Here is a 115,343-nt window from a genome sequence, read left to right on the forward strand (position 1 = left end):
AAAAGGCACTGGCTGATTTCGCGCAGAAGCGGGGCATCCCGCTGGCGGAAACCATTGCCGGCAAGGGCGCGGTGACGCATGACCATCCCGCCCATGTCGGGCCGATCGGCATCGTCGGCTCGACATCCGCCAATGCGCTCGCCGCCGAGGCCGATGTGATCCTGGCCGTCGGCACGCGGTTGATGGATTTCACCACCGGCTCCTGGACTGCCTTCTCCCCGGCGGCAAAATTCATTTCCATCAACGCGGCCCGGTGGGATGCCACCAAGCACCGCGCGCTGGCGGTGATAGGCGATGCCCTCGAAACGGTCGAGGAACTGGAAGGCGCACTCGAGGACTGGAAGGCGCCGGAAGCCTGGACGACGAAGGGCGTGTCCGAATTCGCCAAATGGAACGACATGCTCGACGGCTTCCAGAAGCCCACCAACGATCCCATACCGACCTATGCCCAGGTCGTGGGCGTGGTGAATGCCAAGGCCGGCGACCGGGACCTGCTCATCACCGCCGCCGGCGGATTGCCCGGCGAAGTCATGAAGAACTGGCGCGTCAAGGATCCCAACACCTTCGATTGCGAATTCGGCTTCTCCTGCATGGGTTATGAGATTTCCGCAGGCTGGGGGGCCGCCATGGCCGATCCGACGCGCACGCCCATCGTCATGATCGGCGACGGCACCTACATGATGATGAATTCGGACGTCTATTCGACTGTCCTCAGCGGCCACAAGATCATTCTGATCGTCTGCGACAATGGCGGCTATGCCGTGATCAACCGCCTGCAGAACGCCAAGGGCACGCCCGGCTTCAACAATCTCATCAAGGATTGTCGCGTTAAGGAACCTTTCTCGGTCGATTTCGCCAAGCACGCCGAGGCCATGGGCGCGCTGACGCGGCACGTGGAAAGCCTTGCCGATCTTGGCCAGGCCGTCGAGTGGGCAAAGACGAACGACCGCACCACCGTCATCACCATCGTGTCGGATGCCTTCACCTGGACGCCGGGCGATGCCTGGTGGGATGTCGGCGTTCCCGCCACCAGCGAGAGGAAGGAAGTGCGCGAGGCCCATGACGCGCAAGTCGCCGGCCGCCAGCGCCAGCGCGTCGGCGTCTAACGGCCGCTCCCCCAGCGCCGATAAACCGTTACCTACACTTTGGAGATTCCTATGAAAGCAAGACTTGGCATCGCGCCGATTGCCTGGTGGAACGACGACCTGGCCGAGCTTAGTGACGACGTCTCTCTCGACGAGTGCCTGCGCCAGGCCCGGCAGGCAGGCTTCACAGGGATGGAGACCGGCCGTCGCTTCCCGATGGACCCCGCCGAGCTCAAGCCCGTGCTGGACAAGCACGGCATGAGGGTGTGCGGCGGCTGGTTCTCGGGCCTGCTGCTCGACGGTGACATCGAGAAAGAGAAGGACCGCATCGCCGCCCAGATGGCGCTCTTCAAGGCCGTCAGCGCTCCCTGCATCGTCTATGGCGAGACGGCCGGCACAATCCAGGGCAATCGCTCGGCGCCGCTCGCGACCAAGCGCCGACTGAGCGAGGATGAGATCAAGGCCTATGGCCGCAAGATGACGACCTTCGCCGAATGGTGCGCGGGGGAGGGGATGCCGATCAGCTATCACCATCACATGGCGGCGCCGATCGAGACCGAGGAAGAACTCGATCTCCTGATGAAGCACTCGGGCGAAGCCTTGCCGCTGCTCTACGATGCGGGACACATGGCCTTTGCCGGCGGTGATGTCCTGCGGGTCATCGACAAGCACCATGCCCGCATCTCGCATGTGCATACCAAGGACATCCGGGCGAGCGTGGTCGATGGCCTCGATCGCAGCAAGGAGAGCTTCCTCGATGCGGTGGTGAAGGGCGCCTTCACGGTTCCCGGAGACGGCTCGCTCGACTTCGAGGCCATCGTGAAGCGGCTGGCATCCTACGGGTATGAGGGCTGGTTCGTCGTCGAAGCGGAGCAGGATCCCGTCAAGAGCCCGCCGCTTAAGATGGCTGAGATCGGGCACAAGGAGCTGCTGCGGGTGATGGCGGCGGCTGGCTACACGGTGGAGAATTGACATTATGAATCGCATGGATGGAAGGGTCTGCGTCGTGACCGGCTCGACGCAGGGCCTCGGTGCCGCGATCGCCCGGCAGCTCGCCGCCGCCGGCGCCGCCGGCCTGGTTACGCTTGGCCGCAATGCCGCCAAGGGTAAGGCCGTGGCTGACAAGGTCAGGCTGGACACTGGCGTCCCCGTTCACTTCGTCAAGGCCGATGTCGCCGACGTCGAGGAGTGCCGGCATGCCATCGCCGAGGCCGATCGCGTCTACGGCCGGGTGGACGTCCTCGTGAACGCAGCAGCCTGCACGGACCGGGGCACGATCCTCGATACCTCGCCCGAACTGTTCGATCTCATCTTCGCCACCAATGTGCGAGGGCCCTATTTCCTGATGCAGGAAGCGATCAAGTTGATGATCCGCGACGGCATCGCCGGATCGATCTGCAACATCGGCTCGATCTCCGAACATACGGGACAGCCCTTCATCAACGCCTATTGCGCCTCCAAGGGGGCACTGGCGACGCTGACGCGCAACACGGCCTTCTCGGTGATGAAGAATCGCATCCGCGTGAACCAGCTCAATGTCGGCTGGATGTCGTCCGACCATGAACGCGAGTTGCAGGCTGCGGCAACCGGAGATCCGGACTGGGAGGCAAAGGCCACCGCCACCCTGCCCTTCGGGCGTCTCGTCGATCCGGAGGAGGCGGCGCGCGCGGTCAACTTCATCGTATCCGACGACGCGGGCCTGATGACGGGCGCCGTGGTCAACTATGACCAGACGGTGTGGGGCGGTTCGGCCGGGGCGATGCCGGTTCCGGCCGAGGCGTTGGTTTTGGCATGAAATATCTGTTGTCATGCAAATGCTTGATTGAATCTGATAAAGTGTTCTGTGAGGAGCATGTTTGAAGGCCGGTCGCATTTTGGCCGCCACTGTGACGCGGGCTCAACCTGAACCTGGTGCCAAAGTCACTTGCTGGAAGGGCCTCTTGCGAGTGACTTTGGCAACATGGAAACCAGCAAGAATTGAATGAAGGCACCGGGTGTTGGGAAAGTCAGGGAAAGCGCGCAGCTGCATTGCCACCGCAACGCGCGAGCGCTCTCGTTCCCACGCCGTTTCCGACTGGGTTGATGAAGAGACCGGGCGATGGCGGCTGCGGAGCAGCCGTGAAAGCAGGATCATGGAAGATGCAGGCCGCACTGTCGATGCGAGCCGCCATCGCCCCGTTCCGGTTGCCCGACACGCTGACAAAGCGCGCAAGGCCACCTGTTTTTCTCCGCCTTGTGAAGGCGGAGGCAAGCCGGGAGCGGATGGCACGGACCATCCGAACCTGAGCCAGCCGGCTCGGTGAAGGGGCTCAGCGCTACAGTCCTGGCCGGACAGTGGCATCAGCCGTCTTCACCGCATCGGCGGGACGTGGGGACGAAGGCATTGCCGGGCTCATGCCCGTCACGCTCCGTCCAGGGATCCAGGGCACTTCCATGGTGTGCCGATCCCGTATGTCCCGCTCTTCACCCCTGGAGGCTGGCTTCGAAAGAAGCGGGGCCGCCGCCTACCACTGGGATAGGCTGTCGGGGTGGATGGAGGCGTTCGGAGCCGGGCTGTACCTGCGCTGGCTACTGAGGCCTCATTCCGTTAAGGAATAAAGCACGGGAGGGACCTAGAGTCAATATTTGTTCTCATTTCGTGCATGTGACTAACGGCGTGTATCACCGGCAACGGAGGTGCCACGCGGAGTATTATCAGTCGATCTGGTCTCTGACGAACAGTTTGACCGGGTAACCAAATAAATCCGCTGTCCCGGTAATTCTGAATCAGCTCAATGTCGGCTGGATATCGTCCGACCATGAACGCGGGTTGCGGGCCACGGCCACCGGCGATCCGGACCGGGAGGGCTAAGGCCACCGCCGCACTGCCCTTCGGGCGTCGTCGACCCGAAGGAGGCGGCGCACACGGTCAACTTCATCGTATCCGACGACGCCGGCCTGATGGCGGGCGCCGTGGTGAATTACGACCAGACTGTGTGGAGAGGCTCCGCAGGGCGGGTACCGGCGGAGGCATTGGCGTGAGGTGTCTTTCATCCTGCAGCCCTTTGGAGTGTGCAGGATTAAGTGGTTTGGGAAGAGCTGGCTTTGAAGGCGGGTCAGATCTTGGCCGCTACCTGAAACGCGAGCGTAGCTCTAACCTGCCGCATAAGTCACTCGCAAAAAGGAGCTTTTGCGAGTGACTTATACAACACTGAAACCAGCTAGAATTGAATGAAAGTACCGAGTGTCGGAAAAGTTAGAAATTTCGCGACACCGAAGATCGGAATCGGCCCGATCAATCGGTTGATAAGCAGCGGCCTCTCTCCAGCAAGCGGGCGGTTCTCGCGTCGTTATCCCGAGTCGCTTATGATGCGGCATGGAAGCAAAAGTATTCATTGGTAATGATGGCGAAGCAGACGCCACGGGCGTTACGGATTCGATTCCATGGTGGAGCTTTACGAAAACGGCGCTCGCGGTTGCCCTGTTGCGGTTGTCGGAACGCGGCAAGATCAACCTCGATGAACCCGTCGAGGGGAAACCCTTCACCCCTACCCAACTCCTTCGGCACGAAGCGGGATTACCAGACTACGGCTCCCTTCCGGCCTACCATGCCGATGTAGAAGCGGGGCGGCCGCCGTGGTCTGTTGATGACCTGTTGAACGCAGTCGAAGCGGATCGACTGCGATACGAACCCGGTCAAGGCTGGGCCTATTCGAACATAGGCTATCTGGAAGTCACTCGATTGATCGAGAGGGCATCGAACCTCCCCCTTTCCGATGCTCTTTCCGACTTCGTATTCATTCCTGCCGACCTCGCGACGGCCCGGCTTGCCGTCACTCCGACTGATTTAGCCGCCGTGCAGATGGGCGACGCGATCGGCTATCATCCGGCTTGGGTCTATCACGGACTGGTTGTAGGCACGGCGATGGATGCCGCTCGACTGCTTCGCCATCTACTCGCTGGCGATTTAGTAAGCGGGACCACAATGCTCGAACGCAGGTCGCTCTCGCAATTCCGCTCTGAACTCCATCCCGATCCAGCATACGGATTGGGGTTGATGCTGCGGGCAACGAATCCGCTCGATCATCCCATCGGTCACAGCGGAGGCGGTCCCGGAAGTCGCATCGCCGTTTATGGGCAGCAGGGAAGAACATGCGTCGTTTGGGCAGCTACCGCATCAAATACCAATCCCGAGGCGGAAGTTTTCCGGGCCTTAGAGAACGGTGGCTTTTGACTCTCTTCCGCGATCTTACCGTGTCGCGAAACTCCCGATTAAAGCGAGACTTTTGCGCCTGTCTTTTGCGACGGATATCCTGATCAATGGAGCCAATACCTGCGCCTCAAGCCTCTATGGCTGGGTCACGATCGGAATGCGGGGCACGGCAGCCTTTTGCAGGCGCGCGGCAAGCGCGACCGTGAGGGATTGCGCCAGGCACATGGGTGCTGCCAGGGACCTTGAGAACGTATATTGATGCTCGGGCACGGCGAACAGAACCGTGGCGTTCTTGGCGAGCGGCGAAAGGGTTGAATCGGTGATCGCTACGATGGGCAGGCCGCGCGCCGCAGCCTGTTCCACGATGTTGACCACCTCGGTCGCGTAGAACCGGAACGAAACGGCGAAGAGCAGGTCGGTGGGCCGCATGGTGCTTGCGATATGGGTGGCGAGGCCGCCGCTCGCATCGAGGAGGACGGTGCGCTTGCCCAGCATGGTCAGGATGTAGCGCGTGAGATCGACGATCGGCGCCGAGCGGAGCTGGCCCACCAGGTAGATGGTGTCCGCCTTCTCCATCAGATCCACGGCCTTCTCGATGGTCTCGCCGGGCGTCTGGTTCAACAGTTCCTGCAGCGCGTCGATGTCCCGAAGCACCAGGTCGTGCAGGAAGCCCCAGCCGCCGACATTCTCCCGGTCGCTCAGTTCGGTTTCCAGAACCTTGATTCGGGCCTGGAAGCCGGGAGCCGCGGTGGAGAGCCGCCGCTGGAAAACCGCCTGAACTTCCTTGAAACCCTTGTAGCCCAGCATCTGGGCGAAGCGCACGAAGCTCGAAGCGTGGATGCCGCAGGTTTCGGCAATGGCATTGAGCGACATCACCGCCACATCATTGGGATTTTGCGTGAGGTACACTGCAATATTCTGATAGGCCTTGCTCATCCCGTCATACCTGTCGTGGATGATCCGAATGAGGTCCTCGTAGTCTTGCGGGACACTGTCGGCGCCCATGAATATTCCCTTTTCCAATTCGGCCACGGCCCTCAAGGGGTGCCGTACCCGATGGTGCTTCTAGCGCATCTTACCCTCAGATCGAATCACCAAGAATCGCAAAATGCTTTTGATCCCAATGCGCTAACCTGAAAATCCGCTCCTGTCTGAACAAATTTTGCTTCTGGCATGGAGATGCCGCGCGACCTAAGTTGCGCGGCATACCGTAGTTCAGCTCAAAAGGAGCCCGAGGAAGCTCAAGCGGTCCCTTGCGTCAGTTACCGCCGCCGATGCAGGTGGCGACATTGTCCGGCGTACAGACATCGAGGCCGGTATAGGTCGGGTCCTTGGGCGGCGTCTTGCCGTCCTTGATGTCCTTCAGGAAGTACATGGCCTTGTAGCCCATTTCGAAAGGACGCTGGCCGACATTGCCGGAGGCCAGGCCTTCCTTCAGGAGGTCGATCTGCACAGGCAGCGTGTCGGCAACCACGAGGGCAAGCGCGCCCGAAGCGATCTTGTCCTTGTACTTGCTGGCAACCTGCCGATAGGCGTCCGGCAGAAATTCGGGGAAGCCGCCCGTCGGGATGAAGGCATCGAGATCGTTATACTTTCCGAGGATGTCCTCGAGTTGCTGCACCGACTTCGGGAAATCGTCATCGGTGTAGAGGGGGCAGCCATCGACTTCCGTCCAGCCATTCTGGCCCGTCAGTCGCTCACCGGGTGAGTCAGCGCTTTCCTTTCCAGCCAACGTGTCACGGATGCCCTTCATGCGTTCGTTGTGATTGGCCGCGGCGGCGCCGCCGGACTGGATGCAGATCTTGCCGCCCTTTGGCTTGATCTTCATGGCGACCTTGGCGAGGTTGACGCCGATCTCGTAATTATGGGTGCCGACGTAAGCGGCCCGCTCGCCCTTGGCGTCCGGCAGCAGATCGGAGTCCCAGGTCAGAACCGGGATCTTGGCGGCAGCCGCGCCTTGCAGGGCAGCCGCGATCGCGGGAGCATTCGCAGCGGAAACAGCAATCCCGTCGACGCCCTTGGTAATCAGGTCCTGCACCATCTGGGCCTGTTCGTCGCCGCCGCCATGCTCGCCGGGTCCGACATAGAGGCATTCGATGGCGCCGTTGAGTTCCTTCTCCGCCTTCTTGCACCCGGCCATGGCCTGATCGAAGAACGGGTTGTTGGTGTTCTTAGGCACCAGGGCGAAGGTATATTTCTCTGCGGCGCTGGCACTGCCAGCGGTCGCGGCAAGGCTTACGGCGATGGCCGCCGAAGTGAGCAGATATTTGAGCATGGTTTCCTCCAGAGGTGTTGTGCCCTGTTCCGGGCGTTTCACACGACACCGGCCTTGGCCGGTCATTCGCGTCGTTTGCCGCGGATGCGTTCGAGCAGGACCGCGAGAACCAGGAAGCTGCCGACGAAGACGCCCTGCCAATTGGAGTCGACGCCGGCCATGAGAAGGGAGTTGCGGATCACCTCGAGGAGAGCTGAACCAATGAACGCGCCGAAGGAACCTCCTTCACCGCCCATCAGGTTCGCGCCGCCGATCACGGTGGATGCGATGGCGCGGAGCTCGTAGCCCGTGCCGAGCGAGTTGATGGCCGAGCCGGCCCAGCCGACGCTCAGGATCGCCGCGATGGCGCCGCTGAGACCGGACATCGTGTAGGCCTGCATCTTGATGCGCTTGACCGGCACGCCGGTAAGGTTGGCGGCCTGTTCATTGCCGCCGATGGCGAGCAGATGGCGCCCCCATGTCGTCATGCGCATCACCACGAACATGGCGAGGGTGAGGATGACCAGCACCCAGACCGGGTTGGCGATTCCAAGGATGGCGCCGGCGCCGATCACCTTGAACGAGGGGCCGCCGGGCCCGAAATTGTAGAGCATCCTGTTGCCCGACAGCACGACGGCGGCCGAGCGCGCGGCGGAGAGCATGCCGAGCGTCACGACGAAGGGTGACAGCCCCACATAGGCGATGAGGCCGCCATTGATGCCGCCGGCGATGCCGCCCGCGGCAAGACCCGCGGCGACGGCGGCGTACCAGGGATAGCCTGCCTCCAGCGTCAAGCCGCAGGCGACCGCGACCAAGCCCATCACCGAGCCCACGGACAGGTCGATGCCGCCGGTGATTATCACCAGGGTGGCGCCAAGGGCCATGATGCCGATGAAAGCGAAGTTCCGGGTGATATTGTAGAAGTTGTCCTCCGTGGCAAAGCGCGGCTCGCGGATGGACATGACAAGGCAGATGACGATCAGCGCGATCGTCACCCAGAAGGCCTGGCTCGACATCAGGACCTGCCACAACGACTTCTCCTTCACCGTCAGGACGGATTCGATGGAGACGTTGGAGGGCGGGGTGACCTTGGAGCGGTTGGGAGAAGCGTCCGTCATCGCGACCTCAGGCTGTGTGGATTGCGCCGGTGATGAGACCCGTAACTTCCTCCGGCGAGGTTTCGGCAATGCGCTTGTCGGCCACCTTGTGACCGCGGCGCATGACGATTACGCGGTCGCACACCTCGAAGACGTCCGGCATGCGGTGGGAAATCAGCACCACGCTGATGCCGGTGTCGCGCAGGCGGTGGATGAGGTGGAGCACCTCGGCGACCTGCCGCACGCTGATCGCGGCGGTCGGCTCGTCCATCAGCACGATCTTGGCCTGGGAAAGCCGGGTGCGGGCGATGGCGACAGCCTGTCGCTGGCCGCCCGACATCTGCCGCACCAGATCGCGCGGACGGGTCTCGGATTTCAGTTCGCCGAAAAGCTCACCGGCCTTCTTTATCATGGCGCCATGATCGAGCCAGCTGAACGGGCCTGTGCGTTTCTTTATCTCGCGGCCCAGGAAGACGTTGGCGGCTGCCGAGAGATTGTTGCAGAGCGCGAGATCCTGGTAGACGACCTCGATGCCCTTGGCGCGCGCCTCGACCGGCTTGTGAAAATGTACGGCTTCGTCGTCAAGGACGATCTCGCCCGACGTCGGCGGAAAATTGCCGGCGATCAATTTGACCAAGGTTGACTTGCCTGCCCCGTTGTCCCCCATCAGGCCGACGATTTCGGCGCGGCCGATCGTCAACTCGACATCTGTCAATGCTTTGATGGCGCCGAAGCTCTTTGAGACGGACTTCAGCTGCAGCAGTGTCATACCTTATTCCCCCTGATTAATTTCTTGTTTGTCTATTCATGGCGCATCACTCGGAGATTGCAACTATTGATGCATCTCATTCATGTTGCATGAGTGGCCTGTGGGATCGCGATTGGTACCATCCCCGTGGGGGCCCCACAGCGCCACGGACCTTGGGCTTTTGCAATGATTATTTCTTTTCATTGGTTTTTGCAACCCATATTGCAATGGGGCTGCAAATGTTATTTTCGAGGCTGTGACTCGCCAGGGCAAGGGTCGAACGCCAGTCTGTAGAAATGATAATTGACACTAATACATCTCGGCAATATTCGTTGCACTAGAATCAAGTGCGACATCTCAGGTCTTCGGCCAGCTGCCACGACCCGCCGCCCGAGGCTGGGATTTGCCGGGGGCGTGGAGGACCGGTCGGTGTGCTTCACGCATGCGGCCGTGGAGCCGCATGAATACGGCGGCGTCGGGCCGCCCTTTTTGGCTGGTATGGCACCGGTGAAGAGCCGGCGTCGGGAGAGAAGGCATGACCGTCAGGTTGGGGATTATCGGCGTCGGTGTGATGGGCGCCGATCACGCCCGCACGATCGCTTCGCAGGTCGCGGGAGCGCGCATCCACGGCATCTATGACGCGAATCCAGAACGTGCGCGGCAGATTGCCGATGAGGTCGGGGCCATCGACGTGGCTGGCGATCCGATGCACCTTATCGACGATCCGCAGGTGGATGCCGTTTTGATCGCCTCGCCGGACAGCACCCACAAGGAACTGACCCTCGCCTGCGTGACCGCTCGCAAGCCGGTGCTGTGCGAGAAGCCCCTGGCCCCGACCTCGCAGGAATGCCTCGAACTGATTGACGCCGAGGTGAAGGCGGGCAAGCGCTTCGTCCAGGTGGGCTACATGCGCCGCTACGATCCGTCCTATGTGGAGATGAAGAGCCACCTGGCGGCGGGCCTCCTTGGAAGACCGCTGCTGTTCCACTGCATTCATCGCAACGTCGCTGCGCCGCCCTGGTTCGATGGCGGCATGGCCATCGCCAATTCGGCCGTCCACGAATTCGACATTGCGCGCTGGTTGCTCTCGGGCGACCTGACCGCCATTTCCGTCTTCCGGCCAGCCAGCACATCGGCCCAATCGCCCGGCGCGCCGGTGTTCCTGGTGCTGGACGGCGCCGGCGGCACCCTCGTGACCATCGAGGTCTTCATCGACGCCGCCTATGGCTATGATGTGAAGGGCGAACTCGTTTGCGAGAAGGGCACGGTCGAGTTGCAAAGGCCGGTTAACGGCATCGTCAACCACGCCTTGTCGCAGGGTGCGAGCTATCCCGTCGATTGGCGCCCGCGCTTCCAGGATGCCTACCGCCTGCAGGCGCAGGGATGGATCGAGGGCATTCGGTCGGGCCGGCCCAACGGCGCAAGCGCCTGGGATGGCTACGCCGCCACCCGCGTGGCCGAGGCCGGCCTGCAATCGCTGAGGTCAGGGCGCCGGGAGGAGATTCCCATGGCGGCGATGCCCAAACTCTATGATTTAAGGACGACCTTGCAGGCATAGCCCACTCCGGGCCCTCCGCTCTCAATAGACCGACTTCGCGACCGATGGCGCTGCGGCCGTTTTGCCGGTGAGCTCGCGAAATCGCGCGACGCTCGCTCCGGCGGCGGCGGCGAGCAGCCTGGAATCGCCTGCCACCGTGGTCATGTCGAAGCCCCATTCAATGGCGCGCCTGGCGTAGTCGGGCGTTCCACAATGCAGGGCGGCGATCTTGCCCGACTTCCTGCACGCCGCCACGATCTTCTGCAGCGCCTCGATCATCTCCGGCTCCTCGCGATCGAACGCCGGGGCGAGGCGTCCCTGGTGGAGGCTGAAGGTCAGGTCAGCCGGCCCGACATAGATGCCGTCCAGGCCGGGGGTGGCGGCGATCGCGTCCAGATTCGCCATGGCCTCGGCCGTCTCGACCATGGCAAAGCCGAGGATCTCGCCATTGGCTTCTGCGGCGTAGTTCGCCCCCGCGGAGAAATTGGCGCGTGTCGGCCCGAAGCTGCGCTGCCCGATCGGCGGATAGCGCACATAGCTCACGAACTCGGCGGCCTGCCTGGCCGTGTTCACCATCGGGCAGATGATGCCATAGGCGCCGGCGTCGAGAGCCTTCATGATGATGCCGGGTTCGAGCCAGGGCACACGGGCCATCGGAACGACGCCGGAGGCCCGCACGGCCTGAAGCATCGGCAGCAGCATGGAATAGTCGAGAGCGCCGTGCTGCACATCCACCGTAACGCTGTCATAGCCCTGCGCGGCCATGATCTCCGCCGTGAACGAGTTGCCGATCGAGAGCCACCCGTTGATCGTGGGCCGTCCCTGCGCCCAGATCTCCTTCAGCTTGTTCTTGATCACGGGTGCCTCCTCAAAACACGATCTGGGCCAGCTTGGTGTCAAGATAGTCGGAAATGCCCTCCGTGCCACCCTCCCGGCCCATTCCCGAATATTTGGTGCCGCCGAAGGGGGCCTCGGCCGCTGCAAGCGCAAAGCTGTTGATGCCCACCATGCCCGCCTTCAACTCCGCGACGGTGCGGCGGGCCCGCTTGGGGCTGTTCGTGAAGGCATAGGCGGACAAGCCCATGTCGCTGGCATTGGCCCGGGCGATGACTTCGTCGTCCGTCGAGAAGGGCGTTATTGCCGCAATCGGCCCGAAATTCTCCTCTGCGAAGACCCGCATGCCATCTTCGACGTGGGTGAGCACCGTCGGCTCGAAGAAGAAGCCGGAATTGAAGGAGGGAGGAACGCGGCCGCCGGCCGCCACCTTCGCTCCGGCCTTTTCCGCTTCGGCGACAATGGCTTCGATCTCGTCACGGCGCTTGCTGTTGATGAGGGGCCCCATCTGTGTCGTGCTGTCTAGACCATCCCCGAGCTTGAGGGCGCTTGCCCTCGCGGCAAAGCCCTCGACGAAGGCGTCAAGCAGGCTCTCATGAACGAAGAAGCGGTCGGGCGTCACGCAGACCTGGCCGGCATTGGCATATTTGGTCGGCACGGAAACGTTGAGCGCCATTTCGAGGTCGGCGTCGTCATAGATGATGAGCGGTGCATTGCCGCCGAGTTCCATCGAGACCTTCTTCACCGTCTCCGCAGCATCTTTGATCATCTGCTGACCGACGCGAGTGGAGCCCGTCAGGGAAACCTTGCGCACTGCGGCGGAGGCCATGATGGGATTGTAGGTCGTGCTGGTCGGGCCGACGACGAGGCTGACGACACCGGCCGGGATGCCGGAGGCCTTGATGCAATCGACCATGACCATGGCCGTGCCCGGAGTCTGGCTCGATGGACGGACAATCGTCGAACAGCCGGCGGCGAGGGCAGGGGCGATCTTGCGGGCGACCAGCGCGGCCGGAAAGTTCCAGGCCGTGAAGGCGGCAGCGATGCCAACTGGCTCATGCAGGACCTCGAAGCGGCCCCCTGGCACGCGGGTCTCGATCACGCGGCCATAGATGCGGCGGGCCTCTTCGGCGTACCAGCGGAACTGGTCCGTGGCCAGGCCCCATTCGCGCTCGGACTGCGCGAGGGGCTTGCCCGTTTCGCTTGAGATCATCCGGGTGGCTTCGTCCTTGCGCCGAAGCATTTCGTCGGCGACGCGATGCAGGGCGTCTGCGCGCTCGAAAGCCGTTCGGGATTTCCAGAGCGCGAACCCCTCCGCGGCGCTTTCGAGAACCTCTTGGGTGTCCGCAGGTGTGGCAACCGGCACTTCGCCCAGCACGCGCTCATGCACGGGACTGACGACCGGAGCGCGGGCCTTGTCCGACGCCTCGCGCCACTGGCCGTCGATGAACAGACCGAAATTCCAGTAGATGCTCATGCGACCTCGCTGGTCTTAACGGGCCGGCCCTCGCGGATGGACCTGCTGGCTGCCTCCGCCAGGATCAGCGCGAGGCGGCCGTCCTCGAAACCTACTTCCGGCGGCGTGCCGTTCTCGACGGCATCGACGAACGCGCCGATCTCGGCATTGAACGCCTCCGCATATCGCTCGATGAAGAAATTGAGGTAGGGCGTTCCGCGGGATGTGAACTCCGAGGTGAAGCGCACGGACTCGTGCGTTCGCCGGTTCTCCGAAATGGCCATGCCCTTGTTGCCGAACACTTCGACGCGCTGGTCATAGCCGTAGACCGCCTGCCTCGAGTTCAGAATGACGCATTGCTTCCCGGATGACGTGGTGAGGACGACCGATACGGTGTCCCAGTCATTGCAACGATCCATCAGCGGTGCATTCACCAGCCGGCTTCCGACGGCGCTCACCGTGTCCGGTTCCTCTCCCAGCAGGAAGCGGGCCATGTCGAAATCATGGATCGTCATATCGCGAAAGATGCCGCCCGAGACTTCAATATAGGCCGCGGGCGCCATGCCAGGGTCGCGGGACGTTATGACGATCTGCTGCAGGTCGCCGATGTCGCCGTTCTGGATAGCGGTGCGCGTGGCTCGGTGGGTAGGGTCGAAGCGCCTGACGAAGCCGAGCATGATCGGCAAGGTCGTATTGGCGATGGTCCTTGCACAGCGATCCACTCGTTCCAGGCTGAGGTCGATCGGCTTTTCGCACAGGATCGGCTTGCCAGCGGCGACAGCCTTCTCGATGTAATCGGCATGTGTGCTCGTCGAACTCGCGATAAGCACAGCATCGACATCTTTTGACGCGAACAAATCGTCATCGGTCCGAAAGACCGGTGCACCTTCTTTTGCTCCGACCTTGACGGCAGCCTCACTCACGACATCAAACACACCGGCAAGCTCAGCCCTTGGATGTGCCGCGACATTCGAAGCATGCATTTGCCCGATCCGGCCGCAGCCCAAGACCGCAATTCTAAGCACAGCGACTCCTCCCGACGAACATTTTAGCAATGATCGTTGCAAAATATCGTCATTGTCAATGATTATTCCAGCCAGTTTTCCAACTGGCCTCCTGGCTCGCTTCCTGGCCGGATTCTTTGCCATGTGACCTGATTGAGCAAGGGCCCCGCTGGGAGGATGGCGGGGTGCCTAGCTCAAATAAACGCGCGGATCCCTGTTCATCCACAAACACACGACCTTAAACAATTCCGCGGAACAGTGACCACCGCTGCGAAGGCGGCTGAGGTTTGAATGCGACGTCTGAAGCTGTGCCGCCAGTTCGCGAAGCCGGTAGTGCTGGAATAAGTCGGCCAGAACTGTCGTGCCATTCGAATTTTAGGCAGCTGCCTGCCTAAAAAGAGGTAGTGGTGGGGACGGATTTTCTCGCAGCTGTTGGTGCCGCAACGCAAGCCGATGCGAAATCGGCTAAATAGATATGCGTAGATACTACTTTATGGCACCTATAGTATGGATTCCCGCGAATCACTATTATAGTATAGCATATTGTACGAATTATTTAGTAAATAGAATGTGTATTGAATCTGTCATGGTCGATGAAGCTAAATAAGTTGAGCGAACTTTAGATAAAACGGAGATTACATTTCAATTATCACGGGGCTGGGGTAGCGCATTCAGGTTGAATGCTGATCTTCGGGCCGCCTGCACGCCCCGGAGACTGAAGCCAGCCCTACCCCTTGGGGTGCTCAAGCTTCGCCTTATGCCAGTCGAGCTCCCTTTGATATTCCTCGGCAGCGGTCTCCGCGAGCTCGCGTGTTTCAAACACACCCATGAACTTTCGCGCGCCGTCGCAAGTGGCGAAGCACTCGCCGGAGTTCTGATCGAACTCGACGACCAGATCGTTTTCAGGGGGTGCTGACTGAATTGAATGCTTCCTCAGACGCACGCCTGCCCCCTCGCCATTCTCGGCGACGAAGATCACACCCGCGGATTCAAGGGCACGCCGGACAGCGGCGAGCGTCGGCACATTCGCCGATAGGATTCCAGATTGAGCCTCCAGTCTCTTGATAGTCGGGACGGAGACACCCGACCTCTGTGCCAGGATTTTCTGGTCCCACCTAATGAGCGCGCGGGCTGCCCGCAGTTGGTCACTCGTCTGCATGTGATCCCCTGAGAATAAAAATATACCCTAGGACTATACGAGCTTTCAGGGATCATTTTATATTCGGGCAGAAGAGCAGCGCAAGAGGAGTCCACATCTTTGCGTCCAATACGGCTGTTCCCCAGCCGCACTTCGACGACAAGATCGAGAATGAACTTTGCGGCCTGCACGCCGGGACGGAGGCGGGCGGAATCACCATACGGCCCGTGCTCACACATGGAGGCATAAGTCTCTCGCCTATACAGTTGTAATGACCGCGAGGTTGGGACTTAGGGCGTATCTATCCCCCGCCAGAGCCGTCAGAGCAGATTTTTATTATTTTCATGCTCCGAAAAGTATGGCTCTGGCGGGGGGCCTACCCCTCTCTGCTTAACTCACCCCTCAAACCTCACCGAGCCCGAAAAGCTTACGGGCAGCCAGTGTCCCGTCTCGCGAAACAAGATCCATGCAACACTTGCCAAGGCGATTGCGATCAGGGCGATCGCAATCACATAGCTGATGCGGTCTGACGAGCTTGGGTGATTGATGTCTGTCATGCGGATTTTCTACCACATCGCAGTCATCGTTGATCCTCAGCTCTTGGGATACAATCCGCGAGAAATAGGTACATCCCGGCATACGCCGCAGTAATCGGCGTCCCAAGGGCATCCCACAAGTGGATTAAGGGCATGCCGCCGTAACGGTATCGATGCCCGCCGCCGTCGAACCGGCGACTTGTCCAACAGCCGCCGCTTCCTGGAGCCGAGCGGCAGCAGGCCGAGGCCAGCTATTGCGTCGTCACGGCCGGCCGGAACGCCCCTAGCCTGGCAGAAACATCACCACGGCCGCCACGCCCATGACAATCGTTGCCACCCAGCCCAGCCCGATGAGTGGCCAGCCCGCCGTATAAGCGCCCAACACCGATTTCTTCGAAGCCAACAGGATGATCACCACCATCAGGGGCACGGCGACCACCCCATTGATGACCGCGCTCCAGAAGAGCGCTTTCATCGGGCTGATCGGTAAGTACTGGATGACGAGACCCAAAAGCACGCTGACGGCGATCACGCCATAGAATCCGCGGGCGTCGACGGCTTTCAGCTCGAGGCCGGATTTCCAACCCAGCGCCTCGGAAAGGGCATAGGCTCCGGACCCGGCCAAGACGGGAACACCGATCAGACCGACGCCCAGGATGCCGAGGGCAAAGAGGATGTAGGCAAGATTTCCAGCGAGCGGCTTGAGCGCGCTTGCCGCTTCCGCAGCCGTCTCGATATCGGTGATTCCCGCAACATTGAGGGTCACGGCAGTTGCCAGGATGATGAAGAATGATGTCACGTCGGAATAAAGCATGCCGCTCCAGGTATCCCAGCGAATCCGCCGAAGTTCCCTCGGGGCTGCAGATGCATCGGTCATGAGAGGCGCTTCGCCAGCTCGTACCTGCATCTCCTCCACTTCTTCGGAGGCCTGCCAGAAAAAGAGGTAGGGGCTGATGGTGGTGCCGAAGATCCCGACGATCATGGCTGCCGCACCCGAATTGAGGGTGAAGCTCGGCCAAACCGTGCGCCACGCAACCTCTGCCCAGGGGACATGCACTGTGAACAGCACAGCTGCGTAGGCCAGCAAGGAGAGCGTCAGCCACTTCAGGAAGTAGACGTAGCGGTGATATGGAATGAAGACCTGAAGCAAGAGCGTCGCAAATACGAAAAAGGCCGTCATCAAGTGACGATTGATGCCACTGACGAGTTCCGCAACCTCGCCCATTGCGGCGACATCTGCGGCGATATTGAGAACATTGGCGATCACCAGCAGCAACACAACGCTCTGGAGAACAATTGGTGGAAACGCCATTTTGATATTGGCAGCAAGTCCCCTTCCTGTGACCCGGCCGATGCGCCCACACATGGATTGCATGGCGGCCATCAGGGGGAAGGCAACCGGCATCGTCCAAAGCATGTTGAGGCCAAATTGCGCCCCGGCTTGCGAGTATGTGGCTATGCCGCTCGGATCGTCGTCAGCCACGCCGGTAATAAGGCCTGGACCGACACGAGCCAGGGGGTGTTCTTTCAGACGCGTCCATAGGACCCGTAGTCTATTCGAGGGTTTGGACGTTTCGATGCGGTCCTCGGCGAGGGGCATGGTCAGATATCCCAGGTCATTCTTCACGCGCATCGCCGATGATTATTCAGAGAATTCCGGACTTCACCTTATCGGGCAACCGGGTCTTCGCCATTGCGTCCCGGAGGAGGGGCGACGAAACCGGTGATTGGTTCGACCCAACTCAGATTGTCTCGCACGGCTGTCACACCATCTGTGTTTTCCGCAATGATCCGGACGGCGTTGCGCTGTGCTTCATCGGTGAGGACGCCGTTCAGGTCGACGACACCATCTTTCACCTCAACGGAGACGGTGTCGGCAGGGGCCCACGGCTCGGCCTTGAGTTCCGCTTCAATGGCCGCCTTGATGGTCTGGTCGCTGACCGGCTGATCCTCGTAGGCGGGACGAACGAAGCCGGCGAGTACGTGCACAAAATCTGCGCGAGAAATGATGCCGACGATCTTGTCGTCACGAACGACAGGAAGTCGCTTGATGCCATGCTTCTCCATCCGTCGAGCGGCATCCTCCAGCCGATCGTCTTCGCGGACGGTCACGACATTGGTGGTCATGATCTCGTCGACGCGCCGTCCGTGGCTATGGGCATAGACCTCCGCGGCGTGGCCCGCGCGGAACAGGCTCTCGAGCCAGCCCGCCCGTGGTCCTTCCGTGCCGATTTCGGGGCGTCGCAACAGGTCGCCTTCACTGATGATGCCGACCAGCGAACCGTCCTCGCTGACAACTGGCAGACCGCTCACATTCCAGCGCATCATGACGTCGATCGTTTGGGACAGTGTCGCCTGCGGCTGCACGCTGATCACTTTGCGTGTCATGACGTCTTTTACCAGCATTGAAGCCTCCATCGCCTTGAACCGATTGGCCGCCGAGTATTGCCCCGGTAGGTCGTCTGCTTGCCAGAAAGCATGATTGCAGGCGCAGGACCTTGACCTGGCTCAAGTGCCACGATTGCGGTCGGGGCCAAGCTCGACATGATTTAGATCAAGACACGACTACCCAATTCATGGGATAAGAGCGCCATGCCGAAGCGTTCGCTCACACGGGACGTCGCCATAGTGATCGCCATCAAGCTGGCGATAGTATTCGCGGCTGCCATTTTCTTATTCGGGCCCTCGCAGCGCCCGAAGCTGGACGCCGGTAGCATAGCAACGAGGTTGATCGGCACGGATGTCGGCAGCCCTCATTCAAGGAATCTGGAGCCGTGACTTTCGCCATGGATGTCGTGCAGCTCTCGCGACTGCAATTCGGCCTGACGGCCATGTATCACTTCCTGTTCGTTCCCTTGACGCTTGGCCTCGCCGTGCTCCTTGGCATCATGGAGAGCGTCTACGTCATGACCGGCCGTGAGATCTGGCGGCAGATGACGAAGTTCTGGGGCGTGCTGTTCGGCATCAACTTCGCCATGGGCGTCGCCACCGGCATCACCATGGAATTCCAGTTCGGCATGAACTGGGCCTATTACAGCCACTATGTCGGCGACGTCTTCGGGGCGCCGCTGGCGATCGAAGGGCTGATGGCCTTCTTCCTCGAAGCCACGTTCATCGGGTTGTTCTTCTTCGGCTGGGATCGATTGTCCAGGGTCGCCCATCTGGCCGTGACCTGGCTGGTAGCGCTCGGCTCCAACCTGTCGGCCCTTTGGATCCTCATCGCCAATGGCTGGATGCAGCATCCCGTCGGCGCCCGCTTCAACCCCGACACCATGCGCATGGAGGTCACCGATTTCTCGCAAGTGATCTTCAATCCAGTGGCGCAGGCCAAGTTCGTGCACACGGTCAGCGCCGGCTATGTCACCGGCGCTGTGTTCGTGCTGGCGATCAGCGCGCTCTACCTGCTGCTTGGCCGCCATCCCGAGCTTGCCAAGCGCTCGATGACGGTGGCGGCGAGCTTCGGCCTGGCGGCGGCCCTCTCCGTCGTCGTCCTGGGGGACGAGAGCGGCTATACGGCCGGCGAGAACCAGAAGATGAAGATCGCCGCCATTGAATCCATGTGGAATACCGAGCCGGCGCCCGCTTCCTTCACGCTGTTCGGCCTGCCCAACCAGGAGACGCACCGGACTGATTACGAGGTCAAGGTGCCCTGGATGCTCGGTCTCATCGCTACGCGCTCGATCAGCACCGAGGTGCCCGGCATCAACGATCTCGTTGCCCATGCCCAGACGCGCATCCGCTCGGGCCTGATCGCCTACCGGGCTCTCGAAAAGCTCCGCGCCGACCGGAGCAATGCCGACGCCAGGGCCGCGCTCGAAGCCCACGCGGATGATCTGGGTTATGCGCTGCTTTTGAAGAAAGGGCGGCCGGATATCCTCAATGCCACCGACGCCGACGTCGAGACGGCCGCGTGGAGCACGGTGCCGCAAGTTTCGCCGCTGTTCTGGAGCTTCCGGCTGATGGTCGGGCTCGGTTTCTTCTTCATCCTGCTTTTCGCTGTCGGCTTCTACCTGGCATCCACGCGGCGTCTCGTGTCGGCAAGAGCGTTCTTGTGGGTGGCCCTGTTGTCGCTGCCGCTGCCCTGGATCGCTGCCGAGCTTGGCTGGTTCGTCGCCGAGGTTGGTCGCCAGCCCTGGGTGATCGAAGGCGTCCTCCCCACTTTCTTGGCGGTATCCAGCCTGTCAGCCGGCAATGTCCTCACGACGCTCATCGGCTTCATCGTCTTCTATTCGACACTGCTCGTCGTCGACGTCTACCTGATGGTCAAGGCGATCCGTCTGGGGCCGACGGTGACCGAAGCAGGTCGACCGGAGCCGACAATAATGGCACCGCTTCGGGCCCAGGCCGAATAGTCCCTGAAAGGATCACACTATGTTGGACTATGAAACCCTGCGCCTGATCTGGTGGGCACTCCTCGGCATCCTCCTGATCGGCTTTGCCATCATGGACGGATTCGATCTTGGCGCCGCCATGTTGCTTCCCTTCGTCGGCAAGACCGATGAGGAGCGGCGTGTCGTCATCAACACCGTCGGCCCTGTCTGGGAGGGCAACCAGGTCTGGTTCATCCTTGGGGGAGGGGCGATCTTCGCAGCCTGGCCGCCGCTCTACGCCGTGGCCTTCTCGGGCTTCTATCTCGCGATGTTCCTGATCCTGTGTGCGCTGATCCTGCGCCCGGTCGCCTTCAAGTTCCGCTCCAAGCTCGCCAGTCCGACCTGGCGCAGCATCTGGGACTGGGTGCTGTTCGTGGCCGGTCTTGTGCCTTCGCTGGTCTTCGGGGTCGCCTTCGGCAACGTTATCATGGGTGTGCCCTTCAGCTTCGACGAAACCCTTCGCATGACTTATGCGGGATCGCTGATCGGGCTCCTCAATCCGTTCGCGCTTCTGTGCGGGCTGGTGAGTGTGGCAATGCTGGTCATGCATGGTGGCACGTATCTGGCCCTCAAGGCCGGCCAGCCCGTAGCGGGCAGGGCCATGCTCTTGGCGCGCTATGCGGCGTTCACCATGGTCGTGCTATTCGCGATAGCGGGCCTCTGGGTCACCAAGGGCATCGACGGCTACCAACTGGCTGGCGTGATGCCGCATGACGGTCCGTCGAACCCGTTGCTGAAGACGGTCACGCGCGTGTCCGGAGGCTGGCTGACCAATTATGGTGCCATGCCCTGGACGATTGCTGCGCCGCTGCTGGCCGTGGTCGGCGCGCTCGGTGCTGTGCTGCTGCTCGGGGTTCGCCAGCACATCCTCGCCTTCGTGGCGAGCGCACTCGGCGTTGCCGGGACAATCGCCACGGCCGGGCTAAGTGTCTTTCCTTTCCTCCTGCCGTCGTCGCTCGATCCGAACGCAAGCCTCACGGTGTGGGACGCTTCATCGAGCCGCCTGACGCTGGGCATCATGCTCTTCGCGACCGCTATCTTCCTGCCCATCATCCTCGTTTATACCGCCTGGGTTTATCGGGTGCTGCGCGGGAGGGTGACGCTCGAGCAGATCGCCGACACTTCCGCCCACCACTATTGAAACAGGAGCAAGACGATGTGGTATTTCGCCTGGGTTCTCGGGGTCGGTTTCGCCGGCGCCTTCTCGATCCTCAACGCCATGTGGCTTGAACTTCACGAGACCGAGCTGAGCGAGGTCCGCGGCGATGATCGCGCGCGGTAAGATTGCCCCGCTCTGGCATGCCTGGGCCAGGGGTTTGTCCCTGGCCTCTGCTGGCAGCGTCAGCCTTCTGCTGCTTGTATATCCGTACGTGCTGAGCGGTATTCCCGAGTGGCGTGTTCACACCGGTCTGCCCGTCATGATGTTCGGCGCAGCTGGGCTGTTCATGTTCGGCCTCGGTTTCAGGCCGAGGAACCGGTTAGCGCAAGCTCTGTTCTATCCGGGGCTTGCCGGGTTGCTGTTTGTGGCCGGCATGTTGACTATGGTTGGGGGGTAGAGGGCCGCAAGGCCGCGCGCCTGAGGTTTGGCTACGCTCCGCGTGCCCGCGCAACTGACAGATTACTGATCTTCCCTGTGCCAGAACGGCGGACCACTACGATCACGCCTCGAGAGGCCTGAAGCAAAATGCGTTCAGGTAGGAGCAGATTTCGAAATTAACCTACTGAGATCAACGCATTTTGCGATTCTTGGTGATTCGATCTGAAAGTAAAACGCGCTAGCCCCGTTTGACAGCCGCCTCGGCTATGGCCGAGCGTACATGGGCTATCAGGCTCTCGTCGACATGCGGTTTCAGAACGACGTGACGGACGCCGTCGAGCAAGGCCCGCGTCGGGATGGTCTCATCGGGATATCCGGTAATCAACACAATCGGTGCATACTGCCCGGCCATCCGCAGGCAGCGAACGAGGTCAAGCCCGTTCATTCCTTCCATCTTGTAGTCGATTACGAAGCAGTCCGGCGATTTGCCGGAGGGGCAGGCAAGGCAATCGGCACCGCTGTTGAAGGTTCTGACCTCGAAGCCCTCTGCCTCCAAGAGAAAACGCAGAGAGCCGAGAACGTCCCGATCGTCATCGACGATATCGACGAGTGCCTGCGCGAATGAGGACGTCATGACGAAGCCTGGGCCGGTGTTGAGGACGGAGACCTTGCGAGGACGAAGACTACCGCGCTTTTTGAAAGGTCTCGTTGATATGCCTCAAACGAGGGTAGCGCCGGCGCGGCTGGATCCCGAAGCCTCGCTTGATCCGTATCAAGGCGCTTCCTCCCGCAAATTCCTAAGGTTGTCCCAGGTTCCGATAGCACTTAGGAGGATTTTAGATGTCTCATGACAGCAAGCTGCAGAGGGCCGTTCTTGATGAGCTGGCTTGGGAGCCAAGCGTCTCGGCCGGTCATATCGGTGTCTCAACCGAGGATGGTATCGTGACTCTCACGGGCCACGTGGGAACCTTCGCGGAAAAATCCGCCGCCGAAGCCGCTGCCCGGCGGGTGAAGGGCGTGAAGGGCGTGGTGGAAGAGATCAAGGTCAGGTTGGCGGGCGACGTCAGGATTACTGACGACGAGATCGCAAGGGCGGCCGCGGATCGTATCGCCGCCGATGTCTACGTGCCTCAGGACAGCGTCCAGGTGACGATCGAGGAGCGCTGGCTCACATTGGACGGTGAAGTCGCCTGGGACTATCAGAGGAAGTCTGCGGAACAGTGTGTCAGTCGCTTGCCTGGCATTGTTGGCATCACCAATCTCATCACGCTCAAACCGGCGGTGGATATTTCGAATATCAGCGACGACATCACTCACGCCTTGCATCGATCCTGGTTCTTCGATCCCCAGACGATCAACGTCACTGCCGAGGGCGGAAACGTACGCCTGACCGGCACCGTCCAATCGCCAGAGGAACGGGCAACCGCTGCCGCCACTGCCTGGTCGGCGCCCGGCGTGACCGATGTGCGAAACGAACTTACAATTGCATGAACTGAACCGGTTCCGTGAACGCGGGGTCAATCGCTGCGCCGGATCTCCTACTGTTCTATCGCGCCAGCACGAATGGCCAGCTTTACCAGTTCAGAAATATTTGCCGCCTGCATCTTGGTCATGACATTGGCGCGATAGACTTCCACTGTACGTGGACTGATATCATAGTTCTTCGCGATCATCTTATTCGAAAGGCCTGCGATCAGTCCTTCCATAACCTGCCTTTCGCGAGGGCTGAGCGAGGCAAGACGCATTGCAAGGTCGGCGGTGTCACCGCTGACCTTGGCATTCTTGATGCTCTGCTCAAAAGCCATGCGGAGCGCGCTGACCAGGCGGTCGTCTTCGAAAGGCTTCTCCAAGAACTCGATGGCGCCAAGCTTCATGGCCTCGACCGCCAGGGGCACATCGCCATGGCCCGTCATGACCACGACGGGCAGTTTTTTGGATTTCGCTTTCAGGCGCCTGAGCAATTCGATGCCGTCGATACCCGGCATGCGAATGTCGGTCACAACGCAGCCGAAGCCGAGGTGAGGCAGAGCCTCCAAAAATTCAGCGGCCGATTCGAACGCCGTCACGGTGAAGTGGGCCGCACCGAGCAGAAACTCTAGAGAGTCACGCATGGCGGCATCGTCGTCGATGATGAAGACCCGAGCATTATGGGGCATCGGGGGCATTCTCCTGGAGATTCATCGGCTCCACGGCGGAACCGGACGAGAGTGAAAACTTGAAAGTTGCCCCGCCTGCTTCGTTCGCCTCAGCCCACATCTTGCCGCCATGACCTTCGATGATGGTGCGGCTGATCGAAAGGCCAACTCCCATGCCGGATTGCTTGGTTGTGAAGAAGGGCTGGAACAGGCCGGACCTCACACCCTCGGCGAAGCCATGTCCCGTATCTGCCACGACAATGAGAACCATATCGTCGGCGATCGGCAGGTTCGATACCGTGAGTTCCCTTCGGGCCGCTCCCTGCATGGCCTCGAGGGCGTTACGGAACAAATTGACCAAGACCTGTTGGATCTGAACGCGATCGGCGAGAACCAGATCGCAATCCGGGTTGAGATCGAAGCGCAGAATAACCCCTTGCTCGCGCGCGCCGACAAGACCGAGGGCGCCGGCCTCTTCCACCAGTTTGGAGATGCTTTCGACACGCTTCTCTGTTTCGCCTCGTGAGACGAAGCTGCGCAGTCTCCGGATGATCTGGCCTGCGCGGATTGCCTGTTCCGCGGCGCGATCCAGCGCCATCTCGATCTTGTCGGCCTTCGAATCCGGGTTGGCCTCCAACATGCGGCGCACACCTTTTAGATAATTGCTGATGGCGGCCAGCGGTTGGTTCAGTTCGTGCGCGAGAGCCGACGCCATCTCGCCCATCGCGCTCAGACGCGACATGTGCACGAGTTCGGATTGCAGTTCCATCAGGCGGGTCTGTGTCTGTTGCTGCTCGGTGAGGTCGCGCACGAAGCCGGTGAAATAACGTCGCCCACTGGAGCGCATTTCGCCGACGGACAGATGCATGGGAAAGGTCGAGCCATCCTGGCGCTTACCGGTCACGATTCGACCAACACCAATAATATGCTGCGTGCCAGTCTGTTGATAGCGGGCGAGATAACCATCGTGGCGTGAGCGATCCGGCTCCGGCATCAGCACATTCACGTTCGTGCCGATTGCCGCGGATTCCCGGTAACCGAAAAGACGTTCGGCCGCACGGCTGAAGAATTGGATGATGCCGGCTTCGTCGATGACGATCATCGCATCCGGAACCGTCTCAAGGATCGATCTGAGGTGCTCCTCGCGCGTACGCAGGGCATCCTCGAGGCGTTTTTCCTCATCGATATCGAGAATGATGCCACTGAGGCGAAGGTCATCTCCAGACGGATCACGGGTGACACCGGCACGCAGGCGCAGCCAATGGTTGGCGTTGGATGTCGTCCTCACCCGGCATTGTACGTCGAGTTCTCCTCCAGTCTCGAAGGATCTTTGCAGGGCAGAGACTGTCGCGACGCTGTCCTGGGGATCGAGCAGAGACAGGAATTTGTCGTAATCGAGCACGCCATCCGTGGACAGGCCGAAAAGCTCCCGTGCTCTGTCGGACACGGTGAAGGTGCGGGTCGAGAAATCGAAATCCCACATCCCTACAGCCGTGCGTTCGAGGCCGGACTTGATATTTTCGCCGTGTGGCGCCTGGCTCGGCATCGGTGGTTGCGTCTTGCTCAAGATCGCTCTTTGGATTGTGGCTCTAATGAGTGGGAAACAGCCGGAGCAGCGACATACCTGATCGGCTCCGGCGGGGCGGCTACGCCAGGAAGATTCTCCGACTCGATATTAAGTCGGAGTTGAGCTGGATCAATATGCAGCAGCCGGCATTCCCTACTTATGGCATCAAGGCTTGCAACTCAGCGGGAATCCTATGCTTGACCGCAATCTCGGTGTGGCAAAGAAGGCTCCGGCCGTATCGCATATCGTCGAAGAGCAGGATGAGGTGATCGCTTTCCTGTCCGATCCAGCGATATATGCCACTCAGGGGCCGGTGCAGCGTATCGATACCCATGGTGCCATTATTTTCCTTGCCGGCGAAAATGCCCTCAAGCTCAAGCGCGCCGTGCGCTATCCTTTCATGGACCTCTCCACTGTCGCCAGACGGAAAGAGGCCTGCAAAAGGGAGATTGCGGTCAATAAGGCTTTCGCACCCCAGATCTATGTCGATGCCGTCCCCATCACGCGATCTGGCTCGCGGCTGGTGCTTGGCGGGGAGGGCGCTGCCATCGACTGGGTCGTACGCATGCGCCGTTTCGACGAGAACCGGACCTTGGATCGCGTGGCGGAGGCGGGTGAACTCTACCCCGACCTTCTGATTGCTACGACGCAAGCTGTTCTGACGTCTCATCGGGGCGCTCCACGACGCAATGGGCGCGAAGCCACCCGAAGCCTTGGTCGTTACATCCGGCAGAATGACGAAGCACTGCGGGAGAGCCCGCATCTGTTCGCCCCAGAGGCAGTCTGCGAGCTGACCAAGGCCAGCGAGTTGGCCTTCGAGGCCAGCCACGACCTCCTCATACAGCGGGGTGAGGCAGGCTTCGTGCGGCGTTGCCACGGCGATCTTCACCTGCGCAACATCGCGATCATCGAGGGGCGGCCAACATTATTCGACGCGATCGAATTCGATGAGGCGATCGCCACCTGCGATATTCTCTACGATCTTGCGTTCCTGCTGATGGATCTATGGGACCGCAAGATGGAAGGAGCCGCCAATGCGGTTCTCAATCGATATCTTTGGGATGCTGACGAGGAGGCCCATCTCGCCGGCCTCAAGGCGCTGCCGCTGTTCCTGAGCATTCGGGCGGCTCTCCGCGCCAAGATCTCGGCTTCCGCCGCGCCGATGCAGACGGCCGACAAGGTGGCTGCCATGGAGGAGGACGCCAGGCGCTATTTCAATCTCGCGCAGCTGTTCCTGGAGCCGAACGAACCCGAACTGGTCGCGATTGGGGGCTTGTCGGGAACCGGAAAGAGCACGCTTGCTGCCGCCATCGCGCCCTCGATCGGCCGCGCGCCCGGTGCCATCATCCTGCGCGGTGACGTCGAGCGCAAACACCTCGCCGGTGTGCCCGAAACCGAGAGGCTGCCCGCCTGCGCCTACACGTCAGTGCGCAGTGCTGCCGTCTATGATGCTCTGAACCGCAAGGCCCGCCTCGCGCTCGCCGCGGGCAGCAGCGTGGTGCTGGACGCCGTCCATGCCAGGCCGTTCGAACGCGACAATGCAGAGATCATTGCTCGGCGGACAGGGGCTCATTTCACGGGATTGTGGCTCGAGGCAGCGACACCGGTGATGGTGGAGAGGGTGGCTAACCGCCGGGGCGACGCCTCCGACGCAGATCCTGCGGTGGTGCTCGCACAGACCGGCTATGATATCGGCCGCGTCTCATGGCATCGGCTGGATGCGGATGTCCGCAGGGAGCGGCTCCTGCAAGAGGCCCTGCTGATCCTTGCGCGGGAAGGCGAACCCTGAGCGGATTCGAGGCAGCGGCCACGGTACGAATGCGTTCACCGTGGCCTGCACTGGAACAATCCACACAAGTCGGCGCTTCAACACGATTAGATATTCATGCTGCGTAGACGCTGGCGATTGTGTAGCGCAATGTGTCGTGCGCCCGACAGTCCCAGCATGCCCTCGGCCTGGAACTGCGACAGCACGCGGGACACCGTCTCGAGCGTGAGCCCAAGATAGTCAGCGATATCGCGGCGACACATGGGAAGTTCGATCAGACCGGCGACGGTCAGGCGCCGATCCATTTCCAGCAGGAAAGCCGCGACGCGTTCAGACGCGGTCTTGCGACCCAGAAGCAACATGTGATCCTCGGCATGGCGAAGATCGCGCGCCGTTATCGCCCAAAGCGCGTTGGCAACCCGGATATCGTTCTGAGCCGCAGTCTCCAGACTGCGCCGCCGCACGATGCGGACGGTCGTATCGATAACCGCGTCGGCCGTCAGACGATGGTTCGGGGTCGATTCCAGGCCAAAGACATCGCCCGGCAGAAGAAAGGCGCCGATCTGGCGGCGACCGTCGTCAAGGAGCTTGCAGGTGCGAACGGCGCCGCTCATCACCTCGTAGACATACTCCGCAGGCTGGTCGTCGCCATAGATTTCCTCGCCCTTGGCATAAGTGAACGCCGTGCCCAACAGGCCGGGGCAGGATGCGAAGAGGGAGTGGCCGGTGAGAGTTTCGTTGTGGCCGATACCCGGCGAAGGGAAATGGGGTTGTGTTCCGAAGTCCGAAAGAAGGGCTGCTTGAGAAAACACGACGGCCATCTCCTGGTTGCGGCGGATGACCAAGAGCTAAACGCAATCGAACTATCGTGAAATTTCGGTCGATACCCTAAGGGCTTCACCCTAAGGGCTTCGCCGGAGGTGGTCCTTGGTAGGATCAAGATTGGGCGACGTTTAAGTCCGCGGTGACCGCAAGTGCTCGGGCCGCCCAGGGGGCGCCATGCAGGCTGGAGGCCTAACAGGAGAGCCCAGCGAAAGCCGGGCTGTCTTCAAGCGGTCGACGAATCAGAACTTGTAGTTCACGCCGAGACGTATCGTATGGAAATCGGTGTGTAGCTTAGTGTGAATGCTGAAGGTAGAGGGAACACCGGTGTTCAACTCTGTCGCATTCAATGTCTTGCTTCCAAGATCGATATAATCGTATTCGAGTTTGGCGGTCCAATGCTCGCTGAGAGCATACTCTACGCCTGCTCCTAGAGTGTAGCCAACTTTGGTATCGTTCCTGTCCGGATTAGCGGTCCAACCACCGCCGCAGCAGTGGAACTCTTGGCTACTTTTTACACCGCCGAATGCAAGACCGCCGGTACCGTAGAGCAGAATATTATCGAAGGCATAACCAACACGGGAACGCAAAGTGCCAAACCAGTCCACTTGGCTTTTCGTGCTCACAACGTAGTCAGTGCCAATTCCACTGTTTGCCAATGTCCCCGTGGTGCGATCGTTGATATCGGCCCATTGAACGTCGCCTTCAAGGCCAAGAACAAGGTGGCCCGTCTGCCAACTATATCCACTCTGTAGGCCTACTAACCCCCCATGCGGTGAGATCTTGCCGTATCGTTCAAAGGCTGGCGCTCCTCCGGTGTTCTCCTCCGTCAGATTTACATTGTGGCCGGAACTCACGCCGTATCCAGCATTCGCGCCCGCGTAAAATCCGGTCCAGTTATACGGGACATATACGGGCGCTGTCGGGTCAGCCTGCGCACGCGCCAAGTCGGCAGCAAGGGCAGTGGTGGCAAGCATAGATGCTGCTACGGCAAGCAAAACGCGATTCATAAGGGACCCCGGAACTGGATCCATATCCAATATCGCGGCCTCCACGGGAAAGCTGTTGCGCTGAGGCAACACACACACTTTATCGAATGGAACAGCGTTTTGTGCAGAGATTTAAACACATCCAGCAGCGATCAGTCGTTGTCGGCCCAGGGGCGCCACACGAGCCGCATCTGTTTGGGAATGCTGTGACGCGACCGTGAATTGCCTATAGGTCCAGCTGCAACCGACACTGGCACAACTCTGGCGATATGCTATTAGGTGGCGGAAGTTCCTACTCCCTTTGAGGTACGCCGTCACGTCGAAGGCGATGGGAGTAAGAGCGGCGGGACTGGGAATATGCGTGGAATTGAGACTGCGGCGGACGTGCTTTTTTGGGTGCTCGTCTCGGCCGGGGTGGGGCTTTTCTTCGTGGGCCAAACCTATTTGGCGCTGATAGCGAGCGTAAGTGCGGCAGCTTGTCTCCTCGGATCGCAATCCAAGCTGGGCAGCTAGTGTGGAGACGGTGCATCCCCCAGGCCTCCGTCCGCTCTTCCGAGAAATCGCAGCCGGGGCCGGCCGGCAACTCTGAACGGCGTCAGCGCTGACGTTTGGTTTATGTGGCCCGTGGCGACTCGGTGGCGACCCAGCCCAAAACCAAAGAAGGCGCCTCAAAGGGCGCCCTGCTTTTCTTTAGCAATTTCAGGAGTTCCGATGGTGGGCGCACTAGGGCTCGAACCTAGGACCCGCTGATTAAGAGTCAGCTGCTCTACCAACTGAGCTATGCGCCCATCGAAACAATCAGAGCGCGGAAGGTTGCCGCGCTCGACGGGGGGCGATGTAGCAAAGCTCTTCCCGTGTGTCCAGCGTGTGACGATAAATTTCTTGGGGTTTTTTGAAGCCGGCCGTTTTTGAAATCCCTTGGGAGCGTGCTATTCGACAGACATATTCCAGCCCTTCCCGATAAGTTATTGCCGGAGATCGTTCATGCCGCCCACGAAATTTGGTGTTGGTCAGGCCGTGCGCCGTAAGGAAGACCAGGCGTTCATCACCGGGACGGGCCGTTATGTCGACGACGAATCGCGGGACGGGGCGTTGCGTGCCTATGTGCTGCGCTCGCCCCACGCCCATGCCCGATTCAGCGTCGGCGATCTCGACGACGCGAGGGCCATGCCGGGCGTGAGGCTGATCCTGACGGCCGGGAACCTCGAGGCGCTCGGCGATCTGCCGTGCCAGGCCCTGATGAAGAACGCCGACGGCAAGTTCCAGAAGCAATTGCCCTATCCGTTGCTGGCCCGCGATGTCGTGCGCCATGTCGGCGACGCCGTGGCCTTTGTGGTGGCCGATTCGCTGGCGCAGGCGCGCGACGCCGCCGAAGCCATCCCCGTTGATTACGAGTCGCTCGATGCCATCGTCGGTTCGGTCGCCGCACTCGAACCCGGCGCGCCGCTGGTCTGGCCGGAGCATGGCTCGAACCTCGCCTATGATGCCCAGATCGGTGACCGCAAGAAGGTTGCGAAAGCCTTCGCGAAGGCTGCGCGCGTCGTCTCGCTCGACGTGGTGAACAACCGACTGGTGGCGAACTACATGGAACCTCGCGGATGCCTCGCCGAATGGGACGGCAAGCGCTTCACGCTCACCGTCGGCAGCCAGGGCGTGCATTCGATGCGCGATACGCTGGCCAAACATATCTTCAAGATGAAGCCGGACGAGATCCATGTGAAGACCGGCGACGTTGGCGGGGGCTTCGGCACCAAGGCCTTCATGTATCGTGAGTATCCGTTGGCGCTTGAGGCGGCGCGCCGGCTTGGCATGCCGGTGAAGTGGTTCGCAGACCGCGGCGAGCATTTCCTCGCCGATACGCAGGGCCGCGACAATATCAGCCGCATCGAGGCGGCGCTCGACCGGCGTTCCAGGATCCTGGCGGTGAAGATCGACATCATCGGCGATCTCGGCGCCTATCTGTCGCAATATGCGCCCTTCATCCCCTGGCTCGGCGCCCTGATGGCGACGGGCGCCTATGCCATCGCGGCCATGGATGTGCGGGTGCGCGGCGTCCTCACCAACACGCTGCCTGTGGACGCCTATCGGGGCGCCGGCCGCCCCGAGGCCGCCTATCTGATCGAGCGCCTGATGGATGCCATCGCCTTTGAAACCGGGTTGTCGGTGGATACGGTGCGCGCGCGCAACTTCGTTACGCCCGAACAGATGCCCTTCAAGGCGCCGACGGGCCGCACCTATGATTCAGGTGAGTTCGAAGGCCACATGCGCAAGGCCATGGCTGTCGCGGACTGGGACAGCTTCAAATCGCGCTGGCAGGCCTCCAAGAAGGCAGGCAAGTTCCGCGGGATCGGCATGTCGACCTATATCGAGGCCTGCGCCGACGGCCCGAAGGAGGCCGCAAGCGTCAAGCTGGAGAAGGACGGCACCGCCACGGTGCTGATCGGCACGCAGACCAACGGGCAGGGACATCTGACAGCCTATGCCCAGTTCGTCTCCCAGCATCTCGACCTGCCGCTCGAGAAGATCAACGTCATCCAGGGCGATTCAGACCTCATCAAGACCGGCGGCGGCACCGGTGGCTCGCGCTCGATCCCGGTGGGCGGCGCTTCCGTCGCCAAGGCCAGCCGCACCTTGGCGGACAGGTTGAAGGAACTCGCCTCCGACGAGCTTGAGGCCGGCGTCGCCGATCTCGAAGTCGTCGATGGCCGGGTCCGTGTCGTCGGCACCGACAAGGCGATCGATTTCACCTCGATCGCCCGCCTGCCCAAGGCGACGCCGGAACTGCTGACCGCCGAAGACGAGTATCAGCCAGGCGAGGCGACCTATCCCAACGGCACCCATATCTGCGAGGTCGAGATCGATCCGCAGACGGGCGTCACCGATGTGCTCTCCTACACGATCGTCGATGATTTCGGCATGGTGGTGAACCCGCTGCTGCTGGAGGGCCAGGTCCATGGCGGCGTGGTGCAGGGCATCGGCCAGGCGCTGCTGGAGCGCACTGTCTACAGCGAAGAGGGCCAGTTGCTCACGGCCTCGCTCACCGATTATGCGCTGCCACGTGCTGATGACCTGCCCTTCATCCATTTCGAAACGCGCAACGTACCCTGCAAGAACAACCCGATCGGCATCAAGGGTGCCGGCGAGGCGGGCACCATCGGCGCGGCGCCGGCGGTGATGAACGCGCTGATCGACGCGCTCCGGCGCGGCGTGGGCGTCACCAGGCTCGACATGCCGGCTACGCCGGAAGTGGTTTGGCGCACGATCCAGCAGGCGGCCAGCCGTAGGCAAGCCGCGGAATAGCGCTCCCAGGAAGCCCTTCAAAAACCCTTTCCTCGCAAGGTCCGTTTGTTCTATTGTCCGCTGGAACAAACGATCGTTCGTCATAACAAACGGATTGGGCATGAGTGGACTGGACAAGCGGAGCGAACTCGATGCCGGCGCGGTGGCGCTGTCGGGGCAGCTCGGCAAGACGGTTCAGCGCCTGCGCAAGGCCTATAACCTCTCCCTGTCGGAGCTGGCGGAGCAGTCGGGCGTCGCCAAGTCGATCATCAGCCAGATCGAGCGCAACGAGACCAACCCCACTCTCGCCACCATCTGGCGCCTCTCGCAGGCCCTCGATGTCTCGATAGAGCGCGTGCTCGGCAGCATCGAGGATGCCCCCTTCATCGAGAAGACCACCAAGGTCGACACGCCGGTGATCTTCTCGGACGATGGCAAATGCCGCCTCGCGGTGGTTGGCTGGCTGAAGACCGTGGAATGGCTGCAGTGGTATGATTTCCAGGCCGAACCGGGCGGCGTGCTCGAAAGCGACGCCCACCAGCGCGGCTCGGTGGAGTGCCTGTCGATCCTTGCGGGCGAGGTAGAGGTCGAGGTTGCCGGCGTGATCGAGCGCGCCATCCCCGGCGAGACCCTGCGCTATCGTTGCGATCGCCCCCATGCCATCCGTGTGGTCGGCAACAACCCCGCGCATGCGACGATGGTGTGCTTCATGAAGGCGGCGTTGATGGAGTAGGGGGCAATTTCACGAAGTCGGGAAAGGCTATTCGGCTTCCTACCTCTCCAGCCCCAGGTCGAGCTGCCGGTCGTCTGCCACATCGCCGCTCTCGAAACCCGACATCGTCACGCCGAGCAGCCTGATTCCCCTGGTGGGTGGGTAGACGCTGCGCACCAGGTCGATGCTGATGGCGCGCAGGCTCTCCTGCGAATGCACTGGCGCAGGGAGGGTACGACTGCGCGTGGCTTGCTGGAAATCGGCATATTTGATCTTCACCGTCACGGTGCGGCCGAACGCTTGTGCTTTCTCGCACCAGGCCCAGACCTCGTCCGCCATCGCCAGGACGCCGGCCTCGATGTCGGCCGGCTCGGTGAGATCGTCCGAAAAGGTGGTCTCCGAACCGGATGACTTACGCGGCCGATCCGGCTGAACCTCCCGGTCGTCCTCGCCTCGGGAGATGGCATGGTACCAGGCGCCGGCCTTGCCGAAATGCTGGCGCAGGAAGTCGAGTGATCGATCCCTGAGATCCGCCCCGGTGAAGATGCCGAGCTGGTTCATCTTCGTGGCAGTGACCGGCCCAACACCGTGGAACTTGCCCACCGGGAGATTTTCCACGAAAGCGGCGCCCATGGCCGGTGTGATCGCATATTGCCCGTTGGGTTTTCGGTAGTCGGAGGCGAGCTTGGCGAGGAATTTGTTGTAGGAAATTCCGGCCGAGGCCGTCAGTCCGGTCTCCTCGAAAATGCGGGCGCGGATCGCGCTTGCCGTCGCCGAGGCGGAGGGAAGGCCAGCCCGATTCCCGGTCACATCGAGATAGGCTTCGTCGAGGGAAAGTGGCTCGATCAGCTCGGTAAACTCTGCAAAGATGGCATGAATCTGGCGCGAAACCGCGCGGTAGACCTCGAAGCGAGGCGATACGAAGATCAGCTCGGGGCATTTGCGCAAGGCCGTCACCGACGGCATCGCCGACCTCACGCCAAACGCCCGCGCCTCATAGCTCGCTGCCGCCACCACGCCGCGCTTGCCGGCATATCCCACCGCGAGAGGTCTGCCGCGCAAGGCGGGATCATCCCGCTGCTCGACGGAGGCGTAGAACGCATCCATGTCGATATGGATAATCTTGCGGGGTGCCGATTCTGCCATAAGGCATGAGTATAGCAGAGCCGGTTGCCCAGGGCTGTCAGCACCAACGCAGCCCTCTCAAGGATCGCTCCTGCGGGTTTCGCGCGCGCCTTTTCCGCAAAGTTGGCGCCCGTAGCCCAAGCACCCGCCCCTCCTGAATTGCCACTGTCACGCCACCGGCTTGCCCCATAGTGCGCTTTTGGCCTAGGTACGTGTGTAGCAGTGGCGCAGCTGAGGGCCACCATGACCGAAAGCAGGAAACTTGCTGCGATCTTGGCCGCCGACCTGGCCGATTATTCGCGGCTCATGGGGCAGAACGAGTCCGCGACGGTGCGTGATCTCAAGGCGCATCAGGCTGTGGTGCTGCCAATGATCGGTCAGTTCGAAGGCGTGATCGTCGACACGGCCGGCGACGGCATTCTGGCGCAGTTCCAGAGCGCGGTGCGGGCTGTCGAATGCGCGGTCGCCATCCAGACGATAATGGCCGAACGCAACCTCGCTGTTCCCGAGGATCGGCGTATGCAATTTCGCATCGGCGTCAATCTCGGGGACATCATCTGGGATGAGACGCGGGTCTATGGCGACAGCGTCAACATAGCGGCACGATTGGAGGGAACAGCCAAGCCCGGTGCGATCTGCCTCTCCGAGGACGCTTATCGACAGGTGAGAGGCAGGCTCGATCTTGCAGTCACCGATCTCGGCCCAACCCGCCTCAAGAACATTGCAGAACCTGTCCGCATCTATTCGGTGCAAGTTGGCGTCGCCGCTGAGGCAGGACCTGCGGTGGTGGAGAAAGCTTCGGCGCCGGCGGCTCCCGACAAGCCCTCGATTGCCGTACTTGCCTTCAACAACATGAGCGGCGATGCCGAGCAGGAATATTTCTCCGACGGCATCACCGAGGACATCATTACGGACCTGTCGCGGCTGTCGGGCCTGCATGTGATCGCGCGCAACTCGTCTTTCGTCTACAAGAAGGCCGCCATCTCCATCCCCGAGGTGGCGAAGGCGCTCGACGTGCGCTACGTGCTCGAAGGCAGCGTGCGCAAGGCAGGCAATCGCGTCCGGGTCACGGCGCAGCTGATCGATGCGAGCAGCGGGGGGCATGTCTGGGCCAGCCGGTTCGACCGCGACCTCAGCGACATTTTCGCCGTCCAGGACGAACTCACGCAGGAGATTGTGGCTTCACTGAAGTTGAAGCTGACGGCTGGCGCACACGAGCAGCCGGCGGCCAGGCGCGCTGTTGACGTTCAGGCCTACGAACTTTTCCTGCGCGGCCGCGAACTGGCATGGGGGACGACTGGACCAGGCAATATCCTGGCGCGCGACTTGTTCGAGCGCGCGATCGCCATCGATCCGAACTACGCCGCCGCCTATGCCATGGCCGCCTTCACCCATCTGATCGACTACGCCAACGCCTTTTCCAGCGATCCGCAGCACTCGCTGGCTGCCGGATTGGAACTTGCGCAGCGCGCGGTGAAGATGGACGACGAAGAGCCCGCCTGCCATTTCGCGCTGGGCGTCGCGCATTCATGGCGACGGGAGCTCGACAGCGCGCTCACCGAAGCGAAGCGGGGTCTTGCCCTTGCGCCCAACTCCGCGGAGCTCCTGCTCCTGCTGGCCAATGTCCAGATCTTCTCCGGCGAGCCGGCCCGCGCCCTGGAAACGCTCGATCTCTATATGCGGCTGGATCCGCATTATCTCGAAATCACGTTGCAGGCTCTTGCCGACGCGCAGTTTTCCCTCGGCGAATATGCCAAGGCGATATCAGCACTCGAGCAGCGGCTCGTAAGAAATCCGGAAGCCGCGACCGCCTATGCCCTGCTCGCATCGTGCCATGGGCACATCGGCCAGCGCGAGGAAGCCCAGCGGGCCTGGGACAACACCATGAGGCTCAATCCCGGCTTCTCGGTCGAACGCCGCCGCCAGGTTCTGCCGTTTCGGAACCCTGAGGATTTCGAGCGCCGCGTGGAAGGGCTCCGCAAGGCAGGCCTGCCGGTTTGAGGCGCTTCGGCATCCTCTCAAATCCTGGAATACAGGCTCTCCGCCTGCTCGTCCTCGTTCAACTGCAGCCTGTGTTCGGCCGGCGGGTGTGCTCTCTGTCCGCAGTCGAGCCGAGGACAGATCCGGCAGCCGACGCCGATCGGCACGGCCTGGGCGGGATTGGAGACGTCGATGCCGTCGGAATAGACCATGTCCTGCGCATGCGAGATATGGCAACCGAGGCCTATGGAGAGGTAGCGGCGCGGGGCATTGTGGCGATGGCCGCCCTTGGTCAGCGATTTGGCGATGCAGAAATAGCGCTGGCCCTCCGGCATCTGGCTCACCTGCACGTTGATCTGGCCGGGATGCAGGAAGGCGGCATAGACATTCCAGCGCGGGCAGGCGCCGGAATGGCGGGGGATGTGGATGCCCGAGAGCGAGAAGCGCTTGGAGATGTTGCCGGCGATATCCGTCCGGATCAGGTGAAGCGGAATGCCGGAGAGCCCCGGGCGCTGCAGGGTTGTCATGCGGTGGCAGACCTGCTCGAAGCTGGAATTGAAGCGCCTGGCGATGCGGTCGATATCGTAACGCGTCTCCTTGCACGCGCGAAGGAAGGGCTCGTAGGGCATGATCAATGCGCCGGCGAAATAGGCGGCGAGGGCGTGGCGGGCGAGGGCCGGTGCGTCGGCCGGCAGGCTGCCTACCTCGATAAGCCAGTCGATCTCGCGTGCAGTGGCGAGGAGGCCGAGGCGATGGGATGCGGCGAAGATGGCGGTTTCCGGCGGCAGCACGTCGGCCGTTTCGAAGATCTCGTGGTCCTTGCTGAGGCGGCCGGCAAGGCCAAGGGGCAGGGCGCCGGGACGCCATTGCAGGCCGAAGACGTTGAAGAGATAGAGCTTGAGGCCTTGCTCGAAGGAATCCGACAATTGGTCGATTTCGGCCCGGATACGCTCGGCCTGCGCCTCCAGCGAAGGGAAGTGGTTGGAGTTGAGCTGCAGGAAGTCCGAAACGGCGTCGGTGGCGACGTGATAGCCCGCCTCGGCGGCGGAGGTCACGCCGGTGCCCGCGCCGCGCAGGGCTCGAAAGCGGTCGAATAGATGCACGATGGCGCGGCCGATCTGCGGATTGGAGGTGGCGAGGTCGCGCACATCCTGGTTGGTCACCTCGCTGTCGGCGAAGAGGTCGTCGCCGAATAGCTCCATCAGATCACCGGCGAGGCGCGAATCGTCGTTCTCGGCGAGTTCGCCGGCATCCACGCCAAAATAGGAAGCGGTCTTCAGGAGCAGCGGCACCGTCATGCGGCGGCGATTGTGCTCGATCAGGTTGAGATAGCTCGCCGAGATGCCGAGCGAGCCGGCGAGCTGGGCCTGGGAGATGCGGCCCTGCCGGCGCAGGCGCTGGATCTTGCCGCCGATACGCGGATCCGTCTCTTGCATCACACACTCTCCAATCCCGCCATCTTGACAGGATTTACAAAATTACAAAGATCTCTTTACAAGCGTTTTCAAATTAACGCATTGATTTATCAATATATCTTGCCTTACTGCGCTGCAGTGTCAATCATTGACATCATCCCATTGAGGAGAATGTCATGAGCCAGATGCATCAGAGCAATGAATGCGACGAATTCATCACCATCATCGGCGCCAGCATGGCCGAGATTAATGCGGAGTTTCGGGCCCAGGGGCTCGCGGACAGGGAGTTCTCGATCGTGCACAAGATCGGCCGCCACCGCTTCACCCGGGTGAACGGCGGCGGCGCCGAGCACATGTTCGAGGGCCAGCCGATGATTGCGGCGACCTTCGCCAGGATGAGGGGCTGACCGGGAGCGCGGACATCTTGTCCGCATCTTCCTCTCCCTCGAGCGCGGCGTTTCCAAGATGCGGACAAGATGTCCGCGCACCCGGGAGACGGCGCCTTCCCTCGATAGCCCAATACCTTGCCTGAAGAACAGCCAGGATTAAATCCATGCTCGACACCGTCAAACCCCGTCCACCCGAAGGCTTCCCGGCGCCGGATTGGGCGCCAGATCGCTGGCGCACTATCGAACGCACCTATACGCGCCGCGACGTGGAGCGCCTCGCCGGCTCCTTGCCGATGCGTCATACGCTGGCTGAACATGGCGCCAGGCGCCTGTGGGAACTGCTGCATACGGAGGAGTTCGTGCCGACGCTCGGCACTTTCACCGGCAACCAGGCGGTGCAGCAGGTGAAGGCTGGGCTCAAGGCGATCTATCTCTCCGGCTGGCAGGTGGCGGCGGACGCCAACTCCTCCGGTAACATGTATCCGGACCAGAGCCTCTATCCGGTCGATAGCGTGCCGGCCGTGGTCAGGCGGATCAACAAGGCGCTGCAGCGTGCCGACCAGATCCAGACTCTGGAGCGCCTCGACGGCAAGGACGGGCCGGAGTTCGACTATTTCGTGCCCATCATCGCCGATGCGGAGGCTGGCTTCGGCGGGCAGCTCAACGCCTTCGAACTGATGAAGGCGTTGATCGAGGCGGGCGCCGCCGCCGTGCATTTCGAGGACCAGCTTGCCTCGGAAAAGAAATGCGGCCATCTTGGCGGCAAGGTGCTGGTGCCGACGCGCACCTTCATCAAGACGCTCAACGCTGCGCGCCTCGCCGCCGATGTCATGGGCGTGCCGACCCTGATCATGGCCCGCACCGATGCCGAGGCTGCTCGCCTGATCACCTCCGACATCGACGAACAGGACCGTCCCTTCATCACCGGCGAGCGCACGGCCGAGGGCTTCTACGTGCTCAAGGGCGGTTTCGAGGCGGCGATTGCCCGCGGCATCGCCTATGCTCCCTATGCCGATCTCGTCTGGTGCGAGACTTCGACGCCGAGCCTTGCGGATGCCAGGCGCTTCGCCGAGGCGGTGCGCAAGGTCCATCCCGACCAGATGCTCGCCTATAATTGCTCGCCCTCCTTCAACTGGGCCAAGCATATGGATGCTGCGGCGATGAAATCCTTCCAGCGCGAGATCGCTGCGATGGGCTACAGATACCAGTTCATCACTTTGGCCGGCTTCCACAACCTCAGCTTCACCACCTTCGATCTGGCGCGGCGCTACAGGCAGGACGGCATGGCCGCCTATTCGCAGCTGCAGCAGGCCGAGTTCGCCAGCGAGGTCCACGGCTTCACGGCGACGCGGCACCAGCGGGAAGTCGGCACGGGCTATTTCGACGCCGTGGCGACGATCCTGGGCGAAGGGCAGAGCTCGACGGCGGCGATGGCAGGGTCGACCGAAGTGGCGCAGTTCTGACGCCGGGAGCGCGGACGTCCCGTCCGCTCTTGAACCGCACCGCATTGAGTAGAGGGCGCGACCGTGGAGGTTTGCGCCCTTTCCTGTTAACGGTGCGGTTCAAGAGCGGACGGGACGTCCGCGCTCCCAGGGACCTCAAAGCTCGCGCGATTGATGCCGTAGCGCTGGAGCTTGTCATAGAAGGTCTTGCGCGGGATGCCGAGCGCCTCCAGTGTGGCGCGCACGTCGCCCTTGTGCTGGGTCAGCGCGTCACGGATGAGCTCCGCCTCATAAAGTTCCAGCCGCTCCGGCAGCGTCACGCCCTCCCGCGTGGTCGGCGCGGGTGCATCGAGGTTCGCAAGTCCCAGTGCCACGCGCTCGGCGAAATGCATGAGTTCGCGTACATTGCCCGGCCATTCATGCATTGCGAGATGGCGGTGGACGGCGTCCGACAGCACCGGAACCTCGCGCTGAAAGCGCCGGCAGGCTTGGCCCAGGAAAAAAGTGAACAACAGCGGTATATCGCCACGCCTTTCGCGCAATGGAGGAATGCGGAGTGTCACCACGTTCAGCCGGTGGAACAGGTCCTGGCGGAAGGCCAGCCGGTGCTGAGGATCACCGAGATCGCTCTTGGCGGCGGCGACCACACGTAGATCCACAGGTCGGGCCTTGTTGCTGCCGAGTGGGGTGACCTCGCGCTGCTCCAGAACGCGCAGAAGGCGCGTTTGCGCGCCCAGCGACATGCTCTCGATTTCATCGAGGAACAGCGTACCGCCGTCCGAATGCTCGATGAGTCCGACGCGTTTCTTCAACGCGCCCGTGAAGGCGCCGCTCTCATGGCCGAAGAGCTCGCTTTCGAGCACGGTGTCCGGCAGCGCGCCGCAATTGAGGGCCACGAAATGGCCGCCGCGCCGGCGCCCGAGGCGGTGCAACTGATCGGCGACCAGCTCCTTGCCGGCGCCGGTCTCGCCGATCACCAGCACGTCGACATCCGCGTCCGCGATGGCCTTCAGCGTCTCCCGCAGGCGCTGCATCGCGGGGGCTTCGCCCAGCAGGGGCGAGGCCGCCTGCGCTGCCTCGGCCGCCAGGCGCAGGCGACGGTTTTCCATCACCAGGCGCCGCTTGTCGGCCGCCCGGCGCACGCTCTGGATCAGGCTGTCGGAGGCGAAGGGCTTTGCGAGAAAGTCATAGGCACCCTCTCGCATTGCTTTGACCGCGGTGGCGATGTCCCCATGTCCGGTGATCAGGATCACGGGCAGGTCGGCATCGCGGGCGTGCAGGCGACGGAAGAGCTCCATTCCGTCGATTTCCGGCATGCGCAGATCGGTAACCACCACCCCCTCGAAGCTCTCATCCAGAACCTCCAGGGCCTTGACGGCAGATTCGAAAAGCACGGGCCTGAAACCCGCCAGCAGCAGCGTCTGCTCGTTGGCCTCGCGCAAATCCTGATCGTCGTCGATGAAGGCGATGGGCAGGGGAGGAGGAGCGTTCATGCAGCACCTCTCAGGGTTATCACGAAACGGCAGCCCTTGGCGGGTTCGCTCGTCACCTCGAGGTGCCCGCCGAATTCCTCGACGATATCGCGCGAGATCGCCAGCCCAAGCCCCACGCCCCGGGGCTTGGTGGTCACGAAGGGTGTGAAAAGATTTGTCATCACCTCCGGCGCGATGCCGGGGCCATTGTCGCTGACCGTCAGGCGCACCAGTCCGGTATCGTCGGCGACATCGATGGCAATGGCCTGGTAGGCGCGCCCCTCCAAGGCTTCCAACGCATTCTGAAGCAGATTCACGAGCACCTGCTCGAGCCGTACGCGATTGGCCATCACCTGCAGGGTGTCGGCGACCTCGGGCACTGTCATTACGGCATTCTGGCGCCGCGCCCGAATGCCGACCAGCAACAGTGCGCCATCCAGCACCTCCCTGACCGAGACGGGGCCGACGTCGCCGGTAGCCTTGCGCGAGAAGCGGCGCAACTGGGCGATGATGTCGGCGATCTTCTCGGTCAACCCGGCGATGGTCGCCATGTTCTTGCGCGCGGGGCTCGGTTCGCTGCGGTCGAGGAAGGTAATGGCATTGTCGGCAAAGCTGCGAATGGCGGCGACCGGCTGGTTCACCTCATGAGCGAGGCCCGCCGTGACCTGGCCGAGGACGGCGAGGCGATTGGCCTGGGCCAACTCGTCGCGGGCGACCTGCAGCTTTGCTTCGACCTTCCGGCGCTCATCGATCTCGGCTGAAAGGCGGGCATTGCTGAGGCGCAGATCCTGCGTGCGCTCTGCAACGCGACGTTCGAGTTCCGCCTGCGCCTCGGTCAGCGCGGCGGTACGCTCGATGGCACGCTGGCGGCGAAGGAGGAGAATACCGAGCAGCACCAGAGCCGAGCCGACAAGACCGAAGGCCGAGGCGCGCATGGTGGTGGCGCCGGCCGACAGCGCCTCGCCGGCAGGTTCGAGAAGATGCAGACGCCAATCCGTGGTGGGCACGTCGAATTCGCTGGCCAGATGCAGCCCGCTGCGGGGGACGGTGACGAAATCCGTGCCGGGAATTGCCTGCTCGCTCCGCCGTAGGGGCATCAGCGCGAGGGGGACATCTCCGAACTGCAAGGAGGCTCGGATCTTTTTCTTGTCTTCGTCAGGGATCGGGGTCTGGGTCAGGAAGCGCCATTCCGGTACGCTGGTCAGCAGCACGATGCCGCGCGGATCCGTGACATAGACGTCCGCGCCGGACTGGTGCCAATCCGCCTCGACATTGAAGAACTCGACCTTGAGGACGATCACGCCCAAGAATCCGGCCGGCCCTTCCACCCGGCGCGCAACATAGAGGCCGGGCCGCTGGCTCACTGTGCCCAGGGCGAAATGGTCCGCCTGGCCTTCCGATACGGCCACGGTGAAATAGGGACGGAAGAGGTAGTTGGTGCCAACGAAACTGGTGGGTGCCTGCCAGTTGCTCGAAGCGATGGCAGTCGCGGATTTGTCGATCAGATAGATCACGGCCGAGCGCGTGCCGGCGTTGAGAGCCTCCAGCTTGGTGTTCATGGCCGCGAGGTGCGCAGCGTCGGGCGTGCCGAGCGTGGCGATGACATCCGGATCACGCGAGAGCACGAAAGCGAGGGTGCGCTGCTTGTCGAGCTCGCTGCGCAGCACGGCGACGTCGAGCGTCGCACTGCCAATGGCCTGCGAGCGTAATCCCTCGGCCGCCTGCCGCACGCCGTAACTGGCAGCGAGCCAGGTCGATGCGAGCAGGCTCACCAAAGCAAGCCCGACAAAGACCAGCCACTCCAGGCGCCTGCGCCGCCGCCGCTGCTCCGCTGCGTCCATGTTTCCTCTCGGGGGCGAGCATGTGCGGAAAATCGCACTCAGACAAGTTTCTTGTGCGGATTTCCGCTCATTACTCAGGTTCTTGTAGGCGGTGCAAATGAGACATCTATAGAAATCAATGAGTTAGCAAGTTGGCATTCTTCTTGCGGAGGGCGAAGGCAGCCGCAAGCAAAACGCGGCGTCGAGGAAACCTTTCCGGGCCAGGCATTGCAATGCCGAGGCCCCCAAGGAGGAAAACATGATCTCCGCCAGCGATATCGCATCGGCACGACCGCCGCAAAAGAAGCCGCTCTACGCCAGTCTCTATTTCCAGGTCATCGCTGCCATCGTCATCGGCATCCTGCTCGGCCATTTCTATCCGAGTTGGGGCGCAGCGATGAAGCCGCTGGGCGATGGCTTCATCAAGCTCGTCAAAATGGTGATCACCCCCGTGATTTGCCTGACCGTGATCACCGGCATCGCCGGCATGAGCGATCTCAAGAAGCTCGGCCGCGTGGTCGGCAAGGCCTTCATCTACTTCCTTACCTTCTCCACACTGGCGCTGGTGGTCGGCCTCATAATCGGCAATGTCGTCCGGCCGGGCGCGGGCCTCAACATCGATCCCGCGACACTCGATCCGAAGGCCGTGGCCGACTATGCCGCCAAGGCGCATGACCAGACGATCGTCGGCTTCCTGACGAACATCATCCCCAACAACCCGATCAGCGCGCTTGCGGGCGGGGATGTGCTGCAGGTACTGTTTTTCTCCGTGCTGTTCGGTATCGCTCTCGCTCTGGTTGGCGATCGTGGCGCACCGCTGATGACGGTGCTGAACTCGCTGTCGGCGGCGATGTTCCGCATGGTGGCGATCCTGATGAAAGCAGCCCCGATCGGGGCTTTCGGCGCCATGGCCTTCACCATCGGCGCCTTCGGTATCGGCTCGATCGCCAATCTGCTCATGCTGATCGGCACCTTCTATCTCACCTCGCTGCTCTTCGTGCTGATCGTGCTCGGAGCGGTGTGCTGGTACAACGGCTTCTCGATCATCGCCCTTATCCGCTACATCAAGGAGGAACTGCTGCTCGTCCTCGGCACGTCGTCCTCGGAGGCGGCGCTGCCCACGCTCATGGACAAGATGGAGAAGGCCGGATGCCGCAAATCCGTGGTCGGCATCGTCATTCCCACGGGCTATTCCTTCAATCTCGATGGCACCAACATCTACATGACGCTGGCCTCCCTGTTCATCGCCCAGGCGACGGGCATCGAGCTCAGCCTGGGACAGCAGGTCGTGCTGCTGCTGGTCGCGATGATCAGTTCCAAGGGCGCGGCCGGCATTACCGGCGCCGGCTTCATTACCTTGGCGGCGACACTCGCCGTCGTGCCGGCCGTCCCGGTTGCCGGCATGGCGCTGATCCTCGGCATCGACCGTTTCATGTCGGAATGCCGCGCCTTGACCAATCTGGTCGGCAATGCGGTGGCGACTATCGTCGTCGCCCGCTGGGAAGGCGAGCTTGACAAGGAGCGGCTCGCCGCGGCCCTGAGCGGCGCCGATGTTCCCGTGGAAGAGGGAGCGGTCTTGCAGCCTGCCCAGTGAGGCACTCCAGCAGCCGGTTTCCCCGGCTGCTATCATCGCGGTCCGCCGGGACGCCTCTCTCAGGCAATCTCCAGATCCGCGGTCACCGGAACCGAGTCTTCCCGGCTGGCTGTCGCCTCGTAGCCGCGCACCCGGAGATTTCCAAGCTTGGGATTGGCCTCGACGGCAAGGCGGGTGATTTCGTTACGCAGGGGAGGTTCGACCCAGGCGAAGGGGATCATCGACCGGCCGGCATAGGGAGCGATGGTGGCACGGCGGTCGGCGCTGTCGCTCTGCGTTTCCTCGCCCGCGCCCCAGCGCTTGGCGCGGAGCCCATAGTTCCAGGTGTTGGCGGCAACGCTCACGCCCTGATGCGTCACATAGTCGTCGGGCTTGCGCTCGATGACGCAGGTTTCGTCGGGTTCGAGGCCGACAAGCGTGAAGATCGTGTCGGCGGCGACGGCCGTGCGCTCGAGCAGCACCCGGGCGGCCGCATAATCAGGCGCGGTTTCGAAGACATGCCGCAGCAGATGCATCGAAGGCAGCAGGCCGGTCCTGAGCGTGGCGAGGTTCGGAGCGCCGGAAGCATTGTCGCCGGCATTGGGCGAGGGGCCCTTGTTGATCGAGGCCGCGAAGCGTCCCGGCGCCATGGCGGTGAGCGCGCCGACCGCGCCGGGCCAGGTCACGTTCCAGTACTCGCCTGCCACGCCCTGTTGCCGCACGACCTCGACGTGGCGGCCGAGGCCGTCGAAGTTCCAGTCCAGCGTCCGAAGGAGACGCGCGCCGCGACGATCCGGCGCCGGAGCGGCGAGGGTAGTGCAACCCCATTCATAGGCGGCGTTGAGGAGATAGACCCCCTTTTCCGGGAGCAGGGCGGCGATCGCGTCCATCTCGCTCACATAGGCCGAACCGCTGGCGACCAGCCATTTGCGGGCGGCGGCATCGAGCCCGGCGACACCCCATTGTGCCACGGAGGGCAGGGAGGAAAGACAGGACTGTAGGAGGGCGCGCATGGTCGGAACCCTCACTCTGGCGTGAGCAAGAGGGCCACCCTCACGGGCGTCGAAGACAGGAATGGCAGGCAATGCAATCATGGCTTGTCCCGTTCCAGACGAAACCTGGGCCATATCAAATCCCACCGCCAGCCCCGATTTCAGAAAGCCGCGGCGGGAAAAGTCCAAGAACTTCATGGAGACCTCGCAACCTGCCCATGTTGTCAGCGGGCGGCCCGGCGCGGGGCTCTGTGCCGTTTCTACTACACGAGAAGTCGTGATAGTTGCGGTACCGGATCCAGCTTGGCCAGATCCGGAACCGCAAGCCTCGATCAGGCGCTCCAGGCGACGAAGGCCTGCTTCTGGGTGCCCAGATTGTCGATGCCGAGCGTCACGACATTGCCGGGTTCCAGGTAGCGCGGCGGCTTCATGCCCATGCCGACTCCGGGCGGCGTGCCGGTGGTGATGACGTCACCGGCTTCCATGATCATGAATTGCGAGATGAAGTGCACGATATGGGCGACGCCGAAGATCATGGTCTTGGTCGAGCCGGTCTGCATGCGCTTGCCGTCGACATCGAGCCACATGTCGAGGTTCTGCACGTCACCGACTTCGTCGGGCGTCACCAGCCAGGGGCCGAGAGGCCCGAAAGTGGGGCAACCCTTGCCCTTCATCCACTGGCCCGTGCCTTCGGTCTGGTAGGCACGTTCCGAGACGTCGTTGCAGACGGCGTAGCCGGCCACATAGGAGAGCGCGTCCTTCTCCTCGACATAGGAGGCGCGCTTGCCGATGACGATGGCCAGTTCGACTTCCCAGTCCGTCTTCTTCGAACCGCGCGGGATGACGACGTCGTCATGGGGGCCGACCATGCAGGAGGGCGCCTTGTTGAAGAGCACGGGCTCGCGGGGGATCGGCAGGCCACTTTCGGCGGCGTGATCGGCATAGTTCAGGCCGACGGCGATGAAATTGCCAGGTTGCGCCACACAGGAGCCAAGGCGCGGATTACCCGTCACCTCCGGCAGCGAGGCGGGGGAGAGAGCGGCGATCCTGGCCAGGGAAGCAGGGGACAAGGCGTCACCCTTCAGATCGGCAATATGGGCCGACAAATCGCGAATCTTGCCATCCGCATCGATCAGGCCGGGCTTTTCCGAGCCTGGCTGGCCATACCGTACCAACTTCATAATGGAGGGTCCTTTGGGCGAGAAATGCAGCCCTTCGAGGCTGTCCTTAAATCATTGACGAATAAGCCATGGGCATTCGGGCTCGTTGTTGCCCTTCGCTCGGCCGGACGGATCATGCCCGATCGCGGGGGCGCCCCGCAAGTATTGTCTGAGAAATTGAGGCTAACAAGCTTGCGACGCCCAGCGTTACGAAAATGTCACGCTCCCTTACGAAACGACACATTCTCCCACAAGCATATTGGCCCACGGCCACAATTGAGCGAGTATGCAACAGAAATCTCCCGCCAAGGGTGATTCAGAAAATTATGCAGCGGCCTTTACGAAATGTGAGAGGCGCTGTTCGGGGGAAATATAAAGTGGCTAGTAAGAAGCATACCGCTGTCGTCTTTGTTGCAGCGTCCCTTGCGGCATCGAGCAGTTCTACCGCCCTCGCCGGTGGTTTTGGCAATCGCCTGCAGTCGACGATAGGTGCAGGTCTTTCCTTCGCCGGTTCCGGCACGGATACCTATGGCCTGTCGGGCATCTATTGGAACCCGGCAGCGATCAACACGGCCACGAGCTTCGATTGGAGCTCGAACTATTCTTTCACTGCACCTTATGGGCAGATGAGGGCAACGAACTTTGGCCCATTGCAAGGCAGCGTCAATTCCGGCGATGTCGGTATTGACGCTATCGTGCCGGGCACCTATGGCGCTTACCGGATCAATCCCGACTGGGTCGTAGGTGTCGCGGTAACGGCACCATTCGGCCTGTCCACCAAGCCAGATCGGCCTTGGAAGGGCTCGGCCATCGCCGTTACCTCCAAGGCTCTCCTGATAAATACCGATCTCCTTGTCGGCTACCGAGTCAATGATTGGCTGAGCATCGCCGCAGGCCCGTCGATCGTTTATGCGACCGCACGTTTTTCCCGCGACGTGGCGGGTGTACTTCCCGGCTACCAGGGAGGGACTTTGAAAGATCTCGACGATTGGGGTGTCGGTTTTACCGCTGGTGCAACGATCAAGCCATGGCAGGGTGGTGAAATCGCGCTTGGCTATCGCTCTCCTATCTCCTTGACGTTGGGGGGCACCCTGGTGTCGGCCCTCGCGCCCGTGCCAACCCTGCCCGTCGAGGGCAAGATCACGCTGCCGGACATGGTTACGCTCGGCTTTAGCCAGGAGCTCACGCCACAATGGACGGCCTTGGCCTCCGTGGAATGGAAAAACTGGAGCCGCGTTCAGACGGTGCCTTTCCGGGTGACGAGTGGTCCGCTCGCTGGCGCTGTTCCAACGACACTTGCCTTCCATTATCGGGATGGATGGAATATGGCGATCGGTGCGGAATACCGTTGGGATGAAGCGCTCACTCTGCGAGGCGGCGTCGGCTACGAAATCTCGCCGGTGGACGATAGCAATCGTTCGACTTCCATTCCTGACGGAAACCGCATCTGGCTTTCAGGTGGCGCGTCCTATGCCTTCAATGAACGTCTCAGCGTTGATTTTGCCTATAGCCACGGATTCGTTCAGGCATCGAAGGTCAACCAGATCGCGAATAGTGGAATTGGTCCGGTTCCATTCTCGGCAAAGGTCAAGGCGCGTATCGAAGTCGTTTCGCTTGGCTTCCGCTACAAGTTCGGTAGCGACGCCGTGCAGAAAATGCCGGAAGCGGTCGTGAAACCGTAAGACCTGGAGCAAAATACATTCAGGTCGGAGCGGATTTCGAAACTAACTTATTGGTATCAAGAGTATTTTGAGATCCAAGGTGATTCGATCTGAAAGCAAAACGCTCTAAGCGCTTCTTCCTCCCAAGAATTTGCCCGCGCAGCGGTAACTGCGCGGGCTTTTTACGCGATGAACCATTGGCGCGGTTTTCAGCCGTTCGAACCATCACCGTTATTGCGGGAGGCATTGCGCTCGGCCATGAAGCGGTCGAACTCCTCCTTGTCGCGGGCGCGACGCAGGTTCGCGACGAATTCGGCAAAGGCGCGGCCTTCCTCCTCGATACGGCGGCGTTCCTCTTCGAGGTGACGCAGTGTCTCGCGGCGATAGTCGTCGAAAGCGGCATTGCCCGTGCCGGACCAACCCTGGCCGGCAAAGCCATAGCCACGGTAATCACGGCCGAAACCGGTGAACTCCGCCTTGGCCCGTTCGAATCCGTCACGCACCTTCTCCCTAGGGAAGCGATCGCCCCAGATGAAGTAGGCCAGCGCCGCCAGGCCAAGCGGCCACCAGATCATAAAGCCGGCGATCACCGCAACGACATGCAGCGGATGCCAACGGCCACGCGTAGAACAAGAGGTCATTATCCTCTCCTATGTTGCAACCCAGCATCGGAGCAGTTGGGGGTGGTGGGGAAGGGCTGCAAGGGCACTTCGAAAAGCTTTGTTCGATTTAATCTTTATCATTTCGATGCTTTTCTAAGCGACATCTAATTCTGTTGCCCCAAAGCCGCCGTGATTGCACGGTCTGTGTGCAGCGCAGCAAAATCGCGGATAGCAGGAGCAGGATGCCGATGAGTGGCGCATGTACCGAGGGAGTGGATACCGGATTTGTCGCCCTGGGCGCCGCCAAGGTGGCGATCCTGGGTGTGGTCCAGGGCATCACCGAATTGATGCCGATCTCTTCCACTGCCCACATGCGCCTGGTGCCGGCGATTCTCGGCTGGCAGGACCCGGGCTCGGCCTTCTCCGCCACCATGCAGCTCGCCGCCCTCAGCGCAGTGGTCTGCTATTTCTGGGCCGATGTGCGCGCCATGATCGGGGGCACGTTGACGGCAGTGCGCACGAGGGACTTCTCCTCCAATCATTTCCGCCTGGCGGTGGGCGTGGTGCTCGGCACCATCCCGATCGTGATCGCCGGACTCCTGCTCTCACCGATCCTCAACCGCTGCGACAGTCCCTTGCGCGGCTTGCCGGTGATCGGCATCGCCTGCCTCGTCATGGGTGCCTTGCTCGCCGTGGCGGAACTGGTAGCGCGGCACGAGCGCACGGTCGAGGATATGCGGCTGCGCGATGCCCTGATCGTGGGCTTGGCACAGGTCGGCGCACTGATTCCCGGCGTTTCGCGCTCCGGTTCGACGCTGACCGCTGCGCTGTTCCGTAGCTTCACGCGTGAGGAAGCCGCGCGTTTCTCCTTCGTCCTGGGCATTCCCGCCATTGCCCTGGCCGGCCTGCACGAAGTCGCCACCCTGATTCATGCCCATCTCGACAGCCAGGGCTGGCTCATCCTGCTGGTGGGGCTCGTGGTCGGCACGATTTCCTCTTTTGCCGCTTTGTGGAGCCTGATGCGGATCCTCGAGCGCTTCTCGACCTGGCCTTTCATCCTCTACCGCATCGTGCTCGGGGCGGTCGTCCTGTGGGTATCCTTCCACTAAGCGGCCAATCCCGTGCACTGTCATAAAACCATGAACTGAATCGTGTTTGTGACGGCGAAAGACGCGCCGTCGGTTTCGCTTACGCCCTGTGCAAACCTGACTGACGACACGCCATTGGGCCACAGTCGAGGATGGTGCCATGGACAATGACAGCGAAGGCACGCGCTACAGAGCGCTTTTTATTTCCGACGTTCATCTGGGAACGCGCGGTTGCCAGGCGGGCATGCTGCTCGACTTCCTGCGCGTCTACGATGCGGAGACGATCTATCTGGTCGGCGACATTGTCGATGCCTGGCAGCTGAAGAGCGGCTGGTATTGGCCGCAGACCCATAACGATGTCGTGCAGAAGCTGTTGCGAAAAGCCCGCAAGGGCGCGCGCATGGTCTACATTCCCGGCAACCACGACGAATTCCTGCGCGACTTTCCCGGCCACCATTTCGGCGGCATCGAGGTGATCGAGCAGACCGTGCATGTCGCCGCCGACGGCAAGCGCTACCTCGTCATGCATGGTGACGCCTTCGACGTGGTTGTGCGGCACGCCAAATGGCTGGCCTTCCTCGGCGACTGGGCCTATGTCACTGCGCTCGGCGTCAACACCTGGCTCAACGTGGTTCGCCGCCGCCTCGGCCTGTCCTACTGGTCACTCTCGGCCTGGGCGAAGCTGAAGGTGAAGAACGCCGTGAGCTTCATCGGACATTTCGAGGAAACATTGGCCAAGGAAGCCAAGCGCCTCAATTGCGACGGCGTGATCTGCGGTCATATCCATCACGCCACTTTGCGCGACCTCGAAGGCGTCACCTACATCAATTCGGGCGACTGGGTGGAAAGCTGCACCGCCATCATCGAGCATTTCGACGGCCGCTTCGAGATCGTGCGCTGGAGCGACATGGTGCGCGAGATGAGCAAGCCCGAGACCAAGAAGAGCGACGAGAGCGATGCCGGCAAGAGCGGTGCCCTGATCCCGCAGCGGGCGGCGTGAGGGCGCAGTGAAAATTCTGATCGCGACCGATGCCTGGCGGCCCCAAGTCAACGGGGTCGTGCGTTCGCTCGAACAGACGGCAGCCGCTGCCACGAAGCTCGGCGTGGAATTCAGCTTCCTGGCGCCGGATAGATTCTGGTCGGTGCCGATGCCTTCCTATCCGGAGATCAGGCTGGCTCTGCCGCCGCCGGGCGCAATCGAGCGCCATATCAGGGCGGTGAAACCCGACTTCGTCCATATCGCCACCGAGGGTCCGGTCGGCATCCTGACACGGCGCGCCTGCCTCAGGGCCAAGCGACCCTTCACCACCAGCTATCACACGCGCTTTCCCGAATATATCGCCGCCCGCGCGCCGGTGCCGCTCGACTGGAGCTATCGCTGGATCCGGGGCTTCCACAATGCCGGCTCCGGCATCATGGTCTCTACGCCGGCCTTGGAACGGGAACTGGCGGCCAGGGGTTTCAAGCGCTTGATGCGCTGGTCGCGCGGCGTGAATGCCGAGCTTTTCCATCCGCGCACCGAGCGCATCTTCGACCTACCTGGCCCGATCTTTCTCTATGTCGGCCGTGTAGCGGTTGAAAAGAACATCGAGGCCTTTCTCGATCTCGACCTGCCAGGTTCCAAGGTGGTGGTAGGTGGTGGCCCGGCGCTCGAGATGCTGCGGACCCGCTATCCCAACGTGCATTTCGCCGGCGTGAAGAGCGGCGAGGATCTCGCGCAGGCCTATGCCTCGGCCGATGTCTTCGTTTTCCCGAGCCTGACCGACACCTTCGGCATCGTTTTGCTCGAAGCCATGGCGAGCGGCCTGCCGGTTGCAGCCTTCCCGGTGACGGGGCCGATCGACGTGATCGGTGGCACCAAGGCTGGCGTGCTCGACAATGATCTGCGCCGGGCGGCGCTGGCCTGCCTATCGCTCGATCCTGCCGATTGCCGGGCCGAGGCGTTGAATTATTCCTGGGACGCCTGTGCACGCCAGTTCGTTGGCAACATCATGCGGGCGGCGGGGCGCGTGCCGGAGAGCGCGCCCGAAAAGGCGGTAATGCTGAAAAACGAGCGCACAAGGCTGCCGGCCTGATTCTCCGGGATCGCGGGCATCCTTGCCTGCGATTGCCTTCCAGAATTACAGCCGCGTCATCAGCAGTCGGATGCAGGCGAAACCGAAGAACAGCGCCAGCGTAAACCCGATGTTCATCCCACAAAAAAGGCCCCGGTCGTGCCGGGGCCCCGCTTCGTTCGTTATCGGCCGCCTTATGCCAGCTTGCCGGCGGCGTGGGCGAGGATGGTGTAGACCTTGCCGGAGTCGGCGGTGAGATAGGTCTTTGCCATGTTGCCGCTCCGGTCTTCGCGGTCCACTTCGGCGATGAGCTGCTCAAACTCCTGGATATAACGGTCCACGGTCGCCTGGAACTCCGGATCGCGGCGGTAGCGGCGGCGGATTTCCTCGAAGGCCTGCTGCCCCTGCAGCGTGTAAAGGCGGCGCGAGAAGACATTGCGCTCGCCTCGACGATAGCGGTCCCACACCTCGGCGACCGTATCATGTTCGATCATCTTGGCGATGTCGACTGACAGCGTGTCCAGTGAAGAAGCGCTTACGGCCGGGGTGCCGGCTTGGGGTGCCTGGTCCGTCTCCTCGCGGGAGGCGCGGGCCAGGACCTCGGAGAGCCAGCCGCGGCCACGCCGTTCACCACCGCGATTCTCCGGAGCGGGAGCCGTGGGAGTGACAGCCGTGCTGCGCGCCGGAGCCGCAGGCTTGGGTTCAGGAGCAGGTGGTGCGGGTTCCGGCGCTGGACGGACTGCAGGAGCGGCCGGCAGCTGGGCGGCACGCGGCATTTCCGGTCGGCGCGAAGCAGGGGCCTCGGCCGCAACTTCGCGTTCGCGGTCACGCTCGCGCAGGCGCAACGGGGCCGGTACCGGGCGATCCGGCTCGGTGATGTCGAGCGAGCGGCCAGAACGGCTGACGATATCCGCGAGGTCGTTGAGAGCCTGGATCTGCTCGGCCACCACGCGGCGCATGGTCGCCGTGGAATCCGAGGTCTCCTTCGGGATCTCGAGCAGGCCGCGCTTGAGCTCGGAGCGGGTGGCTTCGAGCTCCTGCTTCACGGTTTTCGTCATGCCGCGCATCTCTTCTGCGACTTCCGAGAAGCGCTCGGTGGCATTGCCGAACAGGCCGTTGATCTCCTCGACCGCCTGGTCATAGGCCGATTTGAGTGCGCTGGAAGTACGCTCGCGTTCCTTGCCCGTGGTGGCGCGGATGAGCTCGAACTGGTCGGCGATCGTCTGAGCCGTGGTGTTGGCGTTGTCGGCGAGCAGGCCGCTGGTCTGGCGCGCCTTGCTTTCCGCATTCGCGAGCTTTTCTTCGATCACCGCGCCGAAGGACTTCATCATCTCGTCCATCGCCTCGATCCGGTTGCCGACCGTGGCAACCAGGGCTTCCAGCGTGGAGCGGCGCTCGTCCAGGGCGTGGTCGACACGCGTCTGCGTCTCGTTCAGCACTGCGGCGGCGTTGGTAAGATGATTGCTCTGGTCTTCGAGGCGGGAGGCCATAGTGCCGACATCGTTGATGAGGTTGGCGGCAAGGTCGCGCAGCGTCGAGACCTGGTCCCCGACACGGTCGGTGGCGCCGCTGGTCTGGTCGGCGAGACCGAGCATGGTCGACTGGAAGTCGCGCAGGCGATCTGCCAGGCCACCTTCGATGGAGTCGAGTGCCTTGGCCGAACTGTCGAGCGTCTCGTGCAAGGTGTTGTTGGTTCCTGACACGCGATCGAGCAGGGCCGAGATTTCGTCACGGACCCGCAGATGCAGCGCGCCGAGATCGTTGATCGCCTGTCCCGAGCGGGTCTCGATAGCCGAAGAGAGTGCGTTGGACGAGAAGGCGAGGGCATCGCTGAGTTCGGCGCGCTTGTTGCCGAGAGCTTCGACCAGGTCGCCGCCCTTCTGGCCGATGAGATCGGCCAGCTGGTTTGCCCGTTCATCCAGAGCGTCGGCCACGGTCTGGGCGATATCGCGGAGCTCGGCCGACAGGTTGGTGCTGCGGCTCGCCAGGGTATCGGCCAGATATTGGCCGCGCTCGTCGAGAACATTGGCGATCTCGGTAGAGCGCGCGCCCATGAGGGCGTTGATCGCGCTCGTCTTGTCCCGCAGCTGCGCTGCGACGTCGGCGGAAATCTGGTTCAGCGTGTCGATCAGATGCTGGCCGCGTTCGTTGAGCAGGCCCGCCATCTCATTGGCGCGCGTGTCGAGCAGGGCGTTGATCTCGTCGGCGCGCTCGCCGAGCTTGGCACCGACATCGCCCGACAGGCGGCTGAGGGTGGCGTCGGCCGCTGCGATGTTCTGCAACAGGTCGACCGAGACATGCTGAACCTTCTCGCTGAGCGTGTCGGCGATATGCAGGCCGCGCGAGTCGAGGGCATCCGCCAGATCCGCGAGACGGCCCAGGACGTCCTGCTCGAAGCGCGTGATGCGGCTGTCGAGGGCGTGGGCGATCTCGTCGGCACGCGAACCGAGGGCGTGGTCGATTTCGCCCACCTTGCCGGTTAGCGTGTCGACGATGGCAGCGGTCTTGCCGTCGAAATGGGCTGCGATCTCCGAAGCGCGCGAGGACAGATCGTTGCTCATCAGAGCGGAGCGGTTATCGAGATGCGAGGTGAGGTCTTCGGCGCGGGCGCTGAGGGTCTCGGTGAGATCGGAGCCCTTGCTGCCGAGCACTGCAGCGATGTCTTCGGCACGGCGCGACAGCGTGTCCGCGATCGCAGCAGAACGGCTGTCGATGAGGCGAGCGATCTCGCTGGCACGACCGTCCAGCAGGCTGGTGATCGTGCTGGCGCGGCCATCAAGGCTATCGCCGATCGCCGTGGTGCGGCTGTCGATGAGGCCCGTGAGTTCGCTCGCGCGGTCGTCCAGCAGGCTGGTGATCTTGCTGGCGCGGCTGTCCAGTGCATCGCCGATCGCAGCGGTGCGGCTGTCGATGAGCCCTGTGAGCTCGCCGGCGCGGCCGTCCAGGAGGGTGGTGATCTTGCTGGCGCGGCTGTCCAGTGCATCGCCGATCGCTGCCGTGCGGCCATCGATGAGGCCGCTGATCTCGCTGGCGCGGCCGTTCAGCAGGTCGCTGAGGGCAGCGGCGCGATTATCGAGCACATTACCGATGGTGGCGGCACGGTCATCCAGCAGGTCTGAGACCTCGCGGACCTTGCCTTCAAGGGCGGCGGTCACATCCTTGCCGCCATCGCCCAGGGTCTTGGCGAGTTCGAGGGTGCGGGTCGCCAGCGTCTCGTTGAGGGCGCGGGCGCGGTTGTCGAGGCCCTGGTCGATGCGGGCGAAGCGGCCGTCGATTACCATGGCGACATCGCCCGCCTTGTTGGCGATGCGCTCGTCCAGGTTGGCGATCCGTTCGTCGAGCGTGGCCAGCTTTTCGTCCAGCGTCTGGGCCACGGAAGCGGTGTGCGAACCGAAGCGGGCGTCGAAGGCATCGAGCTTGCCGCCGAGCAGGTCGGCCGCATTGGCGGTGTGATCCTGCACGTGGTCAGTGAGGCGGGTGCCGTGCAGGCGGATCGAGCTCTCGAAGCCGAGCAGCTTCTGGGAAAGGTCGTCGCTGAGCGCGCGAGTATCGTCGCCGATCTTGGAGGCGAGGGCCTGGCCACGATTGCTGACGATGTCGTCAAGCGCGGCGATCTGGCGTTCGAGCGACTGCGTCACCGTATTGATGCGGTTGTTGAGGCTCTCCTCGAAGGCACGGAGCTGGTCCTCGATGGTGGCGTGCACCGTCGTCGCGCTGGACTGGAATTTCGTCTCAAAGGCGCTGAGCTTGTCGGCGATGGCGCCCTGGACGACATCGGTATTGGCGGCGACATGCGCCTGCATGGTGGCCAGACGCTGGTCGAGCGCGTCCTGCAGCGTCGACGAGTTGTTGATGAAATGCGTCTCGAAATTGCCGAAGCGCTGGTCGAGGGAGGAGCGCACCAGGGCCGTGTTGCTGGCAAAGCGCATCTCGAAGGCGGCGAGGCTGTCGTCGAGGGCGGCCTGCGTGTTCTGCACGTCGCCGTTGAAGCGGGCCTGGAAGTCGCCGAGACGCGAGGCCAGTTCGGCCTGGTTGGCCTGCAGGTTGTCGGTGAAGCTGGTCTGGAAGTCGTTGATCCGGTTCTCGAAATTCGTGGCCGCCGTCGAGGTCATGAGCTGGAAGCGGCGCTCGAAATCATTCATGCGCGTGTTCAGCAGCGCATGGGCGCTGTTGGCGTTGCCGACAAAATCCTGTTCGAACTGGCCGAGGCGGCTGTCGATCAGGGCATGGGCATTTTCAGCGTTGACCTCGAAGCGCTTTTCGAACTCGCCCAGGCGCTGGTCGAGCACATTATGCGCATGACCGGCGCTGGAACCGAAGCGTTCCTCGAAGGCGCCGAGGCGCTGGTCGATGGCGACCTGCGCATTGGAGGCGCTGGAATTGAAACGATCCTCGAAGGCGCCAAGGCGCTCGTCGATGGCAACCTGCGCATTGGAGGCGCTGGAGTTGAAACGATCCTCGAAGGCGCCAAGGCGCTGGTCGATGGCGACCTGCGCATTGGAGGCGCTGGAATTGAAACGATCCTCGAAGGCACCAAGGCGCTCGTCGATGGCGACCTGTGCATTGGAGGCGCTGGAGTTGAAACGATCCTCGAAGGTGCCGAGGCGCTGGTCGAGGGCCGCCTGTGCATTGGAGGCGCTGGTGCTGAAGCGATCCTCGAACACGCCGAGGCGCTGTTCGAAGGCGGCCTGGGCCACCTCGGCGCTGAAACCGAAGCGACGTTCGAATTCGCTGATGCGCCGGTCGAGACCTTCCTGGGCCTGATCGGCCGTCGAGCCGAAGCGGTCCTCGAATTCGCCGAGGCGCTTGTTGAGCGTGGCGTGCACCTCTTCGGCGCTGAAACCAAAGCGCTGCTCGAAATCGCCAAGGCGCTTGTCGAGCGCGGCGTGGATGCCGTCGGCACTGGAGCCGAAGCGCTGTTCGAAGACGCCGAGCCGCTGGTCGAGCGTGGCATGCGCATCCTCGGCACTGGAGCCGAAACGCAGCTCGAACTCGCCCAGGCGCTGATTGAGGGCGGCATGGGTCTGCTCGGCATTGCCGTTGAAGCGCTGCTCGAAGCTCCGGAGCGTTTCGTCCAGGCCCGAGCGGTTGTTCTGGATGTTCTCGCCGAAGCGTCCCTCGAAATCGCTGAGGCGCCGGTCGAGATCGGCGTGGGCCAGGGTGGACAGCGACTGGAAACGCTGCTCGAACTCCGACATGCGCGTTTCCAGGCCGCCATGGAGAGCGGTGGCGCTGTTGGCAAAGCGGGTGTCGAAGCCCGACAGCGTATCGTCGAGTGCGGCATGCACGTTCTGTGCATGGGCGAGGCTGCGCGTCTCCAGGCCGGAGAGGCGCTCGTCGAGGCGAGCATGCAGGTTGTCGGCGATCTGCTGGCTGCGCGTCTCGTGCTCGTCGAGGCGGTCGGCGAGGGACTTGCCGAAAGTGTCGGTCTGGGTCTTGACAGTGTCTTCGAGACGGGACACGCCGAAATTGATCTGGGAGACGGCAGCAGCGCTGCGCTCGCCGATCACACGGGTAAGTGTGTCGCCGCTGACTGCGAGCAGACCGGACGCGTCGCGGGCGGCCGTGCTGATGCGGCCGGAGAGCTGGTTGCCTTCCTCTTCCAGGATCGCCTGCAGACGTTGGGCAGAGGCAGCGACGACGGCTTCGGCTTCTGCGCTGCGCTTTTCGATATTGCCGACGATCGTCTGGCCGGTCGCGGCAAGACGGCGGTCGATATCGCCACCACCGACGACGATGGATTCGTGAATGCGCTCGCCGGTCAGCGACAGACGGTCGGCGAGATCGCCGCCGCGCGTGGTGATGATCTCGGCGATATGGGTTGCGGTGCCTTCGAGGCGGCCGGCGACATCCATGCCGCGGTTCTGCAGATCGGCAAGGATAGCATCGCCCGTCGTGCGCAGCGTCGAATTGACGTCTGCAACACTGCCGACGATCTGCTCGACCATCTTGGAGCCGGTGTCGCGGATCGAAGTGGCAACGACGTCGGTGCTTTCTGCAAAAGCATTGCTGAGGCTGGCGCCGGTCCGCACCAGCGTCTCGTTCACCGCCGTGCCACGCTCGACAATGTCGTCGACAATGCGCTGGCTGTTGTTGGTGAGCGTCTCGTTGAGGAGCAGAGCGCGCGAGGACAGCGTGTCGCTGATCTCGTTGGCACGGGTGGCGAAGGTCTCGTTGACCCGGTTGGAAGTCGAGGTGAGGTGATCAGTGATCTCGGCCGCGCGCTTGGTGAGATGATCGGTCACCATATCCGAGGAGCCCGTGAGAGCGTTATTCACAGCTTCAGCGGTGACGGTCATGCGTTCGATCAGCGAATTGCCGCGATCGGACATGGCGCCGACCATGTGGTCGCCGACCTTGGCGAGTTCCGAGGTGAGTTGGCTGCCACGCTCGCCGAAGGAGCGCATCACTTGCAGGCCGGCCTCGGAGACCTCCGACGAAATCCGCCCGGCGACCGATCCGAGAGCGAGCGTCAGGTCGTCATGCGCGACGACGATGGCCGAACGCACGCGGTCGGCATTGCCGACAATCGCCTCGCGCTGGGTGGAAAGATCCTCGACCAGAGAGCGGATGCGCTGCTCGCTTTCGGTATAGGAGCGTTCGAGCATGGAGACTTCATTGTGCACCATGATCTCGAGCTCGCTGGCGCGCGCCAACGCCCGGTCGATGCCGTCGCCCATCGCTGCGACTTCGCGGCGAATGGCCTGGCCGACCGAGGTGACTGCTTCGGCCGCCGCACCCTCGGGTTCGGCGAGACGCAGGGCGACCTGCGTCATCGAGCGGGTTACGAAGCGCATCTCCTGGGAGCGCCAGATCAGCGCTGCGACCGCGAAGAAGAAGAGGGGGGGCAGGACGACGGCGAGAAGGCCGAGCGCCAGGCCGGGGTTGGCCTGATAGGTCGCGGCCTGGAACAGGTTGGAGAGCTGCAGGTTGCCGAGCAGATTGAGGAGCAGGGCGCCGCCGGCAAGCCAGACGATGGAGACGGCAAGGGCAGTCCAGTAGGGCGTGGGGGAGGGGCGGCGCTGCAGGGCCTGCAGAAGCTGGCCGACGCTGGCGCGGTCGTCATTGGCGGGAGAGCGAGGCTCGCGGGCGAAGGGCCGCTCCGCGGGCCTGTCCTCGATCCGCTCCGCGGTCGGGGCAGGCACTTCCTGAGGTTCGGGCTCCACTTCAAAATTGAAGCCTTCCTCTACTTTCGGCAGCGGGGCCTGCTCTTTGTCGGGCGTGTTGGACGGCGCCTGGCTCAGGCTGAGCGCCTCCTCGATCGCAGACAGGGCGGCATCCGCCGGATCCTGGACCTTCGATTTATTCGTCGACATTGCCTGCCTCACGCTACTCTTATCACTGCCGCCCACACGCAAAATACGGACGGGCTTGGCGCCGAAACGCTGCCCTTCTCGTGCCGCTTCTCATGAAACGGAGTATGCAAGGGCCCCAATCTATTGAGGACACTGCTACCAGCTTAAAATCCTATCTTGCGCAGTCGGGAATGGAAACCGCTTGGACCGGCTTTCCTGCAGCATCGTTAACGACTTTTTTACCACGTCGAAACCGCATGGAAATGCGGCAGTTTTGGGGTTTTTCCTGGGAATGGGCCCATGTTGCACAATTGAGCCCCGCAATTCCCGAGAGTGGGAGACAGGCGTCGCCGCGGCGACGGGCTGGAAGGTTCCCAAAGCGCTCTATATAGAACGACTGTCAGAAGTTGAGATGGACGATGGTAAAAATCATATTCCGAGATCACACCGGGCACGGCAGGGAAGTCGAGGCGGAGCCCGGATCGACGGTGATGGAGGCAGCGATCCGCAACGGCATACCAGGCATCCTGGCCGAATGCGGCGGCGCCTGCGCCTGTGCCACCTGCCATGTCTATGTCGACGAGGCCTTCATGCCGCTCGTGGGCGAACCCGAGCCTATGGAAGAGGACATGCTCGACTTCGCTTTCGATGTCCGTCCCAATTCGCGCCTGTCCTGCCAGATCCGCGTACGCGACAATCTCGACGGCCTTATCGTCAACACGCCGCCGAAGCAGGCCTGAGTGATCGCATGAGCGTGCGTTTCTCTCTTTCGGTCGAGCGCTGGCCGCTTGCCAATGTCTTCACCATCGCGCGCGGCTCGAAGACCGAGGCGGTGGTCGTGGTGGCCGAAATTGAGCGGGACGGTGTGACGGGGCGAGGCGAATGCGTGCCCTATGCCCGCTATGGCGAAACGGTCGAGGGCGTCATCGCTGCGATCGAGGCCCGGCGCGGCCTGCTGGAAGCCGGGCTCGGACGGGAGGCGCTGCAGGGCGCCATGCCGGCAGGTGCCGCCCGCAATGCCATCGACTGCGCATTCTGGGATCTTGAAGCCAAGCGTGAAGGCAGGCCAGCCTGGCAGCTTGCCGGCCTGCCGGCGCCTCAACCGGTGATCACCGCTTATACGATCTCACTCGCCGAGCCTGAGGCGATGGGCGAAGCCGCAGCTAAAGCCGCGCACCGGCCGTTGCTGAAGGTGAAGCTCGGTACGGCCGACGATGCCGCCCGCATCGCCGCCGTGCGGCGCAATGCCCCCAATTCCCAGTTGATTATCGACGCCAATGAAGGGTGGCGCGCCGATAATCTCGCCGCCAACCTCAAGGCTTGCGCCGATGTGGGCGTGGTGCTCATCGAGCAGCCGCTGCCCTCCTCGGATGACGGCGCCCTGGCCCATATTGACCGGCCGGTGCCGGTCTGCGCCGACGAATCCCTGCACGACCGTGCTTCGCTCCCGCAACTCGCCGGGCGGTATGACGCCATCAACATCAAGCTCGACAAGGCAGGAGGGCTCACCGAAGCCCTGGCTCTCGCCCGTGACGCCCAGGCCCTGGGTCTCGATCTGATGATCGGCTGCATGGTCGGCACCTCGCTTGCCATGGCACCCGCCTTGCTGTTGGGGGGCCAGGCGAAGGTGATCGATCTCGATGGGCCGCTGCTGTTGTCGAGAGACCGCGAACCGGGCCTCCATTATGAAGGTAGCCTGGTTTATCCGCCCGAAGCCGGGCTCTGGGGTTGATTTCGGGCCTCGATCACGCTGGCGAGCATGACGAGGCCGATGCCGATGGCGGCAATGAGGGCCATGGCGAAGTAACCATGGGCCAAAAAGAGCTGGTAAAGTTGTCCGGCCAGCACCGTGCCAATGGTGAGGCCCATGCCGATCGCCGAGGCAACGAGGCCCTGGCGCGCCGAGGGACTACGGGTGAAGCGGGCGATCCAGCCCATGGTCGCCAGATGCACGCAGGCGAAGGTGAAGCCGTGCATCGCCTGCAGGGCTGCGACCGCCAGGCCGTGCGACGGAGCGAAGCCAAGCAGCGTCCAGCGCAGCACGCCGGCGAGGCCGCCGAACAGGATCAGGCGGTAGGGGCCAAGCCTACCTGCGATATTGCTGCCGAATAGGAAGACGCTGGTCTCCACCACCACACCGATGGCCCAGAGCTCGGCTATCTGGAAGCTCGAAAAGCCCTGGTTCTGCCAGATCATGGTGCCGAAGCTGTAGAGAAAGGCGTGGGCGCCTTGGATGCAGGCAACGCCCGTCACGAAGACGGCCATGAGCAGGAGCGGGGGCGCCGTTCCTTCGAGCGATTGCTGCCTGACCATCCGATGGCCGCGGCCGCGATCATCCGGCAGCGCCAGGCCCGCGAAGACGGTGAGGGCAGCCAGTATCGCCAGGATCGGTGGCACGGTGGTGATCGGCAGATGCTTGAGCAGCAGGCCCGCCGCCAGTCCCGAGACAAGCCAGGCCAGGGAACCCCATTGCCGGATCTGGCCGTATTTATGACCGTGCCGGCTTACACCGGAGAGTACGATCGCATCGAGTAGAGGCGTGGCAGCCGAGGAGAACAGGAAGGCTACCGCAAGGCTGACGGCGACCGTGCCGAATCCGTCCGCGAAGACGAGGCCGGCATAGCCGAATGCCGCACAGCAGGCCATGAAAAGAAAGGTGCGGCGCGGACCGAGCGCGCCGTCGCCGATCCAGGTGAAGGGAGCGCTGGCCACCCGCATCAGCATGGGAATGGCGAGCAGCAGCCCCATGTCGCGTGCATCGAAGCCACGCTCAGCCAGCCAGAGGGGAAAAAACGGCGTGTAGACACCGGGACCGGTGAGCAAAAGGGCGTAAGTCACACTGGCCGCGACGGCAGCCCTGCGTGAAGCGCTCCAATCCTTGAAGGAAATCAGAGACATCGGGGGAAAACGCCGCGCAGGATTAGCTCCAGGCGGGGGCTTTGGCTTATATGGAGGAAGAATCGATCGAATGATGATTCGTTGAATCTCATACGCCCGCATTCGAATGTTGACGAGCACCAATTGATGCAACCTGCCCGGCCAGAACCGCTGCTCAGCGACGAAGACTACGGGGCTATCGAAGCAGCCGTGATGGAGACCGCGCGCGGGCGCTGGTTCCTTGCCGAATATGCCCGTCGCAACCGCAATGCCGATACCGATGCGGTGTTGAGTGCCATCCGCAGGCTGGAACGGCTGGTGCAGAGTGCCGGGACCTTCGACGCGCGGGACGAGGTGACGCGGGGCATGGCCGATATCGCGCAGGCCATCGCAGCAGCTCAAATCGTTCCGGCGGCACCACGGGGATTGTCGGCGCCTTTCGAGGCACAGGCCGAAACGGTGGTGTGGCATCCGGCGCATGGCGAGGCGGCTTCGGCTGAGGCCATGCCGGCCGAGACCCGTGAGGAAACACATGACGCGGTGATTGCGGAGCCTTTGGCGGTCGATAAGGCCCAGGCCCTTATGGTCGAACCTGAACGTTCCTCGATGGAGCCGGAACCACGGCTCCAGCCCGTTCATGAAGAGCCTGCCGTGGCAGAGATTGCTGTCGAGCCGGTCCCGATTCACGCCGGGGAGATTGGCTCGTACGAGCCCGGGACGGTGGATATCGCCAAAACCGAATCCGTTCCCTCGTCGGCGCATGTAGAGCCTTCGCGGGCGGGAGCGCCACCGGAACGAGACGTCTTCGTTGAGCTTGAATCCTTCCTGGCCGAGGCAATTCCGGTACCGCAGGCCGAACAGGTCATGGCCGGCGGATTCTCTTCCGATCCTCCCCCCATGGAAACGAAAGCCGAGACGGCAAGTGCCGAGCCCTTCCCGATCATCGAGCTCGACGAGGCAGCGGCGGAGGCCCTGCTAACCCAGGATCCGTCGCGTCATGAACTGATCCTGCCGGCCAATCATCTGGCGACGCAGCGCTGGAACAAGGAATTCGAACACGCTGCCGTCGAGCCTGCGGAAGCCGTCAAGCCGGCGGCGGACGAGCCTTTGCAAACGGGCCTCGTGACCTTCATCGACGAAGAGCCCGTTGACGAGAGCGAATCCGTCTTCTCAGCTCCGCTGCGCCTCGAGCCCGAAGAGGCAGTCGAGAGAGAACCGGCGCCCGTTGCCGAAGTTGCGGAGGCATCTGCGGCCTCTACCCATCCGCTCGTCGTGCCTCTCATGACGATCGGTGAGATTGAGGCGATGCCCTTCGCCAGGAAGGCCATATTGTTCAGTTGAACCTGGGATGGGATCCTCGACCGCGATCCTGTCGCAGACCGGTTCGACATTCCCGCTCATAGCCAAGCCTTGCGAGGATACGGCTCAAGCCGGACGAACATCGCCAAACGATCTCTATCCAGCGAGTTAGGAGATTTTCATAAAGCTCCGGTCGACGCTTATCAAACCTTGCTCGTCGTCCATGCCATGATGTCGACCAGCACTTTCTTCAGCGCCTGGTCGAGTGCGGATGTCGCCTGTTGGCCACCGGTACCGGAGGCCGGAACACGCGCTGTGAAAAGGCTTGCCGCCGAGATGCGGCCGGTGCGCTGGCTCACGACACGCGCGGCGATCGTCACCACGGCCACAGGGTTGCCGCCTGCCTCGATCTGGAAGTCACGGATCTCCGTGCTGAGCACGGCGTCCGGTGTGAACTTGTCGTCGGGCCGGCCAACCATGCCGATGCGGTGCGCGTTTTCAAAGGTCTGGATCAGTCGGGCCTGAACGAGAACGGGCACGCGGTCGGCCCATTGGGCGCCCGGCAGGTAGGTGATCTCACCGCTGCCCGGGCGCACCACGATACGGTCTGAATTGATCGCCTGCAGCGCGGTTGGCTCGGCAACCATGATCTGGGCACGGGCATTCCCGCGCGCCGTGACCTGCGTTGGGGCAGTAAGGTCATAGGTAGCTGGCGGCGGGGAACCGGTCAGGGTCGAGCAACCGCCCAGCAGCACGGCCCCCGAAAGGGCCAGCGCGGGCAGAACAGGCAAGGACAAGCAAGGATAAGCAAAACGCATACTGACAAATTGCATAATCATTTGCCCTTGTAATCAGGGATATTCGATTTCGGGCCGAAAATCAGCTGTTGCGGATTGCGCTGCAGGCCGTCGAGGGTACGCTGGATATTCTGCAGCGCTTTCTGGCCGTCAACTGCCAATTGCTGATAGTCGCGCAGGCCCGAACCAGTGAACTGGTCGAGATTCTTCGACAGAATTGCCGTGCGGGCGTCGAGATTGTTGGCGAGCTGGCGGATGGATTTGGCCGTCTCGGTGATCTCGCTGAACATGCCCTGGCCGCCTTGGCTCGAAGTCATGGCGGTGATGTTGTTCATGATGCCGTCGAGCTGGTCGGCGGTATGGTTGAGCTTGCGGGCGAGATCGCTGGCGTCGGCCACGATCTGTCGAACCTGCGTGGTGGAATCGCCGAGCGATTGGGCGAATTTATCGAAATTGCCGACAACGTTGTTGACCTTGGTCGGATCGATCGCGGCGGCGACCTTGTTGAAGCTGTCCAGCGCCGTGGCCACCTTGGAAGTCATGCCGGCAAGGTCGCTCGAGACCTTGTGCGCGTCCTTGATGAATCCTGTCAGTTCATCGGCGTTCTGGCCGAGGGCCGCGGTGAAATTGGTCACATTGTCGACGACCTGCCCGACCTTCTGACTGTCGACCGCCGCCGTAATCTTGTTGATGTTGTCGAGCCCGGCATCGAGCTTCGGCGCCATGGTGTTCAGTTGCGCCGTGAGGGAGGACGCGTTGGTCGCGAAGGTCTGCAACGGATCGCGTATATCGGCCAAAGTCTTGGTGAAACCCGAAATATTGTCGATCGCCGCCTGCGCCTTGGCGGAATCGAAGGCCTTGGAGAAGGATGCGAACTGGTCGGATATTGCCGAAACATTGGAGACGATGTGGTCGATCTTATCCGGCGAGACGGCCTGGATCAGCTTTTGAATATCACCCGACATGCCGTTCAGGTTGTCAGCAAGGCGCGCGATGCTCGTTGCCGCCTGGCCGGCATTGTGCAGGAACTGTCCGACATCGCCGGAATTGTCGGCAAGCGCCTTGGTGAAGGTCTGTATGTTCTGGATGGTCTGGGAGATGCTGTCCTGGTTCTGGCTGATCAGCGTGTTGATGTGCTCCATCGTGCTGGAAGCCTGGTTGACCGTATCGCGGGCACTGTCGAACAGGTTTTGAAGCTCTGAGCGCTGTGCCTTGATGATGGCGACCTCCTGGCCGGGCTCCGGCAGTAGATCGGGCGCGCCGAGCTTGCCGCCGATGAGCTGAACGTTGCCGTTGGCGGTGATGCTGGCGAATTCGAGACGGGCCGAGGTATCGGTGTGCACCGGCGTCGTCTGCCTGACGCTGATCATCGCCACGACGCCGGATGGGTCCTTGGGGTTGATGTCCAGGGTCTCGACCTGGCCGACACGGATGCCGTTGAAGGTCACGCTGGAACCGACCGACAGGCCGCTGACGGAGCCAGGAAAGTCCACCTCGTAGCGCTTCACCGTCTGGCTCTCGGAAATGCGTGCAAACCACACGACAAAGCCCAGGGCCGCGGCAACCACCGCCAGCGTGAACAGGCCGATCAGAGCATTGTGCGCGCGTGTTTCCATTGCTCAATCAACCCTTGGAGGAGGATGCCAGGGCGGCGCGGGCACGAGGGCCATGGAAATAGGCGCGCAGCCAGGGGTGTTCAGAAGCGAGCATCGTCTCCATGGGGCCTTGAGCCAGCACATGACCTTCGCCGACGGCCACGATGCGATCGCAGATCGCATGAAGGCTGTCGAGATCATGGGTCACCATATAGACGGTCAATCCCAAAGTCTGCCTGAGTGTGGCGATGAGATCGTCGAATTCCCCAGCTCCGATAGGGTCGAGGCCCGATGTCGGCTCGTCAAGGAAGACTAGATCGGGGTCGAGCGCCAGCGCCCGGGCAAGGGCGGCGCGCTTGATCATGCCGCCGGAAAGTTCGGAAGGGCGCTTGTCGGCCGCGTCGGGCTTCAACCCCACCAGCGCGATCTTGAGCATGGCGAGTTCGTCCAGGAGCTTGGGCGAGAGCCTGAGATATTCGCGCATCGGGACCTGGATGTTCTGCTTCACCGTAAGCGAGGAGAACAGGGCGCCCTGCTGGAACAGCACGCCCCAGCGCTTGGCCACGCGCTGTTGCTCGCGCGGTGGCAAGGCAAGATAGTCCTGGCCGAACACGTCGATCTTGCCGGAATAAAGCGGTGCCAGCCCGATGATGGTGCGCATCAGTACCGACTTGCCCGTGCCGGAGGCACCGACCACGCCGAGGATCTCGCCGCGATAGACGTCGAGGCTAAGCCCGTCGAGGATGAAGCGCGTGCCGAAGGTCACCCGCACATCGCGGGCAGACAGGATGACTTCCTTGGCAGGCGCTGGAGGCGGGGCTGGATCAGGCATACCGGCGACAGCCCTTAGAAGTTTATCGACGTAAAGAACATGGCGAAGATGCCATCGACGATGATGACGATGAACATCGACTTCACCACCGAGGCCGTGGTCTGGCGGCCCAGCGACTCGGCCGACCCCTCGACCTTCATCCCTTCTATGCAGGCGGTGATGCCGATCATCAGTGCCATCACCGGCGCCTTGATTAGGCCTACGAGAAAGGTGTGCATGGTCATGGCATCGCGCAGATTCTGCAGGAAGGTCGTCGGCGTGATGCCGCCATAGCCCCAGGAGACGAGGGCACCGCCGAAGATGCCTGCCATCGCGGCAAGGAAGGTCAGCATGGGCAGGGCGATGATCAGCGCGAGGATGCGCGGGATCACCAGCACCTCCATGGAGTCGATTCCCATGACATGCATGGCATCGATCTCCTCGCGCATTTTCATCGAGCCGAGTTCGGCAGTGATGGCCGAGCCCGAGCGCCCCGCCACCATGATGGCGGCGAGCAGCAGGCCGACCTCGCGGAACATCAATACGGCAAGCGCCGAGGTGACGTAGATCTGCGCGCCATAATTGCTGAGCTGCAGGATGAGCTGCTGGGCGAGAATGGCGCCGACCAGGAAGGAGATCAGGCAGATGATCGGAACGCCTCGCAGGCCGATCAGCTCGATCTGATTGATCACGGCGGCCCAGCGGAAACGGCTACGGGCCGTCAGAAGGCGGCCGATCGCCTTGACGGTCTCGCCCAGGAAGACGTTCATGTTCACGGCGTCATGCGCCATCTTGCGCATGCCCAGCCCGAGATCGGCGAGAAGCTCGATGAGGTGATGCGTCTCGGGCGGTGGGGGCGGGGCGGTGATGTTCTGGGCCGCGATCTCAGCCAGCAGGATGGACTGCGCCTCGCTGGCGTTGACGATATGCAGGGTTGAGTTCTTGGCGCCGAAGGCGGCGCGGATATTCTCGATCACCACGCCGCCAAGCGTGTCGAGCTGCGAGATGCCGGTGAGATCGAACTCCACCGTGGAGTTCGACGGCGCCGCGTTCATCATGATGTTCGCGAGCTTTTCGAGATGCCGGGAGTTGCGCGCAACCCAGGCCCCGGTGGGCGCGAGCCGGGTTGTCCCATCCTTCACGAGGTCGCTGTCGTCTATTTCCGGTTCACGCGTCACGGATCGAAACTGGCTCTTGCGAGGGAATCATTGCTGGCCATACTAGTCAAATGAACATGATCCGCAAAAGCCGTATGCTGCTTTGCAAAAGATTATGTACAAACAATATGATAGCGCATGTCTCTTCTGTCTGGAAGGAGGCCGTGCGCACCAGAGCAAAACGTGTTTACACGCAAACGCCCATTGCTCTAACCCCTAATTTTGACGCGTCTTTGCGATTCTTGCCGATCCCGTCAAATCGCAAAACGCCATGCTGATTTCGAACATGCGGCGGCCGGGATGCAGATTGAGAAGCCCTATTTGATGTTCATCGGCGATGTTGCCGACCAGCTTGCTGCCAAGACCGCGGCCGGCATCGTCGACTGGCGGCGCGACTGGTGCGTCGGACAACTCAGGCTGCCCGGCTGCAAGGCCGATCTTGGCCTCGAGGATATCGATATCGCCGAGGGTAAAAGTCGGGGCGCTCGCACGATGGTCGTCGGCGTCGTCAACGCCGGAGGCGTGCTGCCGGAGCATTGGATCCGTAGCATCGTCGATGCCCTCGATGCAGGTCTGGATATCGCTTCCGGCCTGCACACGCGGCTGGAGGACGTGCCGGAGATCGCCGCCGCGGCCGAACGCGACGGACGGACGCTGCACAACGTGCGCCTGCCCAACCAGACCTTCGCCACAGGCAAGGGGACCAAGCGCAGCGGTCTGCGCCTGCTCACCGTGGGCACGGATTGCTCGGTCGGCAAGAAGTACACGGCCCTGGCATTGGAAAGCGAAATGCGGGCGCAAGGGCTCGACGCCGATTTCCGGGCCACAGGGCAGACCGGCATCTTCATTTCCGGGCGGGGCGTTGCCGTCGATGCCGTGGTGGCCGATTTCATCTCCGGTGCCGCCGAATGGCTGAGCCCGGACGCCGACGCGAAGCATTGGGACGTGATCGAAGGGCAGGGTAGCCTGTTCCATCCCTCCTTCGCCGGCGTGACGCTCGGCCTGCTCCATGGCGCGCAGCCCGATGCCTTCGTGGTCTGCCACGAACCGACCCGCACCACCATGCGTGGTGTGCCCGCCAGGCTGCCCACCATTCGCCAGGTGATCGACGCCACCGTCGCCTGCGGCCGGCTCACCAATCCGCGTATCCAATGCGTGGGCATCGCCGTGAACACGCAGGCCCTTGATGAGGCGGCAGCGAAGGTCTGTCTTGCCAAGATCGCCGACGCAGAGGGATTGCCTACCACCGATCCGGTGCGTTTTGGTGTGGCCGAGATCGTGAAGCGCGTGAAGGTGCTGTACGAGTGAATGCAGTCGTGTCGCCATGATCCCCGCGCTCCAGGAGAATCCATGCGTTATGTGATCGAACCACCGCCGCAGGCCTTCGTATCGGTTGCCGGCGAAAGTTCCGTCTTCCCGGTGCGCCGGATCTGGTGCGTCGGCCGCAATTATGCGGACCACGCCCGCGAGATGGGAGCCGATCCCACGCGCGAACCGCCCTTCTTCTTCTCAAAGCCCGCCGATGCGGTGAACCCTGGCGGCACCTTGCCTTTTCCGGCGCAGACGTCGGACCTGCACCACGAGGTCGAACTGGTGGCAGCCATCGGCAAGGGCGGGCGCGACATTCCGGTCGAGCAGGCGCTGGAGCATGTCTATGGCTACGCCATCGGTCTCGACATGACACGGCGCGATATCCAGGCCGAGGCGAAAAAGCTGGCACGCCCCTGGGACCTCTCGAAGGGCTTCGATCAGTCCTGCCCGATCAGCGCCATCGCGCCGGCTGCGAGGATCGGCCATCCCGCGAGCGGCAGAATCGAGATCACCGTCAACGGCAAGGTGCAGCAGTCGGGCGATCTGTCGCAGATGATCTGGTCGGTGCCCGAAGCGATCGCCTATCTGTCGCGCTCTGTAGCGCTGGCGCCGGGCGATCTCCTCATGACCGGCACGCCGGCCGGGGTCAGTTCGGTCAAGCCCGGCGACCGGCTGCACGGCGCCTGCGCGGGCGTGGGCGAAATCGTGGTAACCTACGAGGCTTGAGGCTGGTATCGTCTTCCCTCCGAATGCGGCCGGAATGACGTCGGAGTGCCCACACTTGGCGTTTCCGTCCTGAGGCAGCCCACTCTAAACTGCCTTCAACCCAATCGTCCCGGCGGAGGCAATGCCCCATGTCTACCCTATCCCTTGATGCTCTGCCGGATGTCCAGAAAGGCATCCACACGAGGCCACTCTTCGTGATGCATCTCGATGTGGAACCCATCGTCCGTTTCGGCCCCACGCCGGATGGCGACCGGCGTGTCGGCGTGATCACTGGTGGGCGATTCGAGGGGGACCGCCTCTCGGGCGAGGTGCTCGGCGGAGGCGCGGACTGGCAGATCGTCCGGCCGGACGGCGCCACCACCCTCGATGTGCGCCTCATGCTGAGGACTAGCGAGGGCGTCCTCATCGGCATGTTTTATCGAGGCCTGCGCCATGGTGAGCCCGCAGTGCTGGCCAAACTTGCCAAGGGCGAGCATGTCGATCCGGCCGAGTATTATTTCCGCATCAATGCGATCTTCGAGACCGCGTCGCCGGATCATGCCTGGCTAAACCACATGCTGGCTGTCGGCGTGGGAGACCGGCGCGCGGACGGGCCGGTCTACAGCCTCTTCGAGATGCTCTGAGCGCTTTTAAGCCAGCGGCAAATGCACTGCCGTCAGCCATTCGGAGGGCGGCAGAAGGCGGGGATTGTTGAGATATTCCTCAAAGCACGGCGCCTCGCCCGGCTGGCGGCCCGATCGGGGCAGCCAGACATGGTAGAGATAGGCATAGGCTACATCGAGATCCGCATAGGGGCCTTTGTGGATGAGCTTCGCCACCGGGCCGCCGCCGATGCGCCGCCACTGCATGTCGGGCTCGATCGCGGTGCCCTCGGGCAGCGTCAAGCCCGCTTCGGAGCGCAGTTCGCTCAGCTGCTTGGCGGCTGGATCGTCGTAATAGATGCCGATCATCCTGGTATCCGGGCCGATCAACCCTCGGGCGCCTGCCCAGCTCGACAGGCGTTCGAAACAGGCGCCGATCTGCTGGTAGTCGCCGACATGGGAAAGCGTGGCGAGCCCGAGCGCCGGAAAGTCCTCTATGGTCACCTCATAATGGACGGCGGTGCGGAGTGCGGGTGCATGCGTCATGGTCTTCATTCCTGCTTGGGGTGGAGCGGGGCGAAGATCCTGGCCCAGACGACGATAGGCGGCGGGCGGCGTGCCGTAAGTGGAGGAGAAGGCCCGCGTGAAAGCCGCTACCGAACCATAGCCTGCACGGACCGCCACACGCGCCATGGTCCGCTGTGAGCGGTTGAGCTCTACCGCGGCGCGATGGAGACGCAGCCGCCGCACCGCCTCTGTTACCGTCTCGCCCGTCACCGCCACGAAGATGCGGTGGAAGTGGAAGGGCGAGAAGCAGGCAATGGCGGCCAGATCGTCGAGATCAAGCCTGTCGTCCAGATGCCCGGCGATATGGCCGAGCACCCGTTCGATCCGGGCGGCATAGGAAAGGCTGGTTTCGTGTCTGGTCATGAACTTGCTCCGACAGACTTACCCTATCGTGGCAGGCTTGATCACAATTGCGCAGTTGACGACAGGCTGCGCTTCGTTGTCTTTGGGCAACCTCCCCGCCTTTTCGCGCCTTTATCGGACAGATCATGACTGAGATTATCAAAACCGACGTACTTATTGTCGGTGCCGGGCCTGTGGGCCTGTTTTCCGTGTTCGAACTCGGTCTGCTCGATATCAAGGCGCATGTAGTCGACATCCTCGACAAGATCGGCGGCCAATGCGCCGAGCTCTATCCCGAAAAGCCGATCTACGACATTCCCGGTTTCCCCATTGTGACCGGGCAGGGGCTGGTCGATAATCTCCTCAAGCAGATCGAGCCCTTCTCTCCGGTTTTCCATCTCGGGCGCATGATCGAAAAGATCGAGCGCATCGGTGATCCCCTGTTCCGTGTCACCACCGACGCCGGCGATGTGTTCGAGACCAAGCTGGTGGTGATCGCCGCCGGCGGCGGCTCCTTCCAGCCCAAGAAGCCGCCGATCGAGGGGATCGAGGCCTATGAGGGCAAGTCCGTTTCGTACGCCGTGCGCCAGATGGAGGCCTTCCGCGACCGTTCGGTGCTGATCGTCGGCGGCGGCGATTCCGCTCTCGACTGGACGCTGAACCTGCAGCCGCTGGCCAAGCGCGTCACGCTGCTGCATCGCCGCGATGCCTTTCGCGCCGCGCCGCACTCGGTGGAGAAGATGCGCGCCCTGGCGGCGGCAGGCGAAATGGACCTGAAGTTCGGCCAGGTCGTCGGCCTGGAAGGCGCCGAGGGCGAGCTTTCAGGCGCCGTGGTCCGCGAGGACTCCGGCAGCACCTATACGCTGCCCATCGACCGCTTGCTGCCCTTCTTCGGCCTGACCATGAAGCTCGGCCCGGTGTCGAGTTGGGGCCTCGACCTGCACAATGACGAACTGGTGCTGGTCTCCACCGAAACCTTCGAGACCTCGCAGCCTGGCATCTTCGCCATCGGCGACATCAACTGGTATCCCGGCAAGCTGAAACTGATCCTGTCAGGCTTCCATGAAGGCGCGCTGATGGCTCAGAAAGCGCATCGCTATGTCTATCCTGACAAGCGCTTGACCTTCCAATACACGACCTCTTCCTCCTCGCTGCAAAAAAAGCTCGGCGTACTCTGAACCTTTTTGCATCCCGACGAGTTTCCCGTTCGTCGGGAGGCTCCCTGTCGATTTGATCGTCCGTCCATCAGGACGGGCAGGGCGTGCTCTCTGAACTGCAGCGTGGTGCCGCAACATCGACCCGCGGACCATGCTCGGCCAACAGGAGTAGAAGCATGTTCAAGTCGATCATTGTTCCTGTCGATGTCGCTGATCTCAGTCTTGCCAAGCTCGCCATTGAGAGCGCGGTGAAGCTGGCCGACACCAGCGGTGCGACGCTGACGCTCGTGCATGTCGTCCCGATCATGCCCCTGATGATGCTCGATACCGTGCCCGTGAGCTTCGAAGGCGAGGTGGCCGAAAAGGCCAAGGGCCAGATTGCCGAGCTTGCCGCCGCCGTCGAGCTGCCTGGGGGCAAGGTGCAGAGCGTGGTCCGCATAGGCGGCATCTATCACGAGGTGCTGGCGATTGCCGAGGAGCAGCGCGCGGACCTCGTGGTGGTCGGCTCGCACCAGCCGAGCGTCGCCACCTATCTCCTCGGTTCGAACGCCAGTGCCATCGTACGCCATGCCGGCTGCTCGGTGATGGTGGTGCGCGAGGAAAAGCAGCCTGTCGATGTCGACGAGGCCGGCGAGGTCGCGGCGGAAGCCGCCCATCACCGCTATCCGACCGTGGAAGAAGCCAAGAAGGCCGCCTGGGATTCGGATCTGCTGCATTGACCAGGTGCAGGCATGGCACGGTGTGAAGATATTGGGCGGAGAAGGGCCCCGCCCCGGGAATAGGTCACGTCCGACGACTGACGGAAGAGGCTTACGCCGGCAAATCGCCGCCGTGGGACATGGGGACAATTGGCCCAATCCGGTCGCCAGCTTGTCCCTTGCTGCAAATCAATAGGCCGAGCCCCCGGCATCATTCAGTCGGTGACGCTCGGTGCCTTTCAGCGGCGGATTGAAGACGCTGACGAGCACCAGATCGGACGCGCCGCCGCGCAGATAGTGTTTGTCATGCTCGTCGAGGACGTAGATGTCTCCGGGCCGGATCGGGAACCGGTTGCCCTGCATATCCTCGACCTCGCCTTCCCCGGCGATGCAGTAGCAAGCTTCCAGATGGTTCCTGTACTCAAGCAGCGACTCGCTGCCTGCCCGGACGACTGTGTGGCAGACCGTGAAGCCCATCGCGTCGGACTCGGTCAGCAGTCTGTGGCTGGTGCCGTTTCCCCAATCGACAAAAAACTCACTTCTTTCGACGCCCTTCAAGTTTCGTACGAACATGATTTGCTCCAGATCACTTGTCTTCCCAGGGCTTTAATACTTTTTCTGGCGTCCGGCGAATGATAGGTTTGAACAGGCCATGTGAGAAATTTCGACATATGCTGAAGCTCCCGCCGCTCAATTCCCTGCGTGCATTCGAGGCGGTGGCGCGGCTCGGCAGCGTATCGCGGGCGGGGGATGAACTGTGTGTCACCCATTCAGCCGTCAGCCATCAGCTCAAGGTGCTTGAGCAATGGATCGGAAAGCCGCTGTTTCTCCGGGGTGCGCGCGGTATCACGCTTACGGCGGAAGGGCAGGCGCTCGGCGTGATACTTACTCCCAGCCTCACGGCGATTGCCGACAGGGTCGACACTCTCATGAGGCATGTGTCGACGCCCACGATCACGGTGGGCTGCATTCCCTCGATCGCGTCCCGCTGGCTCGTGCCGAACCTTGCGCAGTTCTCCGAGCTTTACCCCGACATCGAACTCAACGTTCAATATGCGCGGGCATCGCAGAAACTGCCCCTCGGCGATCTCGACGTTTTGATCACATTAGGCCGGGATGAAGCAGCGCAGGTGAAAAACACCGCGATCTTCTCGCGTGCCAACAGGCCCGTGAGCAGCCCGGCCTATCTCGCGCGCTTCGGACCGATTACGGCACCGGCCGACGTCGCGCGAGCAGATTTGCTCCACGACGAAGGGAAGTCAGGCTGGGAGGAGTGGTTCCGCAAGGCGGGAGTGCCCGCGCCCTTTCCGCTCAACGGTGCCGTGTTCCAGGATTTCAACCTGCTGGCGACCGCCGTGATCGCAGGCCATGGCGTGGCACTATGCCCGACCGAGGTATTCCGGGAAGAACTCAGGCGCGGCGACCTGGTCATCCTCTCGGATATCGCCACGTTGATCGACCAGCACTACTTCATCATCACGCGGATCCCGCCTTCGCAGGCTGTCGGGCTGTTCAGCGATTGGTTTGGAGCCCTGACGGCGCCCGCGTTATGACGGGGATGGCGAGTTCCCCTGGTTCGCGAGCGGATTGAATCCGAATGCCGAGGGACGTAGGGCTGAGGCTCGTCAAGCCCCGCAGCCAGCCATGGCGTCGCCGATGGCCTTGGCCACCCCCGTGGTCGGGATGGAGCCTGAACGGCCGACAGGCTCGCCGGCCTTGTTCAGCACGGCAAAGCTCAGAGCGTCACTGGAAGTGAAATCCTTGACGTCCTTCACCGCGAGCGAGGCGACGATGCTCTGCTCACCATCCGTCGAGGTGGCGACGTTGTCGATGGCAATTTCGTGCCCATCGATCTTGAGCACCCTGGCCGAAAAGGCGGCGGCGCGCAGCTTCTCGATATCAAGCGGCGACAATTCCTTGAATGAAAGGTCCAGCTTGGCCGTCTTGCCGTCCTGGCAGGCGAGGGCAACCCGGTATTCGGGGTTGGTAAATTCAGCCGTGACCGCTGAGCCGTCGGCATGGATGACCGTCCAGCTCTCGGAGGCTGCAGCGCGCGGCTGGACCGGATCGGGTGCCTTGAGGCCGACGCTGGGCTTGGCGATCGAGGTGGTCAGGTCGTTCTGGCTCGCGGCGTCCAGGATGGTCGAAAGCGGCACGGGGCCTTCCGCGTCGGGCAGGAGGGCGGTGGCCACGCCGGTCGAGACCCACTGATCCCTCGGCAGCTCGTCGAGGCTCGAGAAGGGCGTGCGCAGCGTGGTGGTGAAGAAGGCCTCCGTCACCCCCATGGCATGCACGAAATCATAGACGCTCACCACCTCGCGGCCATAGTCGCGCACGATCTGGTTCATTTCTTGCGCGTCGAAAGTCTCGCCGTCGTTAAACTGGGGCGAGAACTGGTGGACGCCGACTTTGGAAAGGGGCACGACGAAGCGGTTGGTGCCGCCGAGTATCACCATGGTGCAGGCGGAATAGCAGCCTGCATTCTCGAAGATAGGCTTGCCAGCTGCGAGTCGCGCCTGGCCAATCACCGTGGTCCAGCCGGCCTTGCGGATGCGGCGCCCGATGATCAGGGCCGACTGCACCTTGCCGCCGACGGATTCGAAGGCGATGATCACCTTTGGGGCGGTTGCCGGCTGCGGCTGGCCCTCGCCGGGTTCGGGCGGCAGGACGCCGTCGAGGCGATTTTGCGAAAGGAAGGCGGCAAAGCTGCGCGAGGTCTCGTCGACAATCTGGCCGGAAGCGTTGATGACGACGCATCCCGGGCAGGTCTTGCCGGAGGCGACGATGCTGAAATGCATCGGTGCATCCGCGTCATCTGCAAGGGCCCTTCCGGCAAAAGGGGCTGCAAGAAGGGCAGCAGTCGCGCACAGAAGCGTTGCGGATCGCGAAAAACCCTTCCATCCAGTGCTGGCTGCCTGGCTCAAATCCACGGCCCCTTTTAGTCTTGACGCAATACTTACATAGGTCTTCATGGCCGGAAGCGCCGTTCCCTTGCAAGCCAGAAATCGGCCGGATTGCCTCGATCCATGAGACAGTTGGAAGCCGTGGCAAAGCTGCCACAGATGCGGTCACCAAACGGCAGCAATGGTGAAGATTTCGTGCATGCGGGCTTCGGGGAACGCCGGGCCAGTTGATTCGCGCCCAGCCGTGTGCGCCCTGGCCGTTTTCGATTTCAGGACCCGCTGGGAAGCGCTGCGTGTGTGTTTTCGCGCGCTCAATGTGTTAACAAAGGCGATATTCCTCCACGGTTTTCAACAGCCGGTCGGGCCATGATGATGCGACGCTTCCTCTGGTGCTTTTTCCTGTTGCTGGGGCTGCTTGCGGCAGGCTGGGCCCAGGCCGCGCAGAAGGCGGCGCTGGTGATTGGCAACGGGGCCTATCGTTCGGTGACGCCGTTGGTGAACCCGCCGAACGATGCCGCCGACATGGCGGCCTCGCTGGGGCGGATCGGCTATGCGGTGACGCTGGTGAGGGATGGCGACCTGCAGGCGATGAATGACGGCTTGCGGGCCTTCCTGCGCGATGCCGACCATGCCGACAGCGTGGTGATCTTCTATTCGGGCCATGGCGTGCAGGTGAAGGGCCGCAACTATCTGATCCCGGTCTCGGCCAAGATCTCGGACGAGCTTGATCTCGACACCCAGGCGCTCTCGCTCGACAAGCTGCTGGAGCTGGTGGACGGGGCGTCCCCGAAGGTGAAGATCGTGATCCTGGATTCGTGCCGCGACAACCCGCTGACGCGCACGCTGGTGCGGGGGGCCGGCACGCGGGGGCTGGCGCGCGTCGATCTCGATGCCGCCGAGGCCAGGGGCACGCTGATCGCCTTTTCGACGGCACCGGGCTCGGTGGCGCAGGACGGCTCGGGGCGCAACTCGCCCTTCACCACGGCGCTGCTGGCCCATATGGAGACGCCGGGCCTGGACATCCGGCAGATGTTCGGCCAGGTGAGGGCGGATGTGGACCAGTCGACCCAGGGCGGCCAGACACCCTGGGTGAACGAGGCGATCATCGGCTCCTTCGCCATGGCCGGCACGGTGGAAAACCCGCAGCCCGTCAAGACCATCGCCGTGGAACCTCAGGTTCAAGTTCAGGCGCCGCCCGAACCGCAGCCCCAGCCCCAGCCCCAGTTCCAGCCGCAGCAGGACTTCCAGCAGCAGGCTTCCAACGAGCCGCCGCCCCAACCGGGGCGGCCCGAATTCATCCTGCCTGATTCGGGCACGAGGCGCCTGAACTGGAACGATGTCGCTAGTCTCAACAGCCAGCAGCTGCGCTTTGCCCGTAACGAGATCTATGCCCGCCGTGGCCGCTACATGAAGGACGAGCAATTGCGCGCCTATTTCTCGCAGTTCTCCTGGTATCGGCCCTGGACCTGGGACGTGCAACTGAGTGCTGTCGAGAAGGCCAATGTCGCGCTGATCCAGCGCGCCGAGGCAGGTCAGTGAGGGCCATTCTCCGCTCCAGCCTGCTGGCGTTCGCCGCCATTGCCGCCATGGCTTCGTCCGCCCTGGCAGATCCCGTGCTCGATGCCCTCGTGGCCGCCTATCCGGATGCGATCGCCGGCTATGACGCCAAGGACCTGATCATGAAGAATGGCAGCCATATCCCACTGTCCAATGGCATCGCCAACAAGACACCGGAGCAGCGGGTCACCAATGCCGACATCACGGACATGTTCGCCATGCCGTACACGTTGGGCGCGAACTACCCCATTCCCAGGACGCCCGCCGATGATCCCGGCCGCGCTCGCAGCCAGGCCCTGTTCGATGCCCTTTATGGGGATTGCACCAAGGGGCAGGTGAAAACGAAAACCATCCAGTGGCTGCCCTCGCTCAAGGGCGGCACGTTGAAGGTTGCCACTGCGAACGGTGTTGCCGAGCATCTGGAAGCTGTTTCGCGCGATCTCGAGGCCCTCCCGGCCAGGTTTCAGGTCTATCTGAAACCTTCGGCCGGCACCTATAATTGCCGGGCGATTGCCGGCACGATGCGCATGAGCATGCATGCCTACGCCGCGGCCATCGACATCAATGTGAAATATACCGACTATTGGCGCTGGAGTGGCGCCAAGAAGGAGACCGACAAGGTCACTTACAGGAACAAGATCCCGATGGAGATTGTCGAGGTGTTCGAGAAGCACGGCTTCATCTGGGGTGGAAAATGGTATCACTACGACACCATGCATTTCGAATATCGACCTGAAATCATTGCCTTGGCAAAGAAATCTTAAGTGGTGCGGCAATGAAGAGACTGATGCTGCTGCGCCATGCCAAATCGGACTATCCCGCCGGTGTGTCCGATCACGAGCGCCCGCTCGGCCCGCGTGGGCGCCGCGACGCGCCGCGCATGGGTCAGCAGATGGCGCGGCGGGCGTTGCTGCCCAACCATGTCATCGCATCCACGGCCTTGCGCACGCGTGAAACCTTTACGCTGATCGAGCCCTATCTCGGGCCGCACACGCTGCGCTATGAACGGGCTATCTATGAGGCCTCGCCAGAGGCGATCCTGCGCGTCATCCGGGCAGTGGAATCCGCCGTCGCCAGCCTGCTGATCGTCGGGCACAATCCAGGCCTCGAGCAGACGGCCTCCTTCCTGGTCAAGGGCGGTGGGACGGCTGCCGATCCGCTCGACGAGAAGTTTCCGACGGCAGCGCTGGTCGTGCTCGACTTCGACATCGACGACTGGGCCAATATCGCAGGCCATCTGGGCGGGTTGGTGCTGTTCCTTACGCCCAAGATGCTGGATGCGTAGCGGATCAGTAGAAGACGGACCCTTGCAACTCGCAATGGCACCTGGAGCACCTATCTATACATCGTCGGCAATTCAGGGGACGCTTGCGTGCGCACGATAGGCAATATCATCTGGTTCGTCCTGGGCGGCGTATTCATGGGCCTGGCCTGGTGGCTGCTGGGCCTTATCGCCTTCATCACCATCGTTGGCATCCCATGGGGCTGGGCCTGCTTCACCATCGGCAATTTCTGTTTCTTCCCCTTCGGGCGGGAAGCGGTGAGCCGGCGTGATTTGCATCAGAAGGACGACCTTGGCACCGGCCCGCTCGGGCTCATCGGCAACATCATCTGGTTCGTCTTCGCTGGCCTGTGGCTGGCGATCGGCCACATCATCTCGGCCGTGGCCTGTTTCCTGACCATCATCGGCATTCCCTTCGGCATCCAGCATCTGAAGCTCGCCGAGATCGCCTTGGCCCCGATCGGCAAGACGGTAGTGCCGAAGGAAGTCGCGGCGGCGATGCGCAAGGCCAATGCCGAGGCGACCGTAACGGAGATCAGGAATAGGTGACTGGGAGCGTGGAAGTTCCCACGACACTCAGGAGAGTGTCGGACGATGTGGTCCCAGGAATTCGCTGATCCGCGCTAGCCCATCGCGCAGAATATCGGTGCTGTTCGCATAGCCGATGCGCAGATACCCCTCCATGTCCATGGCGCTGCCCGGCACCAGCAGCACGCCGGTGCGATCGAGCAGTTCGATGCAGAACTGCTCCGAAGGCATGTCGAGATCGTATTTCAATAGCGCCGTCGTGCCGGAGCGCGGCTTGAGATAGTGGATCGCCGGCTCCTGCCGAATCCAGGCATCGAGGATAGCGAGGTTTTCACGCGTGATGGCCTGGCTGCGGGCCAGCACCTTGTCACGGTTTTCCAGCGCCAGAGCGGCAAAATGGTCGTCCAGCACACCGACGCTGATCGTGTTGTAATCGCGGTGGATGGAAACTGCCTGAATCAGTTCCTCCGGAGCGGTAATCCATCCGAGCCTGAGGCCAGCCAGCGAATAGGCTTTCGACATGCTGCCGGTGCTGATGCCCTTCTCATAGAGATCGGCCATCGAGGCGGTAAAGCCGTCACCCTCCTGGTCGACTCCGCGATAGACCTCGTCGCAGAGCACCCAGGCGCCGCAGGCCCGCGCGATTTTGGCGATCTCGGCCAGCACGGTCTCGTTCATCAGCGATCCCGTAGGGTTGTTGGGATTGTTGATGGCGATGAGCTTGGTACCTGGGGTGGCGAGGCGGCTCAGTTCCTGCAGGTCGGGCAGGAAGCCGTTCTCTTCCCGCAGCTTGAGGATCTGTACATCGGCGCCATAGCTCGCGGGAATGGAATAGTGCTGCTGATAGGTGGGCAGCACGGAGATCACCCGGTCGCCCGGCTCGACCAGCGTCTCATGGACAAGCGCATTCGCCCCGATAGCACCATGCGTGACCACGACATTGCGGATGCCCTGCCTGGCATAGGTCCCCGCGATGGCATGGCGCAGCCTATCGCTGCCCTCGATGGCACCATAGGTCATCTTCATCGGCAGGAGGTCGGCGAGGGCGCTTTCGGGTTGGCCCGACATCTCGAGCAATTGGGCGATGGTGAGGGATTCGACGCAGGTTTCGGCCAGATTATGCGTGCAGCGCGTCTCGTAGCCATTCATCCAGATCTCGACGCCGAAATTGCGAATCTTCATGGCCGCTCCTGGTTGCCGCCGATGCGTAGTCTTGGACAGTGCCCGGTGGCGGAGGCTTGTCAATACAGGAGAGGGGCGCGTTGCCTGGGACCGCCGGCTTTCCAGCCGGCATCTTGGCATCGCCGGCACCCTGCAGACGGGCCGCTGCAATGACGCGAAAGGCAGCGCCGATTTCTCATGCCTTCCTGCTTCCAATAAGCGTGCTTGAAAGCCGGCGCCGAGGGAAGGCCATCACTCCCAGGGTCCCCCTTTCGAATCCATCTCTGGAATTTTCGGCACGTTCCCCCTAAGTGTGCCGCATCATGCCGCCACAAGCCTCTTCCTGGGTTTCCGTATTCGATGAAGCGCTGATCGCGGCCAGGAGCCTCGCCGGTTTTGCGACTTCCACCTTCAATCCCACCGTCCGCCTTGGCGTCACCGGCCTGTCGCGCGCCGGCAAGACGGTGTTCATCACCGCATTAGTGCAGGCGTTGATCGAAGGCGGGCGCCTGCCGGTCTTTCGCGCGCAAGCCGAAGGGCGCGTGGCCGGCGCCTATCTCTCGCCCCAGCCCGACGACACCGTGCCGCGCTTCGACTACGAGACCCACCTGGCCGATCTCAGCGGCCCCGATCGCCATTGGCCCGAATCCACACGCCAGATCTCGGAACTGCGCCTCGTCATCGATTTCCAGTCGAACCGGCGCTTTGCCTCCGGCATGTCGCGCCTCACCCTCGATATCGTCGACTATCCCGGCGAATGGCTCCTCGATCTGCCCCTCCTCAACATGAGCTATGCCGAATGGTCGTCGCAGACGCTCGCCGCCAGTCACGAGGGCTCGCGCCTCGCCATCGCTGGTCACTGGCATGCGTTTCTGGCCTCGCTCGATCCCGCTGCGGCCGAGAACGAGGCGGCGGCGCGCGAGGCAGCGAGCCTCTTTACCGCCTATCTGCGCGCCGGCCGGGACGAACGCTTTGCGCTCTCCACTCTGCCGCCGGGACGCTTCCTGATGCCGGGCGATCTCGAAGGTTCTCCGGCGCTGACCTTCTCACCGCTCGATCTCTCGCAGGCAGGGGAGGTCCAGCCCGGCTCCCTCCACGCCATGATGGAGCGGCGCTTCGAGGCCTATAAGCACAAGATCATCAGGCCTTTCTTCACCCAGCATTTTGCGCAGCTCGACCGCCAGATCGTGCTCGTCGACGCGCTCTCGGCCCTCAATGCGGGCCCGCAGGCGGTGCATGATCTTGAGACGGCGCTGACCTCCGTGCTCTCGGCGTTCCGTGTCGGCGCCAATAGCTGGTGGTCGGCGATTTTCCGACCCCGCATCCAGAAGATCCTGTTCGCCGCCACCAAGGCGGACCATCTCCACCACACCAGCCATGACCGGCTGGAGGCCATCCTGCGCAAGATGGCTGACGGCGCCATCAAGCGTGCCTCATTTTCAGGCGCGGCGGTCGATGTCGTGGCGCTTGCCTCGGTACGGGCGACGCGCGAAGCCAGCGTCAAGCAGGGCCGGCAAACGCTGCCTTGCATTATCGGCACCCCGCTCTCCGGCGAACGGACGGCGGACGAGGTATTCGACGGCATGGCCGAGATCGCCGTCTTCCCAGGCGAATTGCCGGAGAATCCCAATGCCGTCTTCAAGGGCGGCACCTTCATGGGCCTGGAGAGCGGGCAGCGCGAAGGTGTCGACTACCGCTTCATTCGCTTTCGCCCTCCAAAGCTGGAAGAAGGGCAGATCTTTCCCCATATTCGCCTCGACCGGACGCTCGAGTTCCTCATCGGCGACAGAATGGCATGAGAGCATGACGACGGACCCCCGCAAACCTCGCGCCTTCCGCCTCGACGATCCTAATGTGGTGATGGCTGATACGCCTGTTGCCGCGGCGGCGAAGCGCGGTCATGTCGTGGTGACGCCGGAGCCCGAGATTTTCGAGCAACTGCCCGAGATCGAGCCCGTGCGTCCGCGCCGCAGCCGCTTGGGCGCAATCTTCTGGTCGGCTGTCGGTGGCCTGGTATCGCTCGGCATCGGCCTTTCCGTCACCAAGCTGATCGATGATCTCTTCTCCTATGCAAACTGGCTAGGCTGGGTGGGCGCGGCGCTTGCCGGCATCGCCGCGCTGGCCTTCCTGGCCATTGCCATCCGGGAAATCATCGGCCTGATGCGGCTTTCGCGCATCGAGCATCTGCATGACAGGGCTGTCGCCGCCATCGCGAAAGACGATCGCGCCGCCGCTCGCAGCCTGTCGCGTGATCTCGTAAAGCTTTATGGCGCCAATCCCCGCATGGCCCGGGCGCGTGCCGCCGTTGAGTCCGCCGCGGGCGACATCGTCGATGGCGCCGATCTCATCCGCGTGGTCGAGCGTGAGTTGATGGGTCCGCTCGACGCCGAAGCTAGGTTGATCATCGCCGATGCCGCCAAACGCGTTTCGCTGGTTACCGCCGTCAGCCCGCGCGCGCTGGTCGATATGTTCTTTGTCGGGGCGGAGACATTGCGGGTGATCCGCCGCCTCGCAACACTCTATGGCGGGCGGCCGGGCGGGCTCGGCATGATCAGCCTGCTGCGCCATGCGCTTGGCAATCTCGCCATCACCGGTGGCATGGCGGCCGGAGATTCCATTCTCAGCCAGGCCCTCGGCCATGGCATCGCGTCGCGAATTTCGGCCAAGCTTGGTGAAGGTGTGCTGAATGGCATCCTAATTGCACGGCTTGGCCTGGCAGCAATGCTGGCGACACGGCCGATGCCGTTCGACGTCCTGCCGCGGCCCGGCGTGACCGATGTCGCGGGAGGGCTGATCGTGAAGGACAAGGTAAAGGAGGAGTGAGGCGAGGGAGCGCCGTGCACAGCTTTCTGTTTTTAGACAAATCGGTGACAACGAAGATGATTGTCGTGGAGCGTCACTAAGATTATAGACCTGTCGCCCAGTAGCGGAGTGTTGGGATTCTTACATGCCTGCATTGAGTGTGGATACCAATTATCGGCCGACTGACGACGAGCCTTTCATGAACGAGCGCCAGCGGGATTATTTCCGCCGTAAGCTCAATGCGTGGAAGCTCGATATCCTGCGCGAAGCTCAGGATACCATCGCCAATCTGCAAGCCGAAAACGAAAACCATCCTGATCTGGCGGATCGCGCCTCTTCGGAAACCGACCGCGCGATCGAACTGCGCGCCCGGGATCGTCAGCGCAAGCTGATTTCCAAGATCGATGCGGCCCTTTCCCGGATCGAGGATGGTTCCTACGGTTATTGCGAAGAAACGGGAGAACCGATCTCGCTGAAGCGTCTCGACGCCAGGCCGATCGCCACCCTCTCGCTGGAAGCGCAGGAACGTCACGAACGTCGCGAGCGGGTCTATCGGGACGATTAGTCTGAGGACGGCGTAGTCGATGTGCGGGTGTCGGAGACCCGCACATCCAATGCGCTGCGGTCAGCCGCCGCCTTGACTTTCGGCGGCGGCTCCGTTGCATAGGGGCATGGTCCGGTTCTGCCACGCCCCCCTTGTGCGGTTTTGTCTTGCTGCGCTGATCGCCTTCGCGCTCATGCTCAACGGCATGAGCCGTGTCGTTGCGTCGACGAGCGACGATGGCGCCGGCAATACCGTCATCATTGCCGGCACGGTCATCACGCTGTGCCAATACGGCGAAGACGCGGATGGCAACACCAAAAGCCATCCCGGCCATTCCTGCGATCAATGCGCGTTACGCCTCGCGCCGCTCCAGCCGCAGGCCGCCGTCGCTCTCCGTATTATCCGCTTTCCGCAGGTCCTGACGCTTCGGCCGAGCTCCGCTGCACGGACAACGAACCAGCTTGGCTGGCGCGCCGCCTGGCCCCGCGGGCCTCCCAACGCCTGAACGGCATTCGATTTTCCCCGTCACGCTTTTAGCAAGCGCCTGCGCTTACTCGATTCCGTTCAGGTTCTGCCATGAAACTCATCCCTCTTTTCAGTGCCCTGGCGCTGGGCGCCTTGCTCGCGACTCCAGCCGCAGCCCATGACTACAAGGCCGGTACGCTGGTCATCCACCACCCCTGGGCCCGGGCGACGCCCCAGGGTGCGCCGGTCGGCGGCGGTTATGCCGTCATCGAGAACACCAGCGACCAACCGGACAAGCTCACCGGCGGCAGCTTTGCCGCTTCCGCAGGCTTTGCCATCCATCAGATGTCGATGAAGGACGGCGTGATGTCGATGGCGCCGGTCGAAGGCGGGCTCGACATTCCCGCCCATGGCAAGGTTGAGTTCAACCCCTCTGCCACCCATCTGATGTTCACCGGGCTGAAGCAGCAGCTCAAGAAAGGCGACGAAGTTGACGGCACGCTGGTGTTCGAGAAGGCCGGCACCATAAATGTACGGTTCAAGGTCGAGTCGCTGGGGGCCAAGGCTCCCGAGCACGACGATCACTGAGGGGTGGCCAGCATGAGCGTTCAGACCAACCGCCTCCAGGTCATCATCCTCGCCGCCCTGTTCTGCGTCCTCGCCGCGGCTTGTGTCACCCTGGTGCTTACAATGGGCGTCGGCGGGCGGGCGCCGCAGCAGACCAGCCTGATCGGCGGCGATTTCAGCCTGGTCAATCAGGATGGCAAGCCGATCACGCAGGCAACTTTCCTCGGCAAGCCCACGGCCTATTTCTTCGGCTACACCAATTGCCCCGATGCCTGCCCGACAACCCTGACCGACATGACGGACCGGCTGAAGGCACTCGGCCCGGATGGTGACAAGTTCAATGTCGTCTTCATCTCCGTGGACCCGGGGCGCGACACGCCACAACTGCTGAAATCCTATCTGGAGAGCTTCGATCCACGCATCACCGCTGCCACCGGCACACCCGAACAGGTCGCCGATGTGGTCAAGAAGTTCCGTGTCTATGTGAAGAAGGTGGGCGAGGGGGACAGCTACACCTTCGACCACTCCACGGCCGTCTACATGATGGACGCCAAGGGCAACCTGGTGACATTAATCGACTACCAAGCGCCGCGCGACGAGGCTATCGAGAAGATGCGCCGGGCGCTTGAGTCGTGAACCGGGTTATCTGGTTCGGCCTGGCTGCGGCGTCTGCCGGCATCGCGGCCGGAGTGGTGATCGCAATTCAGAGCCAGCAATGGTCAGCGGCACCTCCCGACGTCCCGGTGGTGGTCAACACCCGTCCGCCCGACGCGACTTTCGACCCTGTCTTCGAACCCTGCGCCCATTGCCACCAGATCGGCAGGGGCGCGCGCATGGCGACGGGGCCAGTGCTGGAAGGCCTGATCGGGCGCAAGGCGGGCACTTTGGCCGGCTATCCTTTCTCGGATGCCATGCGCAACAGTGGTTTGACCTGGGATGAGACGACGCTCGACCGTTTCATCGCCAGCCCCCAATCGGCGGTGCCGGGTACGCGCATGGTCTATGCCGGCATGGACGATCCCAGGCAGCGCAAGGCCGTGATCGACTTCATCGCCAAGGTGGGGGATGGCGGTTGAGCGCATAATTCGTAAATCGATTCAATATTGCGACGCGTTCAACCCAGACTTGCGCGGCGCAGCGGCAAGCGCCATCATCTCCTTTCAGGGGATGATCGTCCCTCGCCAGGGCCTCTCCCCCAACAAAAGACGCGGCAAGCGGAATGCAGTCGGAGGAGAGTGCTTATGACCGTTGCACATATTCTGAGAGGCAAGAGCAGGGAGATCTTCACCCTGTCGCCTGACCACACCATTGCCGAAGCGGCCAGAACTTTGGCCGAGAAGCGCATCGGTGCGGTGCTGATTACCAAGAAAGACGGCTCGATTGCCGGCATCCTGTCGGAACGCGACATTGTCCGCGCCTTGGCGAAGAACGCGGCCGAAGGATTCGAACACAAGGTCAAGGTGCACATGACCGCCAAGGTGGAGACGGTGCGCGAGAGCGACTCCATTCCCTCGATCATGGAGCGGATGACCAATGGCAAGTTCCGGCATATGCCCGTGGTCGAGAACGGCAAGCTGATCGGCATCGTGTCGATCGGCGATGTGGTGAAATACCGGCTTGCCGAGATGGAAGCCGAGACACAGGCGATGCGCGACTACATCACCGCCTGATCAAGCGCGGGGAGCGGGTCTTCAGACCAAGCTTCCTGTTGAGCCTTGCTTGTTACGAGCCGGGCCTGAAGACCCGCACCCCAACGACTGCGCAGCGCAGCCTAAGAAGCGCGGCTGTGCGCCAGAGGCTGGCGCAGGCTCTCGCGCATGATGTCACCAAGGCGTTCGGTGGCGGGGCTCTGCTGGGACTGCGTACGATGCAGCAGCAGGGGGACTGTGGGCAGGGCAACCGGAAGGCCGGCGGTGGCGTCGAGCGCCGTCAGATGGCTGGGCAGGCCGATCTCGGTGCGCAGGGTGACGCCCAGCCCGCCAGTGGCGGCAGCCCAGAGCCCGGACAGGCTGGAGCTGGTGACCGCGATGCGCCAGGGGATGCCGGCGCGGTCGAGCGCTTCCGTCGCGGCAGTGCGGAACAGGCACGGCGCTTCGAACATCACCAGAGGCACGGGTTCGCCTTTCGTCGGGAGCTTCTCGATGAGGGAAGGGTTCGCCGGGCCGATCCAGCGCATCGGCACATCGGCGAGATGCTCGCCACTGACGCCCGTCGGTGCTGCTGCCATATGGTCGCCCCAGGTGATGGCCAGGTCGAGTTCGGCCGAGGCCAGCCGGCGCAGGAGATCCGCATTGCGCGACAGGCGGGTTTCGATCCGCGCCCTGGGATGGGCACGGGCGAAGCGTCCGAGGATCTCGGGAAGCAGAGTCTCGCCGAGATCCTCCTGCACGCCGAAGCGGATATTGCCGGTGAGATCGCCGCCTCCGAGCGCCGATACGGCTTCATCGTTGAGATCGAGTAGCCTTCGGGCGTAGGCCAGCAGCGTTTCGCCCGCCTCCGTCAGCGCCAGGCCACGGCCGGCTTTGCGAAAGATCGCCGTGCCGGCCTGATCCTCCAGCTTCTTGAGCTGCGCGCTGACGGCGGAGGTCGAGCGTCCGAGATGATCGGCGGCCCGTGCGAAACTGCCGAGTTCGACGCCGGTCACGAAGCTGCGCAGGACGTCGAGATCGAGATTGGTGTGACGCATCGAAATCGTCCCATTTTATGGGATTGATGATCAAAAATTTCCTGATTTTCTGTATCATTATGTGGATGCATGATGCGTCGGTCAAGGCAGCAGGCCTTGAAACCGATCGAAGGAAACACATGATGCCCCTCGCCAGAATCTCGCTCACCAAGGGTAAGTCGCCGGATTATCGGCGCGCTCTTGCCGACAATGTTCACCGCGCCCTGGTCGAAGCTTTTGACGTGCCAGCGGACGATCGTTTCCAGATTGTCGAGGAGCTCGAGCCCGGCGCCCTGATCTATGACCGCAGCTATTTCGCTGGCCGGCGCTCGGAGGATTTCGTCGTTATCGCCATTACCGCGGGCCGGCCGCGCAGCTCGGCGATGAAGAAGCAGTTCTATCAGCGGCTCGTTGCCTTGCTCGGTGAGGCCCCTGGCATTCGTCCCGATGATGTGATGATCATCATCACGACGACGGAGCGCGACGGCTGGTCGTTCAGCAATGGCCTCGCCCAGCTCGCAGTCGAAGAAGTGACGTGAGGAGCCGGCCATGTACGCCATGCATTACGCCATCACGCTCCCGACCGACTACGACATAGGCATCATCCGCGAGCGCATCGCCACCAAGGGTCCTTTGCTCGACAATCTTCCGGGGCTGGGGCTGAAGGCCTATCTGGTCCGCGAAAGAGGCGTTGCCGGCTCGCCGGTCAACCAATACGCCACCTTTTATCTCTGGGCCTCAGCCGAGGGGATGGGCGGTTTCCTCTGGGGCGGGCGCGGGTTCGGCAGCATCGTCTCCTCTTTCGGCCGCCCGCCGGTACGCCACTGGACGGGTGCAGCCTGTCTCAACGGTACGGTGCCGTTGAGCGCGGCGACGGCTGCTACGATCCGCGAGGAAGCCATGCTGCCCGACATCGATCCCTCCATCGCGGTTTCGTCCGCGCTTCAGGAGGCAGCAGCGAGAGCGAGGCAGCCGGGCGTTTGCCTCTCGGCCCTGGCGGTCGATCCGCAATCCTGGCAGGTCGTGCATTTCGCGCTTTGGGCAGGAGAGCCGGCGAGCGATGCAGGCACGCGCTATGAAGTCGGCCACATTTCGAAGCCGGAAATCAACGCGATCCTTAAGGCGTGAGGTAGCAGGGGTCAGGCCAGCGCTTCCATCGTCTCCTTGATGGCGTCGAGCGATTTCACGGCCGCATCGGCGCCGAGCTCGATGATTTCGGCGGCCCTATGAAAATCGAAGGGCGAGATACGACCGAGACGCGGCCCGATCGAGACATCGGGCGGATCGCCGGCGAGGCGCGAGCGGGAGATGCGGTCCTGAGTGATGTTGAAGGCCTCCATCATCACCGTATGGATGCCGGGCGAGTTGCGCGTGCGCCGGATGGCGGGCTGTGCCGTGAAGCCGAAGCGGCGACGCACCAGCGACTTGGCTGCGCCAAGGGCGCCGGCCCCCCGGATGCGGCGCCTGGGCACCGGTGGATCGTCCAGGTCCGAATCGGCGCCGAATGTATGAATCACGCCGCCGCGTCCCGTCAGTTCGCCATTGAGGTTCACGGCGATCACGGCGCGCGCACCAAGGGCGCGGGCGGCCGACACCGGCACAGGATTGACCAGGGCGCCATCCATCAGCCAGCGTCCGCCGACGCGCACGGGCTCGAAGATGCCGGGCAGGGCATAGGAGGCGCGCAATGCGGTGACGAGATTGCCCCGCGTGAGCCAGATCTCATGCCCGGGGCCGATCTCGGTGGCGATGGCGGCGAAGGGCATGCGCAGATTCTCGATCTGGACGCCGTTCAGGCCGTCATGCAGCATTCGCGCCAGCTTGGAGCCGGAGATCAGGCCGCTGCCGCCGAAATTGAAGTCCAGGAAATTGAGGACGCGGCGCTTGGTGAGGCTGCGGGCCCAGTCCTCGATCGCGTCGAGCTTGCCGGCGATATAGCAGCCGCCGACCACGGCGCCGATCGAGGTGCCGGCGATCACATCCACATCATATCCAGCTTCTGCGAGGACGCGCAGCACGCCAATATGGGCAAAGCCGCGGGCGGCGCCGCCTCCCAGCGCCAGGCCGATCACCGGGCGCGGAGGTTTGGCGATATGATCTTCAGGCGGTGGCGATAATTCCACGACACTTCCCTGACCTCTCCACGGCAAAGTCTGAAACATGATGCATTCCCGACCGCATAAGCACTCAAAAGAACAAGAGGCCTTCCGTTAGGTATGAAACGCCCCGGCCTTGTCGAAAAGGTGGCATCGCCTTCGCCAATCCACAATAGCACGTGATCGGCTGCCTTGTTGTGCGCTTCCAGGGGGTATGGACCATGAATAGGGCTTAGAGGTGAACGATTTCGGCGGAGTGGACGGGAGGACGCACTCACCAATTGACGCGCCCCACCGTGACCGTCGGTCTTGGTCTCATCCAAGTCTCATCAATGGTCCACAATCGCCTTGAGGCCTATGACTTGCCCCGAATCACCACTTTTTTGTAAGTCAACCGCATGGATGAGACGGACGACCTGCCGGCGAGCGATGGAATTGAAGCGGTAAACCTGCGCGATGCGCTGGAGGAGCGCTATCTTGCCTATGCTCTTTCCACCATCATGGGCCGCGCCTTGCCGGATGCCCGCGACGGCCTCAAGCCGGTGCATCGGCGCATCCTGCACGCGATGCGCCTCTTGCGGCTCGACCCCGACCAGGCCTTCAAGAAGTGCGCCCGTGTCGTCGGCGACGTCATCGGTAAGTTCCACCCCCATGGCGATCAGGCCGTCTATGACGCGCTGGTGCGCCTCGCCCAGGATTTCGCCCAGCGCTACCCGCTTGTCGACGGGCAGGGCAATTTCGGCAATATCGATGGCGATAATGCCGCTGCATACCGCTACACCGAAGCGCGCCTGACCGAGACCGCCATGCTGATCCTGGAAGGGATCAACGAGGATGCGGTGGATTTCCGCGCCACCTACAATGGCGAGGACGAGGAGCCGGTGGTGATGCCCGGCGCCTTCCCGAACCTGCTCGCCAATGGTGCGCAAGGGATCGCGGTGGGCATGGCAACCTCGATTCCGCCGCATAATGCCCATGAACTCTGCCAGGCGGCACTGCATCTCATCGACAATCCGAAGGCTATGACCAGCGATCTTCTGCAATTCGTCAAGGGGCCGGATTTTCCGACTGGCGGCATCTGCATCGAAAGCGCGAGCTCGATCGAAGAAAGCTATCGAACGGGCCGCGGCGGCTTCCGCGTGCGCGCACGGTGGCACAAGGAGGATCTGGGCCGCGGCACCTGGGTTATCGTCGTCACCGAGATCCCGTGGCTCGTCCAGAAGAGCCGCCTGATCGAGAAGCTCGCCGAACTCCTGGAAGAGCGCAAGCTGCCGCTGGTCGGCGACATCCGAGACGAGTCCGCCGAGGACGTGCGCGTCGTCATCGAGCCGAAGTCGCGCAATGTCGACGAAGCCGTGCTGATGGAATCGGTGTTCAAGCTCTCCGAGCTCGAAAGTCGCATTCCGCTCAACATGAATGTGCTGGTCGATGGCCAGGTGCCGCGTGTGCTCTCGCTGGGCGAGGCGTTGCTGCAATGGCTCAGCCATCGCCGCGTCGTGCTGGTTCGCCGCTCCAAGCACCGCCTTGCCGCCGTCGAGAGGCGCATGGAGGTGCTGGCCGGCTATATCATCGCTTATCTCAACCTCGATGAGGTGATCCGCATTATCCGCTACGAGGATGAGCCCAAGGACGAGTTGATCAAGGCGTTCGATCTCACCGACGTTCAGGCCGAGGCGATCCTCAACATGCGCCTGCGCAACCTGCGCAAGCTCGAGGAGATGGAGCTCAAGCGCGAGCATGACGAACTTGCCAAGGAGAAGGAGGGCATTGAAAAGCTCCTCGGCTCCGAAGCGATGCAGTGGAAGACGGTAGGCTGGCAGATCGGCGAAGTCGCCAAGAAATACGGGCCCGATACGCCGCTTGGCAAGCGCCGCACGGAGATCGATGCTTCGAAGGCCGGCAATATCGACCTCTCGACCGTGACGGCTGCGATGGTCGAGCGGGAGCCGATCACCGTGATCGTTTCGGAGAAGGGCTGGATCCGGGCGATGAAGGGGCATCTGAGCGATCTGTCCGGGCTCGGTTTCAAGGCGGACGATCGGCTCAAGCTCGGCTTCCAGACCGAGACGACGGCGAGGCTCCTTGTCGTCACCACCAACGGCAAGGTCTACACGCTCGAAGCTTCCAAGCTGCCGGGCGGGCGCAGCATGGGCGAGCCCATTCGCCTGATGGTCGACATCGACGAGGGCGCCGATGTCCTCGACGTCTTCGCCTATCAGGGCGGGCGCAAGCTGCTGATCGCGGCTAGCGACGGACGTGGGTTCGTGGTGCCCGAGGATGACATCCTCGCCAATACCCGCAAGGGCAAGTCCGTTCTCAATGTCGACGCGCCCGCCGAGGCGAAGGTCATCGTGCCGGCTGCTGGCGACATGGTGGCGGTGATCGGCGAGAACCGGAAGATGCTGGTCTTCCCGCTGCACCAGGTCACCGAGATGTCGCGGGGCAGGGGCGTTCGCCTGCAGAAGTACAAGGATGGGGGCCTGTCCGATATTCGCGTCTTCGACAAGGCGCAGGGCCTGACCTGGACCGATTCCTCCGACCGCACCTGGACGGTGACGGATCTGATAGAATGGACCGGCAACCGCGCCGATGCCGGCCGCCTGCCGCCCAAGGGCTTCCCGAAGAACAACAAGTTCACAGGGAAATAACCAAGGCGTCGGCCGGCAGGTGGTACAAGCGGGCCATCCTGAACCAGTGGTGAACAAGCCCTTAAAAATTAGCGGCCTTGTGCCGCTGCCTCTGCCACAATTACGCCCGTCCGTTCCAAGATTGTGTCTGCATTCTGCCTTGCTGACGTAAGGCCAACCGGGCATTGTTCCGGTCAGTATGGATTGCAAGATGACGATCAGGACAAAGCTGCTACTGCCCCTCGTGGCGCTGCTGGCACTGGGTGGCGCGGCACAGGCGCAGGAATGGCGTAACCCCCGCGGGTATGCCGATATTCCAGATGATGGCGGGGACGACGGCTACTACCAGCCACGCGGGTCGCATTATTGGAGGGAGCCACCGTCCGACTATCGCGCGGATCGCCAGCTCGATGATCCCTATGATTATCGCGACGATTCCAACGGCTATTATGGCGACGAGGACGGCGACTTTCAGCCTCGGAGTCGGACTAAGGAGCAACAGGATGCTTCGATCGATCCCAACCAGGTGGCGCCCGGTCTGGACCCCGGCGTCAAGGATGACGCGCAGGCCGCCCTGCTGAAGTCGCCGATCAAGCGCACCGTCGTGCCGTTCTCAGGCTATGCGCCGGGGACGATCGTGATCTCCACCCAGGAGCGCCGCCTCTACTACGTGCTGGAGGACGGAAATTCCGCGCTGAAATACGGCATCGGTGTCGGCAAGGAGGGCTTTTCCTGGAAGGGCACCCAGACCATCAGCGGCAAGCGTGAGTGGCCGGACTGGACGCCGCCCAAGGAAATGATCGCCCGCCGTCCTGAACTGCCCGATCATATGGATGGCGGCCTCAACAATCCGCTCGGGGCAAGGGCGCTCTATCTCGGCGACACGCTCTACCGTATCCACGGCACCAACGAGCCGAACTCGATCGGCAAGGCGGTATCGTCGGGATGCATCCGCATGGCTGATCCGGATGTGATGGACCTCTATAACCGCGTCGACGTCGGCGCGACGGTGGTGGTGCTGTAGCCTGGGAGCGCGGACGTCTCGTCCGCTCTTGAAACGCTACGCGTGCAAGAAGGTCCGAGGCTTTGTTCCCGTTCGGAACATCGGTTCGCTGCGCTGGAGTGACGAAAACGAGGTCGCGCTCTATTCTCAACGTTCAATGTTTCAAGAGCGGACAGGATGTCCGCGCTCCCAGCACAGCATGACCATACCCAACCTCATCACCATCTTCCGGTTCTGCCTGGTGCCGCTGGCGGTGTGGTGCATCGCAGCGGGCGCCTGGGGCTGGGCCTTCCTAGCTTTCCTGGTCGCGGGGGTGTCGGACGGCATCGACGGCTATCTCGCCAAGCGCTTCGACATGCGCAGCGAATTGGGCGCGTTTCTCGATCCCCTGGCGGACAAGGCGCTGCTGGTCTCGATTTTCGTGACGCTCGGCATCGTCGGTGTCGTGCCGCTCTGGCTGGTGATCCTCGCCGTCTTCCGAGACCTGATGATCGTCGGCGCGGTGCTGGTGTCCTGGGTGATGGGGCAGCCGATCAGGATCGCCCCGTCGAAGCTCTCCAAGCTCAACACGGCGATGCAGATCGTTTTCATCGTGCTCCTGTTGTTCGCCAAGGGGACGGGCTGGCCCTTTCCCTTTCTCATCGAAGCCGGCAGCGCGATCGTGGCGGTCTTGACCATCGCCTCTGCTGCCGCCTATCTGCGCCAGTGGCTCAACCATATGGCGAGTTGATCGAGTTGAAGGTTCTGGGAGTGTGGGTATGAGCTTTCAACGGCAGGTCTATTTCTGGCTGGGTGCGCTGGCGCTGTTCATCGCGCTGGTCTGGCTGCTGCAGGGCATGCTGTTCCCCTTCGTAGGCGGGCTCGCGATCGCCTATTTCCTCGATCCCATCGCCGACAGGCTGGAGCGGCTTGGCCTGCCCCGCTGGGCGGCGGCTTCCGTGATCCTGCTCTGCTTCATCTTCATCCTCGTCCTGGCCATCCTGCTGCTGGTGCCGGTGCTGGGCGACCAGTTCAATGGCCTGCGCGAGCGCCTGCCGAGCTATGTCGCTTCCCTTCAGCGTATCCTGGCCCAGCTCAACCAGGGCTGGCTCGGCAGCCTGGTGGGCGATCGCATCCAGAATATCCAGAAGTCTCTCGGCGACTATGTCGGGCAGGGAGCCGCTCTGTTCGGCACCTTCCTCTCCTCAATCCTTTCCTCGATCTGGTCGGGCGGGCAGGCCGTGATCGGGGTGGTCAGCGCGCTGATCGTCACCCCGGTGGTGGCTTTCTACATCCTGCTCGACTGGGACAGCATGATCGCGCGGGTCGACAGCTGGCTGCCGCGCGACCACGCCGAGCCGATACGGGGCATCTTCCGTGATGTCGACCGCGCGATCGCTGGCTTCGTGCGCGGGCAGGCCACGGTCTGCGTGCTGCTCGGCCTGTTCTACGGTTCCTGCCTGACGTTCGCCGGCGTCAGCTTCGGCTTCCTCATCGGCCTGTGCACCGGGCTTGCCTCCTTCATTCCCTATGTCGGCTCGATCCTCGGCTTCGTCGTCACGGTGGCGGTGGCGGTGGTGCAGGTCTGGCCGGACTGGCATCTGCCCGTCTATGTCGCCATCATCTTCGGCCTCGGCCAGGTATTGGAAGGCTATGTGCTCTCGCCGAGGCTGGTGGGTGGGTCGGTCGGGCTGCATCCGGTCTGGCTGATGTTTTCGCTGCTCGCGGCCGGCAGCCTGTTCGGGTTCATTGGGCTGCTCGTGGCGGTGCCGGTCGCCGCCGCCATCGGCGTGCTCGTGCGCTTCGCGCTTGGCCGCTACCTCGCCAGCTCCTATTATACCGGCCATATCTCTGCTGGACATGTCGCCCCGCCGACGCCGCCGGACACTTCGCGATGACCCTTCCTCGGCAATTGGCGCTGGACCTGCCGCCGCTGACCTCGTTCAGCCGCGAGGATTTCCTCGTTTCGCCTTCCAACGAAGGCGCCTACGCCTTCATCGAGCGCTGGCCCGACTGGCCGGCCAGGCGCGCGCTGCTGATCGGGCCGACTGGCTCCGGCAAGAGCCATCTCGCTGCGATCTGGTCGGAAGCTGCCAAGGCCATTATCGTGCCGGCCGGGCTCCTCGGCGACGGGGCCGTGCCGGAACTGGTGGCGCGGGGGGCCATCGTGCTGGAGGATGCGCGGGCCGGCATCGACGAGACGGCGCTCTTCCATCTGCTCAACCTCGTGGGCGAGGCAGGGGCCTCCTTGCTGATCACGGCGCATGAAGCGCCCGATCGCTGGGGCCTCAGCCTGCCCGATCTCATCTCGCGCCTGCGCGCCATGACGGTGCTCACCATCGACACACCGGATGACGATCTCTTCCGCATGCTGCTGGTGAAGCTGTTCCTCGATCGCCAGCTCGTGGTCGACACCAGCGTGGTCGATTTCCTGGTCAAGCGTATCGAGCGCTCCTTCGATGCGGCTCGCCAGGTCGTGGCCGTGCTCGACCGGGAAGGTCTGTCGCGAGGGAGACGCATCACGAGGGCACTGGCCGGTGAACTTCTCAAGGAAGTTCTTGCACAACCAGATGAAAACGAGTGACTCTTTGGCCGTCCCATTTGTGACAGAACTGTCATAAAGGCGGCGTAGAGCGAGAGCGAACGGCGCGGGCGATGATCAGCCAGACAGAATCGGCAGAGGAAAGTGCGATGCGGACCGAGGAGACGCAGGATGAGCAACGCGAGGTAGCGATCGAGAACGCCATCACGCTGCGGACCAGCCCGGATCGCTTCATCAATCGCGAGCTCTCCTGGCTGCAATTCAACCGCCGGGTGCTCGAGGAGGCGTCCAACAAGAGTCATCCGCTGCTGGAGCAGCTGCGCTTCCTGTCGATCTCGGCCAACAATCTCGACGAATTCTTCATGGTGCGCGTCGCAGGCCTGATCGGCCAGGTGCGCGAGGGCGTCACCGCCCGCAGCCCTGACGGGCTGTCGCCTGCCGAGCAACTCGTGAAGATCGGCGAGGGCGTCTCGCGGCTGGCTTCCGACCAGCAGAAGCGCTGGACCGAGCTGCGCGACGATCTCCTGCTCGAAGGTATCGTGATCACCGAGCCGAAGGACCTGTCGAAGGCCGAGCGCACCTGGCTCGACGACTATTTCCTCAGCTATATCTTCCCGATCCTCACTCCGCTGGCGGTCGATCCGGCGCACCCGTTCCCCTTCATTCCCAATCTTGGCTTTACCATCGCCCTGCAGCTCAAGCGTGTGAGCGACGGCCGCGCACTGAACGCCCTCATCCGTGCGCCCAACAAGGTGGAGCGCTTCATCCGCTTGCCGGATTTTGCCGAGACCGGGGCCGCGCGCTACATCACCCTGGAAAATCTCGCCGTGCTGTTCATCGGCAAGCTGTTTCCTGGCTACACCGTAAAGGCGCAAGGGTCGTTCCGCGTCGTCCGCGACTCCGACCTTGAAGTCGAGGAAGAGGCCGAAGACCTCGTGCTTCTGTTCGAGACGGCCTTGAAGCAGCGCCGGCGCGGCGTGGTGATCCGCCTCGAGATCGAGTCGAGCATGGCAGAGGGCATCCGCCAGTTCGTCACCGAGGAGCTGGACGTTGCCGACGATGCCGTCTTCAAGGTCGAAGGCATGCTGGCGCTCAACGAGCTTTCGCAGTTGGTGGCGCTGGACCGGCCCGATCTGAAGTTCAAGCCCTATACCCCGCGCTCGCCCGAGCGCATCCGCGACCACGGTTCCGACGCCTTCGCCGCCATCCGGCAGAAGGACATCGTGGTGCATCACCCCTACGAATCCTTCGACGTTGTGGTGGCCTTCCTCAACCAGGCGGCGCGTGATCCGAATGTCGTCGCCATCAAGCAGACGCTTTACCGAACCTCGTCCAACAGCCCGATCGTCAAGGCGCTGGCGGAGGCGGCCGAAGCCGGCAAATCGGTCACCGCTCTGGTGGAGCTCAAGGCGCGCTTCGACGAGGAGGCCAATATCCGCTGGGCGCGCGACCTTGAACGGGCCGGCGTGCAGGTGGTCTTCGGCTTCATCGAGCTGAAGACCCACGCCAAGCTCTCGCTGGTGGTGCGGCGCGAGATGGGCCAGCTCGTCTCCTATTGCCATGTCGGCACCGGCAATTATCACCCGATCACGGCGCGCATCTATACGGACCTCTCCTTCTTCACCGCCGATCCGGTGATCGCGCGTGATGTCTCGCGCATCTTCAACTTCATCACCGGTTATGCGGAGCCGGCGGCGCTGGAGCGCATGGCGGTGTCACCTGTTTCGCTGAAGCAGCGGATCCTCGACCACATCGCCGCCGAGATCGAACATGCCAAGGCCGGTCGGCCGGCCGCTATCTGGTTCAAATGCAACGCGCTCGTCGATCCGATGATCGTCGACGCGTTCTATGCAGCGAGCCAGGCCGGCGTGCAGGTCGATCTGGTGGTGCGTGGTATCTGTTGCCTGAGGCCCGGGGTTCCTGGCCTTTCCGACAATATTCGGGTCAAGTCGATCGTTGGCCGTTTCCTGGAACATGGCCGCATCTATGCCTTCGGTGGCGGTCACGGCCTGCCACACCAGAAGGCGGTGATCTATATCTCCTCCGCCGACATGATGGAGCGCAATCTGGACCGCCGTGTCGAGGCGCTCTGCCCCATTCTGAATCCGACCGTACACGAACAGGTTCTCGATCAGATCATGATCGCCAATCTTATCGACAACCAGCAAAGTTGGCGCATCTTGCCCGACGGGTCCGCGGAGCGCATCGTTGCGTTACCGGATGAAGAGCCGTTCAACGCCCATAAATATTTCATGACAAATCCCAGCCTATCGGGACGAGGCAAATCTCTTGAACACAATTCTCCCCGAACTCTCCTCAGCCGTCGTCGCTGAAATGCCAGCCCCTGCGATAATCCGGACGCAACCTTCGGGACCTTCTGTTCCGAAGCCCGGCCAGCCCGGGTTTGCCCAGGGACGCATCTGCCAGGGACCGCCGATCGCCACCATCGACATTGGGTCGAACTCGGTACGCCTCGTCGTCTATGAGGGGCTGACACGCAGCCCGACCGCGATCTTCAACGAGAAGGTCCTGGCAGGCCTCGGGCGGGGCATCATGATGACGAAGCGCCTCGATCCGGCTGCCGTCGCCAAGGCCTATGCGGCGCTGGTACGCTTCAGGGCACTCTGCGACACCATGGGTGTGAAGGATCTCTATGTCCTGGCGACTGCGGCGGCCCGCGATGCCGATGACGGCGAGGAATTCATCGCCAAGGCGAGCGAGATCTGCCGCGCGCCGATCGAGCTGTTGTCGGGCAAGCGTGAGGCGCGGCTATCAGCCTTCGGCGTCATCTCCGGCTTCCACATGCCTGACGGCGTGGTTGGCGATATGGGTGGTGGCTCGCTCGAACTGATCGACGTGCATGGCCATCGCGCCGGTGCGGGCATGACGACGCCACTGGGCGGTCTCGCTTTGCAGGACGCGTCCGGCCAGAACATCCGCAGGGCCGCCAGGATCGCGCAGGAGAAGCTCGAAAAGGCCGAGCCTTTGCGCGGCCTCAGGGAGCGCACCTTCTATGCCGTGGGCGGCACGTGGCGTTCGCTAGCCAAGCTGCACATGATACAGATGGGTTATCCCTTGCACATCATGCACGGTTATAGCGTGCCGGCGAAGGAGATGCTCGACTTCTGCAAGCTGATCATGCGGGTCGATAACACCACGCTGATCGGCAACGAGACCGTCTCTGTCGGTCGCCTGCCGCTGCTGGCCTACGGTGCTGCGCTGCTCGCCGAGATCATCAAGATCGGCAAGCCGAAGGATGTTGTGATTTCCGCGCTCGGCGTACGCGAGGGATTGCTCTACACCCTGCTCAGCGAGGAAGATCGCAAGCTCGATCCGCTGATCTCTGCGGCGCGGGAACTCAACATCCTGCGCTCTCGCTCGCCCCAGCACGGGGAGGAACTGCTGCGCTGGGGCGATCGCTTCATGTCCTCGACGAATATCGATGAGACGGCCGACGAACGCCGCCAGCGCCACGCCGCCTGCCTGGTGGCGGATATCGGCTGGCGTGCCCATCCCGACTACCGCGGGGAGCAGAGCCTCAACATCATCGCCAACGCGGCCTTTGTCGGCATCGACCATCGCGGCCGCGCCTATATGGCGGTGGCGAATTTCTTCCGCCATGTCGGCCTGAACGACGAGCAGCTTTCTGCGCGCATCCGCGAGATCGCGACGACCCGGATCCTCGACCGGGCTCGCATCCTCGGTGGACTGATGCGGGTGGCCTACATCCTGACGGCCTCGATGCCTGGCGTGCTCCCGCGCGCGCCGCTCCATGTCAGCCACGGCAAGCTGCTGCTCGACGTGCCGCGCGATCTGGAAGGCCTGGCTGGCGAACGCCTCGCCACCCGCATGAGAGCGCTCGGCCGCTTGATTGGCCGAGAGCCCCTGATCCGGATCATCGATCCGGTGGAAGTCGCGGCGGCGGAATAATCTCAGGACTGCAGGCTTTCCGCAGATTTGGGCCGCCGGGTGTCACGGTTCACGCCGTTGGCCGCGCGACCGCAGAGTATCGATCGCCTTTCCGGCTCGTTATTCTCATGGAGGTGATGAACGGCACAGACTGCGCTTGCCCTATTTGCGAAATCCTTCCTTTAGGCGGCGATGAAAAGGGCAGTGATCAAGACTGTCGAAGTCTCCTTCGGAGCGGCGATATGATGAAGGCAGTTGTTGTCCTGGCTGGTGTTTTTCTGGCAATTGGCTTGAGTGCAGCCAAGGCAGGCGATTCCCTGCCGCAAGCTTCCTTCGACTGTGCGAAGGCTGCGACATCCGTCGAAAAGTGGATCTGTGGCAATCCGCAGCTCGCTGAGGCAGATCGAAACATCGCCCAGCTTTACGGGAAACTGATATCCGGTGCGCAGGCCGATACGGCGGAGACCATCAAGGACGAGCAACGGGCGTGGCTGAAGGGACGCAGCAGTTGCGAAGTCTACAAGGCGGCCGACGAGGCCCAAGCCTGCCTCGGCAAGCAGATGGCGGCGCGCATTGCGTCCCTCGGAGACGAAAGCAAGAATCTCGCCTTCGACATGATCGTCGCCTCCATCCCAAGCGATCCCAAGGGCGCTGCCGATAAGCTCCGCACCCTGGGAGACGACGGCCGGGCCGCCGGCTGGCTTGCCTATCTCGCACGTTTCGAGCCGGCCAGCGGAGTGACCAGGGAGGAGGGAGACAGGGCGCTCGATCGGGCCGTGGCCAGCCTCCAGACCGGCCAGGAACTGCTCACCGACAAGGATGATCCGCACAAGGATGCCGGGCTTCTCATGCTGTTGCGGCTCCTTATCCAGAACAGCCGCGATACAATGGTGATGGATTGCCCGCAGAGTTTTCTGTTCAAGCAGCATCCTGACCTTGCCTATGAGGCCTTTGGCGAACTTTGGGGCTCGTCGATGGATTCGGGCGCGCCTTATTGTTCGCCGCGCGACGAGCTGTTCACCCAGCCGGCATGGAAGACTATCAGCGATGCCTTTTCCACGCCGCAGCAGGTCCTTGGTTCCGACGCAGGCTCCATGGTCCACGGACATTACGCGGCCATCGCTACCAACGAACTTCACATGTCGATTCAACCGCAGGATTTCGCGGCGAACGGGCCCGATAAGCTCAAAAAAGTCATCGCGCGCATAAACAAATGGAAGGATGCCAAGGTCTGGTCGAAGAGCGATCGCACGCGCCTGCTGGCAGCCATCCCACGGGCCGAGGCGCAGACGGCGCAGTGGCTGGTCGACAAGCGCGGCTTTTCCAGGGACGCTGCCGCCAAGGCATCTGTCGGTATCGTCGCCAGCTATCTTGATGACTGGACAGGTTGGGTCGAGGATCCCGAGGGGGGCGGATAGTCGGGCGCGCGAGCGCCTCCGCCGAAGCGTCATACTCGTTGAAGTACTGGGGAGAAAGAAGAACGTATCTTGACTTTCGTTTGTTCCAGTGCTTTATTCCGTAACGGAATGAGGCGTCAGCGGCCGGCGCAGGAACAACCCGGCCGCGAACGCCTCCATCCACCCCGACAGCCAATCCAAGTGATTGGCGCGCGGCGGCCATGCTTCCTTCGAAGCTGGCCTCCAGGGGTGACGAGCGGGACAGAGGGATCGGCACCCCATGGAAGTGCCAGGCGATGGAAAGACCACGCAATCCCCGGACGGAGCGTGAAGGGCTTGAGCCCGGCAACGCCTTCGTCCCCACCTCCCGCCGATGCGGTGAAGACGGCTGATGCCACCGTCCGGCCAGGACTGCAGCGCTCAGCCCCTTTGCCGAGCCGGCTGGCTCAGGTTCGGATGGTCCGTGCCATCCGCTCCCGGCTCGCCTCCGCCTTCAGAAGGCGGAAAAACAAGTGGCCTTGCATGCTTTGTCAGCGTGCCCGGCCGCCGGAACGGGGCGATGGCGTCTGGCACCGACAAGGCGGCCTGCCATCTTCCATGATCCTGCTTTCACGGCTGCCCCGCAGCCGCCATCGCCCGGTCTCCTCATCAACCCAGCCGGACAGGGCGTGGGAACGAGAGCGCTTGTGCGGGAGGAGACAAGAGCTCCAGCTCCGGCTTGTGACTGTGACCGAGGCGCGAGCTATGGCGGCGCGTATTCCGTCGCGCAGGCAGAAAATTAGAATAATTCTAATAATAATATCCGGAGCGGTCCCAGCCAGCGCCTGCTACCGCTTCAGGCCTCACCCATACCGGCTTAGCGCCAAGTCGCCGACCTCGATATCCGGCGTCCTGCCGCTGACGGTGTCCGCGATCACCTGGGCCGAACCGCAGGCCATGGTCCAGCCCAGCGTGCCGTGGCCGGTGTTGAGCAGGAGGTTCTTGTAGCGGGTGTTGCCGATGACCGGCGTGCCGTCCGGGGTCATCGGGCGCAGGCCTGACCAGAAGGTGGCGGCTTCCAGATTGCCGGCGCCGCCGAAGAGATCGGTCACCGACTGGGTCAGCGTATCGCGGCGCGGCGGTGGCAGATCCTTGCTGAAGCCGGAGATCTCCGCCATGCCGCCGACGCGGATGCGGTTACCCAGGCGTGTGATCGCGATCTTGTAGGTCTCGTCCATGATAGTGGAGACCGGCGCCCGGCTTTCGTCCACGATCGGGATGGTCAGCGAATAGCCCTTCACCGGATAAACCGGCACCTGCAGGCCGAGCGGCTTCACGAAAGCCGGAGTGTAGCTGCCGAAGGCGGCGATATAGATATCGGCCGTCTCGAGGCCGCTGGCTGTCTGCACCCCTTCGATGCGGTCCGGCGTGAAGCGCAACTGCTGAACCTGAGTATCATATTTGAACTCGACGCCGAGTTCCCTCGCGAGATCGGTGAGGGCGACGGTGAACTTGTAGCAGTCGCCGGTCTCGTCATTGGGCAGGCGCAGGCCGCCGCGGATCAACTCCCGCACCTTGGCAAGAGCAGGCTCGGCGGCGACGCAGCCCTCCGGATCGAGCACCTCGAAGAGCACGCCGTCGCGCTTGAGCACTTCGACATCCTTGCTGATACCGTCAAGCTGCTTCTGTGTGCGGAAGAGCTGCAGCGTGCCCTGCATGCGCTCGTCGTAATGGATGCCCGTGGCGGCGCGCAGCTCGATGAGCTTATCGCGGCTATATTCGGCAAGGCGCACCATGCGGCGCTTGTTCACGGCATAACGCTCGGCCGTGCAATTGAGCAGCATGCGCCAGACCCAGGCGACCATGGCCGCATCGGGCTTGGGGCGCAGGATCAGCGGGGCGTGCTTCATCAGCAGCCAGCGGATCGCCTTTTGCGGAATGCCTGGCGCCGCCCAGGGCGAGGCGTAGCCTGGCGAGACCTCGCCTGCATTGGCGAAGCTGGTTTCGAGGGCAGGGCCGCTCTGGCGATCATAGACCACCACCTCATGTCCGGCCTTGGCGAGATAATAGGCGGAGGTGACCCCGATTACGCCGCTGCCGAGTACCGCGACCTTCATGAAGACCTCAAATCCTTGCCTGCACGACCTTGATGCCGGCGAATCTGTTGCGCCGCAGCATTGCATTTATCGGTATCACAGGCCGATGGCTTGCCGCTATCGGCTGATCGTCGTCACCTTGCCCTTTTCAATTGCGAGAGCCAGCTTGCCCTTTTTGAGGGCCAAAGCCTTTTCGCCGAAGAGCTCGCGGCGCCAGCCATGAAGCGCGGCGACATCGGCTTCATCGTTGTCGGCGATGAGGTCGAGATCGTCGGTGGTGGCGATCACCTTGGCGGCGACGCCCTGGCTCTCCGCCACCATCTTGAGCAACACCTTGAGGAGTTCGACCGTGGCGCTGGCGCCGTTGCTGGCGACACGGGGAGGGGCGATGCGCGGCAGGCTGGATGGATCGCGCGCCAGGCCGGCCTTGACCGCGTCTATCAGGTCGAGGCCGGGGCGCGAACGCTCCCAGCCCTTGGGGATCATGCGGATGGAGGCTAGCTTCTCGGGCGTGTCGGGCGCCTGGACGGCAACTTCGGTGAGCGCGTCGTCCTTGAGAACGCGCGAGCGCGGCACGTTCTTGAGCTGCGCCTCCCGTTCGCGCCAGGCCGCCGCCTCGACCAGCACCGCCAGGTCGCGCGGCTTGCGCACCCGCCCGCCGACACGGCGCCACGCATCCTCGGGCGCCTGGCGGTAGGTGTCGGGCGAGGTCAGCACCGACATCTCGTCGAGCACCCAGTGCGTGCGCTTGCGCTTCTCCAACTGGCCCGCGAGCTTGAGATAGACGTCGCGCAGATGCGTCACGTCCGAGACGGCATAGCTTACCTGTGCCGGGGTGAGGGGGCGCTTCGACCAGTCCGTGAAGCGGGAGGACTTGTCGATATGGGTGTTGGTGACACGCTGCACCAGCTGGTCATAGGCGATGGAATCGCCATAGCCGAGGACCATGGCGGCAACCTGCGTATCGAAGATCGGGGCGGGTATGAAGGCGGCGAGGTGCCAGACGATCTCGATGTCCTGACGGGCGGCGTGAAAGACCTTCAGCACCTTCTCGTTGCGCAGGAGGTCGAAGAGAGGAGCAAGGTCGAGACCCTCTGCCAGCGCGTCGATCACGACGGCCTCCTCGCGGCTGGCCACCTGCACGACGCAGAGTTTCGGCCAGAACGTCGTCTCGCGCAGGAATTCGGTGTCGACGGTCACGAAGTCATGCGCGGCAAATCGGCTGCAGGCCGCAGCCAACGCTTCGGTTGTGGTCAGGATTGGAACAGGCGCTGATGAAGATTGTGGCATAATCATGCTTATCGACCAGCGCAAGCGCCAACGCAAGGTTGGGGGCGCACACAACCCCTTGATAACAAGGCGTATGCTCGGGAATTTCACACCGCGTGTCTTGCCGGCGGTCGCGAATTCTTCAGCGAGCCTTGACTGTGATGGGGGCGTTGGGGTCTATGGCCGGAAACATGACCCGGAAAGACACTTCGATGCACCGTTACCGCTCCCACACCTGCGCTGATCTTCGCCCCGACCATGTCGGGCAGGATGTGAGGCTCTCCGGCTGGTGCCATCGTATCCGTGACCACGGTGGCCTGCTCTTCATCGATTTGCGCGACCATTACGGCCTGACGCAATGTGTGGTCGATCCCGATTCTCCGGCTTTCAAGATCGCTGAGACGCTGCGCTCAGAATGGGTGGTGCGCATTGACGGCGCCGCCCGCAAGCGCCCGGAAGGCACCGAGAATCCGGAAATGCCGACGGGTCTCGTGGAGGTCTATGTCAAGGAGATCGAGGTGCTTGGACAGGCGGCGGAGCTGCCGCTGCCGGTGTTCGGCGAGCAGGATTATCCGGAGGAGACGCGCCTCAAATATCGCTTCCTCGATCTGCGCCGCGAGCGCATCCACAACAACATCATGCTGCGTGGCAGGGTCATCAACTCGATGCGCCAGCGCATGCAGACTGCAGGCTTCAACGAGTTCCAGACGCCGATCCTTACCGCCTCCTCGCCGGAAGGCGCGCGCGACTTCCTGGTGCCCTCGCGCATCCATCCCGGCAAGTTCTACGCCCTGCCGCAGGCGCCGCAGCAATACAAGCAGCTCCTGATGATGGCCGGCTTCGACCGCTATTTCCAGATCGCGCCGTGCTTTCGCGACGAGGACCCACGCGCCGATCGCCTGCCGGGGGAGTTCTACCAGCTCGACCTCGAAATGAGCTTCGTCACGCAGGAAGACGTGTTCGATACCATCGAGCCCATTATCACCGGCATCTTCGAGGAGTTCGGCAAGGGCAAGACGGTCACGAAGGGTTGGCCGCGCATTCCCTATGCCGAGGCTATCAGCAAATATGGCTCCGACAAGCCGGACCTGCGCAACCCGCTGGTGATGCAGGACGTCTCGGAACACTATCGCGGCTCGGGCTTCAAGGTCTTCGCGCGCCTGCTGGAAGATCCCGCCAACCAGGTCTGGGCCATACCGGGACCTGGCGGCGGCCAGCGCACCTTCGCCGACCGCATGAATTCCTGGGCCCAGAGCGAGGGGCAGCCGGGACTCGGCTATATCCTGTTCTTCGACAAGGCGGCGGACGAGACGACCCAGCAGGCCACGCCCGGCGCGACCGGTGTCGGCGCGCGGGGCCCGATCGCCAACAACATCGGCCCGGAACGGGCTGAGGCGATCCGTCTGCAGCTCGGGCTGAACGCCGGCGACGCCGCCTTCTTCGTGGCGGGCGATCCCGACAAGTTCTACAAGTTCGCGGGCATGGCGCGCACCAAGGTCGGCACGGACTTGAAGCTCGTCGACGAAAGCCGCATCGAGCTCGCCTGGATCGTCGACTTCCCGATGTATGAGTGGAACGAGGACGAGAAGAAGGTCGATTTCTCGCACAATCCCTTCTCCATGCCGCAGGGCGGCCTGGAGGCACTGCAGAACCAGGATCCGCTTACGCTCAAGGCGTTCCAGTACGACATCGCCTGCAACGGCTTCGAGATCGCCTCGGGCGGCATTCGCAACCACAAGCCGGAGACAATGGTGAAGGCCTTCGAGATCGCCGGTTATGGTGAGGAGACGGTGATCGAGCGCTTCGGCGGTATGTATCGTGCCTTCCAGTATGGCGCGCCGCCCCATGGTGGCATGGCGGCTGGCGTCGACCGCATCGTCATGCTGCTGGCCGGCGAGCAGAACCTGCGCGAGGTCGCCTTGTTCCCGATGAACCAGCGGGCCGAGGACATCCTGATGGGGGCGCCCTCGGAAGCAACGCCAAAGCAGTTGCGCGAATTGCACATTCGTCTGAATGTGCAGGAAAAGTGAAGCGGGCGCGACTGGGAGGGCTGCAGTCCGCGGCGGCTGTAAGAGCATAAGAAGATGAGCGGGTTCCCTTGCCGGAGCCCGCCCGCATAACAGGATGGGGAACTCCATGTCCGATGGCCAGCCCGGCGCAACGCCTTCCGCAACGCCCAGCGGTTCGACCATGTCCGACGATTTGCGCTCGGGAGCGTTGATCTACCACCGCCATCCAAAGCCCGGAAAGCTGGAGATCCAGGCTACCAAGCCTCTCGGCAACCAGCGCGACCTGGCGCTCGCCTATTCGCCGGGCGTGGCCGCCGCCTGCGAAGCCATCCATGCCGACCCGGCCGAAGCCGCCACTCTCACCACCCGCGCCAATCTGGTTGCGGTGGTGTCCAACGGCACCGCCGTGCTCGGCCTTGGCAATATCGGTCCGCTGGCGTCCAAGCCGGTGATGGAGGGCAAGGCCGTCCTGTTCAAGAAGTTTGCCGGCATCGATGTCTTCGACATCGAGATCGACGCCAACGAGATCGACAAGATCGTCACCGTGGTCGCGGCGCTGGAACCGACCTTTGGCGGCATCAACCTCGAGGACATCAAGGCGCCGGAATGTTTCGAAGTCGAGCGGCTCCTGCGCGAGCGCATGTCGATCCCGGTGTTCCACGACGACCAGCACGGCACGGCCATAATCGTGGGCGCGGCGGTGCGCAACGGGCTCGAGCTTTCCGGCAAATCGATCTCCGAGGTGAAGATCGTCGCCTCGGGCGCGGGCGCGGCGGCGCTCGCCTGCCTCAATCTCCTGGTCTCCCTCGGCGCCAAGCGCGAGAATATCTTCGTCTCCGACATCAAGGGCGTTGTTTACAAGGGCCGCACCGAGCTTATGGACCCCTGGAAGGAGCCCTATGCGCAGGACACTTCGGCCCGCACGCTCGAGGAGATCATCGAAGGCGCGGATGTCTTCCTGGGCCTGTCGGCCGGCGGGGTGCTGAAGCCGGAGATGGTAGCCAGGATGGCCCCACGTCCGCTGATCATGGCGCTTGCCAATCCCTTCCCCGAGATCATGCCGGAACTCGCCAAGCAGGTCCGGCCCGATGCGATGATCTGCACCGGCCGCTCCGATTTCCCCAACCAGGTCAACAATGTCCTGTGTTTCCCCTATATCTTCCGAGGGGCGCTCGATTGTGGCGCCACCACGATCAACGAGGAGATGAAGCACGCTGCCGTCGAGGCGATCGCTGCGCTGGCCCGCGAGACGCCTTCCGATGTGGTTGCCCGCGCTTATGGCGGCGAAACGCGCCGCTTCGGAGCCGATTCGCTCATTCCCTCGCCCTTCGATCCGCGCCTGATCCTGCGGATCGCCCCTGCCGTAGCGCGTGCTGCCAACGAAACGGGTGTCGCCACGCGCCCGATCACGGACCTGGAGGCCTATTCCGAGAGCCTGACGCGCTTCGTCTTCCGCTCCGGCTTCCTGATGAAGCCGCTTTTCACCGCCGCCAAGGCCGACCCCAAACGCGTCGTCTATGCCGAGGGCGAGGACGAGCGCGTGCTGCGTGCGGCCCAGGTGGTGCTGGAAGAGGGGCTTGCCAAGCCCATCCTGATCGGCCGCCCTTCGGTGATCGAGAATCGCATCCAGCGCTTCGGCCTCACCATCAAGCCGGGACGGGATTTCGAGGTCATCGATCCGGCCGACGACCCGCGCTACAAGGACTACTGGTCGCTCTACCATCAGCTTGCCGGCCGCGGCGGCGTCACGCCGGACACGGCGCGCACTATCGTACGCTCCAACACCTCCGTGATCGCTTCGCTCGCCCTCCATCGCGGCGATGCCGATGCGATGATCTGCGGCCTCGAGGGCGCCTATATGCGCCATCTACGCTATGTCCGGCAGATCATCGGCCTGGCGCCGGGCGTGCGCGATTATTCTGCGCTCTCGCTGGTGCTGACCGCCAAGGGCGCGTATTTCATCTGCGATACGCAGGTCAAGCCCGATCCCTGTGCCGAGGAGATCGCCGAAATGGCGATCCTCGCAGCCAACCATGTGCGCCGCTTCGGCATCGATCCCAAGATCGCGCTGCTGTCGCATTCGGATTTCGGCACCTATGACACGGAGTCCGCCCGCAAGATGCGTCGCGCTCTGGAAATGCTCACCGAGCAGCGGCCGGATCTGGAGGCGGACGGCGAGATGCAGGCGGATACGGCCCTGTCGGAGACGCTGCGCGATCTAAAGCTGAGCTCATCCCGTCTCCAGGGCGAGGCCAATGTGCTGGTGATGCCCAACCTCGATGCAGCCAATATCGGCTTCCAGCTCACCCGCATGCTGGCGGACGCCTTGCCTGTCGGTCCGATCCTGATCGGTGCCGCCAAGCCGGCCCACATCCTCAACCGCGACATCACCGTGCGGGGCGTGGTCAACATGACCTCCGTGGCGGTGGTGGAAGCGCAGACCGTGCAGAGCTGAAAAATCAGGTGGGGTATTGGTGGTGTACGGCCGCCCCTCCGGTCGGAAACCGCGCGCAGCAAGCCACGGGAAAGTCTCAATCCAGCAGACCTGCGAGGCCGCGCACCGTGTTCCAGTTGCGGAGCGTGCCGATACCAAGCCGGCGGGTCGTGAGGGCGCCGAGCAGGCGCGACTCGCTCGGACGCCCCGCGAAAAACACCCACAAATCCCCTGCGACGATCGCCAGCCTTTCCGGCGGCGCGAGAAAGGGCTCCAGCTTTTCGGTGAGAGCCGGGTCCAGCGGCCTTCGCATGATGCGTAGCGCCACCAGACTGCCGTCCTGTGCGGATTCTACGGGAAAAGGATTCCCGGCGACCGTCCTGCGCCACGTCGTCGCCTCGCGGACGAGCATATCCACCGGCTTGCCGAACTGGGTCGCAAAAGCCGCCTCAAGGTGGTTTTCCAACTGTGCGATCGGCGTTTGATCGGTCTCGAAGACGAGATTACCCGTAGAGACCAGCGTGCGCGGCCGCTCAAAACCGAGCCGCGCCGCCATGGCACGAAGATCGCTCATGGCGACCCGTCGCTGCGGAGTCAGCACGATGCTGTAGAGAAGCGCGACATAAGTGGCCATGAGGTTCCGGCAGCATCAGAAGGCCCCGCTTGGCCCTTCCTCAGGCAACGGGGACAGGCTGGAAGCGCGTCTCGATGGATTCGATATCGGCGCGCGTCGGCAGTTTGGCCTCGTTGCCCAAATACTGGATCGCGTGGGTGGAGGCTCCCCGCGCGAAGCGGAAATGCTCCTCCCAGCGAGAAAGCGGGCGGCTCAGATAGGAATACATGTAGGCGCCGTGGAAGATGTCGCCGGCGCCATTAGTGTCGACCACCGCGGCCTTCGGCACGTTCAGCGCCGGCATGCGCTGCACCTTGCCGCTCTCGTCATACCAGAGCATGCCGCGCTCGCCGGCAGTCACGCCGCCGATCTTGCAGCCCTTGCTCTTGAGATAGTCGAGCATCTCGGTCTCGCTGAGGTGCATCTGCTCGCAAAGGCGCTCGGCCACGACGGCGACATCGACGAAATGCAGCAACTCGTCGGTGTTCGAGCGCAGGCCGCCTCCGTCCAGCGAGACCAGTCGGCCGAGCTTGCGGAACTCCTTGGCATAATAGAGCGCGGCGTCGGCAAGATGCCCGTCGAGATGCAGCGCCCGGCAATTGCCGAGATTGAGGTGCGGGTAGGGGTGCAGATATTCGTCGTCGCGCGCACGCACGATGGCGCGCTTGCCGTCCTTCGGCATGATGAAGGAAAGCGAGGATCGCCTCACCTTTCTTGGATGAACGGAGATGCCGTATTTGGCGGCCATGTCCATGAACATCCGGCCGAGCCAGTCATTGGAATTGGTGGTGATGAGGTCCGGGATCACGCCGAGCTTGGCGCAGCAGAAGGCCGCCGTCGTCGCGTTGCCGCCGAAGGCAACCGCATAGTCCTTCGCGACCGACTTGTCGTCGCCCTGAGGCATGTCATCCGCGACGAAAGTCACGTCGATATAGGCATGGCCGATGAAGAGCGCTTCCATCGCTTGTCGCTCCGAACGAGATCACACAACCATTCCCGCTTAATGGTCATGGCCCTCGGGCGCAAGCGGCCATTTCGCAGTTGCGAAGGCAGCATCGTCGCGGAGATTCTTCCGACAAAATTGGAAAAATGGCGCCGGAACTTGTTTTCCGTACGGAAGTTTGTATGTCGGTATCATTCGTCTGATTGGTTGAGTCGGCGGCAGACATGCCGGCTCGGGGCTGGATGCGGCTGCATTGAAAGCAGAGGTGGAAGCTTACATCGTCATTCATCTCCGGTTCATGATGTGCATGATGTAAGAATTACGCTTTGCTCTCAGTTGTATCTGTATATGATCAATACGGAACGGCGTTCACGGAGGATCTCTCATGAAGAAGCTTTTGGTCGTCGCAGCTGCAGGGCTTTTGCTCGCTGGCTGCTCGGAATATTCGCGCTCTGACCGTGCGCTCGGTGGCGCCGCGATTGGTGCCGGTGGTGGTGCTCTCATCGGCGGCCTGGCCACCCATTCGGCCGGCGGCGCCGTTGTCGGTGGCGTGCTCGGCGGTGCTGCCGGCGCTATCGTCGGTGCAGAGACCACTCCGCGCGCCTGCACTCGTCGTTACTATGATTACTATGGCAATGTGCGCTACCGCCGCGTGCAGTGCCCGTGAGGCCATTGGCTTTCAGGTCATCACCTGAGTAAATTGCACCCACGCAGTTCCGCTGCGTGGGTGTTTTGTTGGAAAGGCCCTTTCCTTTGTCGCTGTCGAACTTCAGCGCTCTGGACTTCAGCGCTTTAACTTGGGCCTATTTCTATTCCGAATGGGCTATTCGCCTCATCATGATCGTGGTGGTGCCGTTCCGGCGCACCTCCGAGGCCGCGCGAAGCTGGCTGCTGCTGGTGATGTTCCTGCCCTGGCCGGCGCTGGCACTCTATCTGCTGATCGGGCGTGCAACCTATCCGCGCTGGCGGCGCCGGCGTTTCGAGCGCCTGCCCACCATCCTGAAGCTCTCCGCCGACAAGATTCTCGAGCTCACGGAAGTTGCCCGTGAGAAGCTGCCTCGCCGTTTTACCCGTGCCGCCATCCTGATCGAGAAGCTGGGCAGGCTGCCTGTCGTGGAGGGCGCCAGGGCCGAGTTCCTGGCCGACTATACCCGCATGATTGACCGTCTCGTCGCCGATATCGACGCCGCCGAGCGTCACGTGCATCTGCTCTTTTATATTTTCGCCAGCGACGAGGTCGGCCAGAAGGTGATGGAAGCGCTGGGGCGTGCCCGCGAACGGGGCATCACTTGCCGCGTGCTGATCGATGCGCTCGGCTCCCGGCCCTGGGAGCGGGAGGTGCGCACCACGCTCCTGGACCTTGGTGTCGAGGTTCATCCGATTCTGCCGATCACCTTCTTCCGACGCAAGTCGGCACGGGCGGACCTGCGCAACCATCGCAAGATCGCCGTGATCGACGGCAAGGTCGCCTATGCCGGCTCACAGAATATCATCGCTGCGGATACGCTCGTCGACGCCGGCAACCAGGAACTGATGCTCCGGCTCGAAGGGCCGATCGTGCTGGAATTGCAGGCCGTCTTCGTCGCCGACTGGTTCCTGGAGACGGATGAGGTATTGCCGGTCGACAGCGTGATGTCGCCGATGCCGGCCGCCGGCACGCTCACGGCCCAGGTGTTACCGAGTGGCCCCGACTATCGGGTCGGCGGAATCGAGAGTCTGATCGTCACCGCCGTTCACTCCGCCCTGCAGCATGTGGTGATCGTCACCCCCTATTTCGTGCCGAGCGAACCGGTGCAGAAGGCCATGCAGATCGCGGTGCTGCGCGGCGTCGAGGTCCACCTGGTGGTGCCCAAGGTGTCGGACCAGAAGCTGGTGCGCTTCGCCCAGGAATCCTATTACGCCGGCCTGCTCGCCGCGGGCGTGAAGATCCATCTCTTTCGCGACAAGTTCCTGCATGCCAAGAACGTCTCGATCGACATGGATCTGGTGCTGATCGGCTCCAGCAACATGGACATGCGCTCCTTCGTGCTGAATTCCGAGGTGACCGTGGTCATCTACGACCGCGAGATCGGGTTGCAATTGCGGCGCATGCAGGAAGGCTATATCGCCAACAGCGACCTCCTTATGCTTGATGTCTGGCGCAAACGCCCGTGGATCCGCAAGGTGGCGGAGAACCTCGCCCGTCTCGTCAGCCCGCTTCTGTAGCCCGTCGGGTGGTACCCGCGCCCTGCGCGCAGGTCCAGGCCAGAGCCGCGATGATCACCGTCCCTGCCGCCGCTACATAGAAGATCCCGGCGAGGGAGGTCGTGTGGGCGATCACGCCAAGCAGCGGCGGCGCTGCCAGCAGGCCCGCATAGCCCATAGTGGAGACGGCAGCGATCTGCACCTCGGGTCTTGGCATGGCGCCGGCTGCGCTGAACAACACCGGCACGATATTGGAGAAGCCGATTCCGGTCAGGGCATAGCCGAGAATGCCGACATAAACGTTGCCGGAGAGGGGCCCGAGCAGCAGGCCGACCAGGGCGAGCAGGCAGCCTCCGCGCACAAGCGTCACGCCGTCGATATGCCGGCGGATCGCGTCGCCGAAGAACCGCATGGTGGCCATCGAGCCGGCAAAGGCCTGGTAGCCGACATTGGCGAGCACGGGATCGGCGCCGAGATGTTCGCGCAGGAAGATCGCGGCCCAGTCGAGCACCACCCCTTCGCCGCTGAAGGTCAGGGCGGCCATGATACCGATCAGCAAAGCGAGGAAGGTGGGACGCAGCGAGTGCCTTTGCGAGGTTCCGGCAATGCGCTCTACATGGCCGGCGCCAAGTCCCCGCTGGCCCCAGGCGAAGAGCACGAACATGACCACAGCCATGATCAGGGCCTGGAGCGAGCCACCCGTCCATTCGAGAAGCAGTGTGGCAAGGCCCGCGCCAACGAAGCCGCCGAGGCTCCACATGCCGTGAAAGGAGGACATGTAGGGGCGTCCGGCCTCCTTCTCGACCCGGGACGCGTCGGCATTCATCGCCACATCCATGCAGCCGCCGCTGGCGCCGAACAGGAAGACGATGGCGCAGAGCACGGCAGCATTGGGTGCGTGCGGAATCAGCGGCAACAGGGCGCAGAAGAACAGGCCGCTGATGCGGATCAGGGTGGCTGTGCCCAGCCGCTGGATCACCCAGCCGCTCCCCGTCATGGCGATCACCGCGCCGGCTCCGAGCATAAGCAGGGCCGTGCTGAGCACGATCGGATCGAGGTCCAAGCGGATCTTGGCGAGCGGAATCTGCGTGGCCCATACGCCATAGAGTCCGCCATTGGCGAAGAATATGGCGGCGGTGGGGTGCCAGACCCGCCAACCGGTGAGGGGACGTGCGCTGTCAGGCAAGATGGATCTCCACGCCGCTGTTCGAGTAGCGCTGCTGGACGGCGCCGGAAACGCCCCGCTCGGTGACCATATGGTCGAGGCGGCTGAAGGGGGCGATCTTGTAGGCCGAGCTCGTGTCGAGCTTGTCGGCGGTGATGAGGGCGATGACCGCGCGCGAGGCGGCCACCATCGCGCGCTTCAGGCATGTGTCTTCGTAGTCGACGGCCGTCACGCCATCGATGAGATCCACTGCGCAGGCCCCCAGGAAACATAGATCGGGCTTCATGCCGGCGATCTGCTCGAGCGCGCCGGCACCTACGGCACTACGCGAGAGGGGATCGATCATGCCGCCCACCAGGATGAGCTTGCTTACGCCGCGATCGAGGGCGGCAACGGCAATATCGGGTGAGGGGGTGATGACTGTGAGACCGGCATCAACCGGCAACTGACGGGCCAGCATCAGATTGCTGGTGCTCTGGTCGAGCAGGACGACCATATCCGGCGCGATGAAGGCGAGCGCACGGTTCGCCAGTTGCGCCTTCTGCGCCTCGTTGGCGATCACGCGCTTGTCGAAGCGATGCGAAGCCTTCGATTTGCGTAGCGCTCCGCCATGCACGCGCTCGACCAGGCCGGCATCGGCCAGTTCGCGCAGGTCCCGCCGGATGGTGTCCTCGGAAACGGCGAAATCGAGGGCGGCCTGCGCAGAGGCGACGCGGCCGTCCTGCTCGATACGCTCCAGCAGCATTCGCTGCCGCTCGGCGGGGATGTGGCTGGTGTCAAAAGCGATGTCGGTATCCATGGCCAGTTCGATCTTTTGTAAGGCCTCTGCCTTATGGCGCGTCATGTTGCGTGAATCAAGAGCATTCGTGCAAATATCTGCAGAAACATGCATACGCTTTTGTCCGAGTCTGTGGCCTGCATAGCCTGTCTGCATGCTTGAGGATGACTCTCGTCAACGACCGGCTATAGTCGCGGCGGAGAGTGATTCATGGTTGCACAAACCGGCGGAACTGCTGCCGAAGAGCCGAGCAACGAGCCGGACAAGCCCGGGCAGTCCGAACAATCCATGGGTGGGCTGCTCCTGCAGCTCAACACGATGGGCCGTGCCTTCATCAACTCCCCGCACCGTAACCAGTTACTCCTCCTCATCGTCGGCGTCTTCCTGGTCATCATCGTCACGGCCTATTTCCAGATCCTGCTCAACGCCTGGAACCAGCCATTCTATGATGCTCTCGCCCGCAAGGATCTGTCCGAGTTCCTGCAGCAGATTCTGGTCTTCCTTGCCATTGCCGGCGGCCTGCTGATCCTCAACGTGACGCAGACCTGGCTCAACAACATGGTCAAGCTCAAGCTGCGCCAAGGTCTGGTGGAGGACCTCATCGGCCAGTGGATGAAGCCCCGCCGGGCCTTTCGTCTCGCCAATTCCAGCAAGATCGGCGTCAATCCCGACCAGCGCCTGCATGAGGATGCCCGGCATCTCACGGAGCTGTCGACCGACCTGGGTATCGGGCTGCTCTCGGCCTCGATCCTGCTGGTCAGCTTCATCGCCGTTTTGTGGAACGCGTCGAGCGGCTTCAT

At 62.6% G+C, this 115,343-nt stretch carries 98 protein-coding genes and 1 tRNA gene (2 of these 99 only partly in view); 57 read left to right on the forward strand and 42 right to left on the reverse strand.

The annotated features are described in order from the left end of the window. From iolD to ACMDCR_RS15690, 4 genes are all read left to right on the forward strand, one after another. Window positions 1–1,106, forward strand: the 3' portion of a protein-coding gene (gene iolD, locus ACMDCR_RS15675; RefSeq protein ID WP_413993394.1) for a 3D-(3,5/4)-trihydroxycyclohexane-1,2-dione acylhydrolase (decyclizing). 742 nt of this gene lie to the left of the window's left edge; 1,106 of the gene's 1,848 nt are visible here — the last part of the coding sequence; the start codon falls outside the window, past its left edge; the stop codon is at window positions 1,104–1,106. A gap of 51 nt (window positions 1,107–1,157) precedes the next feature. Then, complete coding sequence (gene iolE, locus ACMDCR_RS15680) at window positions 1,158–2,057, forward strand: myo-inosose-2 dehydratase (protein WP_413993395.1); 900 nt, start codon at window positions 1,158–1,160, stop codon at window positions 2,055–2,057. Window positions 2,058–2,061: 4 nt separating this feature from the next. Further along, window positions 2,062–2,880, forward strand: a complete 819-nt coding sequence (locus ACMDCR_RS15685) for an SDR family oxidoreductase (RefSeq protein WP_413993396.1) — start codon at window positions 2,062–2,064, stop codon at window positions 2,878–2,880. Window positions 2,881–4,440: 1,560 nt separating this feature from the next. Next, window positions 4,441–5,298, forward strand: coding sequence for a serine hydrolase domain-containing protein (locus ACMDCR_RS15690; RefSeq protein WP_413993397.1), 858 nt, complete (start codon window positions 4,441–4,443; stop codon window positions 5,296–5,298). A 114-nt stretch (window positions 5,299–5,412) separates the two neighbouring features. Here the strand turns inward: ACMDCR_RS15690 and ACMDCR_RS15695 are convergent, their stop codons facing one another. The 4 genes from ACMDCR_RS15695 to ACMDCR_RS15710 all read right to left on the reverse strand — a co-directional run bounded on the left by ACMDCR_RS15695 (window position 5,413) and on the right by ACMDCR_RS15710 (window position 9,397). Then, window positions 5,413–6,282, reverse strand: coding sequence for a MurR/RpiR family transcriptional regulator (locus ACMDCR_RS15695; protein ID WP_413993398.1), 870 nt, complete (start codon window positions 6,280–6,282; stop codon window positions 5,413–5,415). Window positions 6,283–6,535: 253 nt separating this feature from the next. Beyond that, on the reverse strand, window positions 6,536–7,552 hold the full coding sequence (locus tag ACMDCR_RS15700) for a substrate-binding domain-containing protein (protein ID WP_413993399.1): 1,017 nt from the start codon (window positions 7,550–7,552) through the stop codon (window positions 6,536–6,538). A 62-nt stretch (window positions 7,553–7,614) separates the two neighbouring features. Continuing rightward, the gene (locus ACMDCR_RS15705) at window positions 7,615–8,649 is read right to left on the reverse strand and encodes an ABC transporter permease (protein WP_413993400.1); all 1,035 of its coding nucleotides are present in this window, start codon (window positions 8,647–8,649) and stop codon (window positions 7,615–7,617) included. A 7-nt stretch (window positions 8,650–8,656) separates the two neighbouring features. Next, window positions 8,657–9,397, reverse strand: a complete 741-nt coding sequence (locus ACMDCR_RS15710) for an ATP-binding cassette domain-containing protein (RefSeq protein WP_413993401.1) — start codon at window positions 9,395–9,397, stop codon at window positions 8,657–8,659. A 514-nt stretch (window positions 9,398–9,911) separates the two neighbouring features. Between ACMDCR_RS15710 and ACMDCR_RS15715 the strand changes: the two genes are divergently transcribed. Further along, complete coding sequence (locus ACMDCR_RS15715; RefSeq protein ID WP_413993402.1) at window positions 9,912–10,934, forward strand: Gfo/Idh/MocA family protein; 1,023 nt, start codon at window positions 9,912–9,914, stop codon at window positions 10,932–10,934. Between the two features lie 21 nt (window positions 10,935–10,955). On the opposite strand, the gene ACMDCR_RS15720 is transcribed toward ACMDCR_RS15715, so the two are convergent. The 7 genes from ACMDCR_RS15720 to ACMDCR_RS15750 all read right to left on the reverse strand — a co-directional run bounded on the left by ACMDCR_RS15720 (window position 10,956) and on the right by ACMDCR_RS15750 (window position 18,287). Further along, complete coding sequence (locus ACMDCR_RS15720; RefSeq protein WP_413993403.1) at window positions 10,956–11,771, reverse strand: HpcH/HpaI aldolase family protein; 816 nt, start codon at window positions 11,769–11,771, stop codon at window positions 10,956–10,958. A gap of 10 nt (window positions 11,772–11,781) precedes the next feature. Next, a complete protein-coding gene (locus ACMDCR_RS15725) occupies window positions 11,782–13,224 on the reverse strand; it encodes an NAD-dependent succinate-semialdehyde dehydrogenase (protein WP_413993404.1) in 1,443 nt (480 codons plus the stop codon). Beyond that, window positions 13,221–14,186, reverse strand: a complete 966-nt coding sequence (gene iolG / locus ACMDCR_RS15730; protein ID WP_413993405.1) for an inositol 2-dehydrogenase — start codon at window positions 14,184–14,186, stop codon at window positions 13,221–13,223. Before iolG ends, ACMDCR_RS15725 begins: the two co-directional genes overlap by 4 nt. A 748-nt stretch (window positions 14,187–14,934) precedes the next feature. Beyond that, the gene (locus tag ACMDCR_RS15735) at window positions 14,935–15,366 is read right to left on the reverse strand and encodes a helix-turn-helix domain-containing protein (protein WP_413993406.1); all 432 of its coding nucleotides are present in this window, start codon (window positions 15,364–15,366) and stop codon (window positions 14,935–14,937) included. 374 nt (window positions 15,367–15,740) lie between these two features. Beyond that, window positions 15,741–15,902: a hypothetical protein gene (locus ACMDCR_RS15740; RefSeq protein ID WP_413993407.1), complete on the reverse strand. Its 162-nt coding sequence runs from the start codon at window positions 15,900–15,902 to the stop codon at window positions 15,741–15,743. Between the two features lie 262 nt (window positions 15,903–16,164). Further along, window positions 16,165–17,508 (reverse strand): NRAMP family divalent metal transporter, encoded by a 1,344-nt coding sequence (locus tag ACMDCR_RS15745; protein ID WP_413993408.1) that lies wholly within the window; start codon window positions 17,506–17,508, stop codon window positions 16,165–16,167. 41 nt (window positions 17,509–17,549) lie between these two features. Further along, on the reverse strand, window positions 17,550–18,287 hold the full coding sequence (locus tag ACMDCR_RS15750) for a CBS domain-containing protein (RefSeq protein WP_413993409.1): 738 nt from the start codon (window positions 18,285–18,287) through the stop codon (window positions 17,550–17,552). Between the two features lie 380 nt (window positions 18,288–18,667). Between ACMDCR_RS15750 and ACMDCR_RS15755 the strand changes: the two genes are divergently transcribed. From ACMDCR_RS15755 to ACMDCR_RS15770, 4 genes are read left to right on the forward strand one after another with little or no spacing between them, the layout of a single operon-like run. Continuing rightward, on the forward strand, window positions 18,668–20,233 hold the full coding sequence (locus ACMDCR_RS15755; protein WP_413993635.1) for a cytochrome ubiquinol oxidase subunit I: 1,566 nt from the start codon (window positions 18,668–18,670) through the stop codon (window positions 20,231–20,233). A 19-nt stretch (window positions 20,234–20,252) separates the two neighbouring features. Then, entirely contained in the window at window positions 20,253–21,392 is a 1,140-nt protein-coding gene (cydB, locus tag ACMDCR_RS15760; protein ID WP_413993410.1) for a cytochrome d ubiquinol oxidase subunit II, read from the forward strand. Window positions 21,393–21,407: 15 nt separating this feature from the next. Continuing rightward, a complete protein-coding gene (cydX, locus tag ACMDCR_RS15765; protein WP_413993411.1) occupies window positions 21,408–21,533 on the forward strand; it encodes a cytochrome bd-I oxidase subunit CydX in 126 nt (41 codons plus the stop codon). Then, window positions 21,517–21,807, forward strand: a complete 291-nt coding sequence (locus tag ACMDCR_RS15770) for a cyd operon YbgE family protein (protein WP_413993412.1) — start codon at window positions 21,517–21,519, stop codon at window positions 21,805–21,807. The genes cydX and ACMDCR_RS15770 overlap by 17 nt, the downstream gene beginning before the upstream one ends. Before the next feature lie 219 nt (window positions 21,808–22,026). Here the strand turns inward: ACMDCR_RS15770 and ACMDCR_RS15775 are convergent, their stop codons facing one another. After that, window positions 22,027–22,422 (reverse strand): response regulator transcription factor, encoded by a 396-nt coding sequence (locus tag ACMDCR_RS15775; RefSeq protein WP_413993413.1) that lies wholly within the window; start codon window positions 22,420–22,422, stop codon window positions 22,027–22,029. A gap of 206 nt (window positions 22,423–22,628) precedes the next feature. On the opposite strand from ACMDCR_RS15775, the gene ACMDCR_RS15780 reads away from it, so the two are divergent. Beyond that, entirely contained in the window at window positions 22,629–23,279 is a 651-nt protein-coding gene (locus tag ACMDCR_RS15780; protein ID WP_413993414.1) for a BON domain-containing protein, read from the forward strand. Window positions 23,280–23,326: 47 nt separating this feature from the next. Here the strand turns inward: ACMDCR_RS15780 and fixJ are convergent, their stop codons facing one another. Both fixJ and fixL read right to left on the reverse strand, forming a co-directional pair. Next, complete coding sequence (gene fixJ, locus ACMDCR_RS15785) at window positions 23,327–23,944, reverse strand: response regulator FixJ (protein WP_413993415.1); 618 nt, start codon at window positions 23,942–23,944, stop codon at window positions 23,327–23,329. Further along, on the reverse strand, window positions 23,934–25,490 hold the full coding sequence (fixL, locus tag ACMDCR_RS15790) for a sensor protein FixL (protein ID WP_413993416.1): 1,557 nt from the start codon (window positions 25,488–25,490) through the stop codon (window positions 23,934–23,936). The genes fixJ and fixL overlap by 11 nt, the downstream gene beginning before the upstream one ends. A gap of 193 nt (window positions 25,491–25,683) precedes the next feature. Between fixL and ACMDCR_RS15795 the strand changes: the two genes are divergently transcribed. Next, a complete protein-coding gene (locus ACMDCR_RS15795; protein ID WP_413993417.1) occupies window positions 25,684–27,279 on the forward strand; it encodes an AAA family ATPase in 1,596 nt (531 codons plus the stop codon). A gap of 86 nt (window positions 27,280–27,365) precedes the next feature. Here ACMDCR_RS15795 and ACMDCR_RS15800 read toward each other — a convergent pair whose 3' ends face one another. The 3 genes from ACMDCR_RS15800 to ACMDCR_RS15810 all read right to left on the reverse strand — a co-directional run bounded on the left by ACMDCR_RS15800 (window position 27,366) and on the right by ACMDCR_RS15810 (window position 29,857). Continuing rightward, window positions 27,366–28,079 (reverse strand): helix-turn-helix domain-containing protein, encoded by a 714-nt coding sequence (locus tag ACMDCR_RS15800; protein WP_413993636.1) that lies wholly within the window; start codon window positions 28,077–28,079, stop codon window positions 27,366–27,368. A gap of 243 nt (window positions 28,080–28,322) precedes the next feature. Further along, window positions 28,323–29,090 (reverse strand): outer membrane protein, encoded by a 768-nt coding sequence (locus tag ACMDCR_RS15805; RefSeq protein ID WP_413993418.1) that lies wholly within the window; start codon window positions 29,088–29,090, stop codon window positions 28,323–28,325. Window positions 29,091–29,781: 691 nt separating this feature from the next. Beyond that, a tRNA-Lys gene (locus ACMDCR_RS15810) sits at window positions 29,782–29,857 on the reverse strand. Between the two features lie 196 nt (window positions 29,858–30,053). Between ACMDCR_RS15810 and ACMDCR_RS15815 the strand changes: the two genes are divergently transcribed. Both ACMDCR_RS15815 and ACMDCR_RS15820 read left to right on the forward strand, forming a co-directional pair. Then, entirely contained in the window at window positions 30,054–32,369 is a 2,316-nt protein-coding gene (locus ACMDCR_RS15815) for a xanthine dehydrogenase family protein molybdopterin-binding subunit (RefSeq protein ID WP_413993419.1), read from the forward strand. A gap of 100 nt (window positions 32,370–32,469) precedes the next feature. Further along, window positions 32,470–33,081: a helix-turn-helix domain-containing protein gene (locus tag ACMDCR_RS15820; RefSeq protein ID WP_413993420.1), complete on the forward strand. Its 612-nt coding sequence runs from the start codon at window positions 32,470–32,472 to the stop codon at window positions 33,079–33,081. 39 nt (window positions 33,082–33,120) lie between these two features. Here ACMDCR_RS15820 and dinB read toward each other — a convergent pair whose 3' ends face one another. Further along, entirely contained in the window at window positions 33,121–34,206 is a 1,086-nt protein-coding gene (gene dinB / locus ACMDCR_RS15825; RefSeq protein ID WP_413993421.1) for a DNA polymerase IV, read from the reverse strand. A gap of 222 nt (window positions 34,207–34,428) precedes the next feature. On the opposite strand from dinB, the gene ACMDCR_RS15830 reads away from it, so the two are divergent. Beyond that, window positions 34,429–36,186 (forward strand): adenylate/guanylate cyclase domain-containing protein, encoded by a 1,758-nt coding sequence (locus ACMDCR_RS15830; RefSeq protein WP_413993422.1) that lies wholly within the window; start codon window positions 34,429–34,431, stop codon window positions 36,184–36,186. 17 nt (window positions 36,187–36,203) lie between these two features. On the opposite strand, the gene ACMDCR_RS15835 is transcribed toward ACMDCR_RS15830, so the two are convergent. Further along, window positions 36,204–37,601, reverse strand: a complete 1,398-nt coding sequence (locus ACMDCR_RS15835) for a helix-turn-helix domain-containing protein (RefSeq protein WP_413993423.1) — start codon at window positions 37,599–37,601, stop codon at window positions 36,204–36,206. A gap of 155 nt (window positions 37,602–37,756) precedes the next feature. Between ACMDCR_RS15835 and ACMDCR_RS15840 the strand changes: the two genes are divergently transcribed. Continuing rightward, window positions 37,757–37,987: a hypothetical protein gene (locus ACMDCR_RS15840; RefSeq protein WP_413993424.1), complete on the forward strand. Its 231-nt coding sequence runs from the start codon at window positions 37,757–37,759 to the stop codon at window positions 37,985–37,987. Window positions 37,988–38,133: 146 nt separating this feature from the next. After that, window positions 38,134–39,432, forward strand: a complete 1,299-nt coding sequence (gene aceA / locus ACMDCR_RS15845) for an isocitrate lyase (RefSeq protein WP_413993425.1) — start codon at window positions 38,134–38,136, stop codon at window positions 39,430–39,432. 86 nt (window positions 39,433–39,518) lie between these two features. Here the strand turns inward: aceA and ACMDCR_RS15850 are convergent, their stop codons facing one another. Further along, window positions 39,519–40,904, reverse strand: a complete 1,386-nt coding sequence (locus ACMDCR_RS15850; protein ID WP_413993426.1) for a sigma-54-dependent transcriptional regulator — start codon at window positions 40,902–40,904, stop codon at window positions 39,519–39,521. After that, the gene (locus ACMDCR_RS15855) at window positions 40,901–42,724 is read right to left on the reverse strand and encodes a sensor histidine kinase (RefSeq protein WP_413993427.1); all 1,824 of its coding nucleotides are present in this window, start codon (window positions 42,722–42,724) and stop codon (window positions 40,901–40,903) included. Before ACMDCR_RS15855 ends, ACMDCR_RS15850 begins: the two co-directional genes overlap by 4 nt. A 238-nt stretch (window positions 42,725–42,962) precedes the next feature. Between ACMDCR_RS15855 and ACMDCR_RS15860 the strand changes: the two genes are divergently transcribed. Next, complete coding sequence (locus ACMDCR_RS15860; protein ID WP_413993428.1) at window positions 42,963–44,297, forward strand: dicarboxylate/amino acid:cation symporter; 1,335 nt, start codon at window positions 42,963–42,965, stop codon at window positions 44,295–44,297. A gap of 59 nt (window positions 44,298–44,356) precedes the next feature. On the opposite strand, the gene ACMDCR_RS15865 is transcribed toward ACMDCR_RS15860, so the two are convergent. Continuing rightward, window positions 44,357–45,289 carry a hypothetical protein gene (locus tag ACMDCR_RS15865; RefSeq protein WP_413993429.1) on the reverse strand — a complete coding sequence of 311 codons (933 nt, stop codon included), beginning with the start codon at window positions 45,287–45,289 and terminating at the stop codon, window positions 44,357–44,359. Window positions 45,290–45,600: 311 nt separating this feature from the next. Continuing rightward, window positions 45,601–46,449 carry a fumarylacetoacetate hydrolase family protein gene (locus ACMDCR_RS15870; RefSeq protein ID WP_413993430.1) on the reverse strand — a complete coding sequence of 283 codons (849 nt, stop codon included), beginning with the start codon at window positions 46,447–46,449 and terminating at the stop codon, window positions 45,601–45,603. Window positions 46,450–46,805: 356 nt separating this feature from the next. On the opposite strand from ACMDCR_RS15870, the gene ACMDCR_RS15875 reads away from it, so the two are divergent. Continuing rightward, the gene (locus ACMDCR_RS15875; RefSeq protein ID WP_413993431.1) at window positions 46,806–48,110 is read left to right on the forward strand and encodes an OmpP1/FadL family transporter; all 1,305 of its coding nucleotides are present in this window, start codon (window positions 46,806–46,808) and stop codon (window positions 48,108–48,110) included. Between the two features lie 188 nt (window positions 48,111–48,298). Here the strand turns inward: ACMDCR_RS15875 and ACMDCR_RS15880 are convergent, their stop codons facing one another. Then, window positions 48,299–48,730 (reverse strand): DUF2852 domain-containing protein, encoded by a 432-nt coding sequence (locus ACMDCR_RS15880; protein WP_413993432.1) that lies wholly within the window; start codon window positions 48,728–48,730, stop codon window positions 48,299–48,301. A gap of 209 nt (window positions 48,731–48,939) precedes the next feature. Here ACMDCR_RS15880 and uppP point away from each other — a divergent pair, with 209 nt between their 5' ends. The 3 genes from uppP (at window position 48,940) to ACMDCR_RS15895 (ending at window position 51,854) form a co-directional block, all read left to right on the forward strand. Beyond that, complete coding sequence (uppP, locus tag ACMDCR_RS15885) at window positions 48,940–49,800, forward strand: undecaprenyl-diphosphatase UppP (RefSeq protein ID WP_413993433.1); 861 nt, start codon at window positions 48,940–48,942, stop codon at window positions 49,798–49,800. A gap of 139 nt (window positions 49,801–49,939) precedes the next feature. Further along, entirely contained in the window at window positions 49,940–50,779 is an 840-nt protein-coding gene (locus ACMDCR_RS15890) for a UDP-2,3-diacylglucosamine diphosphatase (protein ID WP_413993434.1), read from the forward strand. Between the two features lie 7 nt (window positions 50,780–50,786). Continuing rightward, window positions 50,787–51,854, forward strand: a complete 1,068-nt coding sequence (locus tag ACMDCR_RS15895; protein ID WP_413993435.1) for a glycosyltransferase family 4 protein — start codon at window positions 50,787–50,789, stop codon at window positions 51,852–51,854. A 173-nt stretch (window positions 51,855–52,027) separates the two neighbouring features. Here the strand turns inward: ACMDCR_RS15895 and ACMDCR_RS15900 are convergent, their stop codons facing one another. After that, a complete protein-coding gene (locus ACMDCR_RS15900) occupies window positions 52,028–59,149 on the reverse strand; it encodes a hypothetical protein (protein ID WP_413993436.1) in 7,122 nt (2,373 codons plus the stop codon). 398 nt (window positions 59,150–59,547) lie between these two features. Here ACMDCR_RS15900 and ACMDCR_RS15905 point away from each other — a divergent pair, with 398 nt between their 5' ends. Beyond that, a complete protein-coding gene (locus tag ACMDCR_RS15905) occupies window positions 59,548–59,868 on the forward strand; it encodes a 2Fe-2S iron-sulfur cluster-binding protein (protein WP_413993437.1) in 321 nt (106 codons plus the stop codon). Between the two features lie 8 nt (window positions 59,869–59,876). Further along, complete coding sequence (dgcA, locus tag ACMDCR_RS15910) at window positions 59,877–60,860, forward strand: N-acetyl-D-Glu racemase DgcA (RefSeq protein ID WP_413993438.1); 984 nt, start codon at window positions 59,877–59,879, stop codon at window positions 60,858–60,860. Here dgcA and ACMDCR_RS15915 read toward each other — a convergent pair. Further along, window positions 60,830–62,026 (reverse strand): MFS transporter, encoded by a 1,197-nt coding sequence (locus ACMDCR_RS15915; RefSeq protein WP_413993439.1) that lies wholly within the window; start codon window positions 62,024–62,026, stop codon window positions 60,830–60,832. The genes dgcA and ACMDCR_RS15915 overlap by 31 nt on opposite strands. 126 nt (window positions 62,027–62,152) lie before the next feature. Here ACMDCR_RS15915 and ACMDCR_RS15920 point away from each other — a divergent pair, with 126 nt between their 5' ends. Further along, on the forward strand, window positions 62,153–63,346 hold the full coding sequence (locus tag ACMDCR_RS15920) for a hypothetical protein (protein ID WP_413993440.1): 1,194 nt from the start codon (window positions 62,153–62,155) through the stop codon (window positions 63,344–63,346). Window positions 63,347–63,507: 161 nt separating this feature from the next. On the opposite strand, the gene ACMDCR_RS15925 is transcribed toward ACMDCR_RS15920, so the two are convergent. The 4 genes from ACMDCR_RS15925 to ACMDCR_RS15940 are packed head-to-tail and all read right to left on the reverse strand — an operon-like array spanning window position 63,508 to window position 67,685. Beyond that, window positions 63,508–64,095, reverse strand: coding sequence for an ABC-type transport auxiliary lipoprotein family protein (locus ACMDCR_RS15925; protein ID WP_413993441.1), 588 nt, complete (start codon window positions 64,093–64,095; stop codon window positions 63,508–63,510). A 44-nt stretch (window positions 64,096–64,139) separates the two neighbouring features. Beyond that, window positions 64,140–65,717 carry an MlaD family protein gene (locus ACMDCR_RS15930; protein ID WP_413993442.1) on the reverse strand — a complete coding sequence of 526 codons (1,578 nt, stop codon included), beginning with the start codon at window positions 65,715–65,717 and terminating at the stop codon, window positions 64,140–64,142. A 7-nt stretch (window positions 65,718–65,724) separates the two neighbouring features. Then, the gene (locus ACMDCR_RS15935; RefSeq protein WP_413993443.1) at window positions 65,725–66,528 is read right to left on the reverse strand and encodes an ABC transporter ATP-binding protein; all 804 of its coding nucleotides are present in this window, start codon (window positions 66,526–66,528) and stop codon (window positions 65,725–65,727) included. Window positions 66,529–66,542: 14 nt separating this feature from the next. Next, complete coding sequence (locus ACMDCR_RS15940; RefSeq protein ID WP_413993444.1) at window positions 66,543–67,685, reverse strand: MlaE family ABC transporter permease; 1,143 nt, start codon at window positions 67,683–67,685, stop codon at window positions 66,543–66,545. 279 nt (window positions 67,686–67,964) lie between these two features. Between ACMDCR_RS15940 and dgcN the strand changes: the two genes are divergently transcribed. From dgcN to ACMDCR_RS15955, 3 genes are all read left to right on the forward strand, one after another. Then, window positions 67,965–68,972, forward strand: coding sequence for an N-acetyltransferase DgcN (gene dgcN / locus ACMDCR_RS15945; RefSeq protein ID WP_413993445.1), 1,008 nt, complete (start codon window positions 67,965–67,967; stop codon window positions 68,970–68,972). 42 nt (window positions 68,973–69,014) lie between these two features. Further along, window positions 69,015–69,701, forward strand: coding sequence for a fumarylacetoacetate hydrolase family protein (locus ACMDCR_RS15950; protein ID WP_413993446.1), 687 nt, complete (start codon window positions 69,015–69,017; stop codon window positions 69,699–69,701). A 128-nt stretch (window positions 69,702–69,829) separates the two neighbouring features. Further along, window positions 69,830–70,324, forward strand: a complete 495-nt coding sequence (locus tag ACMDCR_RS15955) for a DUF3237 domain-containing protein (protein WP_413993447.1) — start codon at window positions 69,830–69,832, stop codon at window positions 70,322–70,324. Window positions 70,325–70,330: 6 nt separating this feature from the next. Here ACMDCR_RS15955 and ACMDCR_RS15960 read toward each other — a convergent pair whose 3' ends face one another. Continuing rightward, a complete protein-coding gene (locus ACMDCR_RS15960) occupies window positions 70,331–71,212 on the reverse strand; it encodes an AraC family transcriptional regulator (RefSeq protein WP_413993448.1) in 882 nt (293 codons plus the stop codon). A gap of 125 nt (window positions 71,213–71,337) precedes the next feature. On the opposite strand from ACMDCR_RS15960, the gene ACMDCR_RS15965 reads away from it, so the two are divergent. Both ACMDCR_RS15965 and ACMDCR_RS15970 read left to right on the forward strand, forming a co-directional pair. Beyond that, entirely contained in the window at window positions 71,338–72,369 is a 1,032-nt protein-coding gene (locus ACMDCR_RS15965) for an NAD(P)/FAD-dependent oxidoreductase (RefSeq protein ID WP_413993449.1), read from the forward strand. Between the two features lie 155 nt (window positions 72,370–72,524). Next, a complete protein-coding gene (locus ACMDCR_RS15970; RefSeq protein WP_413993450.1) occupies window positions 72,525–73,067 on the forward strand; it encodes a universal stress protein in 543 nt (180 codons plus the stop codon). Between the two features lie 168 nt (window positions 73,068–73,235). Here ACMDCR_RS15970 and ACMDCR_RS15975 read toward each other — a convergent pair whose 3' ends face one another. Further along, a complete protein-coding gene (locus ACMDCR_RS15975) occupies window positions 73,236–73,619 on the reverse strand; it encodes an ectoine synthase (RefSeq protein ID WP_413993451.1) in 384 nt (127 codons plus the stop codon). Window positions 73,620–73,720: 101 nt separating this feature from the next. Here ACMDCR_RS15975 and ACMDCR_RS15980 point away from each other — a divergent pair, with 101 nt between their 5' ends. After that, window positions 73,721–74,599, forward strand: a complete 879-nt coding sequence (locus ACMDCR_RS15980; RefSeq protein ID WP_413993637.1) for a LysR substrate-binding domain-containing protein — start codon at window positions 73,721–73,723, stop codon at window positions 74,597–74,599. Between the two features lie 72 nt (window positions 74,600–74,671). Here the strand turns inward: ACMDCR_RS15980 and ACMDCR_RS15985 are convergent, their stop codons facing one another. After that, window positions 74,672–75,844 carry a hypothetical protein gene (locus tag ACMDCR_RS15985; protein WP_413993452.1) on the reverse strand — a complete coding sequence of 391 codons (1,173 nt, stop codon included), beginning with the start codon at window positions 75,842–75,844 and terminating at the stop codon, window positions 74,672–74,674. A gap of 471 nt (window positions 75,845–76,315) precedes the next feature. Here ACMDCR_RS15985 and ACMDCR_RS15990 point away from each other — a divergent pair, with 471 nt between their 5' ends. From ACMDCR_RS15990 to ACMDCR_RS16005, 4 genes are all read left to right on the forward strand, one after another. Further along, window positions 76,316–77,488: a caspase family protein gene (locus tag ACMDCR_RS15990; RefSeq protein ID WP_413993453.1), complete on the forward strand. Its 1,173-nt coding sequence runs from the start codon at window positions 76,316–76,318 to the stop codon at window positions 77,486–77,488. Further along, window positions 77,485–78,270, forward strand: a complete 786-nt coding sequence (locus ACMDCR_RS15995) for a M15 family metallopeptidase (protein ID WP_413993454.1) — start codon at window positions 77,485–77,487, stop codon at window positions 78,268–78,270. Before ACMDCR_RS15990 ends, ACMDCR_RS15995 begins: the two co-directional genes overlap by 4 nt. An 11-nt stretch (window positions 78,271–78,281) precedes the next feature. After that, on the forward strand, window positions 78,282–78,791 hold the full coding sequence (locus tag ACMDCR_RS16000; RefSeq protein WP_413993455.1) for a SixA phosphatase family protein: 510 nt from the start codon (window positions 78,282–78,284) through the stop codon (window positions 78,789–78,791). A gap of 135 nt (window positions 78,792–78,926) precedes the next feature. Next, window positions 78,927–79,337, forward strand: coding sequence for a YccF domain-containing protein (locus ACMDCR_RS16005; RefSeq protein WP_413993638.1), 411 nt, complete (start codon window positions 78,927–78,929; stop codon window positions 79,335–79,337). Between the two features lie 27 nt (window positions 79,338–79,364). Here the strand turns inward: ACMDCR_RS16005 and ACMDCR_RS16010 are convergent, their stop codons facing one another. Beyond that, window positions 79,365–80,498: an aminotransferase gene (locus tag ACMDCR_RS16010; RefSeq protein WP_413993456.1), complete on the reverse strand. Its 1,134-nt coding sequence runs from the start codon at window positions 80,496–80,498 to the stop codon at window positions 79,365–79,367. Between the two features lie 302 nt (window positions 80,499–80,800). Here ACMDCR_RS16010 and ACMDCR_RS16015 point away from each other — a divergent pair, with 302 nt between their 5' ends. From ACMDCR_RS16015 to ACMDCR_RS16050, 8 genes are all read left to right on the forward strand, one after another. After that, the gene (locus tag ACMDCR_RS16015) at window positions 80,801–82,276 is read left to right on the forward strand and encodes a YcjX family protein (RefSeq protein WP_413993457.1); all 1,476 of its coding nucleotides are present in this window, start codon (window positions 80,801–80,803) and stop codon (window positions 82,274–82,276) included. Window positions 82,277–82,280: 4 nt separating this feature from the next. Then, window positions 82,281–83,300, forward strand: coding sequence for a YcjF family protein (locus ACMDCR_RS16020; RefSeq protein WP_413993458.1), 1,020 nt, complete (start codon window positions 82,281–82,283; stop codon window positions 83,298–83,300). A 124-nt stretch (window positions 83,301–83,424) separates the two neighbouring features. Continuing rightward, window positions 83,425–83,844 (forward strand): RNA polymerase-binding protein DksA, encoded by a 420-nt coding sequence (gene dksA, locus ACMDCR_RS16025; protein ID WP_284311556.1) that lies wholly within the window; start codon window positions 83,425–83,427, stop codon window positions 83,842–83,844. A 106-nt stretch (window positions 83,845–83,950) separates the two neighbouring features. Further along, entirely contained in the window at window positions 83,951–84,328 is a 378-nt protein-coding gene (locus ACMDCR_RS16030) for a hypothetical protein (RefSeq protein WP_413993459.1), read from the forward strand. 71 nt (window positions 84,329–84,399) lie between these two features. Further along, a complete protein-coding gene (locus tag ACMDCR_RS16035; RefSeq protein WP_413993460.1) occupies window positions 84,400–84,876 on the forward strand; it encodes a copper chaperone PCu(A)C in 477 nt (158 codons plus the stop codon). 12 nt (window positions 84,877–84,888) lie between these two features. Next, window positions 84,889–85,491, forward strand: a complete 603-nt coding sequence (locus tag ACMDCR_RS16040) for an SCO family protein (protein WP_413993461.1) — start codon at window positions 84,889–84,891, stop codon at window positions 85,489–85,491. After that, on the forward strand, window positions 85,488–85,931 hold the full coding sequence (locus tag ACMDCR_RS16045; protein ID WP_413993462.1) for a c-type cytochrome: 444 nt from the start codon (window positions 85,488–85,490) through the stop codon (window positions 85,929–85,931). Before ACMDCR_RS16040 ends, ACMDCR_RS16045 begins: the two co-directional genes overlap by 4 nt. 165 nt (window positions 85,932–86,096) lie before the next feature. Then, window positions 86,097–86,525, forward strand: a complete 429-nt coding sequence (locus tag ACMDCR_RS16050) for a CBS domain-containing protein (protein WP_413993463.1) — start codon at window positions 86,097–86,099, stop codon at window positions 86,523–86,525. 101 nt (window positions 86,526–86,626) lie between these two features. Here the strand turns inward: ACMDCR_RS16050 and ACMDCR_RS16055 are convergent, their stop codons facing one another. Beyond that, window positions 86,627–87,541, reverse strand: a complete 915-nt coding sequence (locus ACMDCR_RS16055; RefSeq protein WP_413993464.1) for a LysR substrate-binding domain-containing protein — start codon at window positions 87,539–87,541, stop codon at window positions 86,627–86,629. 122 nt (window positions 87,542–87,663) lie between these two features. Between ACMDCR_RS16055 and ACMDCR_RS16060 the strand changes: the two genes are divergently transcribed. Together ACMDCR_RS16060 and ACMDCR_RS16065 are read left to right on the forward strand one after the other, a co-directional pair. Next, a complete protein-coding gene (locus ACMDCR_RS16060; protein ID WP_413993639.1) occupies window positions 87,664–88,059 on the forward strand; it encodes a tautomerase family protein in 396 nt (131 codons plus the stop codon). Window positions 88,060–88,069: 10 nt separating this feature from the next. Further along, entirely contained in the window at window positions 88,070–88,648 is a 579-nt protein-coding gene (locus ACMDCR_RS16065) for a DUF4865 family protein (RefSeq protein ID WP_413993465.1), read from the forward strand. Between the two features lie 11 nt (window positions 88,649–88,659). On the opposite strand, the gene ACMDCR_RS16070 is transcribed toward ACMDCR_RS16065, so the two are convergent. Continuing rightward, a complete protein-coding gene (locus ACMDCR_RS16070; protein ID WP_413993466.1) occupies window positions 88,660–89,643 on the reverse strand; it encodes a patatin-like phospholipase family protein in 984 nt (327 codons plus the stop codon). A 371-nt stretch (window positions 89,644–90,014) separates the two neighbouring features. Between ACMDCR_RS16070 and parC the strand changes: the two genes are divergently transcribed. The 8 genes from parC (at window position 90,015) to ACMDCR_RS16110 (ending at window position 101,094) form a co-directional block, all read left to right on the forward strand. Then, window positions 90,015–92,264 carry a DNA topoisomerase IV subunit A gene (parC, locus tag ACMDCR_RS16075; protein ID WP_413993467.1) on the forward strand — a complete coding sequence of 750 codons (2,250 nt, stop codon included), beginning with the start codon at window positions 90,015–90,017 and terminating at the stop codon, window positions 92,262–92,264. Window positions 92,265–92,754: 490 nt separating this feature from the next. After that, window positions 92,755–93,267, forward strand: coding sequence for a L,D-transpeptidase (locus ACMDCR_RS16080; protein WP_413993640.1), 513 nt, complete (start codon window positions 92,755–92,757; stop codon window positions 93,265–93,267). A gap of 178 nt (window positions 93,268–93,445) precedes the next feature. Continuing rightward, window positions 93,446–93,976, forward strand: coding sequence for a CDP-alcohol phosphatidyltransferase family protein (locus ACMDCR_RS16085; protein WP_413993468.1), 531 nt, complete (start codon window positions 93,446–93,448; stop codon window positions 93,974–93,976). 28 nt (window positions 93,977–94,004) lie between these two features. Beyond that, window positions 94,005–95,123: an AI-2E family transporter gene (locus ACMDCR_RS16090; protein ID WP_413993469.1), complete on the forward strand. Its 1,119-nt coding sequence runs from the start codon at window positions 94,005–94,007 to the stop codon at window positions 95,121–95,123. After that, the gene (locus ACMDCR_RS16095) at window positions 95,120–95,809 is read left to right on the forward strand and encodes a hypothetical protein (RefSeq protein ID WP_413993470.1); all 690 of its coding nucleotides are present in this window, start codon (window positions 95,120–95,122) and stop codon (window positions 95,807–95,809) included. Before ACMDCR_RS16090 ends, ACMDCR_RS16095 begins: the two co-directional genes overlap by 4 nt. A gap of 107 nt (window positions 95,810–95,916) precedes the next feature. Then, window positions 95,917–98,100, forward strand: a complete 2,184-nt coding sequence (locus ACMDCR_RS16100; protein WP_413993471.1) for an RNA degradosome polyphosphate kinase — start codon at window positions 95,917–95,919, stop codon at window positions 98,098–98,100. Next, a complete protein-coding gene (locus tag ACMDCR_RS16105) occupies window positions 98,057–99,697 on the forward strand; it encodes an exopolyphosphatase (protein ID WP_413993472.1) in 1,641 nt (546 codons plus the stop codon). Before ACMDCR_RS16100 ends, ACMDCR_RS16105 begins: the two co-directional genes overlap by 44 nt. Before the next feature lie 221 nt (window positions 99,698–99,918). Continuing rightward, on the forward strand, window positions 99,919–101,094 hold the full coding sequence (locus ACMDCR_RS16110) for a lysozyme inhibitor LprI family protein (RefSeq protein ID WP_413993473.1): 1,176 nt from the start codon (window positions 99,919–99,921) through the stop codon (window positions 101,092–101,094). Window positions 101,095–101,915: 821 nt separating this feature from the next. Here ACMDCR_RS16110 and ACMDCR_RS16115 read toward each other — a convergent pair. Then, complete coding sequence (locus tag ACMDCR_RS16115) at window positions 101,916–103,169, reverse strand: D-amino acid dehydrogenase (protein ID WP_413993474.1); 1,254 nt, start codon at window positions 103,167–103,169, stop codon at window positions 101,916–101,918. Between the two features lie 96 nt (window positions 103,170–103,265). After that, the gene (rnd, locus tag ACMDCR_RS16120; protein ID WP_413993475.1) at window positions 103,266–104,438 is read right to left on the reverse strand and encodes a ribonuclease D; all 1,173 of its coding nucleotides are present in this window, start codon (window positions 104,436–104,438) and stop codon (window positions 103,266–103,268) included. 191 nt (window positions 104,439–104,629) lie between these two features. On the opposite strand from rnd, the gene aspS reads away from it, so the two are divergent. Beyond that, window positions 104,630–106,447 (forward strand): aspartate--tRNA ligase, encoded by a 1,818-nt coding sequence (aspS, locus tag ACMDCR_RS16125; RefSeq protein WP_413993641.1) that lies wholly within the window; start codon window positions 104,630–104,632, stop codon window positions 106,445–106,447. Window positions 106,448–106,553: 106 nt separating this feature from the next. Continuing rightward, window positions 106,554–108,881, forward strand: a complete 2,328-nt coding sequence (locus tag ACMDCR_RS16130) for an NADP-dependent malic enzyme (RefSeq protein WP_413993476.1) — start codon at window positions 106,554–106,556, stop codon at window positions 108,879–108,881. Window positions 108,882–108,957: 76 nt separating this feature from the next. Here ACMDCR_RS16130 and ACMDCR_RS16135 read toward each other — a convergent pair whose 3' ends face one another. Next, window positions 108,958–109,494 (reverse strand): DUF1697 domain-containing protein, encoded by a 537-nt coding sequence (locus ACMDCR_RS16135; protein ID WP_413993477.1) that lies wholly within the window; start codon window positions 109,492–109,494, stop codon window positions 108,958–108,960. A gap of 40 nt (window positions 109,495–109,534) precedes the next feature. Continuing rightward, window positions 109,535–110,434 (reverse strand): sugar kinase, encoded by a 900-nt coding sequence (locus ACMDCR_RS16140; protein ID WP_413993478.1) that lies wholly within the window; start codon window positions 110,432–110,434, stop codon window positions 109,535–109,537. 367 nt (window positions 110,435–110,801) lie between these two features. Between ACMDCR_RS16140 and ACMDCR_RS16145 the strand changes: the two genes are divergently transcribed. Further along, window positions 110,802–111,083, forward strand: coding sequence for a bacteriocin (locus ACMDCR_RS16145; RefSeq protein ID WP_413993479.1), 282 nt, complete (start codon window positions 110,802–110,804; stop codon window positions 111,081–111,083). An 86-nt stretch (window positions 111,084–111,169) separates the two neighbouring features. Further along, complete coding sequence (gene cls / locus ACMDCR_RS16150) at window positions 111,170–112,621, forward strand: cardiolipin synthase (protein ID WP_413993480.1); 1,452 nt, start codon at window positions 111,170–111,172, stop codon at window positions 112,619–112,621. Here the strand turns inward: cls and ACMDCR_RS16155 are convergent. Further along, window positions 112,605–113,858 (reverse strand): MFS transporter, encoded by a 1,254-nt coding sequence (locus tag ACMDCR_RS16155; protein ID WP_413993642.1) that lies wholly within the window; start codon window positions 113,856–113,858, stop codon window positions 112,605–112,607. The genes cls and ACMDCR_RS16155 overlap by 17 nt on opposite strands. Then, the gene (locus ACMDCR_RS16160) at window positions 113,779–114,609 is read right to left on the reverse strand and encodes a DeoR/GlpR family DNA-binding transcription regulator (protein WP_413993481.1); all 831 of its coding nucleotides are present in this window, start codon (window positions 114,607–114,609) and stop codon (window positions 113,779–113,781) included. The genes ACMDCR_RS16155 and ACMDCR_RS16160 overlap by 80 nt, the downstream gene beginning before the upstream one ends. A 144-nt stretch (window positions 114,610–114,753) precedes the next feature. Here ACMDCR_RS16160 and ACMDCR_RS16165 point away from each other — a divergent pair, with 144 nt between their 5' ends. Next, window positions 114,754–115,343, forward strand: partial view of an ABC transporter ATP-binding protein/permease gene (locus ACMDCR_RS16165; RefSeq protein ID WP_413993482.1) — the 5' end (the start) only. It continues 1,255 nt past the right edge of the window; only the first 590 of its 1,845 coding nucleotides appear in the window; it begins with the start codon at window positions 114,754–114,756; its stop codon lies beyond the right edge, outside the window.

Source organism: Labrys okinawensis (genome assembly GCF_047345005.1).
In the GTDB taxonomy this organism is placed as follows: domain Bacteria; phylum Pseudomonadota; class Alphaproteobacteria; order Rhizobiales; family Labraceae; genus Labrys; species Labrys okinawensis.

Coding starts and splice junctions, on each gene's coding strand:
- iolE (WP_413993395.1), top strand. CDS start 1,158: ATGAAAGCAAGACTTGGCATCGCGCCGATTGCCTGGTGGAACGACGAC.
- ACMDCR_RS15685 (WP_413993396.1), top strand. CDS start 2,062: ATGAATCGCATGGATGGAAGGGTCTGCGTCGTGACCGGCTCGACGCAG.
- ACMDCR_RS15690 (WP_413993397.1), top strand. CDS start 4,441: ATGGAAGCAAAAGTATTCATTGGTAATGATGGCGAAGCAGACGCCACG.
- ACMDCR_RS15695 (WP_413993398.1), bottom strand. CDS start 6,282: ATGGGCGCCGACAGTGTCCCGCAAGACTACGAGGACCTCATTCGGATC.
- ACMDCR_RS15700 (WP_413993399.1), bottom strand. CDS start 7,552: ATGCTCAAATATCTGCTCACTTCGGCGGCCATCGCCGTAAGCCTTGCC.
- ACMDCR_RS15705 (WP_413993400.1), bottom strand. CDS start 8,649: ATGACGGACGCTTCTCCCAACCGCTCCAAGGTCACCCCGCCCTCCAAC.
- ACMDCR_RS15710 (WP_413993401.1), bottom strand. CDS start 9,397: ATGACACTGCTGCAGCTGAAGTCCGTCTCAAAGAGCTTCGGCGCCATC.
- ACMDCR_RS15715 (WP_413993402.1), top strand. CDS start 9,912: ATGACCGTCAGGTTGGGGATTATCGGCGTCGGTGTGATGGGCGCCGAT.
- ACMDCR_RS15725 (WP_413993404.1), bottom strand. CDS start 13,224: ATGAGCATCTACTGGAATTTCGGTCTGTTCATCGACGGCCAGTGGCGC.
- iolG (WP_413993405.1), bottom strand. CDS start 14,186: ATGCATGCTTCGAATGTCGCGGCACATCCAAGGGCTGAGCTTGCCGGT.
- ACMDCR_RS15735 (WP_413993406.1), bottom strand. CDS start 15,366: ATGCAGACGAGTGACCAACTGCGGGCAGCCCGCGCGCTCATTAGGTGG.
- ACMDCR_RS15740 (WP_413993407.1), bottom strand. CDS start 15,902: ATGACAGACATCAATCACCCAAGCTCGTCAGACCGCATCAGCTATGTG.
- ACMDCR_RS15750 (WP_413993409.1), bottom strand. CDS start 18,287: ATGCTGGTAAAAGACGTCATGACACGCAAAGTGATCAGCGTGCAGCCG.
- ACMDCR_RS15755 (WP_413993635.1), top strand. CDS start 18,668: ATGGATGTCGTGCAGCTCTCGCGACTGCAATTCGGCCTGACGGCCATG.
- cydB (WP_413993410.1), top strand. CDS start 20,253: ATGTTGGACTATGAAACCCTGCGCCTGATCTGGTGGGCACTCCTCGGC.
- cydX (WP_413993411.1), top strand. CDS start 21,408: ATGTGGTATTTCGCCTGGGTTCTCGGGGTCGGTTTCGCCGGCGCCTTC.
- ACMDCR_RS15770 (WP_413993412.1), top strand. CDS start 21,517: ATGATCGCGCGCGGTAAGATTGCCCCGCTCTGGCATGCCTGGGCCAGG.
- ACMDCR_RS15775 (WP_413993413.1), bottom strand. CDS start 22,422: ATGACGTCCTCATTCGCGCAGGCACTCGTCGATATCGTCGATGACGAT.
- ACMDCR_RS15780 (WP_413993414.1), top strand. CDS start 22,629: ATGTCTCATGACAGCAAGCTGCAGAGGGCCGTTCTTGATGAGCTGGCT.
- fixJ (WP_413993415.1), bottom strand. CDS start 23,944: ATGCCCCATAATGCTCGGGTCTTCATCATCGACGACGATGCCGCCATG.
- ACMDCR_RS15795 (WP_413993417.1), top strand. CDS start 25,684: ATGCTTGACCGCAATCTCGGTGTGGCAAAGAAGGCTCCGGCCGTATCG.
- ACMDCR_RS15800 (WP_413993636.1), bottom strand. CDS start 28,079: ATGGCCGTCGTGTTTTCTCAAGCAGCCCTTCTTTCGGACTTCGGAACA.
- ACMDCR_RS15805 (WP_413993418.1), bottom strand. CDS start 29,090: ATGAATCGCGTTTTGCTTGCCGTAGCAGCATCTATGCTTGCCACCACT.
- ACMDCR_RS15815 (WP_413993419.1), top strand. CDS start 30,054: ATGCCGCCCACGAAATTTGGTGTTGGTCAGGCCGTGCGCCGTAAGGAA.
- ACMDCR_RS15820 (WP_413993420.1), top strand. CDS start 32,470: ATGAGTGGACTGGACAAGCGGAGCGAACTCGATGCCGGCGCGGTGGCG.
- dinB (WP_413993421.1), bottom strand. CDS start 34,206: ATGGCAGAATCGGCACCCCGCAAGATTATCCATATCGACATGGATGCG.
- ACMDCR_RS15830 (WP_413993422.1), top strand. CDS start 34,429: ATGACCGAAAGCAGGAAACTTGCTGCGATCTTGGCCGCCGACCTGGCC.
- ACMDCR_RS15835 (WP_413993423.1), bottom strand. CDS start 37,601: ATGCAAGAGACGGATCCGCGTATCGGCGGCAAGATCCAGCGCCTGCGC.
- ACMDCR_RS15840 (WP_413993424.1), top strand. CDS start 37,757: ATGAGCCAGATGCATCAGAGCAATGAATGCGACGAATTCATCACCATC.
- aceA (WP_413993425.1), top strand. CDS start 38,134: ATGCTCGACACCGTCAAACCCCGTCCACCCGAAGGCTTCCCGGCGCCG.
- ACMDCR_RS15850 (WP_413993426.1), bottom strand. CDS start 40,904: ATGAACGCTCCTCCTCCCCTGCCCATCGCCTTCATCGACGACGATCAG.
- ACMDCR_RS15855 (WP_413993427.1), bottom strand. CDS start 42,724: ATGGACGCAGCGGAGCAGCGGCGGCGGCGCAGGCGCCTGGAGTGGCTG.
- ACMDCR_RS15860 (WP_413993428.1), top strand. CDS start 42,963: ATGATCTCCGCCAGCGATATCGCATCGGCACGACCGCCGCAAAAGAAG.
- ACMDCR_RS15865 (WP_413993429.1), bottom strand. CDS start 45,289: ATGCGCGCCCTCCTACAGTCCTGTCTTTCCTCCCTGCCCTCCGTGGCA.
- ACMDCR_RS15870 (WP_413993430.1), bottom strand. CDS start 46,449: ATGAAGTTGGTACGGTATGGCCAGCCAGGCTCGGAAAAGCCCGGCCTG.
- ACMDCR_RS15880 (WP_413993432.1), bottom strand. CDS start 48,730: ATGACCTCTTGTTCTACGCGTGGCCGTTGGCATCCGCTGCATGTCGTT.
- uppP (WP_413993433.1), top strand. CDS start 48,940: ATGAGTGGCGCATGTACCGAGGGAGTGGATACCGGATTTGTCGCCCTG.
- ACMDCR_RS15890 (WP_413993434.1), top strand. CDS start 49,940: ATGGACAATGACAGCGAAGGCACGCGCTACAGAGCGCTTTTTATTTCC.
- ACMDCR_RS15900 (WP_413993436.1), bottom strand. CDS start 59,149: ATGTCGACGAATAAATCGAAGGTCCAGGATCCGGCGGATGCCGCCCTG.
- ACMDCR_RS15905 (WP_413993437.1), top strand. CDS start 59,548: ATGGTAAAAATCATATTCCGAGATCACACCGGGCACGGCAGGGAAGTC.
- dgcA (WP_413993438.1), top strand. CDS start 59,877: ATGAGCGTGCGTTTCTCTCTTTCGGTCGAGCGCTGGCCGCTTGCCAAT.
- ACMDCR_RS15915 (WP_413993439.1), bottom strand. CDS start 62,026: ATGTCTCTGATTTCCTTCAAGGATTGGAGCGCTTCACGCAGGGCTGCC.
- ACMDCR_RS15920 (WP_413993440.1), top strand. CDS start 62,153: ATGCAACCTGCCCGGCCAGAACCGCTGCTCAGCGACGAAGACTACGGG.
- ACMDCR_RS15930 (WP_413993442.1), bottom strand. CDS start 65,717: ATGGAAACACGCGCGCACAATGCTCTGATCGGCCTGTTCACGCTGGCG.
- ACMDCR_RS15935 (WP_413993443.1), bottom strand. CDS start 66,528: ATGCCTGATCCAGCCCCGCCTCCAGCGCCTGCCAAGGAAGTCATCCTG.
- dgcN (WP_413993445.1), top strand. CDS start 67,965: ATGCAGATTGAGAAGCCCTATTTGATGTTCATCGGCGATGTTGCCGAC.
- ACMDCR_RS15950 (WP_413993446.1), top strand. CDS start 69,015: ATGCGTTATGTGATCGAACCACCGCCGCAGGCCTTCGTATCGGTTGCC.
- ACMDCR_RS15955 (WP_413993447.1), top strand. CDS start 69,830: ATGTCTACCCTATCCCTTGATGCTCTGCCGGATGTCCAGAAAGGCATC.
- ACMDCR_RS15960 (WP_413993448.1), bottom strand. CDS start 71,212: ATGACCAGACACGAAACCAGCCTTTCCTATGCCGCCCGGATCGAACGG.
- ACMDCR_RS15965 (WP_413993449.1), top strand. CDS start 71,338: ATGACTGAGATTATCAAAACCGACGTACTTATTGTCGGTGCCGGGCCT.
- ACMDCR_RS15970 (WP_413993450.1), top strand. CDS start 72,525: ATGTTCAAGTCGATCATTGTTCCTGTCGATGTCGCTGATCTCAGTCTT.
- ACMDCR_RS15975 (WP_413993451.1), bottom strand. CDS start 73,619: ATGTTCGTACGAAACTTGAAGGGCGTCGAAAGAAGTGAGTTTTTTGTC.
- ACMDCR_RS15985 (WP_413993452.1), bottom strand. CDS start 75,844: ATGCATTTCAGCATCGTCGCCTCCGGCAAGACCTGCCCGGGATGCGTC.
- ACMDCR_RS15990 (WP_413993453.1), top strand. CDS start 76,316: ATGATGATGCGACGCTTCCTCTGGTGCTTTTTCCTGTTGCTGGGGCTG.
- ACMDCR_RS16000 (WP_413993455.1), top strand. CDS start 78,282: ATGAAGAGACTGATGCTGCTGCGCCATGCCAAATCGGACTATCCCGCC.
- ACMDCR_RS16005 (WP_413993638.1), top strand. CDS start 78,927: ATGGGCCTGGCCTGGTGGCTGCTGGGCCTTATCGCCTTCATCACCATC.
- ACMDCR_RS16010 (WP_413993456.1), bottom strand. CDS start 80,498: ATGAAGATTCGCAATTTCGGCGTCGAGATCTGGATGAATGGCTACGAG.
- ACMDCR_RS16015 (WP_413993457.1), top strand. CDS start 80,801: ATGCCGCCACAAGCCTCTTCCTGGGTTTCCGTATTCGATGAAGCGCTG.
- ACMDCR_RS16020 (WP_413993458.1), top strand. CDS start 82,281: ATGACGACGGACCCCCGCAAACCTCGCGCCTTCCGCCTCGACGATCCT.
- dksA (WP_284311556.1), top strand. CDS start 83,425: ATGCCTGCATTGAGTGTGGATACCAATTATCGGCCGACTGACGACGAG.
- ACMDCR_RS16030 (WP_413993459.1), top strand. CDS start 83,951: ATGGTCCGGTTCTGCCACGCCCCCCTTGTGCGGTTTTGTCTTGCTGCG.
- ACMDCR_RS16035 (WP_413993460.1), top strand. CDS start 84,400: ATGAAACTCATCCCTCTTTTCAGTGCCCTGGCGCTGGGCGCCTTGCTC.
- ACMDCR_RS16040 (WP_413993461.1), top strand. CDS start 84,889: ATGAGCGTTCAGACCAACCGCCTCCAGGTCATCATCCTCGCCGCCCTG.
- ACMDCR_RS16050 (WP_413993463.1), top strand. CDS start 86,097: ATGACCGTTGCACATATTCTGAGAGGCAAGAGCAGGGAGATCTTCACC.
- ACMDCR_RS16055 (WP_413993464.1), bottom strand. CDS start 87,541: ATGCGTCACACCAATCTCGATCTCGACGTCCTGCGCAGCTTCGTGACC.
- ACMDCR_RS16060 (WP_413993639.1), top strand. CDS start 87,664: ATGCCCCTCGCCAGAATCTCGCTCACCAAGGGTAAGTCGCCGGATTAT.
- ACMDCR_RS16065 (WP_413993465.1), top strand. CDS start 88,070: ATGTACGCCATGCATTACGCCATCACGCTCCCGACCGACTACGACATA.
- parC (WP_413993467.1), top strand. CDS start 90,015: ATGGATGAGACGGACGACCTGCCGGCGAGCGATGGAATTGAAGCGGTA.
- ACMDCR_RS16085 (WP_413993468.1), top strand. CDS start 93,446: ATGACCATACCCAACCTCATCACCATCTTCCGGTTCTGCCTGGTGCCG.
- ACMDCR_RS16090 (WP_413993469.1), top strand. CDS start 94,005: ATGAGCTTTCAACGGCAGGTCTATTTCTGGCTGGGTGCGCTGGCGCTG.
- ACMDCR_RS16095 (WP_413993470.1), top strand. CDS start 95,120: ATGACCCTTCCTCGGCAATTGGCGCTGGACCTGCCGCCGCTGACCTCG.
- ACMDCR_RS16100 (WP_413993471.1), top strand. CDS start 95,917: ATGCGGACCGAGGAGACGCAGGATGAGCAACGCGAGGTAGCGATCGAG.
- ACMDCR_RS16110 (WP_413993473.1), top strand. CDS start 99,919: ATGATGAAGGCAGTTGTTGTCCTGGCTGGTGTTTTTCTGGCAATTGGC.
- ACMDCR_RS16115 (WP_413993474.1), bottom strand. CDS start 103,169: ATGAAGGTCGCGGTACTCGGCAGCGGCGTAATCGGGGTCACCTCCGCC.
- rnd (WP_413993475.1), bottom strand. CDS start 104,438: ATGCCACAATCTTCATCAGCGCCTGTTCCAATCCTGACCACAACCGAA.
- aspS (WP_413993641.1), top strand. CDS start 104,630: ATGCACCGTTACCGCTCCCACACCTGCGCTGATCTTCGCCCCGACCAT.
- ACMDCR_RS16130 (WP_413993476.1), top strand. CDS start 106,554: ATGTCCGATGGCCAGCCCGGCGCAACGCCTTCCGCAACGCCCAGCGGT.
- ACMDCR_RS16135 (WP_413993477.1), bottom strand. CDS start 109,494: ATGGCCACTTATGTCGCGCTTCTCTACAGCATCGTGCTGACTCCGCAG.
- ACMDCR_RS16140 (WP_413993478.1), bottom strand. CDS start 110,434: ATGGAAGCGCTCTTCATCGGCCATGCCTATATCGACGTGACTTTCGTC.
- ACMDCR_RS16145 (WP_413993479.1), top strand. CDS start 110,802: ATGAAGAAGCTTTTGGTCGTCGCAGCTGCAGGGCTTTTGCTCGCTGGC.
- ACMDCR_RS16160 (WP_413993481.1), bottom strand. CDS start 114,609: ATGACGCGCCATAAGGCAGAGGCCTTACAAAAGATCGAACTGGCCATG.